General features: G+C 59.9%; 97 protein-coding genes, 2 tRNA genes and 1 pseudogene (1 of these 100 only partly in view). 62 read left to right on the top strand and 38 right to left on the bottom strand.

Going from position 1 to position 115,343, the window contains the following annotated elements; all coding sequences use genetic code 11:
• Positions 1-92 precede the first annotated feature (92 nt).
• Together AACU78_RS20135 and AACU78_RS20130 are read left to right on the top strand one after the other, a co-directional pair.
• The gene (locus AACU78_RS20135; RefSeq protein ID WP_106577468.1) at positions 93-1,349 is read left to right on the top strand and encodes an MASE1 domain-containing protein; all 1,257 of its coding nucleotides are present in this window, start codon (positions 93-95) and stop codon (positions 1,347-1,349) included.
• Positions 1,350-1,394: 45 nt separating this feature from the next.
• Complete coding sequence (locus AACU78_RS20130; protein ID WP_106577467.1) at positions 1,395-2,732, top strand: HdeD family acid-resistance protein; 1,338 nt, start codon at positions 1,395-1,397, stop codon at positions 2,730-2,732.
• A 60-nt stretch (positions 2,733-2,792) separates the two neighbouring features.
• Here AACU78_RS20130 and AACU78_RS20125 read toward each other — a convergent pair whose 3' ends face one another.
• Positions 2,793-4,454 (bottom strand): OFA family MFS transporter, encoded by a 1,662-nt coding sequence (locus AACU78_RS20125; RefSeq protein WP_106577466.1) that lies wholly within the window; start codon positions 4,452-4,454, stop codon positions 2,793-2,795.
• A 326-nt stretch (positions 4,455-4,780) separates the two neighbouring features.
• On the opposite strand from AACU78_RS20125, the gene AACU78_RS20120 reads away from it, so the two are divergent.
• The 4 genes from AACU78_RS20120 (at position 4,781) to AACU78_RS20105 (ending at position 8,509) form a co-directional block, all read left to right on the top strand.
• Complete coding sequence (locus AACU78_RS20120; RefSeq protein WP_106577465.1) at positions 4,781-6,997, top strand: AsmA family protein; 2,217 nt, start codon at positions 4,781-4,783, stop codon at positions 6,995-6,997.
• Complete coding sequence (mutY, locus tag AACU78_RS20115) at positions 6,994-8,061, top strand: A/G-specific adenine glycosylase (RefSeq protein WP_106577464.1); 1,068 nt, start codon at positions 6,994-6,996, stop codon at positions 8,059-8,061. The genes AACU78_RS20120 and mutY overlap by 4 nt, the downstream gene beginning before the upstream one ends.
• Complete coding sequence (locus AACU78_RS20110; RefSeq protein ID WP_106577463.1) at positions 8,058-8,330, top strand: oxidative damage protection protein; 273 nt, start codon at positions 8,058-8,060, stop codon at positions 8,328-8,330. Before mutY ends, AACU78_RS20110 begins: the two co-directional genes overlap by 4 nt.
• 103 nt (positions 8,331-8,433) lie before the next feature.
• Positions 8,434-8,509, top strand: a tRNA-Phe gene (locus AACU78_RS20105).
• Between the two features lie 145 nt (positions 8,510-8,654).
• On the opposite strand, the gene AACU78_RS20100 is transcribed toward AACU78_RS20105, so the two are convergent.
• Together AACU78_RS20100 and AACU78_RS20095 are read right to left on the bottom strand one after the other, a co-directional pair.
• Complete coding sequence (locus AACU78_RS20100) at positions 8,655-10,262, bottom strand: ArnT family glycosyltransferase (protein WP_106577462.1); 1,608 nt, start codon at positions 10,260-10,262, stop codon at positions 8,655-8,657.
• Between the two features lie 87 nt (positions 10,263-10,349).
• Entirely contained in the window at positions 10,350-11,315 is a 966-nt protein-coding gene (locus AACU78_RS20095) for an arsenic resistance protein (protein ID WP_106577461.1), read from the bottom strand.
• Positions 11,316-11,485: 170 nt separating this feature from the next.
• On the opposite strand from AACU78_RS20095, the gene AACU78_RS20090 reads away from it, so the two are divergent.
• Together AACU78_RS20090 and AACU78_RS20085 are read left to right on the top strand one after the other, a co-directional pair.
• Positions 11,486-12,394 carry an alpha/beta hydrolase family protein gene (locus AACU78_RS20090; protein WP_106577460.1) on the top strand — a complete coding sequence of 303 codons (909 nt, stop codon included), beginning with the start codon at positions 11,486-11,488 and terminating at the stop codon, positions 12,392-12,394.
• A 72-nt stretch (positions 12,395-12,466) separates the two neighbouring features.
• Positions 12,467-12,880: a hypothetical protein gene (locus AACU78_RS20085; protein WP_106577459.1), complete on the top strand. Its 414-nt coding sequence runs from the start codon at positions 12,467-12,469 to the stop codon at positions 12,878-12,880.
• Positions 12,881-13,021: 141 nt separating this feature from the next.
• Here AACU78_RS20085 and gabP read toward each other — a convergent pair whose 3' ends face one another.
• The gene (gene gabP, locus AACU78_RS20080) at positions 13,022-14,413 is read right to left on the bottom strand and encodes a GABA permease (RefSeq protein ID WP_106577458.1); all 1,392 of its coding nucleotides are present in this window, start codon (positions 14,411-14,413) and stop codon (positions 13,022-13,024) included.
• Between the two features lie 554 nt (positions 14,414-14,967).
• On the opposite strand from gabP, the gene AACU78_RS20075 reads away from it, so the two are divergent.
• The 5 genes from AACU78_RS20075 to AACU78_RS20055 all read left to right on the top strand — a co-directional run bounded on the left by AACU78_RS20075 (position 14,968) and on the right by AACU78_RS20055 (position 19,130).
• Entirely contained in the window at positions 14,968-15,741 is a 774-nt protein-coding gene (locus AACU78_RS20075) for an ABC transporter ATP-binding protein (RefSeq protein ID WP_106577457.1), read from the top strand.
• Between the two features lie 13 nt (positions 15,742-15,754).
• On the top strand, positions 15,755-16,507 hold the full coding sequence (locus AACU78_RS20070; protein WP_003187758.1) for an ABC transporter substrate-binding protein: 753 nt from the start codon (positions 15,755-15,757) through the stop codon (positions 16,505-16,507).
• Positions 16,508-16,580: 73 nt separating this feature from the next.
• Positions 16,581-17,273, top strand: coding sequence for an ABC transporter permease (locus AACU78_RS20065; protein WP_106577456.1), 693 nt, complete (start codon positions 16,581-16,583; stop codon positions 17,271-17,273).
• Positions 17,273-17,962, top strand: a complete 690-nt coding sequence (locus AACU78_RS20060) for an ABC transporter permease (protein WP_106577455.1) — start codon at positions 17,273-17,275, stop codon at positions 17,960-17,962. The genes AACU78_RS20065 and AACU78_RS20060 overlap by 1 nt, the downstream gene beginning before the upstream one ends.
• Positions 17,943-19,130 carry a methyltransferase gene (locus AACU78_RS20055; protein WP_106577454.1) on the top strand — a complete coding sequence of 396 codons (1,188 nt, stop codon included), beginning with the start codon at positions 17,943-17,945 and terminating at the stop codon, positions 19,128-19,130. The genes AACU78_RS20060 and AACU78_RS20055 overlap by 20 nt, the downstream gene beginning before the upstream one ends.
• Positions 19,131-19,370: 240 nt before the next feature.
• On the opposite strand, the gene bcsQ (AACU78_RS20050) is transcribed toward AACU78_RS20055, so the two are convergent.
• Positions 19,371-20,276, bottom strand: a complete 906-nt coding sequence (gene bcsQ, locus AACU78_RS20050; protein WP_106577453.1) for a cellulose biosynthesis protein BcsQ — start codon at positions 20,274-20,276, stop codon at positions 19,371-19,373.
• 185 nt (positions 20,277-20,461) lie between these two features.
• A complete protein-coding gene (gene bcsQ / locus AACU78_RS20045) occupies positions 20,462-21,343 on the bottom strand; it encodes a cellulose biosynthesis protein BcsQ (protein ID WP_339382669.1) in 882 nt (293 codons plus the stop codon).
• A 420-nt stretch (positions 21,344-21,763) separates the two neighbouring features.
• Between bcsQ (AACU78_RS20045) and AACU78_RS20040 the strand changes: the two genes are divergently transcribed.
• From AACU78_RS20040 to AACU78_RS20010, 7 genes are all read left to right on the top strand, one after another.
• The gene (locus AACU78_RS20040) at positions 21,764-21,997 is read left to right on the top strand and encodes a DUF2790 domain-containing protein (protein WP_106577451.1); all 234 of its coding nucleotides are present in this window, start codon (positions 21,764-21,766) and stop codon (positions 21,995-21,997) included.
• Positions 21,998-22,124: 127 nt separating this feature from the next.
• Positions 22,125-22,200 (top strand) — tRNA-Thr (locus AACU78_RS20035).
• A 164-nt stretch (positions 22,201-22,364) separates the two neighbouring features.
• Positions 22,365-23,690: a tyrosine-type recombinase/integrase gene (locus AACU78_RS20030; RefSeq protein WP_106577450.1), complete on the top strand. Its 1,326-nt coding sequence runs from the start codon at positions 22,365-22,367 to the stop codon at positions 23,688-23,690.
• A 902-nt stretch (positions 23,691-24,592) separates the two neighbouring features.
• Positions 24,593-25,573 carry an integrase domain-containing protein gene (locus AACU78_RS20025; RefSeq protein ID WP_106577448.1) on the top strand — a complete coding sequence of 327 codons (981 nt, stop codon included), beginning with the start codon at positions 24,593-24,595 and terminating at the stop codon, positions 25,571-25,573.
• Positions 25,570-25,845 carry a hypothetical protein gene (locus tag AACU78_RS20020; RefSeq protein ID WP_106577447.1) on the top strand — a complete coding sequence of 92 codons (276 nt, stop codon included), beginning with the start codon at positions 25,570-25,572 and terminating at the stop codon, positions 25,843-25,845. Before AACU78_RS20025 ends, AACU78_RS20020 begins: the two co-directional genes overlap by 4 nt.
• A gap of 568 nt (positions 25,846-26,413) precedes the next feature.
• Positions 26,414-26,662, top strand: a complete 249-nt coding sequence (locus tag AACU78_RS20015) for a hypothetical protein (RefSeq protein ID WP_106577446.1) — start codon at positions 26,414-26,416, stop codon at positions 26,660-26,662.
• Positions 26,637-27,467, top strand: a complete 831-nt coding sequence (locus AACU78_RS20010; RefSeq protein WP_106577445.1) for an SDH family Clp fold serine proteinase — start codon at positions 26,637-26,639, stop codon at positions 27,465-27,467. Before AACU78_RS20015 ends, AACU78_RS20010 begins: the two co-directional genes overlap by 26 nt.
• 487 nt (positions 27,468-27,954) lie before the next feature.
• Here the strand turns inward: AACU78_RS20010 and AACU78_RS20005 are convergent, their stop codons facing one another.
• Positions 27,955-28,770 carry a hypothetical protein gene (locus tag AACU78_RS20005; RefSeq protein ID WP_106577444.1) on the bottom strand — a complete coding sequence of 272 codons (816 nt, stop codon included), beginning with the start codon at positions 28,768-28,770 and terminating at the stop codon, positions 27,955-27,957.
• A gap of 542 nt (positions 28,771-29,312) precedes the next feature.
• On the opposite strand from AACU78_RS20005, the gene AACU78_RS20000 reads away from it, so the two are divergent.
• Entirely contained in the window at positions 29,313-30,515 is a 1,203-nt protein-coding gene (locus AACU78_RS20000) for a hypothetical protein (protein ID WP_146151430.1), read from the top strand.
• A gap of 1,012 nt (positions 30,516-31,527) precedes the next feature.
• On the top strand, positions 31,528-32,547 hold the full coding sequence (locus tag AACU78_RS19995; RefSeq protein ID WP_256586956.1) for an acyltransferase family protein: 1,020 nt from the start codon (positions 31,528-31,530) through the stop codon (positions 32,545-32,547).
• Positions 32,548-32,897: 350 nt separating this feature from the next.
• Here the strand turns inward: AACU78_RS19995 and AACU78_RS19990 are convergent, their stop codons facing one another.
• The 3 genes from AACU78_RS19990 to AACU78_RS19980 are packed head-to-tail and all read right to left on the bottom strand — an operon-like array spanning position 32,898 to position 34,502.
• On the bottom strand, positions 32,898-33,608 hold the full coding sequence (locus tag AACU78_RS19990; RefSeq protein WP_106577441.1) for an SDR family NAD(P)-dependent oxidoreductase: 711 nt from the start codon (positions 33,606-33,608) through the stop codon (positions 32,898-32,900).
• A gap of 31 nt (positions 33,609-33,639) precedes the next feature.
• On the bottom strand, positions 33,640-34,290 hold the full coding sequence (locus AACU78_RS19985; protein WP_106577440.1) for a DsbA family oxidoreductase: 651 nt from the start codon (positions 34,288-34,290) through the stop codon (positions 33,640-33,642).
• Positions 34,287-34,502, bottom strand: a complete 216-nt coding sequence (locus tag AACU78_RS19980) for a tautomerase family protein (RefSeq protein ID WP_106577439.1) — start codon at positions 34,500-34,502, stop codon at positions 34,287-34,289. Before AACU78_RS19980 ends, AACU78_RS19985 begins: the two co-directional genes overlap by 4 nt.
• Before the next feature lie 202 nt (positions 34,503-34,704).
• Here AACU78_RS19980 and AACU78_RS19975 point away from each other — a divergent pair, with 202 nt between their 5' ends.
• On the top strand, positions 34,705-36,834 hold the full coding sequence (locus AACU78_RS19975; protein WP_106577438.1) for a M48 family metallopeptidase: 2,130 nt from the start codon (positions 34,705-34,707) through the stop codon (positions 36,832-36,834).
• Positions 36,835-36,907: 73 nt separating this feature from the next.
• Here AACU78_RS19975 and AACU78_RS19970 read toward each other — a convergent pair whose 3' ends face one another.
• Entirely contained in the window at positions 36,908-38,224 is a 1,317-nt protein-coding gene (locus AACU78_RS19970; RefSeq protein ID WP_106577437.1) for an OprD family porin, read from the bottom strand.
• Between the two features lie 411 nt (positions 38,225-38,635).
• Between AACU78_RS19970 and AACU78_RS19965 the strand changes: the two genes are divergently transcribed.
• Positions 38,636-40,723: a TonB-dependent receptor gene (locus tag AACU78_RS19965; protein ID WP_106577436.1), complete on the top strand. Its 2,088-nt coding sequence runs from the start codon at positions 38,636-38,638 to the stop codon at positions 40,721-40,723.
• Positions 40,724-40,806: 83 nt separating this feature from the next.
• Here AACU78_RS19965 and AACU78_RS19960 read toward each other — a convergent pair whose 3' ends face one another.
• The 3 genes from AACU78_RS19960 to AACU78_RS19950 all read right to left on the bottom strand — a co-directional run bounded on the left by AACU78_RS19960 (position 40,807) and on the right by AACU78_RS19950 (position 45,385).
• On the bottom strand, positions 40,807-41,019 hold the full coding sequence (locus tag AACU78_RS19960; RefSeq protein WP_106577435.1) for a hypothetical protein: 213 nt from the start codon (positions 41,017-41,019) through the stop codon (positions 40,807-40,809).
• Between the two features lie 234 nt (positions 41,020-41,253).
• Positions 41,254-42,360, bottom strand: coding sequence for an agmatine deiminase (gene aguA / locus AACU78_RS19955; protein WP_106577434.1), 1,107 nt, complete (start codon positions 42,358-42,360; stop codon positions 41,254-41,256).
• Positions 42,361-42,481: 121 nt separating this feature from the next.
• The gene (locus AACU78_RS19950; protein ID WP_106577433.1) at positions 42,482-45,385 is read right to left on the bottom strand and encodes an aminotransferase; all 2,904 of its coding nucleotides are present in this window, start codon (positions 45,383-45,385) and stop codon (positions 42,482-42,484) included.
• Positions 45,386-45,536: 151 nt separating this feature from the next.
• Here AACU78_RS19950 and rfbB point away from each other — a divergent pair, with 151 nt between their 5' ends.
• From rfbB to AACU78_RS19930, 4 genes are all read left to right on the top strand, one after another.
• Complete coding sequence (gene rfbB / locus AACU78_RS19945) at positions 45,537-46,619, top strand: dTDP-glucose 4,6-dehydratase (protein WP_106577432.1); 1,083 nt, start codon at positions 45,537-45,539, stop codon at positions 46,617-46,619.
• 61 nt (positions 46,620-46,680) lie between these two features.
• The gene (locus AACU78_RS19940) at positions 46,681-48,489 is read left to right on the top strand and encodes a sensor histidine kinase (protein WP_106577431.1); all 1,809 of its coding nucleotides are present in this window, start codon (positions 46,681-46,683) and stop codon (positions 48,487-48,489) included.
• The gene (locus tag AACU78_RS19935) at positions 48,486-49,871 is read left to right on the top strand and encodes a sigma-54-dependent transcriptional regulator (protein WP_106577430.1); all 1,386 of its coding nucleotides are present in this window, start codon (positions 48,486-48,488) and stop codon (positions 49,869-49,871) included. Before AACU78_RS19940 ends, AACU78_RS19935 begins: the two co-directional genes overlap by 4 nt.
• Positions 49,872-49,897: 26 nt before the next feature.
• Entirely contained in the window at positions 49,898-50,353 is a 456-nt protein-coding gene (locus AACU78_RS19930) for a thioesterase domain-containing protein (protein WP_106577429.1), read from the top strand.
• 348 nt (positions 50,354-50,701) lie between these two features.
• Here AACU78_RS19930 and cysQ read toward each other — a convergent pair whose 3' ends face one another.
• Positions 50,702-51,538 (bottom strand): 3'(2'),5'-bisphosphate nucleotidase CysQ, encoded by an 837-nt coding sequence (cysQ, locus tag AACU78_RS19925; RefSeq protein ID WP_106577428.1) that lies wholly within the window; start codon positions 51,536-51,538, stop codon positions 50,702-50,704.
• Positions 51,535-52,101 (bottom strand): ADP compounds hydrolase NudE, encoded by a 567-nt coding sequence (gene nudE, locus AACU78_RS19920; RefSeq protein WP_106577427.1) that lies wholly within the window; start codon positions 52,099-52,101, stop codon positions 51,535-51,537. Before nudE ends, cysQ begins: the two co-directional genes overlap by 4 nt.
• A gap of 87 nt (positions 52,102-52,188) precedes the next feature.
• Here nudE and yrfG point away from each other — a divergent pair, with 87 nt between their 5' ends.
• Positions 52,189-52,851 (top strand): GMP/IMP nucleotidase, encoded by a 663-nt coding sequence (yrfG, locus tag AACU78_RS19915; RefSeq protein WP_106577426.1) that lies wholly within the window; start codon positions 52,189-52,191, stop codon positions 52,849-52,851.
• Between the two features lie 139 nt (positions 52,852-52,990).
• Here the strand turns inward: yrfG and lysM are convergent, their stop codons facing one another.
• On the bottom strand, positions 52,991-53,431 hold the full coding sequence (gene lysM, locus AACU78_RS19910) for a peptidoglycan-binding protein LysM (protein WP_106577425.1): 441 nt from the start codon (positions 53,429-53,431) through the stop codon (positions 52,991-52,993).
• Positions 53,432-53,562: 131 nt separating this feature from the next.
• On the opposite strand from lysM, the gene AACU78_RS19905 reads away from it, so the two are divergent.
• From AACU78_RS19905 to AACU78_RS19890, 4 genes are all read left to right on the top strand, one after another.
• Complete coding sequence (locus tag AACU78_RS19905) at positions 53,563-54,450, top strand: LysR family transcriptional regulator (protein ID WP_106577424.1); 888 nt, start codon at positions 53,563-53,565, stop codon at positions 54,448-54,450.
• A gap of 97 nt (positions 54,451-54,547) precedes the next feature.
• Positions 54,548-55,387: a formate dehydrogenase accessory sulfurtransferase FdhD gene (fdhD, locus tag AACU78_RS19900; protein ID WP_106577423.1), complete on the top strand. Its 840-nt coding sequence runs from the start codon at positions 54,548-54,550 to the stop codon at positions 55,385-55,387.
• Positions 55,384-57,732: an FdhF/YdeP family oxidoreductase gene (locus tag AACU78_RS19895; RefSeq protein WP_106577422.1), complete on the top strand. Its 2,349-nt coding sequence runs from the start codon at positions 55,384-55,386 to the stop codon at positions 57,730-57,732. The genes fdhD and AACU78_RS19895 overlap by 4 nt, the downstream gene beginning before the upstream one ends.
• A gap of 407 nt (positions 57,733-58,139) precedes the next feature.
• A complete protein-coding gene (locus tag AACU78_RS19890; protein WP_106577421.1) occupies positions 58,140-58,622 on the top strand; it encodes a YMGG-like glycine zipper-containing protein in 483 nt (160 codons plus the stop codon).
• A gap of 140 nt (positions 58,623-58,762) precedes the next feature.
• Here the strand turns inward: AACU78_RS19890 and AACU78_RS19885 are convergent, their stop codons facing one another.
• Both AACU78_RS19885 and AACU78_RS19880 read right to left on the bottom strand, forming a co-directional pair.
• Positions 58,763-59,194: an acyl-CoA thioesterase gene (locus AACU78_RS19885; protein WP_106577420.1), complete on the bottom strand. Its 432-nt coding sequence runs from the start codon at positions 59,192-59,194 to the stop codon at positions 58,763-58,765.
• 21 nt (positions 59,195-59,215) lie between these two features.
• Positions 59,216-61,153, bottom strand: coding sequence for a RecQ family ATP-dependent DNA helicase (locus AACU78_RS19880; RefSeq protein ID WP_106577419.1), 1,938 nt, complete (start codon positions 61,151-61,153; stop codon positions 59,216-59,218).
• Positions 61,154-61,446: 293 nt separating this feature from the next.
• Between AACU78_RS19880 and AACU78_RS19875 the strand changes: the two genes are divergently transcribed.
• From AACU78_RS19875 to AACU78_RS19860, 4 genes are all read left to right on the top strand, one after another.
• On the top strand, positions 61,447-61,635 hold the full coding sequence (locus tag AACU78_RS19875) for a YhfG family protein (RefSeq protein ID WP_106577418.1): 189 nt from the start codon (positions 61,447-61,449) through the stop codon (positions 61,633-61,635).
• Between the two features lie 192 nt (positions 61,636-61,827).
• A complete protein-coding gene (locus tag AACU78_RS19870) occupies positions 61,828-62,151 on the top strand; it encodes a hypothetical protein (RefSeq protein WP_106577417.1) in 324 nt (107 codons plus the stop codon).
• Between the two features lie 1,021 nt (positions 62,152-63,172).
• Entirely contained in the window at positions 63,173-63,529 is a 357-nt protein-coding gene (locus AACU78_RS19865; protein ID WP_106577415.1) for a DUF1493 family protein, read from the top strand.
• Between the two features lie 160 nt (positions 63,530-63,689).
• The gene (locus AACU78_RS19860; protein WP_256586954.1) at positions 63,690-64,553 is read left to right on the top strand and encodes a DMT family transporter; all 864 of its coding nucleotides are present in this window, start codon (positions 63,690-63,692) and stop codon (positions 64,551-64,553) included.
• Positions 64,554-64,610: 57 nt separating this feature from the next.
• Here AACU78_RS19860 and AACU78_RS19855 read toward each other — a convergent pair whose 3' ends face one another.
• Both AACU78_RS19855 and hslO read right to left on the bottom strand, forming a co-directional pair.
• Complete coding sequence (locus AACU78_RS19855) at positions 64,611-66,152, bottom strand: phosphoenolpyruvate carboxykinase (protein WP_106577413.1); 1,542 nt, start codon at positions 66,150-66,152, stop codon at positions 64,611-64,613.
• 179 nt (positions 66,153-66,331) lie between these two features.
• Complete coding sequence (hslO, locus tag AACU78_RS19850) at positions 66,332-67,234, bottom strand: Hsp33 family molecular chaperone HslO (RefSeq protein ID WP_106577412.1); 903 nt, start codon at positions 67,232-67,234, stop codon at positions 66,332-66,334.
• Positions 67,235-67,359: 125 nt separating this feature from the next.
• Here hslO and AACU78_RS19845 point away from each other — a divergent pair, with 125 nt between their 5' ends.
• The gene (locus tag AACU78_RS19845) at positions 67,360-68,163 is read left to right on the top strand and encodes a phosphatase PAP2 family protein (protein WP_106577411.1); all 804 of its coding nucleotides are present in this window, start codon (positions 67,360-67,362) and stop codon (positions 68,161-68,163) included.
• A 136-nt stretch (positions 68,164-68,299) separates the two neighbouring features.
• Here the strand turns inward: AACU78_RS19845 and AACU78_RS19840 are convergent, their stop codons facing one another.
• Complete coding sequence (locus AACU78_RS19840) at positions 68,300-68,707, bottom strand: RNA-binding S4 domain-containing protein (RefSeq protein WP_106577410.1); 408 nt, start codon at positions 68,705-68,707, stop codon at positions 68,300-68,302.
• 116 nt (positions 68,708-68,823) lie between these two features.
• Here AACU78_RS19840 and rimA point away from each other — a divergent pair, with 116 nt between their 5' ends.
• From rimA to rimK, 3 genes are read left to right on the top strand one after another with little or no spacing between them, the layout of a single operon-like run.
• On the top strand, positions 68,824-69,603 hold the full coding sequence (gene rimA, locus AACU78_RS19835; RefSeq protein ID WP_106577409.1) for a S6 modification regulatory phosphodiesterase RimA: 780 nt from the start codon (positions 68,824-68,826) through the stop codon (positions 69,601-69,603).
• A 13-nt stretch (positions 69,604-69,616) separates the two neighbouring features.
• On the top strand, positions 69,617-70,099 hold the full coding sequence (gene rimB, locus AACU78_RS19830) for a retropepsin-like aspartic endopeptidase RimB (RefSeq protein ID WP_094950878.1): 483 nt from the start codon (positions 69,617-69,619) through the stop codon (positions 70,097-70,099).
• A complete protein-coding gene (rimK, locus tag AACU78_RS19825; protein WP_025855543.1) occupies positions 70,096-71,001 on the top strand; it encodes a 30S ribosomal protein S6--L-glutamate ligase in 906 nt (301 codons plus the stop codon). The genes rimB and rimK overlap by 4 nt, the downstream gene beginning before the upstream one ends.
• A gap of 138 nt (positions 71,002-71,139) precedes the next feature.
• Here the strand turns inward: rimK and AACU78_RS19820 are convergent, their stop codons facing one another.
• On the bottom strand, positions 71,140-72,453 hold the full coding sequence (locus tag AACU78_RS19820; protein WP_106577408.1) for an ATP-binding protein: 1,314 nt from the start codon (positions 72,451-72,453) through the stop codon (positions 71,140-71,142).
• Positions 72,454-72,569: 116 nt separating this feature from the next.
• Positions 72,570-73,310 carry an osmolarity response regulator transcription factor OmpR gene (gene ompR, locus AACU78_RS19815; protein WP_053255745.1) on the bottom strand — a complete coding sequence of 247 codons (741 nt, stop codon included), beginning with the start codon at positions 73,308-73,310 and terminating at the stop codon, positions 72,570-72,572.
• Between the two features lie 356 nt (positions 73,311-73,666).
• Between ompR and AACU78_RS19810 the strand changes: the two genes are divergently transcribed.
• From AACU78_RS19810 to AACU78_RS19775, 8 genes and pseudogenes are all read left to right on the top strand, one after another.
• A complete protein-coding gene (locus tag AACU78_RS19810; protein ID WP_106577407.1) occupies positions 73,667-75,991 on the top strand; it encodes a Tex family protein in 2,325 nt (774 codons plus the stop codon).
• Positions 75,991-76,374 (top strand): PaaI family thioesterase, encoded by a 384-nt coding sequence (locus AACU78_RS19805; RefSeq protein ID WP_106577406.1) that lies wholly within the window; start codon positions 75,991-75,993, stop codon positions 76,372-76,374. The genes AACU78_RS19810 and AACU78_RS19805 overlap by 1 nt, the downstream gene beginning before the upstream one ends.
• 214 nt (positions 76,375-76,588) lie before the next feature.
• The gene (gene gshA / locus AACU78_RS19800; RefSeq protein ID WP_106577405.1) at positions 76,589-78,172 is read left to right on the top strand and encodes a glutamate--cysteine ligase; all 1,584 of its coding nucleotides are present in this window, start codon (positions 76,589-76,591) and stop codon (positions 78,170-78,172) included.
• 252 nt (positions 78,173-78,424) lie between these two features.
• Entirely contained in the window at positions 78,425-79,402 is a 978-nt protein-coding gene (gene tauA, locus AACU78_RS19795) for a taurine ABC transporter substrate-binding protein (RefSeq protein WP_106577404.1), read from the top strand.
• An 18-nt stretch (positions 79,403-79,420) separates the two neighbouring features.
• Entirely contained in the window at positions 79,421-80,200 is a 780-nt protein-coding gene (gene tauB, locus AACU78_RS19790) for a taurine ABC transporter ATP-binding subunit (protein ID WP_064450187.1), read from the top strand.
• Positions 80,197-81,033, top strand: a complete 837-nt coding sequence (tauC, locus tag AACU78_RS19785; RefSeq protein WP_106577403.1) for a taurine ABC transporter permease TauC — start codon at positions 80,197-80,199, stop codon at positions 81,031-81,033. The genes tauB and tauC overlap by 4 nt, the downstream gene beginning before the upstream one ends.
• 11 nt (positions 81,034-81,044) lie before the next feature.
• Positions 81,045-81,881 (top strand): taurine dioxygenase, encoded by an 837-nt coding sequence (gene tauD, locus AACU78_RS19780; RefSeq protein ID WP_106577402.1) that lies wholly within the window; start codon positions 81,045-81,047, stop codon positions 81,879-81,881.
• Positions 81,882-82,097: 216 nt separating this feature from the next.
• A pseudogene (locus tag AACU78_RS19775) lies at positions 82,098-82,187 on the top strand (hypothetical protein); the annotation flags it as partial.
• A gap of 520 nt (positions 82,188-82,707) precedes the next feature.
• On the opposite strand, the gene mgrA reads toward AACU78_RS19775, so the two are convergent.
• The 4 genes from mgrA to epsC all read right to left on the bottom strand — a co-directional run bounded on the left by mgrA (position 82,708) and on the right by epsC (position 88,746).
• A complete protein-coding gene (gene mgrA / locus AACU78_RS19765; RefSeq protein ID WP_106577401.1) occupies positions 82,708-83,745 on the bottom strand; it encodes an L-glyceraldehyde 3-phosphate reductase in 1,038 nt (345 codons plus the stop codon).
• Positions 83,746-83,854: 109 nt separating this feature from the next.
• Positions 83,855-85,204: an OprD family outer membrane porin gene (locus tag AACU78_RS19760; RefSeq protein ID WP_106577400.1), complete on the bottom strand. Its 1,350-nt coding sequence runs from the start codon at positions 85,202-85,204 to the stop codon at positions 83,855-83,857.
• A 237-nt stretch (positions 85,205-85,441) separates the two neighbouring features.
• Positions 85,442-87,403, bottom strand: coding sequence for a choline transporter BetT (gene betT / locus AACU78_RS19755; RefSeq protein ID WP_164487965.1), 1,962 nt, complete (start codon positions 87,401-87,403; stop codon positions 85,442-85,444).
• Between the two features lie 416 nt (positions 87,404-87,819).
• Positions 87,820-88,746, bottom strand: a complete 927-nt coding sequence (gene epsC, locus AACU78_RS19750; protein ID WP_106577398.1) for a serine O-acetyltransferase EpsC — start codon at positions 88,744-88,746, stop codon at positions 87,820-87,822.
• Between the two features lie 166 nt (positions 88,747-88,912).
• On the opposite strand from epsC, the gene AACU78_RS19745 reads away from it, so the two are divergent.
• From AACU78_RS19745 to AACU78_RS19690, 12 genes are all read left to right on the top strand, one after another.
• Complete coding sequence (locus AACU78_RS19745) at positions 88,913-89,908, top strand: D-cysteine desulfhydrase (protein WP_106577397.1); 996 nt, start codon at positions 88,913-88,915, stop codon at positions 89,906-89,908.
• Between the two features lie 281 nt (positions 89,909-90,189).
• The gene (tcyJ, locus tag AACU78_RS19740) at positions 90,190-90,984 is read left to right on the top strand and encodes a cystine ABC transporter substrate-binding protein (RefSeq protein WP_106577396.1); all 795 of its coding nucleotides are present in this window, start codon (positions 90,190-90,192) and stop codon (positions 90,982-90,984) included.
• Positions 90,984-91,649 (top strand): cystine ABC transporter permease, encoded by a 666-nt coding sequence (gene tcyL / locus AACU78_RS19735; RefSeq protein ID WP_106577395.1) that lies wholly within the window; start codon positions 90,984-90,986, stop codon positions 91,647-91,649. The genes tcyJ and tcyL overlap by 1 nt, the downstream gene beginning before the upstream one ends.
• A 3-nt stretch (positions 91,650-91,652) precedes the next feature.
• Entirely contained in the window at positions 91,653-92,399 is a 747-nt protein-coding gene (gene tcyN / locus AACU78_RS19730) for an L-cystine ABC transporter ATP-binding protein TcyN (protein WP_106577394.1), read from the top strand.
• A gap of 381 nt (positions 92,400-92,780) precedes the next feature.
• Entirely contained in the window at positions 92,781-93,566 is a 786-nt protein-coding gene (locus tag AACU78_RS19725) for a hypothetical protein (protein ID WP_106577393.1), read from the top strand.
• A gap of 187 nt (positions 93,567-93,753) precedes the next feature.
• Positions 93,754-94,995: an SfnB family sulfur acquisition oxidoreductase gene (locus AACU78_RS19720; protein WP_106577392.1), complete on the top strand. Its 1,242-nt coding sequence runs from the start codon at positions 93,754-93,756 to the stop codon at positions 94,993-94,995.
• Positions 94,996-95,019: 24 nt separating this feature from the next.
• Entirely contained in the window at positions 95,020-96,213 is a 1,194-nt protein-coding gene (locus AACU78_RS19715; RefSeq protein WP_106577391.1) for an SfnB family sulfur acquisition oxidoreductase, read from the top strand.
• Positions 96,213-97,565, top strand: a complete 1,353-nt coding sequence (locus AACU78_RS19710; RefSeq protein ID WP_106577390.1) for an LLM class flavin-dependent oxidoreductase — start codon at positions 96,213-96,215, stop codon at positions 97,563-97,565. Before AACU78_RS19715 ends, AACU78_RS19710 begins: the two co-directional genes overlap by 1 nt.
• Before the next feature lie 142 nt (positions 97,566-97,707).
• Complete coding sequence (locus AACU78_RS19705) at positions 97,708-98,523, top strand: MetQ/NlpA family ABC transporter substrate-binding protein (RefSeq protein WP_106577389.1); 816 nt, start codon at positions 97,708-97,710, stop codon at positions 98,521-98,523.
• The gene (locus AACU78_RS19700; protein WP_106577388.1) at positions 98,520-99,635 is read left to right on the top strand and encodes a methionine ABC transporter ATP-binding protein; all 1,116 of its coding nucleotides are present in this window, start codon (positions 98,520-98,522) and stop codon (positions 99,633-99,635) included. The genes AACU78_RS19705 and AACU78_RS19700 overlap by 4 nt, the downstream gene beginning before the upstream one ends.
• On the top strand, positions 99,625-100,269 hold the full coding sequence (locus AACU78_RS19695) for a methionine ABC transporter permease (protein WP_056858169.1): 645 nt from the start codon (positions 99,625-99,627) through the stop codon (positions 100,267-100,269). The genes AACU78_RS19700 and AACU78_RS19695 overlap by 11 nt, the downstream gene beginning before the upstream one ends.
• A gap of 39 nt (positions 100,270-100,308) precedes the next feature.
• Complete coding sequence (locus AACU78_RS19690; protein ID WP_106577387.1) at positions 100,309-100,935, top strand: class I SAM-dependent methyltransferase; 627 nt, start codon at positions 100,309-100,311, stop codon at positions 100,933-100,935.
• Between the two features lie 105 nt (positions 100,936-101,040).
• Here the strand turns inward: AACU78_RS19690 and AACU78_RS19685 are convergent, their stop codons facing one another.
• From AACU78_RS19685 to AACU78_RS19670, 4 genes are all read right to left on the bottom strand, one after another.
• Complete coding sequence (locus tag AACU78_RS19685; RefSeq protein WP_106577386.1) at positions 101,041-103,236, bottom strand: glycoside hydrolase; 2,196 nt, start codon at positions 103,234-103,236, stop codon at positions 101,041-101,043.
• 116 nt (positions 103,237-103,352) lie between these two features.
• Entirely contained in the window at positions 103,353-106,406 is a 3,054-nt protein-coding gene (locus AACU78_RS19680; RefSeq protein ID WP_106577385.1) for an efflux RND transporter permease subunit, read from the bottom strand.
• Entirely contained in the window at positions 106,403-107,473 is a 1,071-nt protein-coding gene (locus AACU78_RS19675) for an efflux RND transporter periplasmic adaptor subunit (protein ID WP_106577384.1), read from the bottom strand. Before AACU78_RS19675 ends, AACU78_RS19680 begins: the two co-directional genes overlap by 4 nt.
• Positions 107,470-108,552, bottom strand: a complete 1,083-nt coding sequence (locus AACU78_RS19670; RefSeq protein WP_106577383.1) for an efflux RND transporter periplasmic adaptor subunit — start codon at positions 108,550-108,552, stop codon at positions 107,470-107,472. The genes AACU78_RS19675 and AACU78_RS19670 overlap by 4 nt, the downstream gene beginning before the upstream one ends.
• Before the next feature lie 121 nt (positions 108,553-108,673).
• Between AACU78_RS19670 and AACU78_RS19665 the strand changes: the two genes are divergently transcribed.
• Positions 108,674-109,834, top strand: a complete 1,161-nt coding sequence (locus tag AACU78_RS19665) for an AAA family ATPase (RefSeq protein WP_106577382.1) — start codon at positions 108,674-108,676, stop codon at positions 109,832-109,834.
• 260 nt (positions 109,835-110,094) lie between these two features.
• Here AACU78_RS19665 and AACU78_RS19660 read toward each other — a convergent pair whose 3' ends face one another.
• From AACU78_RS19660 to AACU78_RS19635, 6 genes are all read right to left on the bottom strand, one after another.
• The gene (locus AACU78_RS19660) at positions 110,095-110,949 is read right to left on the bottom strand and encodes a transporter substrate-binding domain-containing protein (protein WP_106577381.1); all 855 of its coding nucleotides are present in this window, start codon (positions 110,947-110,949) and stop codon (positions 110,095-110,097) included.
• On the bottom strand, positions 110,946-111,722 hold the full coding sequence (locus tag AACU78_RS19655; RefSeq protein ID WP_106577380.1) for an amino acid ABC transporter ATP-binding protein: 777 nt from the start codon (positions 111,720-111,722) through the stop codon (positions 110,946-110,948). The genes AACU78_RS19660 and AACU78_RS19655 overlap by 4 nt, the downstream gene beginning before the upstream one ends.
• On the bottom strand, positions 111,719-112,378 hold the full coding sequence (locus AACU78_RS19650) for an amino acid ABC transporter permease (protein WP_032884905.1): 660 nt from the start codon (positions 112,376-112,378) through the stop codon (positions 111,719-111,721). Before AACU78_RS19650 ends, AACU78_RS19655 begins: the two co-directional genes overlap by 4 nt.
• The gene (locus AACU78_RS19645; RefSeq protein ID WP_106577379.1) at positions 112,359-113,024 is read right to left on the bottom strand and encodes an amino acid ABC transporter permease; all 666 of its coding nucleotides are present in this window, start codon (positions 113,022-113,024) and stop codon (positions 112,359-112,361) included. The genes AACU78_RS19650 and AACU78_RS19645 overlap by 20 nt, the downstream gene beginning before the upstream one ends.
• Positions 113,025-113,515: 491 nt before the next feature.
• A complete protein-coding gene (locus AACU78_RS19640; RefSeq protein ID WP_106577378.1) occupies positions 113,516-114,298 on the bottom strand; it encodes a MetQ/NlpA family ABC transporter substrate-binding protein in 783 nt (260 codons plus the stop codon).
• Positions 114,299-114,422: 124 nt separating this feature from the next.
• Positions 114,423-115,343 carry the 3' portion of a sigma 54-interacting transcriptional regulator gene (locus AACU78_RS19635; RefSeq protein WP_106577377.1) on the bottom strand. The gene runs 21 nt beyond the window's last position, so only the last 921 of its 942 coding nucleotides appear in the window; the start codon falls outside the window, past its right edge — the gene reads right to left on this strand; it ends in the stop codon at positions 114,423-114,425.

Below are 115,343 nucleotides of genomic sequence, written 5' to 3'. Positions count from 1 at the left end.
CCAGGATGGTGCGCGCGGCATATTAGCCAAATGCCAGCGCCGGCTTCGCTGTAACATGAGCGCTACGTTTGAAACCTGATGAATACTGAACAGTGACGATACCCAGAGTCTTACGGCGCAGCGGCATTCTCCTCCTGTGGGCGCTGACCTACTACGTCACCGGCATGGCCTCGCTGGCCTTTGATGACCCCGTCTCGAAGATGGCGATTATCTGGTTTCCGGCGGGCGTCTCGGTGTCGGCCTTCCTGAGCTCGCGCCGTGCTCACTGGCCGATGCTGTTCCTTGTGTTGTTGATCGCGCGGGTGCTGCTCGGTGCGCACGGCTGGGAGGAGTCACCGGCCGCCATCGCGCTGTCGGCTGAGGCGCTGGCAGGTTCGATTGCCATTGCCTGGCTGGTACGGCGCTTCGCGCGTCGCGGCGACGACCTGCACGCCATCGTGCTGTGGTTGCTGGCGACCGTGGCCATTTGTGGCGTACAGGCGCTGATCAGGAAGGGCTGGCTGATGCTGGCCGGGGAAACATCACCCCATACGCTGATGACCAACTGGATGTCTGGCGTTAACGGCGTGTTCTTTGCGACCGTCGTGGTCATGAACGTGCTGAACAGCAACCTGCGCGAATTTCCCACCAGCGCGCGGGAGAAACTCGCCGGCGCAGGGTGGCTGCTGCTGCTCGCATTGAATACCTGGTACGTCTTCGGGGCCGCGCCGCACTGGCTCACCAGCATGCTGGACACCGATGCCGGCGCCGCGGTGTATTTCATCCTGGCCTGCCTGCCGATCGCCCTCGCCCTTGCTGTTTGCGTGACCTGGCGCAGCCCTGGCGGCTCAATCGCGCTGCTGGTGCTGGGCAGCATCGTGGTCAATTACACCGATCAGAAGACCGGGCCGTTTTATGTGCCGGGCCTGCTCGAAGGCGAGCCTCTGCTGCTTGCGCAAAGCTACTTGTCCATTACCGCCCTGCTGGTGGTGGTGATACGCCTGATGACGCAATCGGCCAAGCCCTACGACCCGCAAACCGGGCGGCTGGGGGGCGACGGCGTGATGTACCAGTTGCATCCCGAAACCGGCGACATCCTCTGGGACGACAACCTTGATTCGCTACTGGATATCGGCACCCGGCCCCTGGGCACCATTGAGCAGGTGCTGGCGCGCGTGCACCCCGAAGACCGCGAAAAACTCAAACAGCACTGGTCGCCGGACACCCGTACCCACGCCTCATCGCTGGCCTTTCGCATCGACAAAGGTAACGGTGACTGGCTGACCCTTTACGACCAAAGCCCCGGCGCCATGCGCGATGCCAGGGGCCAAGTATTTGTCGGCAACTGGCAAAGCAGTCGCTATTGCTGAACCTTTGCCCTTTGCCGACCAGCGTCTACCTGTACGAGTACCTTCATGATTCAGATTGCTTTACTGCTGTTCGGCGTTGAATTCGTCCGATCCAAATTCTGGTTTCTCGGCCTGATCGGTATCGTATGGGGCGTGATGGGCGTTGGCGTGATGATCGACGGCCTGGATGGCGAGTTGTACTTTCCGCTGCGCGCGTTCGGCTTGCTGTTGCTGCTGGAAAGCATTGTCACCCTGAGCGTGGCCGCCAGCGGCGTAGGTACTCAGCGCGCCGTGCTGTATTTCAAGGGCGGGATTTGCTTTTTTGTCGCGGTATTGATCCTCGCCGACAAGGTCTACAGCAACCTGTTGCTGGCGATCATTTTTGGCTTTACCTATTTTGTGATCGGCCTGCTGACCATCACCTCGGCCTGGGTCGTCAGGTTCCCGCGCTGGCGATCATCGTTGATCAGCGGCAGCGCCCAAGTGGTATTCGCCGGGTTGCTGGTCAGCCCCTACCCCATCGCCAACAGTGCCACCGTGTCTTTTTTTCTTGGCGCGCTGATGATCGTCAGTGGCCTGAACACGGTACGCATTGCGCGTCGCGTCAGGCGATTGCGCCATGGCACCTCGACGTTCGAGCTGCTTGCGCCCAGGGATCTGCTATCGGATTTCAAAAAGCTGCCGCCGCAGGAACCGCCGCCGCAGCTTGAGCCGGAGCCTGCCTGCACCGATCCACTGGTGGTGCATATCTGGACGCCGGAAGGCACCGCCAGCGCGACCACCATTCCTCGTCCGATCATCAATCGCTACATCGCGGCCGTGGACGCACAAGGCGTGATTTCAACCGGGCACGCTGCTCTTGAACTGTCGCCGTCGGTGTACTTGAGCCTGTATCCGGTGGCAGACATCGATCGCTCACCGTCAGAATTTTTCCGTATCCTCAAGGCCACCCGCAACAATGACGTGCCGGGCACCTTCCAGCCGGACTACGCCACCGAAGTGGCCAACTGGTGCGATTCGGACCGCAAGATCATTTTTCACCGGTACAGCCGCAAGGCGTTGATTGAGTTTTCCAATAACTATCGCCAACAGGCCACTTACAACCTGACCTACCGCAACTGCTCGAGCAGCGTGGCATTTGCTTTGGAAGCCTCGATGGATGGGGTATTGGCGGAACGCTCGCGACGCTGGCGGTCGGTGTTGCAGACCCTGCTCATGCCGGAACTGTGGATTGCCGCGCAAGTACGCAAGCGCGCCATGACCATGGCCTGGACACCCGGCCTGGTGATGGATTACGCACGAGCCTTGCGGGTGATCGTGCATCCGGTGCCGCGGCCATGGTTTCAACGCATCCCATGGCGCGGTCAATCAACCAAAGCCTTGCCTGACAAGAAGCAGGATTAGCCCGCGCTGGCTGTCCGAGGCCCGCTCACCTTGCGTGAGCGGGCACTGGGGAACGGTCTGTCAGTGGAACAATACCGCGGTCTTCTGCAGGGTCACCCACACACCCCACGCCAACGGAATACCCACCGCCAGCCACGCCACGATGGCCAATGGCACGCTGGCGGAAGAGGCCTTCCACTCCAGCGAGGTAGAGGCAGTGGCGCCTTTGTCATGGCCCAGCGCCTGTTCGGCAGCCAGTTCCGCGTCGGTCATGAAGTACTTGTCGGCCACCGGGCGCACCAGCAGGTTGCAGATGAAACCCAGCACCAGCAGGCCGGCGAGGATGTACAAGGTGATGTCATACGCTGCGGCACGTTCAACGCCGATGCTCAGCTGATACTCACGCAGGTAGTTGACCAGCACCGGGCCCAACACGCCCGCCGCCGCCCAAGCGGTCAACAGGCGACCGTGGATCGCGCCGACCATCTGGGTGCCGAACAGGTCGGCCAGGTAGGCCGGAACGGTCGCAAAACCACCGCCGTACATCGACAGGACGATGCAGAACGCCGCCACGAACAGCGCCACGTTGCCCAGGTGCCCCAGATTCGGGATCAGCGCGTAGAGGGCAAAGCCCAGGGCGAAGAACACGAAGTAGGTATTTTTACGGCCCAGGTAGTCGGAGAACGACGCCCAGAAGAACCGCCCACCGATGTTGAACAGGCTCAACAAGCCGGTGAAGCCTGCGGCGATGGCCGCGATGGACGCCAATTGCCCGGCATCCAGTTGGCCGAACGGCACATCCACACCCAGCAACTTGCCACCGAACACTTCCTGCAGCAGCGGCGACGCCATGCCGAGAATGCCGATACCGGCAGATACGTTCAGGCACAGCACCAGCCACACCAGGCGGAATTGCGGGGTTTTCCACGCCACGTTCACGTGAACGTGACGGTGGGTGATCATCGCATTGGCGGCTTTTTTCACCGGCGCGGTCCAGCCCTCAGGCTTCCAGCCGGTCGGCGGAACGCGGTAGGACAAGGCACCGCCGATCATGAACACGAAGTAGATCACGGCCATGACCACGAAGCTCTGCCACACGCCAACGCTGGTCGGCGAAGCGAAGTGGCCCATCAGGGCGGCTGCCAACGGAGCACCAACCATCGCGCCGCCGCCGAAACCCATGATCGCCATGCCGGTAGCCATGCCGCGTTTGTCCGGGAACCACTTGATCAGGGTCGACACGGGCGAAATGTAGCCCAGGCCCAGGCCGATACCGCCGATCACGCCGGAGCCGATCCACATCAGCCAGATCTGGTGGGTATAGATGCCCAACGCCGAGATCAACAGACCGCCACACCAGCACAAGGCCGATACAACGCCGGCTTTACGTGGCCCGGCATGTTCCAGCCAGCCGCCCCAGATCGCTGCGGAGCAACCCAGGAAGATGAAGAACAGCGTGTAGATCCAGCCCAGCATGGAGATGGGCCAGTCGCATTGGGACGAGAACACTTGTGTGATGAAGCTCATGTCCGGCGCGCAGGCGACCGGTGCAGTGATACCCAGTGCCTTGGACAGCGGCAGCCAAAACACCGAGAACCCGTAGGCCATGCCGATGCAGAGGTGGATGGCCAGAGCGGCCGGTGGCACCAGCCAGCGGTTGAACCCTGGCTTGGCGATAATGCGTTCCTTGGACAGGAACGCAGGCTGTGCGGCATTACTACCCGCCGCAGTGCTTGTGCTCATTGGTGTTTCCCCCAGTTATTAGTATGTGTCCGTCAGGCGCTCTCTCCCTCGGCCTTGCACGCAGAGCGTTGGCCGTTGTTGTTGAGTAAAGCTCCTTTTGAGCGCGACGCTGTGTCGCAGACGACAGACGAACCCGCGCAGATTAGCACCAGTGGATGACAGAAAAACCAAACTGATATCACCTTTTTCACGCAACCTGCTCTGTTGGTCGGCAAAGTCCGATTTTGCTGCGTCTAGATACAATGTAACGATGCATGAACTGACGCAGGCCGTCGGGCGTTATACTCTGCGGCTAAATTTTAAAATCGACATACAAGGACTCGCCCATGAAAGCGTTCGGCAAAATCCTGGGTCTGGTACTTCTCGGGCTGTTGCTGATCATTGTGGCCCTGGGCTTTGCCCTGACCCACCTCTTCGATCCCAACGATTACAAAGACGAGATCCGCCAGATTGCCCGCGACAAGGCCCACATCGAGCTGACGCTCAATGGCGATATCGGTTGGAGCCTGTTCCCCTGGCTGGGCCTGGAATTGCACGAAGCCAGCGTCGCGACCATGACCAACCCGACTCAGCCGTTTGCCGACCTGCAGATGCTCGGCTTGTCGGTGCGCGTGCTGCCGCTGCTGCGCCGTGAAGTGCAGATGAGCGATGTGCGTGTCGAAGGCCTGAACCTGCGCCTCAACCGTGACAAGCAAGGCCACGGCAACTGGGAGGACATCGGCAAGAACGTAACCGAGAAACCGGCCAATGCGCCGGTGCCTGCCCCCGAGCAAACGCCGGCCGAACCTGAACCGGAAAAGCCGCCAAAACCGATCCGTCTGGACATCGACAGCCTGACCATCAACAACGCCCGCGTTGAATACAACGATGAGCAGACCGGCAAGCAGTACAGCGCCGAAAGCATCCAGTTGAGCGCCGGTGCCGTGCACGAAGGCGCGAGCATTCCGCTCAAACTCACGGCATTTCTGGGCAGCAACCAGCCTTTGATGCGCGTCAAGACCGAGTTGAACGGCAACCTGCGCATCCAGCGTGCGCTCCAGCGCTACCAGTTCGAAGACATGAAGCTGAGCGGCGAAGCCACCGGCGAGCCACTGCTGGGCAAGACCGTAACGTTCTCCACCCAGGGCCAACTGCTGGTGGACTTGGCGGCCAACATTGCCGAATGGACCAACCTGAAACTCTCCGCCAACCAGCTGCGCGCCTTGGGTGAACTGAAGGTCAATGACCTGAACAAAACCCCACAGCTCAGCGGTGCCCTGTCCATTGCCCAGTTTGACCTGGCCAAGTTCCTCGACAGCGTCGGCCACCCGTTGCCGCCGATGGCGGCGGGCAGCCTCAGCAAGGTCGAACTGGTCAGCCGTCTCAAGGGCACGCCTACCAGCGCGGCACTGGAAGACTTGAACCTGAAACTCGACAGCAGCACCTTCACCGGCCGCATCGCTGTCGAGGATTTCGCCAAGCAATCCCTGCGCCTGCAACTCAAAGGCGATACCTTCAACGCCGACAACTACCTGCCGGCCAAGTCCGAAACCGCCAAAGGTGCAGCGGCCGCACGCCAGGCCGAAGTGCAGAACAGCGAGGCCGGCGCCATGGCCGCCGGTGGCACCACACCGCTGCCGGACGCACCGACCAAAGGCGCGTGGAGCACCGACAAGCTGTTGCCACTCACGCGTCTGCGCACGCTGGACGTGGACGCCGACCTGGCCTTCGGTCAACTGACCCTGAGCAAGTTGCCGATCCAGAACGCGGCACTCAAAGCCTCCGGCGTCGATGGCCAACTCAAGCTTGATACCCTCAGCGGCGGCCTCTACAACGGCACCTTCCAGGCCAACGGCACACTCGATGTGCGCCAGGACATCCCGGTGCTGGCGCTGCAAACCCACATCAAGCAAGTGCCGGTTGAGCGCATCCTGCAAGCTCAGGGGCAAAACCCGCCGGTAAAAGGCCAGATCACCCTCGACAGCAACCTCAACGGCCGTGGCAACAGCCAGAAGGCGCTGATCGACAGCCTTAACGGCACCGCCAGCTTTGTGATCAATAACGGCGCGCTGCTCAACGCCAACATTGAACAGCAGCTGTGCACCGGCATCGCACTGCTCAACCGCAAGACCTTGAGCACCACGCCACAAGGCAAGGACACGCCGTTCCAGGAACTGCGCGGCAACCTGACCTTGCGCAACGGCGTGGCCAGCAACCCGGACCTGAAAGTGCGTATCCCGGGCCTGACAGTCAACGGCAACGGTGACATCGACCTGCGCGTGCTGGGCATGGATTACCGCGTCGGCATCATCGTCGAAGGCGATACACGCGACGTGCCGGACCCGGCCTGCCAGGTCGGCTCCAACTTCCAGGGCATCGAAGTTCCGCTGCGCTGCCGTGGCCCGCTGGAACTGGGCGCCAAAGCCTGCCGCCTGGACAAGGACGGCTTGACTCAGGTTGCGGTCAAAGCCGCCGGCAACAAACTCAGCGAGAAGCTCGAAGAGAAACTCGACAAGGTCAACCCGCAGTTGAAAGACGCCCTTAAAGGCTTGTTCAAACGATGAGAAACGAGCAGTTTTCACAGGCGGTGCTGGACTGGTACGACCGCCACGGTCGCCATGACCTGCCCTGGCAACAGGGCATTACGCCTTACCGGGTGTGGGTCTCGGAGATCATGCTGCAACAGACCCAGGTCAGCACCGTCCTCAACTACTTCGACCGGTTCATGGCTTCCCTGCCGACGGTCGAAGCCCTGGCCGCCGCGCCGGAAGACGAAGTGCTGCACCTGTGGACCGGCCTGGGTTACTACACCCGCGCACGCAACCTGCAGAAGACCGCCAAAATCGTCGTCGCCCAATACGGTGGCGAGTTTCCCAAGGACGTCGAAAAGCTCACTGAACTGCCCGGCATTGGCTTATCCACTGCCGGTGCGATCGCGAGCCTGAGCATGGGCCTGCGGGCGCCCATCCTCGACGGCAACGTCAAGCGCGTATTGGCGCGCTTTACCGCGCAAGAGGGCTACCCCGGCGAGCCCAAGGTCGCCAAGCAGCTCTGGGCCACCGCAGAGCGCTTTACGCCGCACGATCGCGTCAATGCCTACACCCAGGCGATGATGGACATGGGCGCCACGCTCTGCACCCGCAGCAAACCCAGCTGCCTGCTGTGCCCGCTGGAAAAGGGCTGCGAGGCGCACATGCTCGGTCTGGAGACACGCTACCCAATTCCCAAGCCGCGCAAGACCATCCCGCAAAAGCGCACGCTGATGCCGATGCTGGCTAACGCAGAGGGCGCGATTCTGCTTTACCGCCGCCCTTCCACGGGCCTGTGGGGCGGTTTGTGGAGTTTGCCGGAGCTGGACGACCTCCAAGACCTGGAACACCTGGCCAACCAGCACGCGCTCGCGCTGGGCACGCCGCATGAACTGCCGGGGCTGATCCACACCTTCAGCCATTTTCAGCTGGCCATCGAACCCTGGCTGGTCCAGGTGGAGGAATCCGCCCATCACGTGGCCGAGGCCGACTGGCTCTGGTATAACCTCGCCACCCCGCCGCGCCTGGGCCTTGCCGCCCCGGTAAAAAAACTGCTGAAGCGCGCGGCCGACGTATTGAACGCAGGAGTTCCGTCATGACCCGCACCATCATGTGCCGCAAGTACCACGAAGAATTGCCTGCCCTGGAGCGTGCACCGTTCCCCGGCGCCAAAGGCCAGGACATCTTCGACAATGTCTCCGCCAAAGCCTGGGCCGACTGGCAAAAACACCAGACCCTGCTGATCAACGAAAAACGCCTGAACATGATGAACGCCGAAGACCGCAAATACCTGCAGGGCGAGATGGACAAGTTCTTTTCCGGCGAGGATTACGCCAAGGCCGACGGTTACGTGCCGCCTGCTCAATAATTGATCAAAAATCGGGGTCGGCACGTAAGCGACGGTAATAATTAAATATTTTTTGAAAACTTGCTTGACGACCCCCTGAAAAACCCGTTTAATGCGCCCCGTTGCCCAGATAGCTCAGTCGGTAGAGCAGGGGATTGAAAATCCCCGTGTCGGCGGTTCGATTCCGTCTCTGGGCACCACTAATTAGTTTCAGGTGGTGCAAACGTCATCTGAAACACACAAAAACCCGCCAAGTGCGGGTTTTTTGTTGCCTGGATTTTATGTACACAACCCAGGGCGATCCACTATCGCCCCGAGCCCATGCAACGCCAGTAAGCCGCCCGCCTACTTCAGCAAAAACACCATCAGCGGATTATCGTTCAGCCGCCCTTCAAAGCTTGGCGCTTGCTGCTCCATCGACGTCCCTTTCAATAGCGCTGCCTCCTTGCGCGGCACAATCACCCAGGATGGCCGTGGCAACGTGGTTAATTGTTCAAGCTGATTGCCAGCGACGAACAGCGGCTGTTCATCGTGATCCAGGTTCATCATGTAGCGCACCGCCCAGGTATCGCGCCCCAGATTGACGAACACCAAGGGGCCTGGCTCGGCCACACGCAGCGCTTCAACTTGGGTGACAAACTTGCGCGTATCAAATTGCAGATCCTTGGCGGGGTCTATCACCACCACCAATAGCAGCCATTGCGCCGCCAGTGCGACCACGCTAAGCCACACCAACCGCAATGGACGTCGCCAGGCCATCAGCGCGGCCACTTGCAACACCAGCATCGCGCCAATCATCAGCGGTAACGAAACGTCCGGCCAGTAGCCGTGCTTTTGCCAGGCATGCCGACACACAAACAGCACGACCACGCACAACGCCGGTAGCACCGCGACAAGCCCTTCGTAGCAGCGGCGCACGCCAATCAGCCAATATTGCGCCTGAAGCAGCCCATAGGCGGCGACAGCGGCAAACATCGGCACCATCGGCAAGATGTAATAAGCGCGCTTGAAGTGCGGCACCGAAAGCCCGAGCAAAATCATCAAGCCACAGGCCCCAAGCCGCACCACCAGCTGAATATCGTCATTGACCCAGCGCTCAGACCAGCGATGACGCAGCGCAATCATCGTGGCCAGCGCGAGCGGCACCACCGGGAAGTAGCGGTACAAACTGAGCTTGAAGTAGAAGTAAAACGGCTCGCCACTCTCATCGAGGCGCCCGCTGACCTGCATCCTGAACACCTCATCGGCAAAGGCGTCGCCCCCGCTGAACCGCGCCAGCTTCATCAACACCCACCAGCACGCCACCAGCAACACCAACCCCACAACACCGTGAATCAGCACCTGCTTGACGCGCTCCCCCGGCCGGCCGAGCGCCCAGTACACGCACACCACGCCACACACCTCGATCAATCCAAGCGGCCCGCGAATCGCGAACGCCAGAATAAATAACGGGAACACGGCAAGCTGCCTTACCCGCGAACCCATGCGCTCGCCGCTGTGCAGCAGGTAGAAACTGCCCACACATAGCAATGCGATCATCAGGTCCAGGCACACCGAGCGCGACTTATCGAGCAATTGGGTGGTGAGCAGCGTCAGCAATACCGTCAGCCACGCCCAAGGTCGGCTAAATGGCACCAGCAAGCGATAGATCAGCGCAATCATGCCCGCCGAGGCAAGCGCCGTCGGCAGCACATTCGCGAGGTGGTTGGGCGCCCCGAACACGCGGGCAAACACGAAGCTGAAAAAGGTCGCGGTGCCCGGGTAGTCAGGGTAAGGCTGACCGTAGGTAGTAGGAAAAAGACTCGCGCCATTGCGAAACATTTCCTGCAGGAACAGTGCCCAACGCCCGTCAAACCCTTGGGGCTGCTCATCCCAGATGCCCAAGGTGAACAGCAATAAAGCGATCAGAAACAGGCCCAGGGACTCCAGGCGAAAACGGCTGCGGTGATCCATCGAATATCCTTTCAGTAGGCTGCTCCGACGCCATGGTGCCGACTCAGCCCCTGAATAGCGCCTGAACAAACCCGAACATTTATGGATTTATCGACCAGCGCGCCACACCAGTGCCGGAATCAGCCGGATGTAGACTAGCTCGCCCATCAACTCAACGAGGGTTTGCAGAATCACCGCCGTTGCAGCCAGCCCGCGCACGTCTTCCGGCAAAGCCAGCGCAAGGGGCAAGACCACCAGAGAATTGCGGGTCGAGGCACTGAACGTGACCGCCCGCGCGGTCACGGCAGGCAACGCAAACAACCGCGCAGCCAACGCGCCCATCAACGGCGCCAGCAACAAGAAGCCCACGTACACCGGCATCAGCGGCAATAGCACACCGATATCGCGCACCACCGAGGTGATCTGCGAGCTGATGACCACAAACAGCACCAGCGCCATCGCGGGCACCGGCAGCCAGGCCCAGGCGTCGTTCCAGGCATTGATCACACTGGAGCGCCGCGCCAGGAATGTCGTCAGTACCGCCAGCATCATCGGCAGCACAATCAACAGCACAAACGCCTCCACGAACGGCTCTACTGCCACGACGACAGCGGATTGCGCGCCCAGCATGAAACCCAGGTACACCGGCAGCAGTACCAGTTGCAGCAGTAACAGCACTGGTGTTGCCGCCAACATCAGCCGCGAATCGCCCTTACCGATGTGGGTAAACACCACCACGTAGTCGATGCACGGCGTCAGCAACACCAGCAACGCCCCCACCAACAGCGCCGGGCGCTCCACCAGGCCACGGGTCAAGGCCCACACCAGCAAGGGCACCAGGATGAAATTGGCCAACAGCAGCGCCGAAATAAAGCGCTTGTTGCCCAAGCCCTGGCGCAGGTCCAGAAACGGGATTTGCAGGAACATCGCGTACATCAGCACCGCGATGGCAGGCGTCACCAGTACGCCAAGACCGTGGGCTGCAAGCGGCGCAAGCACGCCGAATGCGGCCGCCAGCAGGACGGCGACGAAGTAGATGAGGATCTGATTGTGTTCGAGGGTGTCGCGGGTCATGGACTGACTTTGGCTGATGAACAGATCGCAAGCCTAAGCACTCAGGGGGCCGAGGTCGAGCATCACGATATTTGTTACGCCCCTGCCGCGCTAAATTTGTTAATTTCGGTTTCTTATAAAAGCGCGTGGCCCTACAGCCCACACCAAAAGCGCAAGGATCAAGCCGCCCTATGAACCTGCCCACTCGACCAGCCCCAGAAGCATTCCGTGAGCCCGCCACCGACGGCTATCCCATCGGCGGCTTCACCTGGCGCCATATCAGAACCGACCCGACACGCCCGGTTGTCATCATCAACGCCGCCACCTCTGTACGCTGCCGTCACTACTCACGCTTCGCCGACTACCTGTTTGCCAACGGCTTGGACGTCATCACGTACGACTACCGAGGCATAGGCGAATCCCGCAGTGGCTCGCTGCGCGGCTTCAAGGCGACGTGGTCGGATTGGGGCGTGCTGGATTTCGAGGCGATGCTGCAGCGCGCGCAACGGGAGTTTCCAGGGCAGCCGATTGACGTGGTCGGTCATAGCTTTGGAGGCTGTGCGGCGGGGCTTGGCGCTTCCGGCGCGGTGATTCGACGCATCGTCACAGTCGGCGCGCAGTTTGCGTACTGGCGCGACTATGAGGCCAGCGGGCGCTGGCGCATGTTTGCCAAGTGGCATGTGGTGATGCCGCTGGTGACCGCGCTGTATGGCTACTTCCCCGGTAAACGCCTGGGCTGGCTGGAGGACACACCGGCCGGCGTGGTGCACGACTGGGGCACGCCAACCCCCAGGTATGAGACGCGCCCCAGCGGGCGGGCGCTGAATGAGCTGCCGTTTGCCCGCGTGAAGGCGCAATTGCTGGCGATCAGCATCACCGATGACCCGTTTGGCACAGTGGCGGCCATTGAGCGTCTGCTGGGCTATTTTGAACACAGCGAGCGCACGCATCTGCGCATAGCACCTGAAGATATTGGCGAAAAAGCCGTCGGGCATTTCGCCTTTTTCCGCAGTGAATATCAGGACCGGCTGTGGCCGATTGCACTGGCGTGGCTGCAACACGGTGAGTTGATGCAAGGCGCACCCGGTCTGCGCGTTTAGAATCCCTTGGGATTTACCCCCAACCTGCGCTTCAATACCCACCCAGACCCAGTACCCAAGGACGTTGAGCCCATGGCCTCGCCGAACAAGCAGCAAAAACGTGCCCACCGGGCAAAGGCCAAGGCCAAGCAAAACCGTACCCAACGCAGTGTGGCGACCAAGCCGGATGCGTTCGCCGGCGATGACAGCCGCATCGACCTTGAGTCGGTAGATTTGACCGAGTTGTTTATGGAGATGCGCACCGCGGGCGAAACCAGCCAGCAGGCACTGTGTGCAGTATTCCTGGCGCATCCGTTGTTGGCGCTGGTGCTGGAGCAGGAAGGCGAAGAAGAGGCCACCGACTTCATTCTCGCGGCACTGATCGAGTACCGGCAATGGGCGACGGACAGTGACGATGAGGCGGCAGCGCTGGCGTGGATCGAGTCGCCGGAGTTTCAGGCCGATTACGTGGCGGCGTCCCAAGCGCTCACCAACTCGCCAGACTGACACAAAACCAAATGTGGGAGCGGGCTTGCCCGCGAAAAGCGGTGGATCAGTCGCCAGATGTGCTGGCTGATCTACCGTAATCGCGGGCAAGCCCGCTCCCACATTTGCATTGCGGTGCATTGAGCACCGCATTTCATTCCATCAATTGAGTACGGCAGCGCCTACCCTCTGCGCCTTGCGACGGCTCGCCACAAACAACCCCGCCAGCACCACCAGCAGGCTCAAAATCCCGGTCGCAATAATCTCGACCCGGTGCGCTTCCTGGAACAGCATGATGGTCAGCGTACCGACGATGAACACCATTACCGCGTAGGTCAGGCCAGGGAACAGCCACATCTTGAATACAATCTTCTCGCCCGCAGCCGTGCGCTTCTGGCGCATGCGCAGTTGCGACACCGCGATCACCAGGTACACCAGCAACGCGATGGCGCCGGAGCTTGCCAACAGGAACTCGAACACCGCCGCCGGGGCGACGTAGTTGGCGAACACGGCCAGGAACGCCGCGCCAGTGGACAACAGCACCGCACAGTAAGGCGTGCCGCTTTTGTTGGTGCGCTTGGACATCGCCAGTGCATCACCGCGACGACCCAGGGAGAACAGCATGCGCGAGGCGGTGTACAACGCCGAATTCAGGCAGCTGGTCACGGCAACCAATACCACCAGGTCGACGATCAGCTTGGCGTTCGGAATGCCCATGCGTTCCAGCACAGTCTGGTAGGAACCTACGGCAGCCAGCGTCGGATCGTTCCATGGCACCAGCGACACAACAATGAAGATCGACAGCAGGTAGAACAAACCAATCCGCCAGATCACCGAGTTGGTGGCCTTGGTGATTTGCTGGCCAGGGTTCTTCGATTCGGCCGCAGCGATGGTGACAATCTCGGTGCCCATGAACGAGAACATGGTGGTCAGGATGGCCGCCAACACCGCGCCCATGCCATTAGGCATAAAGCCTTGGGTGTCGAACAGGTGGGACACACCGCTGACCTGACTGGTCGGCAGGAAGCCGAAAATTGCCGCCAGGCCGAGGATCACAAAGCCCACAATCGCCACGACTTTGATCAGCGCAAACCAGAACTCGAACTCACCGTAGTTTTTCACGCTGAACAAGTTGGTTGCCGTGAGCAGCAACGTGATGATCAAGGTAAAGGCCCAGATCGCCACATCGGGGAACCATGCATTAAGGATGGTCGCAGCGGCGTTGGCTTCCAACGGAATCACCAGCACCCAGAACCACCAGTACAACCAGCCAATGGTGAAACCGGCCCAATGGCCAATCGCGCGGTCGGCATAGGTGGAGAACGAACCGGTATCCGGCGAGGCCACGGCCATTTCGGCGAGCATGCGCATCACCAATACCACCAGCGTACCCGCAGCGGCGTAAGCCAGCAGTACGGCCGGGCCGGCGGCAGCAATCGCGTGGCCGGAGCCAACAAACAAACCGGCACCAATGACGCCGGCAATCGACAGCATGGTGACGTGACGCGGTTTGAGCCCCTGTTCGAGGTCATTGGAGCTTTGCGTACTACTCATTGACACACCTTTACGAGGAATTGCGAAAACGGTCCGCCCGGCCTGCGATCTTTCTCGTGAAAAGAAACCAACGGGGCGTTCTTTATTTTTTACGCAAGATTTGCGCCAAAATGTTACAGAGCCGCGATTGACGCGGGCTGTAGGACAATTCAACGTGAGCTGCAAGTCATTGAGAACAATGGCATTCCGCTATAGCGTTACCGTGCGACCCACATTCGAGACGCTCAGGCGCACCAAAAACACACACAAAAAGTGCGTGACGCCCCACAAAGGGGCTGATATGGACCGTTTGCCCGGTTAACCCTTCCAACACCCGCGCAAAGCTGGCACCATCGCGCCCTTTTTTACGCAAAGCCTGTGGATTTCTCGGGTTCAAACGTCTGTAGGTTGTTGATGGCGCGACACGCTGCTGCGCCGATGCGACACCCTGCCGCAGGCCACCCGTTAACCGTCCGCAGCGCTGTTGGCTGCCATCCGAACGCTATGCTAGCTTGGCGCCTCGCCAGGAAGGCGGCCCAACAGCAGGAATGCAATGAACACAATGAGGACCGCACATGGCCGAGGCCGCGCCCGCGCTTGAAATCCGCAACTTGCATAAACGCTATGGTGAGCTTGAGGTACTTAAAGGTATCTCGCTGACCGCCCGCGACGGCGACGTGATCTCGATCCTGGGTTCCTCCGGTTCCGGCAAGTCCACCTTCCTGCGCTGCATCAATCTGCTGGAAAACCCGCACCAGGGGCAGATCCTGGTCGCCGGCGAAGAGCTCAAGCTCAAGGCCGCGAAAAACGGCGAGCTGATGGCCGCCGACGGCAAACAGATCAACCGCCTGCGCAGCGAAATCGGTTTTGTGTTTCAAAACTTTAATCTGTGGCCGCACATGAGCATCCTCGACAACATCATCGAGGCGCCCCGCCGTGTGCTCGGCCAAAGCAAAGCCGAAGCCACAGAAGTGGCCGAAGCCTTGCTGGCCAAGGTCGGCATCGCTGACAAGCGCCACGCCTACCCTGCGCAACTGTCCGGTGGCCAGCAGCAACGGGCGGCCATTGCGCGCACCCTGGCGATGCAGCCCAAGGTCATCCTGTTCGACGAGCCGACATCGGCGCTTGACCCGGAAATGGTCCAGGAAGTACTTAATGTGATCCGCGCGCTGGCCGAAGAAGGCCGCACCATGCTGTTGGTCACCCATGAAATGGGCTTTGCCCGTCAGGTGTCCAGTGAAGTGGTGTTCCTGCACCAGGGCCTGGTCGAAGAGCAAGGATCGCCACAGCAGGTGTTTGAAAACCCGCTTTCGGCGCGCTGCAAACAATTCATGTCCAGCAACCGCTAACGGAGCAACATGCATGCAGAACTATAAAAAATTCCTTCTGGCCGCGGCCGTTTCGATGGCGTTCAGCGCCACGGCCATGGCAGAAACCTTGAAGATGGGGATCGAAGCGGCCTACCCGCCCTTCAACAATAAAGACGCCAGCGGCAACGTCGTCGGCTTCGACAAAGACATCGGCGACGCCCTGTGCGCGAAGATGAAAGTCGAAAAGTGCGAAGTGTATGTGTCCGACTGGGACGGCATCATCCCGGCCCTGAACGCCAAGAAGTTCGACTTCCTGGTGTCCTCGCTGTCGATCACCGATGAGCGCAAGCAGGCCGTCGACTTCACCGACCCGTACTACTCCAACAAGCTGCAATTCATCGCGCCTAAAGCGACTGCGGACTTCAAGACCGACGCCGCCTACCTGAAGGGCAAGGTCATCGGTGCACAGCGCGCGACGTTGGCCGGTACCTACCTGGAAGACAAGCTGCCGGACACCGAGGCCAAGCTTTACGACACCCAGGAAAACGCCTACCTCGACCTGACGTCCGGCCGCCTTGACGGCATCCTTGCCGACAAATACGTGCAGTACGAATGGCTCAAGAGCAAAGACGGTTCGGCCTATGAATTCAAGGGCGACCCCGTTGTAGAAAGCGACAAGATCGGGATCGCCGTGCGCAAGGGCGACCCGCTGCGCGAGCGCCTGAACAAAGCTTTGGCAGAGATCAAGGCAGACGGCACCTACAAAAAGATCAACGACAAGTACTTCCCGTTCAGCATCGAATGATCTGAACGGCCTGCCCGACGCGCTGCTTGAGCGCGTCGGCTTTTAGCAATGCCTGCCGCGATATGAAAACACCATGAATTTCGATCTCTACGGATTCGGCCCGGCGCTCGCCGCCGGCGCGCTGATGACCGTCAAACTGGCACTCACGGCTTTATGCCTGGGGCTGGTGCTGGGCCTTGCCGGCGCCTTGGCCAAGACGTCCCCGTACAAGCCGTTGCAATGGCTTGGCGGCGTTTACTCGACCATCGTTCGCGGCGTGCCGGAACTGTTGTGGGTGTTGCTGATTTATTTCGGCACGATCAATGCGATGCGCAGCCTGGGTGAAATGCTCGGCATCCCCGACCTGTCGCTCAGCGCTTTCGCGGCCGGCGTGATCGCCTTGGGCCTGTGTTTCGGGGCCTACGCCACCGAGGTGTTACGTGGCGCGATCATCGCTATTCCCAAGGGCCATCGCGAAGCCGGTGTGGCATTGGGCCTGTCGAAGTTTCGCATCTTCACCCGTCTGATCATGCCGCAGATGTGGCGCATAGCCCTGCCGGGCCTGGGCAACTTGTTCCTGATCCTGATGAAAGACACCGCGCTGGTCACCGTCATTGGCCTGGAAGAAATCATGCGCCACGCCCAGATCGCGGTCACCGTCACCAAACAGCCGTTCACCTTCTATCTGGTTGCCGCGTTCATTTACCTGGGGCTGACGTCGCTGTCGATGGTCGCTATGCACGTGCTGGAAAAACGCGCCGCCCGCGGCTTCGTGAGGACGACGTAATGGAATGGGAAGTCATCTATAAGTGGCTGCCGAAGTTTATCCAGGGCGCCATTCTGACCCTGGAACTGGTTGGCATTGCCGTGATTCTCGGGCTGATCCTGGCGATCCCGCTGGGTATCGCTCGCTCGTCCAAGCGCTGGTATGTGCGTTCGCTGCCCTATGCGTATATCTTCTTTTTTCGCGGCACCCCGTTGCTGGTGCAGTTGTTCCTGGTCTATTACGGCCTGGCCCAATTCGACGCCGTGCGCGCAAGCTTCATGTGGACGTATCTGCGCGACCCTTTCTGGTGTGCCACGGCCACCATGACCCTGCACACGGCGGCTTATATCGCCGAGATATTGCGCGGCGCCATCCAGGCTATCCCGCCGGGCGAAATCGAAGCAGCGCGCGCGCTGGGCATGTCCAAGCCGAAAACGCTGTTCTATATCATCCTGCCGCGTGCGGCCCGCATCGGCCTGCCGGCCTACAGCAACGAAGTCATTTTGATGCTCAAGGCCAGCTCGCTCGCGAGCACGGTGACCTTGCTGGAGCTGACCGGCATGGCCAGGACCATCATTGCGCGCAACTACCTGACAGTTGAGATGTTCTTCACCGCCGGCGTGTTCTACCTGCTGATTTCCTACATCCTGGTACGCGGCTTCAAACTGCTCGAACGCTGGTTGCGCGTCGATGCTTGCCAGGGACGTTGAGGCGCGCTTCGCGGCGCTGGATGCGTTCCTGATCGAGCACCAAGGGCTGTGGCGACCACGGCCCTTTACGCATCTGCAATTACCCTGGGAACGCGAGTATCCCGAGCTTGCCCAGTGGTTACGCCAGCGCACGTTGGCCGATGCCGAAAGCTGTCACAACTGGCCTCACGACCTGCCGGCGCCCGCGCCTTTTCCACAGCTGGCCGAACAGGCGCTTCAGCTCAGTGCCGTGGACAGGTTACCGACACGGGCGCTGGAGCCGGCGCGTCATCGACTGAATGTCGACGTGCCGGGTCGCAAATGGCAACAGATAGAAGCTTTCGGCGCCGCACTCAACTTTACCCACACGCCCGGCCATTGGTTGGACTGGTGCGCCGGCAAAGGTCACCTTGGCCGCCGCCTGCTGCAACCCGGCCAACAGCTGACATGCCTGGAACACGACCCGGCGCTGATCGCCTCCGGCCAGGCATTAAGCGACCACCACCGCTTGCCCGTCACCCATCGCCTGCAAGACGTGATGGCCCAGGTGGCACTCAGCCCCGAACACACACCCGTCGCCCTGCATGCCTGCGGCGACCTGCACGTGCGCCTGCTGCAACTGGCCAGCGCGGCCGGTTGCAAGCAACTGGCACTGGCGCCCTGCTGTTACAACCGCATCAACGCCGACAGCTATCAAGCCGTATCCAGTGCCGCACGCGCATCGCCATTACGGCTATCGATTGATGACCTGGGCCTGCCGTTGAGCGAAACCGTCACTGCCGGCAACCGCGTACGCCAACAGCGGGATATCTCCATGGCCCGACGCCTGGGCTTCGATCAGTTACAGCGGCAATTGCGCGACTGCGATGACTATTTGCCCACGCCTTCCTTGCCCGCCCGCTGGCTGGATCAACCTTTCGCAGACTATTGCCAAGCACTGGCGAGCCTTAAAGGCTTATCCACAGGTGAACAGGATTGGCAGGCGCTGGAAGCGCAGGGCTGGCGCCGGCTGGCCGAGGTCAGAAACCTGGAGTTGGTGCGTGGGTTGTTTCGGCGCCCATTGGAGATGTGGCTGGTGCTGGACCGGGCACTTTTTCTGCTCGAACAGGGCTACAACGTTGAGATAGGCAGCTTCTGCGAAGCCACGCTGACCCCGCGCAATTTGATCGTGGTGGCTGAGCGCGATTAAAGGGCAAATTTTCCTACACGCGCCCTGTGGATAAGTCTGTTGATGAATTCTTTACGAGCGCTGTAACTATCAGCGCTACAGGCCAAAAGCCAAGCTGGTCATTTTTTGTTCACATTATAAAATGCACGCAAAACAGGCAGTTGCAGCGTGTTGAGAACGGCTCCACAAAATGGCTGTTTCGTGACACCCACGACCAACCGATTGTGCATAAGCATCGGGCGTAAAGCATATAAACCACGCTTAAGCCGTTCTTTTGGGCGCCTTCAACAACCGGCAAATTTCGTTGATATCGTCGCTGGCCAGGTGTTTCGCAACGTTATCCAACGGGTCGGCGGCAAACGCCAGCGCCTCGTTGATCGCCACGTCACGGTGAACCTCCAGCGGAGCCTTGCCGAGGTGCTGTTTGAAGGCCTCAACCATGTCCAGGCTGAATGCATTGCTCTCATCCACCTGATTGACCACCACATGCACGGCAGGCGGGCGCTCACCGGCAAGGTGCGGCGCAAGCAATACATCCAAGTGATCGAGCGTGCCAAGGCACGCGGCATCCGCCTGCACAATCACCAACACCACGTCGGCAACGTTCAGCGCTTGATGAAAGTAGACGTTGTTGCCAGCCGGCGTATCGATGATCACCGTTTGCCGCTCGCTCAGGCCCAGCGACAAGAGGCGTTGAGCCAGCCAGGTCGGCTCGTGCTTGAGCCAGCGCTCGAGATTTTCCTGCTGCTGGACATCGATATCGCCAAAGGTGAGCACTTGGCAACCGGCGAAACCGAGCTGTTGCAACGGGCTCCACTGCCCATGCTCCAGGCTGGTACGGCCGATACCGGGAAGCGCCGCGCTGACGCCGAAGTGATGGTGCAAGGCGTTCTGCGGGTCCAGGTCCAGCGCTACCACCGATTCGCCGTGGCGCTGCAGGCCGCTGCTCAAGGCTGTGGCCAATGTGCTTCGGCCGACACCCCCATTCATCGACACCAGCGCGACGATTTTCGGGCGCAGTGCTGCCAGATCAATGGCTTGAGCGTGTGCGTGGGGGGATGGGTCAGAAGGCACGCTGCCGAAAAAGTGCATGCGCGCATTGATGCCTTGGGCATCGTGGGTGACGTTTTTGCCGAACAACGTCAAAAGCTCTTCACTCAGGCTCATGGCCTACTCCTCACGACGCAGCGTCAAGACGTGAAGGTCGGCAAGCAGGCACTTACCGCAGGTCTTATTATTGGCGTCTTGTGACGCATTCTGTGACAGGTGCGGCGAAGTGTCATTATTTTGATGTTTTGACTGGTTGTTTTTTAGACAAACGGTAAATAGTCAAATTAATGGCCGTGAGCCTTTTAACGCATTCTCGCGCTCAACGCACGACACAGCGCATTTACGTCCTGGCATCCGACGCTATCAAGCACCGGGTCGAGCGGGTCTCGACCGTAAGCCTGCGCTTCGCTGAACGAGGGATCGCGTTGAACCGTGCCCAACACGGCATCACCCAGGCGCAATTTGAAAACGCCCGCCATGTCCTGGCTGAACGCGTGAGCGCCGTCCACCTGATTGATCACGTAAAACCGTTGAGGCGGCGATTCACTTGCAAGGTAGGGCGCGAGCACTTCGTCCATCTTGGCCAATCGGCGAAACGAAGCCGCGTCGGGCTGAACCACCACCAGCACCGCATCCGCCACCGACATTGCCTGGCCGAGATACACCGTGTTGCCCGCAGGGACGTCGATGACCACCGTGTCCTGGCCATTGAGCCCGAGGCCGGCCAAACGCTTGCCGAGAAAATCGAGGTCCTGCCCCAGCCAACGATTCAGGCTTTGTTGCTGCACGGCGTCGGTTTCACCAAAGCTGACCAGCCGGCACCCGGCAAACCCTCGTTTGGGCAAGGCGTGCCAGGTTTGATTGAGCAAGCTGGTCGCCCCCAGGCCAGGTAGATCAAACCCCGGGCACAAGTGATGACGCAGCGCGTTTTGCGGGTCCAGGTCCAGCGCCAGCGCTGGATGCCCCTGACGCTGCAAACCGCTGGCAAGCGCGGCGGCCAACGTGCTGCGCCCAACGCCGCCGGTAGCAGAAACCACCACCACGACCTTGGGCGCCGAGGCGTGCGAATACACCTCGCCACGCGGGCTTTCTACTACTTGGGGTGGGTGAGCAGAAGCGGCCGTGCCTTGGTTCAATTGATCCAGCAAACGCTGCAAAGGCTCGGCCACCGAGGGCTCGCGCAAACAGGGTTCAGCCAGCGCGGTGTAAAGTTTTGAAATGTGATCTGCACGCCCCACTGACTGCTCCTCCCGTTCTCATCGCTGATCAATTAAGGCGCGCATTGTGTGATATCACACTGATGGTGTCAGTATTTTGGTGTTTGTAACGAATTCCTTTCAGATGAGCGGCATGGCGCCATTTTTATGGCTACAAGCCAACACCTAAATATTATGTTTTAAATCAACGCACTCAGTATTATTTGTGTGTTTTTTGACCAGCTCGTGATCCATGACAACCGCTCTCAAACCTCTTTCGTATCAGCAAGTACATAAATCTCAGGCCAACACATAACGAGACAAAACCGAGTTTGCGAGACACAGCCCAGATACCTGCAAGGCATTCAATGACCTCACGCCACCATTGACGCCCCAGAGGACAGCACCATGAACCCGAACAACTGGAAACACTGCATTGCCTTAGGCCTGCTTGCCTTGACCTTCGGCGCCCATGCCGAGGCAAGCCAAAAGCCGGACATCCAACGCGTACTGTCAACCACCGAAGACGCCCGCTCGGGCTGCGGCGTGGTGAATGCGCGAATGACCTACCTGGATTCGAAGGGCCAGACACAGGTGTTGGACTACATGAAATTTACCGACACTTGCGGGGACGGAAATTGAGGCCGATTTGAGGCCCCGGAGACGACGAAAAAGCAGTGATCGCAAAAAAACCTTCGCCTCTGCAAAAATAGTCAGAATTCAGGGGTTTACAGATGCTTGCCAATCGCTATAATCGTCGCCCTAACACGCCGGTATAGCTCAGTTGGTAGAGCAACTGACTTGTAATCAGTAGGTCCCGGGTTCGACTCCTGGTGCCGGCACCACATTAGGCTCCATTACATTCTACTGAATGCTCTGGAAGCCCCGAAAACCCGCCCTTTGGCGGGTTTTTTCGTTCCAGGACCCTCTGTCGGGATCCAACAAAATCCCCCTTCCCCGAGGGTATGTTAGGGGTACTGCGATTTTCCGGTCAGGAGCGCGTACCCCTATGCCACGTCTAGCGATCCCCCTCAGCGACCTGCAATGCCGCACGGCCAAAACCCGCGAACGCGCCTACAAACTGTTCGACGGCGGCGGCATGTACCTTTTCGTTAAACCCAATGGCGTGAAGACCTGGCGCTTGAAGTACACCAAGCCCAGCGGCAAGGAAGGTACGCTCATCATCGGCAATTACCCCATCGTTACCCTTTCCGTCGCACGGCGTAAGCGAGACGAAGCCAAGGCGTTGCTGCTAGACAACCTCGACCCAATGGAAGAAAAAAAGAAGGCCAAGATCGTAGCCCAGCGTGCGGCATTGCTTTTCGAAACCGTTGCCCTGGAGTGGCACGCCGACATGTCCCGTCGCTGGACCGAAGGACACGCAAAAACCGTGATGAGCCGACTGCGTACCCACGTCTTCCCGCTGATCGGCCAACGACCCATCGCTGAACTCGATACCCATGACCTGCTAGAGATCACCCAGCGCATCAAGGAACGCGGCACCATGGATGTGGCGTTAAGGGTACAGAACTACTTATCCACCATCATGCGCGGGGCCAAAAGGGCTCGGCAGATCACCATGAATCCTGCACTGGATCTGGCAGGCTCGATTCACGCGCCGCGCACAGTCCATCGCCCGGCCCTCTCTCTCAACCGCCTACCCGAACTGCTACACCGTATCGACAACTACAACGGCCGCGAGCTGACGCGTCTCGCCGTCCTGTTGACGCTGCACGTATTCGTCCGCTCCAGCGAACTGCGCTTCGCTCGATGGAGTGAGTTCGACTTCCAACGCGCCATGTGGGAAATCCCCGATACGCGCGCACCGATTGAAGGGGTACGCAACTCCACACGCGGGACCAAGATGAACGGCGACATTCAAATGGTTCCTCTATCGCCGCAGGTCATCGAAATACTGGAGCGCCTGCGCAGCCTCAGTCGCTTTTCAGAGTTGGTGCTACCGGGCGATCACAAGTACTGGAAGCCCATGTCCGAGAATACGGTGAACACCATGCTCCGCAACGTCGGCTATGACACCAGCAAGGACGTGTGCGGCCACGGCTTCAGGACCATGCCCTGTAGCGCTCTGCTGGAGTCCGGGTTATGGACCGACGCAGCCATCGAAAGACAAATGAGCCACAAGGAACGCAACCGTGTGCGTGCCGCGTATATCCACAAGGCCGAATTCCTCGAACAGCGCAGGCTGATCATGGCGTGGTGGAGCAACTACATCGACGCCAACCGCCATGGGCATGTGACACCACACGAATTCGCTCACCCGGTCGGCGACAACATCACCGCCCTACAAAAGCGTGGCGCATCCAAACGTGGGTAAGCCAATGAGATCACCGCAGTCCGCCCTTCCACGCGGGTCCATCCAAGCGGGGCTGCAAAGCCGCCCTGCTTGGATGGACCTCACTTAAAAAATCTAAAACCCACGCAACTGTCTGTGGAAAACCACGGATTTCCACCGGTGGATAATTTCATCCACAGCCGCAGAATTCCCGAAAATCCGAGCCTTGACCCAAATTATCCACAGGCGTAGAAAAGATCGGGCAAGCGCTGTCGTTGACAGCAACCCAGGTAGCCAGAACCTTTAAGGCTACGCCACACCGTGGTGGTTCTCCCAAAGTGCGATTAGCGTCCGGCGGCTCGCACGGTCACATCGATGTGATGGATGCCTACTTTTACCAGTGTGCCCACTGCGGCAACTCATCCCCTTTCATAGCTGTCCTGCAGCAACCTATCCGCTTGGCCATTTCCTTGCGCCAACCTGCGCCCGTCTCTTTCTCCCGGAAAGAGACGGGCGCTCCTACCGCTGCTGCAGCCCAACTCGTACACGGCATTGCGGCATTCCCCCTTGTGACAATCGGCGTGACAAACACCGAAGTCACCAGCAACAGCGTTGCAGATGATGGTGCCGCAGCCCAAGGAATGGACTGCACCTGACTGACAGTCAGGCATGCCCCTGTCATCGCCTCACTGCCTTCTCCTGACTCAGGATCTCGCGGCACCGGTCTCGTCAGCTAGTGCAGCCTCCACCCGCCCACCGGAATCGGTGTTCAGGAGGCCAGATCATGAGATGCCCAAGCTCCCGGTCGTAAAGAGCCGCCAGTCCCGCGTTAGTGGACAACCCTCACAGGTCGCAGGGGCCTTGATCCCTGATAACACTCAACATCCTTGGCGGGATGACGTGGGGAAAGTTTTAAAAGTTTTGGCTTCGAGAGGAGTTTGATCATGGCATTGGTAGGCAGACGGGATGGGCGAAATTTTGGCTATGGCCGGCAACTGAGCTATGCCGGACCGCAAGCGCTGCGCGACCTGTTTGGCGGCGGGCATTACGGCACGATCAAGGCGCACGGTGATCGTTGGCAGGCGTTTGTACGCTGGTGTCGGTCGGAGGATGGACCAGGGTTTAACGATGCACGACAAATTGATCGGCAGACCTTGCTGGACTACGCCGGACATCTGCGCCAGCAAGTTGAACAAGGTGACCTCGCCATCACCACCGCGCAAAACCGGCTGTCCAGCGTAAACCGGACAATGGCTGCGCTTCGCGGTGATCAGTATGTGAAAGTGCCGAGCCCGAGTAAGGCGCTGGGAATGCGCCGCACCGGTGTTCGTCGTTCAGTGCCACAAGGCCAAGACCGCGAACAGATGAAGTGGATCGTCGACGCGCTTTGCGAAAACCAGCAGCCACGCGCGGCGGCCATCGCTCAGTTAGCGCGAGCCACCGGTATGCGCTTGCGCGAGGCGATTTTGGCCGACCTTCCCCGTCTAAAACGTGAAGCCAAGCAATTCGGCAAGATCAACATCCAGGACGGCACCAAAGGTGGCCGTTCAGGCGCGTCAGCACCTCGTTGCATTACGGTAGATGATCATATTCGTGACGCCCTGAGGTTTGCCGAAAAGGTCTCGCCCGACGGTAGCCGCAACCTACTTGCACCGAACGAACGCTACCTCGATTTCTTGCAGGGAATCGTCCGCCCCGCACGGGACATCCTCCATAAGCACCACCTCAAAGGCTTCCACGAATTACGGGCAGTCTATGCGTGCGAACGCTATGAGCAAATCACCCACCATCCCGCCCCTATCAACGGTGGCCATTGCTATCAACTCGACCGACGCCTAGATCAGGATGCCCGAGTACAAATCAGCTATGAGCTGGGGCACGACCGTATCGTCGTGGTGGCCGCTTACATTGGTGGTCGAGCATGAGCACCGCATTCGATATGGATCTGTTCCTGGCGGGCGTCCTGACCGGGTCGCATACCACGCGCCAACGCCACCTGCGCCAGGCGAAGGCTATCCAAACAGCGATCACTGAGCGCTGGCAACGCGACAATCCATGGACTTGGCAGAGAAAGCACCTTGCGTGGTTTTTGAATCACCACCTAAACCTGCACACCGAATCGACGCGCTATTACTATTTGCTGACCATGCAATTACTCACTCATCGCTTAGGAAAACACTGGCAGTTCAACCGCTAAACGAAGGTCAGAAAACGGCTGTGGATTCAACTGGTCGTTGCAGCCGTTGGATATATTTTTGAGCTAAGGCGTGAATAGGGACTTGCTCCCCTTCTGACGATACGCACGCCGGTAGAGGCCAATAAAATCAAGCGCACTGGTAAAATGAACAAGCCTGTAACGGTCTCAGGCGGCCTATTTTTTGCCCTAAATCTGCCCTAATCCCCAGCACCGACGCTAGCCTCTACCCGGGTTCGCTGTTCGGCTGATCCGACGCTTATCAAATCCAACTCGACAAGCTCGTAAAAACCAGACTACTGTATATATGAACAGCAAAACCATGATCGCGGATCGGTACGAAATCGAAGTCTCTGATTGGCGTTGCCGAATGCCCCATACGACCATCCGTCGAATGAACCTTCAGGCTTTCTTAGCGTTTCCGTCCTAACGCGATTTTCTACGAATTAATAATTTGACAGCGGGCTTGACGTGGCGATAATCGCGAGCCACTTTGTGTAAGCAATGTGCGTATCCTGTGGATAACTTGCATTGGTTACGTGCACCGCTGATCTTCTGAAAGGAGCAGCTTATGACCAGCGTATTTTTTAGTGAATCAAGCGCGATGGTTCAGGCGCGAAATTTGTTCGGAACCCGAACAGACCAGGCCCTTGTAAAAGACGAGGTTACCTCGCCAGCCAGCCGTGACCCCTACGAGGCTATTCGTCGAGCTAGTGAGCGGATGAACGCCGGACAGACCATTTTCACCCTCGGTGAAAATCACACTACTCAAGATGAACAGGAAGTTCGACGCCATGCCGGACTGCTTTCCGCGATCTAAAACGCTTCCTCCGCAGTCGCCGCTATTTTGGGTCACGCATAAAGATCGGTATCTCCGTCAACAGCTTATCGCTGACATTCAGGAAGATACCGGTCGCGATCTCATTGTCTATTTCACCGAATGCGAGCAATCAGGCGCGCAAATCGACATGGGCGACGATGTGCTTTTCGCGGAGTTGCTGCGAGGCTCCCTCGGAAAGCCAATTGACTTACTGCTTGAGACCAACGGCGGCTATACCGATCCGACTGAGAAAATCTGCTCCCTGCTTCAGCAGGCGGCTCCAAACCTGCGGGTTATCGTTCCCAGAAGAGCGAAAAGCAATGGCACGGTAATCGCCATGTGCGGCTCGACGATCATGATGGGTGTTGAATCGGAATTGGGCCCAATTGATCCGTTCTACAACGGGGTTCCTGTAGATTTCATTCTCAATGCGCCTCCGGGCTCGTTCAACCCAATTGAGTACCAGCTCGCCTCCACTACTCGCGGCCAAACAGAAAAACTTGCGCGCGAGCTTCTGTCGCGAGGAATGATGTCGCATCTGGGGCCGGAAGATATAAATGAAACGATATCGAAAATGGCGACCAGGGGGCACTACCACTCCCACGGATCCGTCATAGATATGCGTGAAGCAGCCCTGCTCAAATTGAACGTTACAGAGCACGCAATGGACGACGCTCTTTGGCAGAAACTTTGGCTGCTCAGAACTATGTACCAATACGACTGCCTACAATCGGGCTACGCAAAGATCTTCGAAGCTCAAAAACTGAGCAGCGCCGTTAAGGTTGCCCCTCGTCCTGCACCCTAAGGCCCCAGTGAGCTCGTCATGAGCTCACTGGATCCCCCTAATATGCCCGACATCATGTGCCGTAGCGCCCCCCATATCGCCGGCATGAGCTCTGATGGGCGGCGATCGGCCAGAAGCGGACGTCCGCCGGTGGCTGCTTTCGACCCGGTAGCAGTAGGCAAAGATCGGCCAAAAGCATCTAGCCAGCCACCGACTAGATTGCAGACCCTCTTTTACGCGGCGAAAAGCGCTGGTTTCGGATCAGTTGGGGAGCGCCAATAGCGTTGTGGATACGCAGAATTTGAGGAACTCAATGCTCGGGAAGATACAATGGATGCGAAACACTTAAAAATCCTGGAGAGCAGCGCGTCGCCGTATGAGCGAACGCGCAGTTCCCTTGAAATCACAACGACCTTCAACGGCGCGAATAGGTTCTATTAGTCTGATTTTAGGTCGGTGTCGATGAAAACCTCAGGCAGATAGTTCTGTATCAACCCAAGGTGGACACCTATTCTTGAGCTATGAGTGCTCCGGGTTTCCCTCCACGCTCGCGGCGTTGAGCAATGGTGATTCCGCTAAGTAATTGCCGCGCAGTCTCCTCGTGGAAACAAAGACCACGCCGCGGTACCATCGGTATACCTTTAGCCTTGATCATGGCTCCTCCACTAATGCCCTTTGGGCGTGGAGAGGTTTGCCATCTGCCGCCAATTACCGTCTGGTTTTCATACGCGAGAGCTATGTGAATGTTCCGATCCAGGCCCAGCTTCAAATAATCTTCTTGGTCAAGCTCGCGCGAAGGAAAACATTCTCTTTTAGCATTAGCTTGATTTCCGGACGTATTAGATTTCTTCGAGCGGAAGCCTGCGGCCATATAAACACAGCCAACATCATCAGACTGCTCCAAATCTACATCCTCCAGCGTCAATGCTATCCGCTTGAACTCATCTGGTACTTCTGACTGTATGTGAAATACAGACGCATCTATAGGATCATCAGCATGAGTTCCTGACTTACCTCTAGCACTGCTAAATCTATCGCCCCCGAAAGTACATAGTAGCTCTCCCTTGGTGACAGCCATGCATAACTGATTAATACCAATATCATCGAACACATGTGATGCACTCAGAACGAAGTACTCGCTACCAATCTGAAAGGCAACACCAGAGCCGGTCTGCTCAAATTTATTTTTTTTCAGAGTGTGGTAGATCGGCAGTACCGCTGACTCGATCCTCTGAGGTAGATCCAGAGCTATTCCCACCTGCCGCCCCATTAACGCAAGGGCAAATTGAACTCTTGGATCTGTCAAGTCGATATCGACCTTCATTATTAATCCCTTGAATAAACTAGTGCTGATCCCTGCAGCAGGATCAACGAAAGACATCCTTTATGGAGGTGCTGTATCACATAGTCAAGTCGACGCGGCCCTAAGGACCGCTCTCTGTTTCTCATACTCAGCGACTTCAGAATACATGGACTTCGGGGTAGCTCGTTTTGAGGGTGAACACGTCGCTATTTAGCTCCATCTCGCGGACCACGGCTTCGTAGTTGATGTAATCCGCCAACGAGGCTGGGATCTGCGTGCCTCTTCGATGAGCTGCTGTGCGTAGTCGGCGCGTTAGCAACATACCCTCCCAGGCTGGTCAAGAAGGTCTTGAAACTGGTTAGGTCGAATAGAGCCCCATGCTCGCCTTGGTCCAGTGCCTCACTTGGCAACCTGATACTGAAAACCCAGATAGAAATCGTGCCTGTGGATCGTCCATGAATAGCTGTTTGGGCAAGAGGACGTCTTGATTCGTCTGAGCTAAGTAGCCATCATCGCTACGTTTCATACGTTAAATGCTCATATAGCTTAAGAGAGAACGCATCGTGTCAGAGCTTGCAAAACGGGAAGAAAATGGAGGAAGTGGCGAAAGTTTAACGCAGTCTATCTTGCTATCGCGATTCTGGGTTCTGAAGCGGTCGGCTGACGTCGACGGCGCAGACTTCCTCGTACAACGACAATCTGACGAACTGGATGAGGTCCGTCGCCGCGCGCATGACATAGAAATCCTGGGAATCGTCCAGTCGAAGTACTTCGAAAAATCAAACCAAGTGAAAGTGCAAAAACTTTACGTTTTGGACAAAGATCAACCACGCAAGGAGTTTTTCTGTAGCTTACATACCCACGACGAAGAAGGCGAACATGTGCATTACTTCTTCTCTGCTCAAGATATCGTTAATGAATTCGAGACTTCACCTTGCGGGGAGTATTACTGGTTCGCGCTGACCAAGGAACGCCAGTACACAGAATATAAGAACCCAAAAAATCGATTCATCCTCGATAAGATTGAAAGCGGAATGAATCAAGCGGAGGGAAGCGCGAACAAGGGCTTCATTCAGAATAAACTTAAGGTATTCGCAAGACCGACGATGCACTTTCAGAATGTACCGGATTTTCAGTACACACTTATGATCGTCGACGAAGTTCGTGTGGTTACGGCAAAAAACATGATGACTTCTAATAGCCGCCTATTGGAAGCAAGGCGCGACCTTTACGAAAATCAGGGCGACTTCTACTGGGGTGACGACTACACCGGATGCCAGTTCCTCGCTGTATCAATTCTGGCGCACCATTTCGACGGGGACCTTCCGGAAGATGCACCGGTCGCAGCACTGCGTGGTCTGTTAATGGATCTGGACGCAGATTCTACGTACGTGATCAAGAGTGGGATACTTCGCGAACTCATCGAAAATCCTGAACAGCAACAAAACAGCTTACAGGAACTAGAAGCCAAATTCGGCGTTGACTCAGAAGCTGGCGATATTGCGTATTTTGAAGTAATAAGCATGCTCGGCACAATACTAAGTATTCGGTGTAAGAACGGCGTTGAGTCTGTTGTGGATACTGCCGGGAGCAACAAAGATATCGTTGGGACTCTCAACTTAGCTAGAATTTTCCTTCCAGGAATCGAGCGTAACGCTGAGCCTACCAGTAAAAAGTTGGCAATAAGGTTGTCTGTCGAGCGTGATGCGCACACCGGAAAAGTTGTTCGAGTTCTTGATACTTTCGATATGCATAAAATCCACTAGGTTTAGGCGTGCAACGGAGGGCGTAATAGTATGCATTCATGGCGGGTAATTGCGCAGGATTGCCCGGCCATGTGCATTCGACCAGACCAACCATTTTGCATCGAATTTGACTTGAACGCTTCGTCGATATGAAGGCAGAGAGGGGCAAAAGCGTCTAGTTTACGAAGGTTATGGCTCAGGGTATTGATACCAACCTTCACGGGCGCTAGCCTGAACAACCTCTGATCGCCACCATCGAAGGGTTGGCGGTCAACACTGCGATCTGCGCCCCCCCACACATAGGATATTGTTATGGCAACTACCATGTACTTTGAAGAAACGATCAAGGTAATAGAAACTCAATGGATGTAGAAATCGGTCGATCATCTTTCTACCCAGAAGATAGCATCTACATTAATGTCGATGGAAAATTGGTAATAATGGATCGAGCAACTGCCAAAAGATTTGTTGAAGCGGTCGTATCAGTCGGTTTATATCATGGGTTTACTGAATAACCAGAAGCTAGATCCCAGTTCTAGCTATTAGCTACCTCTGCTGGGTGAGTCATAGTGACAACGTGCTGACATCTCAAAAATCCCGAGTTCGATTCCACCGAGAGCCATAACTAGCTGATTTATTTATAGTTACTAGTTGGGGTACGCCGAATTTTCCAGCGAACTCCAGACGCCCGAAAAACCTAGTCTCGCCGAAACATACCGTTCGTCTGGTGCCGGCACCATATAAGACGAAGCCCTCACAGCAATGTGAGGGCTTTGTCGTTTCTGGGGTAAGCATCAGCTCCCTCGCTACACACACAGCCGGCCACATCGACCGTGATGTCGTTCGTCTCTGCGCTCATTTGCGCCCCCTCCCTTGGCTGAAGCCTTATCCCCTATCAATAGCTTTTGGTCCGGCTGAAAAACGACTTTGCCCTACCGAATGATTGATGGAGAATGCGCCACGGCAAGGAACGCTGCACTTGAGCGGCCCGTCATGCACACATTTCATCATTCAATTACCAAGGGAGCGGTGCGTGATTAATCGCGACAATTCATTCGACCTGATCAGGCACCTAGCGGCGCTGGCAGTTCTTGTAAGCCACCACTACGTACTTTCCGGCCAGCAAGAACCCATGTTGCAGGGCTACAACTCGTTAGGGGCGATTGCCGTATTGGCATTCTTCGCCATATCCGGCTTCCTCATCACTCAAAGCTTTCTAAATACTCGCAGCTTCTACCACTACATGGAGAAGCGAATCGCGCGAATTTTTCCTGCATTGATCGGCTGTGCATTTGTGATGGTGTACCTCTGCGGGCCTGCATTCAGCACAAACGGTTTGGGCTATGCATTCAGCCTGGAGTCGTTGACAGACTTTTTGAAAGTGTCGGCGTTTGGCCGCGCGGACATAGGCGACATTACCAGCACCTTCATATTTAAAGATTCGTTCAACGGAAGCTTGTGGTCGCTGAAAATTGAATTTGGCTGCTACGTGCTGCTCGCGTTGGCGCTGCTGGTATTGCGCAGGGCAGCCGTGCCGCTGATCATCGCACTTGCCTTTTGCATAACCACCTACCTATGCAGCACGTCAGCACACCCGATGGCACCGAAGCTACTGGTGTACTCAACCGTCGGGATTGTATTCTTCGTAGGGTCTTCGCTGTATTTCTATCGAGCTGCATTCAGCAGCGTGAAAGCGAAACTATTGATCGGCGTTCTGTCGGCAGCACTTGTTCTGGTCTCCCTGAACACACCGTTGGTTATGGTGTTTGCAAGCATCGGAGTGAGTCTTCTGGTGCTGTCACTTGGGACGTTGTGCAAAGATCGAATCATTAAATCTCGATTCGATATTTCGTATGGGATGTATCTCTACGCCTTCCCCGTGCAGCAACTCATGATCAATACGACGGCGCTGAGTTTCTACGCTTCCATGCTGGCAACCGTGGCAGTTGTCATCGTGCTGGCCAGCCTGTCGTGGCTGTTTATCGAGAAGCCTGCGCTGAACTATGTGCATCGAAGATCCCGACACCAGGAAAGCGCTGCCACAATGGCATAGAGCAGTTTCACGCTGTGATGGTTTGAACTTCGCGGCCTGTTGCCTGGGGATTTCTGGCTTTCGACACGACTGACGCTCGGCTGCGAACTCAGCGACCACGCTTGAGAATCCGATTTTGAGGCAGGCGCCAAAAGCGCCACGCCGTCGTTAAATCAACGAACGTGATAGCTCTCACTCGATAGGGGCGTCTCACCAATAACTGCACTTCAGGCGTCACCCCTTGGTGATGGTAAAGGCGGTGAAGGTGGGAGTCGCCCTGCAATGCTGGGCAATAGGATGTGAATGTGGGGGCCGGGGTGGCGCGATCGCGGGCAAGCCCGGCTCCCACGGGGATCGACGTGGGGCTTTTTTCAGTGCCCCGCGCTTTGGCCGCCGTCCACGTGCAGGATCTCGCCGGTGACGAACCCGGCGTTCTCCAGGTAGATAATTGCCTGGGCGATATCACTCGCTTCGCCCATGTGCCCGACCGGATGCAGGTTGCCCAATGCCGCGTGGGTTTCTTCGCCGTGCATCGGCGTCTTGATGATCCCGGGGCTCACCGCGTTCACGCGAATGCCGCGTTTGGCGTATTCGATTGCCAGGGATTTGGTCGCTGCGCTCAAGCCGCCTTTGGTCAGCGAGGCCAGCACCGACGGCACACCGTCAATGGCGTGGTCCACCAGGCTGGTGGTGATGTTGACGATGTGCCCGGCGCCCTGTTTGAGCATTTCGCTGATCGCCAGCTGGGTGATGTAGAAGAACCCGTTGAGGTTCACGCCCAGCACGTTCTTGTAGTCTTCGTGGGTGTAGCGGGTGAAGGGTTTGGCGACGAAGATACCGGCGTTGTTGACCAGGCTGTCGATGCGGCCAAAGTGCGCCACGCCTTCGCGGATTACGCGCTCGGCGGTGGCCGGGTCGGCGATATCGCCGGCCACGGTAAGAATCTCCGGATCCGTCGACGGCGTGATCGACCGCGAAGTGGCAACCACCCGGTAACCCAGCTGGCGGTAAGCCTCGACCGCAGCAGCGCCAAGGCCCTGGGATGCGCCGGTAATCACAACGACTTTTTTCGAATTGCTCATGATGAAACCTCTGTATGGAAAGTGAGATGGTTCAAGCAGCCACGGCGGACATTTCCCGCAGCATCTGTTCGTAATAACTGACTGATTGCGACCCGCAGACCAGCTGACGACCATTGAGGACCATGGCCGGCACGGCGTTGATGCCGCGCTCGCGGTAGAACGCTTCAAGCTCGCGCACTTCATTGGCGCAGTCGGCAGAGGCCAGCACCCTTCGTGCGTCATCAATGTCCAGCCCGGCCTCGGCGGCTAAACGTGCGAGGATTTCGTGATCGCTGAGGTTCTGACCGTCGGTGAAAAAACCGCGCAACAGCACCTTTTTCAACACGATCTGCCGCCCTAGCGGCAACGCCCACAGCAGCAGCCGATGCGCATCGAAGGTGTTATAGAAGTGGCTGCGTTTTTCCAGGTCAAAGGTGAAACCGATGGCTTCGCCGCGCTCGATCAACATCCTTTTGCCGCTGGCGACGTCTTCAGCGCTGCGCCCGTATTTGCGCATCATGTGGGCGACGGCGTTTTCGCCCTCGGCCGGCATGTCAGGGTTGAGTTCGAAGGGTTTAAAGGTCAGTTCAACCTTGACGTCGCCCGCCAGGTTGGCGATGGCTTGCTCCAACGCAGTAGCGCCCAGGGCGCACCACGGGCAGACCACATCGGAGATGAAGTCGATGGTGACGGGCGTGCTCATGACGGATTTTCCGCGAGCTGTTTACGGTATTGAGTGGTGGTGACGCCGGCGTAGCCCCAGTTATCGGTATCGACTTCTTCGATGACGATGTGGGTCAAGTCGGGGCGTTTATTGAGCACGCGTTCGAGGGTTTCGGTGAATTCGGCAATGACCTGGGCTTTTTGCTCCGGGGTAACGCCGTCACGGGTAATGCGCAGGCTGACAAAGGGCATGGCAGTGGCTCCAGTGGCCGGCCATCGGAGTGATGGGCGGGCAAGTGGGCCTAATTTAGGCGTGCGCCTGATGGGGATAAAGATGGGCTGGAGTACTTCATTAGTGACGCGGTGTAACAGATGTATTAGGTAATACCTCCAAGTATCGCGCCTGGTGCTTTTTTCGGTATAACCGACAGCTCTGCGTTGGGACCGGACTTCCATGAACGCCCTGAAACTGATCTGTCTGCTCGTCATTTTCCCGCTATTGCTCGCTGCCCTCGGTGTCTGGGAGCGCGAACGTGCTGCCGAGGCATCCACCAGCATCATCGTCTACAGCGCCAAGGTGAACGCCGCTAAACAGCAGTTGCAGGCGCTGGCGGCGCAAGATCCAGCGGCGCTGGTCGACCTGGGCAAAGAGAAAATCAGCGTGCAACTGGCGCTCTCGCGCCTGGTTAACGTTGAAGCCGAGCTGCCGACTGCTCATCGCCTAAACCGCGCCCTGCGCGAGCTGGCACCGTGGGTGATCGGCCTGGGGTTGCTCGCGGCGTGCATCGGCCTGGCCGCGCTGGCCGGCACTCAGTGGGCAGGGCAACGCGCGCAGCAGTCGCGGGAGAAATTGCTGCAGGTGTTCTCCCTGGGCAGTCGGCTGTTGCCTTTTGGGCTGGTAAGCCACGTGGTGGCAATGGCCGCGACGTTGGCGTTGGTGCTGATTTACGAAGGCCTGGCGATGTGGCATGTGGGACGCCTGGGCAGCGGCGAAGTCAAGTTGATGGCGACACTGGGCGTGTTGGCCGCTTTCAGTGTGTATTCAATCTGGTCACTGCTTAAACAACTGCGCTACATGCTGGGGATGTTCAAGCCCGAACCGCTGCAGATGTTCGGGCAGGCCGTTACACCCCAGCAGGCACCCGCGTTATGGCGCCATGTGCGCGAACTGGCCGGCCAACTGGGTGCATTGGCGCCGGATCATATTGTGGTGAGCCTGGCCCAGGGCTTTTACGTGACCTCCAGCGAAGCCAGTGTAATGCCCGCCGAAACGCGATTGCGCGGGCGCACCTTGCATGTGCCGCTGCTGCACCTGGGCCTGCTGAGCCGTGAAGAAGTCGGCGCGGTGATCGGCCACGAACTGGCGCACTTTGTGGGTGAAGACACCGAGTACAGCCTGCATTTTCTGCCGATCTACGACGGCGTCGACCGCAGCCTGCGGGCGCTGCTGGAAACCATGCACGCCAGCGACCTGATCCAGGGTTGGCTCATGCGCCCTTCGTTCATGTTCGGCCTGTTTTTCATGCAGCGATTCGATCACGCGGTAAATCACTGGAGCCGAGAACGCGAGTTGCTGGCAGATGCTGCCGGCGCCCGGTTAGTGGGGAACGCGGCGGCGGCCTCGGCGTTGTTGCGAATCTCGGTGCTGCATGCCCACATCGAGCAGGCGTTGCTGACGCTGTGTGACACGGCCACAGAGGATGACTTGCCGGGCGCGGTGCTGACCGCATTGCGCGACACACCCTTGCAGCTGCCGCCCGAAGCGCTGGACATTCACCAACCGCACCCGACCGACTCTCACCCATCAAATGGCGAACGCTTGCAAGCCTTACAAGTGCACGTGGAAGACGCCGTGCACAGCGCCACGCGCGCGGTGGATGTAGCTGCTGCGAATGCGCAAATCGATGCGTGTTTCAGTGCGCCGCTTAGCGTGCGGGTACAACTTTCGCGCGACCTGAATGCGCTGGCAGAGACCGAAAACACTGCGCAAACCGAGCTGTTGGAAACCATGGTGACGTCCACTACAGGCGAATGCTCGCTGCATGAAGGCGGCCGGTGGCGGGGCACGCTGATGGCGGTGTTGGCAGTGCCGTTCGTGTTGCTGGGGTTGGCCATCATGAGTCGGCCCTGGCTTTCCCCGGAAAAATTCAAAGGCACCCCGCTATCGGCCGTGGGCGCCGGCGCGGCGATCGGCAGCATCGCGCTGATCTTTTTATGGATGGGCATCCGCCGCTTCAAGCGCGCACCGCAAACCGCGCTGCGCCTGACGCCGGAGCATTTTGTGTTCGCCAACCTGAAGCACCCCTTGCCCATCGAACACATTGCCGATGTCAGCCTGCAATTTGCCCAAGGCGTCTGGGTCACGGTAGAACTGACGCCCGAAGCGCCGTTACCCGAGCGATGTAAAACCGCATTCGGCGTACCCGGAGCGCGGGTCAACAAGAAGAAACGCCAAGTGCTGCTGCAGATGGCCCAACTGTGCATCGATAACCAGAAAATCGAGCCTTACGAAGGGTTGACGATGATGCTCAACTACCTGAATGCCTCGCTCGCCCGCAAAATTTTGCAAAACCGCCAAGACTGAAGTGCAGGCATAAAAAAACCCCGAACCAGTCGGGGTTTTTGATCGCCTGAAATCAGGCGCGACGCCAAATCAATTAGAAAACGTTGATCGGGTAATCGGCGAACAGACGGATTTCGTTACCGCCTACGTTGTAGTTGCTGGCGTTGCTGGAGACGCGCAACCAGGACGCACGAGCGCGCAGGCTCAGGTCTTTGGCTGGGCCGCTCTGAACGACGTATTTGAACTGGTTGAAGATTTCACGCTCGGTGCCACTGCCGCGGTTGGAGCCGTCGTCAATGTTGGTGCCGCGCACGTAAGCAATGTTGTAGGTCAGGCCAGGCACGCCGAAGGCGCTGAAGTCCAGGCCGTAGCCTGCTTGCCAGGAGCGCTCGTCCTTACCGTTGAAGTCGGACCAGTAGGAGTTGGCCAGCAAGATGGTGTTGCCGCCATCGCCGATGCCGCCAGCGTTGCGGTAGCCGCCGTACAGATAACCGGTGTCGCCGGTGCTGCGCTGGTGAGCAACGGTGAAGCTGTGCGGGCCAACAGCCCAAGTAGCGCCCAGGCTCCAGATTTTGTTGTCGCGAGCGTCGGCGTCACCTTGGTTTTCAAGGGCGAAGCTCTTGTCCAGCTTGGTTTTGTAGCCGTTGAAGTCAAAGGTCAACGATTGCTTCTCTGGCAGGGCCAGTACGTAGTTGACGTTGACGTATTGCTTCTTCAGCACATCTTGCATGTCGGAGGCGTACAGCGCGGCCGACAGGCTTTCGGTGAATTTGTAGCTACCACCGATGTAATCAATGCTTTTCAGGCGACCGCTGTCGGTGCCTTCGGCGCTCTTGCGCGCTTCCTTGGTGAAGTGACCAGCGTCCAGTTGCAGGCCGGCGATCTCTTTGGAAACGATCGAGGTACCTGTGTAGGTTTCCGACAACAGGCGGGAGTTGTCGTACTGCAGAACAGGGACTGCCGGGAACTGATCACCGTACTTCAGCACAGTGTTGGAAACCCGGAATTTGACGGCTGCGCCGCCCTTGGCCAGATCGTCGGCAGGTGCGCCGTTACGTGTCGTGCCATCCGCGCGCGTGGTGGCTGCGCCTTCTTTAAAGAAGTCGATACCGCCCGCGCCTGCGCGGCCTCGGCCACCATCCAGGCGAATGGCGTATTGGCCGATCACGTCAACACCCACACCGACGGTGCCTTGGGTGAAGCCGGATTCAAATTTACCGATGAAGCCCTGGCCCCACTCGGCTTTGTCTTGCTTGCCGTTTTTGTAGTCACGGCTGATGTAGGCGTTACGTGCTGCGATGTTCAGGTGGCTGTCGTCAACAAAACCCTTGGATTGCTCCTGGTCGTTTGCCATTGCCTGAGTAGCGCTCAAAATCCCCAGAGCGATCAGACCCATCCGTTGCTTCAACATTTCTTATATTCCTTATTACTGGTTGAGTACGCGCTGTGACACCAGGCTCCGTGTCGCTTTTCTGGTGTCGACTTTTTCCGGAAAAAACAAAGCCCGCGGACGACTGAACTGCCGCGGGCCTTTTTTTATTGGATAAGTCATGGCGGTTAGCCACAGGCGTTGGGCGCAATCCTATGCGCGCGTTGAACTATGTGTCAATTTCGTGAATCGTCTGTATTTAGGCGAAATAATTCTAAGCAACGGCCTACAGCGCTTGTGTGAAAGCCAGAAAATCGCTTTTAGGCGCTAAAAAAACACATCGAGTAACACTTTCCAAAGCCTACATTTTTGGGAATACATAACGCGCGCAAATGCAAAGCATTACCATTAACGCGCACATTCCTTCCCGAACTTTTTTGGATAGATTCCTCCATGCCAGTCTCTCGCCTGACGCCCATTACCCTTGGGCTTTCTGCTCTGCTGTCTGCTGGTTTTGCCTGCGCCACCACGATTTTGCCGCAAACCTCGATCAGCACCGAAGTTGACGAAGACGACCCACGCGTCAAAGAGACCCACACCGCCACCCGCACTGCCACGTCGGTGCGTTATGTGCCGCAGGCCATCGATTCGGTAAAAACCGAAACCCTACGCGCCTACGGCACCAACGATCTGGGCCAGGCGTTAAGCGGCATTCCCAACGTAAGCAGCGGCGCCGACACGCGCTTCGACAGCCTGCGCATTCGTGGTTTCGACGCAAGCAACGACTTCTACCTGGACGGCATTCGCGACGACAGCCAATACGTGCGCGACCTGCATAACATCGAACGCATTGAGGTGCTCAAAGGCCCGGCAGCCGTGCTGTACGGGCGCGGCGGTCAGGGCGGGATCGTCAACCGCGTGAGCAAATTGCCCACCGCGGGTCACCCCTCCAGCATCGAAGCCCAGGGCGGCAGCCATGATTTGCGCAGCCTGTATGCCGACCTCAGCACCGACCCCACAGACGACATCAGCCTGCGCCTGAACATGGGCAACCAGGACAACAACAGTTTTCGCGATGGCGTCAGTGGCAATCGCCAGCTGTTTGCGCCATCGATGAGCTGGCAACTGACGCCCGACCTCAATTGGTTGGTGCAATACGAATACAGCCGTTACAACCGCACGCCGGACCGCGGTATTCCCGGAGTCAACGGGCGCCCGGCAGACGTGAGCCGCAGCGCCACCTATTTTGATAGCCGCGATTACATCGACGACAAGTCTCAGTCGCTGCGCTCCAGGCTCGCTTATGAACTCAACGCCAACTGGCAACTGCGCCACACCTTGGGCGTGTTCAAGCTCGACAGCGATTTCGACAACACCTACCAGACCGGCTACGACCCGAAAACCAACAAGGTCACGCGCCAGCGCTGGCAGCAGGAGTTGACCACCCGCAATGTATTCAACAACCTCGAGCTGGAAGGCGCTTTCGACACCTTCGGCCTGGAGCACCGCCTGCTCACCGGCCTGGAGCTGGGCAACCAGCGCCGCGACCCGAAACTGTATACCGCCACCGCCGTCAATCGTGGCGGCCAAGCCGTGCCGAGCCTGGATCTCAACCAGCCCAACCGCCACCTGAGCCACAACGGGCCGATGAGTCTTTCAAGTTACAACCACACCGAAGTCGAAAGTCGCGCCGTGTACGTGCAGGACCAACTGCGCCTCAACGATCAATGGCAACTGCTGGCTGGCCTGCGCTATGACCATTTCGAAGTGGACACCACCAGCAAGGTGCTCAACACCCGGCAAGCTGTCGAAAGCCGCAGCACCAGCCCGCGCGTCGGCCTGGTATGGACGCCGCTGGAACATCACTCGTTTTATGCCTCGTGGAGCAAAACCTTCTCCCCCGCGGGCGGTGGCCTGATCGGTATCACGCCCAATGCCGCTGGCAGCGTCAACGACCTGAGCCCTGAACTGACCAAACAGAAGGAAATCGGCGTGAAGAGTGACTGGCTCGATGACCGCCTGAGCACCACCCTCGCCGTGTACGAGCTTGAGCTTTATAACCGCCGCACCAGCGACCCGCTCGACCGTACCATCACCCTGCTCACAGGCATGCAACGCTCGCGCGGCGTGGAACTGACGGCCACCGGCAAGCTCGTCGGCAATTGGTATGTGCGTGGTGGTATCGGCCTGCAGGATGCCAAGGTCGAGAAGGACAACAATGGCTTTGAAGGCAAGCGCATCAGCGATGTGGCCAAGCGTAATGGCAGCTTGTTTATCACCTGGAAACCCGAGATGGGCTGGTACGCCGAAACCGGTCTGACCCTGGTGGGTGACCGTTACGCCGATAACCTCAACACCGTGGCGCTGCCAGGTTATGGGCGGTGGGACGCGTTGGCCGGGTTCCGCCAGAAGGAATGGGACGTACGCGCGGCGCTGAATAATATTGCCGATAAAAACTATTACGCCTCGGCCACCAGTGCGGCGCAGATCCAGCCGGGCGAGCCACGTAGCCTGGTTGTAACGGGCACCTACAGTTTCTAAAACCTCACACCCTGATGTGCGAGCGGGCTTGGCTGCGATGCCATCGCAGGCAAGCCCGCTGCCATCACTGATCTCAGTGCTCGTTAGTTTTTCAACAATTCACACAACGCGCGCACTTCATCCTCACTGAACAGCCCCGCCGGGTAACGTTCACTCATCACGCGGCGCAGGTCAGCTTGCCTGACCCGTCGCGAGCCGTTTGCCTTCAACCAGAGCGCCAACGCACGGATCGCATCACCGTTGACCCGCGTGGGGTGGAACGGGCGCGTGTAGATCAGGTTGATATCGGCATTCATTTCAGCGCTCTCTCCTACTGCGTGAGCGGCTAACTTACTCAAGGTTTGTGACAGAACTGCGCAGTCATCGCCTCGAGTCACTGTGACGACATCGATACAAGAGCTATGCCAATGTCCCGTATTTACAGGCATTCGGACACAAAAAAGCCCGCGGCCGTGCAGGGCCGCGGGCTTGCTATTCGCGCTACGAACGGGTAGCGCCGGGCTGTGGCCCAGACGCTGTTACAACTGCACTCAGTTTTTGTGCGGCGCCGGTTGTTGTTGGGTCAGGCAATGGATATTGCCGCCACCCAGTAACAGTTCGCGCCCCGGCACCATCACCACTTCGTGCTGCGGGAACAGGCTCTGCAGAATCTGCTTGGCCTGACTGTCCAACGGGTCGTCGAAGCTTGGCGCGATGATGCCGCCGTTGACGATCAGGAAGTTCACGTAGGAACCGGCCAACCGCACGCTTGGGTTACGTTCCTGGCTACCGTCCACCGGGTCGACGCCGGCGCACTCTTCTTCGGTGGCATACAACGGCCCCGGGATCGGCATTTTGTGCACTATGAATGCGCGCCCCTGGGCGTCGGTGCTGCTTTGCAGCACGTCCATGGCAGCGTGGCAACGCGCGTAGTTCGGGTCTTGCGGGTCGTCGGTCCACGCCAGCAGCACTTCGCCCGGGCGCACATAGCAGCAGAAGTTATCCACATGACCATCGGTTTCGTCATTGAACAGCCCGTCCGGCAACCAGATGATCTTATCCACAGCCAGATTGGCGCTGAGCACCGCTTCGATGGCCGCGCGATCCAGGTGCGGATTGCGGTTGCGATTCAACAGGCATTCTTCGGTGGTGATCAATGTGCCTTCGCCGTCCACATGGATCGAGCCACCTTCCAGCACGAAGCCTTCGGTGCGGTAGCGCGGCGCACGTTCGATCTCGAGAATCTTGCCGCCTACCTGCGAATCGCGGTTCCACGGCGCGTACAGGCCGCCATCGAAACCGCCCCAAGCATTGAAATCCCAGTTCACGCCGCGCACTTCGCCGCTGTTGTTGATCACGAAGGTTGGGCCGGTGTCGCGCACCCAAGCGTCATCGCTGGACATTTCCACCACCCGGATGTTCGGCACGTCCAACCGCGCGCGCGTGTTTTCGTATTGCCCGGCCGAGACGCCCACCGTCACCGGCTCAAAGCGTGCGATGGCCTTGGCCACCGCCACGTGCGCAGCCTGCGCGGGCTTACCCCCCAGGCGCCAGTTGTCCGGCCGCTCAGGCCAGATCATCCAGGTTTGAGTCTGTGGTGCCCATTCGGCGGGCATGTAGAAGCCATCGGCGCGAGGTGTGCTGTGCAGGGTGGTCATGGCGTTCAGGGCTCCGAATGGGGTGAAAGACCGACTTTATAACGGATAGAAATCGGCTTTAAAAGGTAAAAAAGATGGAAATCACAAAACATCACGGCTAATAACCGATAACAATCGACTATTACAACTGCTCATCCAGCACCTTCGACAACATGTCGACGAAGAAGTCCACGCTGCGTTTGGACGTAACCATCGGCGGCTTGATCTTGAGGATATTGAGGTAGTCACCCGTGGGCTGCATGAAAATACCCAGTTCCCGTAACCGGTCACACAGCAACGCCGTTTCTTCGGTGGCCGGTTCAAGCGTATGGCGATCACGCACCAACTCCAGCCCCAGATAGAAGCCGGAGCCATGAACAGCGCCGACCAGTGGGTGACGATCGATCAACTGCTCCAAGCGCGCCTTGAAATGCCCGCCCACCACCTGGGCGTTTTCCCACAGCTTTTCTTCCTGCATCACGTCCAGCACGGCCATCCCGATCTGACAGCTGACCGGACTGCCCCCCGACGACGAGAAGAAATACCCTTCGGCCTCCAACGCCTCGGCGATTTCGCGCCGGGTGATCACCGCGCCCAACGGCTGGCCGTTCCCCATGCCCTTGGCCATGGTGATGATGTCCGGCACCACGCCCTGCTCTTCAAAACCCCAGAAAAAGTGGCCCATGCGCCCATACCCCACCTGCACCTCATCGGCGATGCACACGCCGCCCTGGGCGCGCACCCGCGCGTACACCTGCTGCAAATAACCCGGCGGCAGTGAAATACCCCCCGCATTGCCGTAGACCGGTTCGCATATGAACCCTGCCAACTGGCGTTTACTCGCGGCGATTTTCGCCAGGTTGTGGTCCACGCTTCGCACGTAATCCGGCGCACTGTCCGGCCCACGGAACTCGCCGCGGTAGGTGTTCGGCGCGGTCACCGGGTGCACCCAGTCCGGGCGGCTGCTCAATGCCTGCGGGTTGTCGGCAATCGAGGTCGACACCGCATCCGCCGCCACCGACCAGCCGTGGTACGCCTCCAGCACGCTGAGCATGTCGCGCCCGCCGCTGTAGGCCCAGGCCAGGCGGATCGCCAGGTCATTGGCCTCGGTGCCGCTGTTGACCAGAAACACCCGGTCCATGCCCTCTGGCGCCAATGCCAGCAAACGCTCGGAAAACTCGGCAATCGCCGCATAGTGAAAGCGCGAGTTGGTGTTGAGCAGCGACCATTGCCGCGCCGCCACCGCCGCCATGCGCGGGTGGCCATGGCCCAGCACGGCGACATTGTTGAGCATGTCCAGGTAGGAACGGCCCTGCATGTCGATCAGGTGGTTGCGCCAGCCACGCTCGATGCGCGGTGGGTCGACGTAATAGTGCTTCTGCGAGCGAGCGAAACTGGCATCCCGACGCGCCAGCAGAGCTTCGGCGTCCAGCTCCGTCTCGGCATCACAGGCCAGCCCCAGCAACGCAGCCGGCGACGGGCAGAGGGCTTGCCACGCCGGCGCCCTGGACGGGGTGCAGAACAACGGCGGCTCGAGCTCGGCACGGCATAACTGTACGGTGAGCGGGGCGTGCACCTCACCGAGCAGTTGCCCCTTCACCACCACCGAACCCGGTTTCAAAGCGGTTCTCGCGCCGCCTATACGCAGGCTCAGTTGAGCGTCATGCAAGCACAGCAGACCATCGTCGCCTTGGCGCAACGTACCGCCAAAGGGCGCTTCCAATACGGTGCCATGAGGCAGATGCAACTCCACGTGAAGCGGGAAAGTCTGCGGCTCGACGGCACTGTCGGCACGCGTTCGCGACAACCGATATTGCCCATACCGACTGGCCGCCAGCCCATGCACGGTCGCCGCTTCATCCAATAACCGGCGGTCCATGCCGGGCAACTCCCAATTGCCGGCCTCGAAATGCGGGCTGAGTACACCCAGGTCGATCAGCGCGAACTCACGCCCTACCAGGCCCGGCAGCAATGGTGCAAAGTCTTGGCCGGCCATCGGCGGCAACGCTTGTGCGACACAACTCAGGATCGCCGCCTCCATCAGCGCAAACGGCACCGAGGTCGCCACATGAAAAATTTCCCACTCGTGCTCGGCATTTTTCAGCAGGTAAGTGTTGTCAGGATCAAGGCGTTGCTGCTGTTCGCTGCTGAGCACCAGCACCGCCGCGCGCGCCACAATCAGTGGCCACAACGCCTGTAATTCTTCGCGCAGCAATGGCGTCACCGCATGGCAGGCCTGGACCGCCGGCAGGATGGCAAACGGGTCTCCATCGGCATGGTGCAACAGCGCCGCGCAGGTCACCGACAGGTCGGCAATGCGCCAGGTGTGCACCAGGTCGCCGAAATCAATCACGCCCTGGACCTGCCAACGCCGCTGGGCGTCGCGCTGCCAAACGACGTTGTCATCGGTGATGTCCAGGTGCACGGCTTGCCACGGCAGGTGATCGGCCAAAGGCTGAAGGCGCGTGTGTGCGTGGTTGGCCGCGCGCTCGATGGCGTCGCGGTGCGGCAGGTTATCCAGGCTGGCCAGCAGGTGCATGATCAGTGCATGGGCGTGGCGCGGGTCCCATTGCAACGTGCGGTCCAGGCCCGGGTGCTCGAAATGCTCAAGTGCGCGGCTGACTTGTCCACACAGCTCACCAAAGCCTGCGATCACGTCACGGCCCAGGTGCGGCAGATGCGTCAGGGGCTGGCCGTCGATATAGTCCAGCAGCCGCAGGTGCACGGTTTGCCCGCCCACGGTGACGCTCAGCACGTCTTCCCCGGTCAGAGCGCGGTTCACCCTGGGCACGCGCACGTGCGCTTGCAGGTCATTGAGGGCGGCGTGCTGGGCCTGCAGTTCAATGGTGGCGTAGTCGCCCCGGCAGATCTTCAGAACGAAGCGGCCACGCTCGCTGTCAACTCGGTAATTGAGGTCTTGTTGGCTGCCCAGCGACTGCAACGCGCCCGTCAAACCGTAATGTTGCTCGAGCAATTGCGCGGCTTGATCGGCGCTTATTTGTGGGCAAGGCAAACTGGCACGATTGATCAACGTGGCGAGCAACATGGTGGCGACCTCTGCTTTTTCAGGCGCTTATATCGCCATTGTTCGGGGCTGTTAATCAACCCCTCATGCATACCGGGCTTGCGCCGTCCCGATTCACAACTCAAGCTATGCCAACCTCGCCAAGTCTTCGTCTAAGGAAAAGGCCCTCGACATGCGTATTCTCATCACCGGCGGTGCCGGTTTTATCGGTTCCGCCCTGGTTCGTCACCTGATTCAAAACACCGAGCACGACGTGCTCAATCTGGACAAACTCACCTACGCCGGCAACCTGGAATCGCTGACCAGCATTGCGTCCAATAGCCGCTATGAGTTCGTGCAGGCCGATATCATCGACCAGGCTGCGGTCAGCGCCGTGATTGCGCGCTTTAAGCCTGAGGCAATCATGCACCTGGCAGCCGAGTCGCATGTCGACCGCTCCATTGATGGCCCGTCGGATTTCATCCAGACCAACATCGTCGGCACTTACAGCCTGCTGGAAGCCACTCGCGCTTACTGGCAAACGCTGGAAGAGCCGGCCAAGAGCGCGTTTCGCTTTCACCACATCTCCACCGATGAGGTTTATGGCGACCTGCACGGCGTGGACGACCTGTTCACTGAAACCACGCCTTACGCGCCCAGCTCGCCGTACTCGGCCAGCAAGGCGGCGTCCGACCACCTGGTCCGCGCGTGGCAGCGTACTTACGGCCTGCCGGTGCTGCTGACCAACTGCTCGAACAACTACGGGCCGTTCCACTTCCCCGAAAAACTGATCCCGCTGGTCATCCTCAACGCCCTCGCCGGCAAGCAACTGCCGGTCTACGGTGATGGCTTGCAAGTGCGCGATTGGCTGTTCGTCGAAGATCACGCTCGCGCGCTGTTGAAAGTGGTTACCGAAGGTGTGGTCGGCGAGACCTACAATATCGGCGGCCACAACGAACAGAAGAATATCGACGTGGTACGCGGCATTTGTGGCCTGCTCGAAGAACTGGCACCCAATCGCCCGGCGGGCGTGGAAAAATTCACCGACCTGATCACTTTCGTCAAGGATCGCCCGGGCCACGATCAGCGCTACGCGATCGATGCCAGCAAGATCGAGCACGACCTGGGTTGGGTGCCCGAAGAAACCTTCGAAACCGGCCTGCGCAAAACGGTGCAGTGGTACCTCGATAACCTCGACTGGTGCCGCCGCGTCCAGGACGGCAGCTATCAGGGTGAGCGCCTGGGTAACACCGAGCCAAAAGACCTGATCGCATAACAACAGCATCACGCACCACAGCTAGGCATAATGCGCCTGTCCCCACAGGCGCATGATTCCCATGACTCCACCCCTTCCGCGAAGACCCCGCTGGCGCAGCCTCGCCCTGTTGGCGTTGTGCCTGGCACCGCTGCTGTGGCCGCTGGAACACCTGGCCGAGCGCTATTACCGCAGCGAACTGGCCGGTCAAAACCGCCAGACCCTCGACCTCTACGTCGCCAACCTGCTCGGCACCCTGCACCGCTATGAAGTGCTGCCCCAGATTCTGGGTGACTTGCCGGCCCTGCGCACCGCGCTGGATGCGCCCGATGTCAGCACCAACCTGGTCAACGCCAACCTGTTGCTCAAGAACGTCGCCGCCCAGGCCGGGGTGGAAGTGATGTACCTGATGGACACCACCGGCAAAACGCTCGCCGCCTCCAATTGGGACAAGCAGGACAGCTTTGTCGGGCGCAACTTCTCGTTTCGCCCCTATTTCAGCGAAGCCATGGCCGGGCGCCTGGGCCGTTTTTTCGGACTGGGCACCACGTCGGCCAAACGCGGCTACTTCTTCGCCGCCGCCGTGCGCGATGGCGACACGATCATCGGTGTGCTGGTGGTCAAGGTTGACCTGGACCATACCGAAAGCCTGTGGGGCAAAACCCCGGAACAACTGCTGGTGACGGACCACAACGGCGTGGTGATCCTTACATCGCGCCCGCAATGGCGATTCCGTGCGACACGGCCGCTGACCGCCGAAGAGCGCCAAGCCATCATCGCGATCCAGCCCTACCCGACGCGCGACCCCCAGCCGCTGGCCTTGAGTACGACGGCATGGCTGCGCCAATCCTCAGCCATTGCCGAAACCGGCTGGACGGTGGAAATTCTGGCGCCGCGCTCGCTGATCAATCGCCCGGTGCGCACGGTGGTAGCGGTCGGCGGCGCCACATTGCTGGTACTGATGCTGCTGCTGGGCTTGATGATGCAGCGCCGTCGCCATTATCTGGAACGCATCGCGTTTGAAGCCAAGGCGCGCCGCGAACTGGAAGCCCGCGTGATCGAGCGCACCAGCGACCTTGAAGGCCTCAACCGTCGCCTGAAACAGGAAGTGCTTGAGCGCGAACACGCCCAGCAGGAGCTGGTTCGCGCCCAGGACGACCTAGTGCAAGCCGGCAAGCTGTCAGCGTTGGGGACCATGTCGGCGAGCATCAGCCACGAACTCAATCAACCGCTCGCGGCGATTCGCAGCTACGCAGAAAACGCCGAGATCCTGCTCGACCACGAGCGCACCAATGACGCTCGCGGCAACCTCAAACTGATCAGCGAACTGACCGGGCGCATGGCCTCGATCATCGCGCATCTGCGCGCGTTCGCCCGTCGCGACCGCCACGCACCGGAAAGCGTGGCCCTGCAACCGGCGCTGGACGATGCACTGGCGTTGCTGGCCAAGCGGCGACGGTCGATGGAAGTGGAGCTGATCCGCGATTTGCCAGAAGCAACCCTGTGGGTACAAGCCGGCGAAACGCGTCTGCGCCAGGTACTCGGCAACTTGCTGGCCAACGCCCTCGACGCTCTCACCGAAAAAGGCCCGCCGCGCAAACTCTGGTTGAGTGCCCAAACCACCGAACAGGGCGTCAACCTGTACATTCGCGACAACGGTCCAGGCTTTTGCATGGAAGCCCTGGGCCGCGCCAGCGAGCCGTTCTACACCACCAAGACGCGCACCCAGGGCCTTGGGCTGGGGCTGGCAATTTGTGACACGTTGATGCGTGCCTTTGGTGGCGAATTGCTGTTTGCCAACCACAAGGAAGGCGGCGCGCTGTTAACCTTGAAATTGCGTGCCGGCTCGCCGGGCGTCAGTCTGCAACCGTCCGAGGACCGCAGTGTATGAGTATCGATAACCAGATTCAGGTGGTGTTGATCGACGACGATCCACACCTGCGTCAGGCCCTGTGCCAGACCCTGGACCTGGCCGGGCTGAACGTCCTGACCCTGGGCGAAGCCACCGGCCTCACTGCGCGCCTGTCGCGGGACTGGCCGGGCGTGGTGGTCAGCGACATCCGCATGCCCGGCATGGACGGCCTTGAGTTGCTCGCCGAACTGCACGGCCAGGACCCGGAACTGCCGGTGCTGTTGATCACCGGCCACGGCGACGTGCCGCTGGCGGTGCAAGCCATGCGGGCCGGCGCTTATGATTTCCTTGAAAAACCCTTCGCCAGCGATGCCCTGCTCGACAGCGTGCGTCGCGCCCTGGCCCTGCGCCGTCTGGTGCTGGACAACCGCAGCCTGCGCCTGGCCCTCAGTGACCGTCAGCAATTGAGCACGCGCCTGGTCGGGCATTCGCCGCAAATGCTGCGCCTGCGCGAGCAGATCGGCGCCCTGGCCGCGACCCGCGCCGACGTGCTGATCCTCGGCGAAACCGGCGCCGGCAAAGAGGTGGTGGCGCGCGCGCTGCACGACCTGTCCAGCCGACGCAGCGGGCCGTTTGTGGCGATCAACGCCGGCGCACTGGCCGAATCAGTGGTCGAGAGCGAGCTGTTCGGCCATGAGCCGGGAGCGTTTACCGGCGCGCAGAAACGCCGTATCGGCAAATTCGAATTCGCCAATGGCGGCACGCTGTTTCTCGATGAAATCGAAAGCATGAGCCTGGACGTGCAGGTCAAGCTGTTGCGCCTGTTGCAGGAGCGCGTGGTGGAACGCCTGGGGGGCAATCAACTGATCCCGCTGGATATCCGCATCATCGCTGCCACCAAGGAAGACCTGCGCCAAGCTGCCGATCAGGGACGCTTTCGCGCTGACTTGTATTACCGCCTCAATGTTGCACCGCTGCGCATTCCACCGTTGCGCGAGCGCGGCGAGGATGCCTTGATGCTGTTTCAACACTTCGCCGACGAGGCCAGCAGCCGTCACGGCCTGCCGCTTAACGAACTGCAACCGGGCCAGCGCGCGCTGCTGCTGCGTCATAGTTGGCCCGGCAATGTGCGCGAACTTCAGAATGCGGCAGAACGCTTTGCCCTGGGGCTCGAGCTGGCACTGGACGCCACGGCGGACAACCCTGCCGCTGGCGTCCTGACTTCCACGCCCGGCGGCCTGAGCGAACAGGTCGAGCAGTTCGAAAAAAGCCTGATCGCCGCCGAGCTGACCCGCCCTCACAGCTCGGTGCGCAGCCTCGCGGAAGCCTTGGGCATACCGCGCAAAACCCTGCACGACAAACTGCGCAAGCACGGCCTGAACTTCGCCGACAGCGCCAACCACAGCGCCGACGACGAATGACCCTGCCCACTCGCCAAGAGGCCGCCATGAGCCGCGACAGCCGTTACCTGGAATCCATCCTTCACCACGACATCCCGCTTACCCGGGAAATGGGTCTCAAGGTGCTCGACTGGCAACACGGCCAGTTGCAGCTGCACCTGCCCTTGCAAGCCAATATCAACCACAAGAGCACCATGTTTGGCGGCAGCCTGTATTGCGGCGCCGTGCTGGCGGGCTGGGGTTGGCTGCACCTGCAATTGCGCGAAGAAGGCATAGAAGACGGGCATATCGTGATTCAGGAAGGGCAGATCAGCTATCCGCTGCCAGTCACACGGGATGCGACGGTGGTGTGTCGAGCGCCGGAGGAGAAGGTGTGGAAGCGTTTTGTGGCGACGTATAACCGTTATGGCCGGGCGCGGCTGACGCTGGAGACGTGGATCGTGAATGAGGGGAGTGAGGAGCGCGCGGTGGCGTTTACTGGCCAGTACGTCTTGCACCGTTAACCGTCAAACCCCAAAAAAATATGAGCGCTGGATTGCCACGGTGTCTACACAACTTCCGAATGGCGCCCCCATCCTCCGTGGCGAGCGGGCTTGCCCCGCGTTGCGCTGCGAAGCAGCCCTAAAACCTGAAACGGCGGTCGGCCGGCAGAGCGCGGTGTTCTTAGTGGGGCCGCATCGCAGCCCAACGCGGGGCAAGCCCGCTCGCCACGAAAGCTCGTCTGTTACCTATTTAGTGTTTATCGGAAGCTATGTTGAGGCGCCGCGATAGCGATCTGACAGTCACAGCGTGAGTGGCTGCTCTACCGAAATCGCAGGCAAGCCAGCTCCCACATTGAATCTAGGCCAGGCTCAGGATCTCGCCAGGGTCAGCAAGCGCTCGCGCCATGCGGCCTTGGCCGGCAGCGCCAAAAAGAACGGGTTCAGCAGCGATTCCCGCGCCGGATAGCTGAACGGCTTACCACTCAACTCCAACACCTCGCCGCCCGCGCCTTCCAACACGCCTTGGGCCGCTGCGGTGTCCCACTGCGACGTCGGCGCCAAACGTGGATAGCAATCGGCACTGCCTTCGGCCAACAGGCAGAATTTCAGCGAGCTGCCGATATTCGCCAGCTTCAACGCTCCCAGGCCTTCGCTCAAGCCGTGCAGCAGGCGCTCCTGCTCAGGGCTGCTGTGGCGACGGCTGGCAACCACGGTGAAGGCTTCACCTGCTGCCGGCGTCTGGCGTACCTGAATCTGCTTGGGTGCCTCGTTCACATCAGAACGCCACGCCCCCAGCCCCGCGCCTCCGAAGTAGCAACGGCCACTGGTCGGCATCGATACCACACCAAACACCACGCGGCCTTGTTCGATCAAGGCGATATTGACGGTGAATTCTTCGCTGCCAGAGATAAATTCCTTGGTGCCATCCAGCGGGTCAACCAGCCACCAGCGCTGCCAGCCCGCACGCACACTCTGGTCGATATCCGCGTCTTCTTCGGACAACACCGGAATGCTCGGGTCGAGTGCGGTAAGGCCGGCGAGAATCAGATGGTGAGCGGCCAGGTCCGCTGCCGTCACCGGCGAGTCATCCGACTTGGAGCTGACCTCCACGTCGGCGCGCCAATACGGCAGGATCACTTCACCCGCCTGACGGGCCAGCTCAATCACAGGCGCAATAAACGGGTGACCTAAAAACAGTTCGCTCATGCGATAAACGCTCCACGCTGGGTTAACAGGTCTCGTACCAGATACAGTGCCGCCAGGGCGCGCCCCTCGCTGAACTGCTCGTTTTGCGCAAGCTGCGACAGCTCGCGCAGGTTAACCCGATCAACCCGCATCGGCTCAGGCTCATCGCCCTCCAGGCGCTCTTCGTACAGATCGGTGGCCAACACCACCTGGATTTTCTGGCTCATGTAGCCGGGCGACAACGACAGCTCGGTAATGTGCTCCAACTGACGCGCGCCATAACCGGCCTCTTCCTTGAGTTCACGGTTGGCCGCCGCCAGCACGTCTTCGCCGGGTTCGATCAGCCCCTTGGGCAACGACACCTCATATTCATCGGTGCCGCCGCAGTACTCCTCCACCAGCAACGCATGATCGTCGTCAATCATCGCCACGATCATCACCGCGCCGTAGCCGGCACCGCGGCCTACCAGGCGCTCGTAGGTCCGTTCAACGCCATTGGAAAAGCGCAATTGCACTTCCTCCACGCGGAACAAACGGCTACTGGCGACTATTTCGCGGGCGAGGACGGTGGGTTTCTGGCGCATAAGCGGCTCCTTGGCGTGATCGGGTTACTATACCGTGGCTTTTCCGATTGTCTGTGTCGGATATCTTTACTTACATGAGAACGCCCCATGCCCTCTTTGCCCTGGCACGCCATCGATACCGTCCTGCTGGACATGGACGGCACCTTGCTCGACCTGCATTTCGACAACCATTTCTGGATGGAGCACCTGCCCCAGCGCTACGCCGAGCTGCACGGCGTAAGCCGGGCCATGGCCGATAGGGAACTGCAGCCACTGTTCGAGCGTAACGCGGGACAGTTGCAATGGTATTGCCTGGACTTCTGGAGCACGGAACTGAATATTCCGGTGCGCGAACTCAAGCTGGAAACGGCCCACCTGATTGCCCTGCGCCCGGACGCGGATACCTTTCTGGCGGCGATCAAGCAGGCCGGCAAGCGCGTGATTCTGATCACCAACGCTCATCGTGACTCGCTGTCCTTGAAGTTGGAACGCATTGAACTGGCGCCGTATTTCGAGCGGTTGATCAGCTCCCATGACTATGGTTTTGCCAAGGAGAACCCGCAATTCTGGGATGCCCTGCAAGCGGACATCCAATTCGACCCGGCGCGCAGCCTGTTTATTGATGACACCTTGCCGATCCTGCGCAGTGCCCGGGATTTTGGCGTGGGGCATCTGCTGGCAGTGAAAGAACCGGACAGCAAGAAGGGGCCAAAGGACACAGCAGAGTTTGCGGCGGTGGGGGATTACCGGGATCTGATCGCCGGGCTCTAATCAAAAGTGGGAACGGGCTTGTGTGAGCGCCGGGCTTGCCCGCGATATAGGCACCTCGGTGTATCAATGACACCGAGGTGATGCTATCGCAGGCAAGCCAGCTCCCACACAATCCCGCTCCCACCGTTGGGCCAGCGTATTACTCAGGAATGCGCAGTGTCTGTCCTGGGTAAATTTTGTTCACATCTTTGAGCAACGGCTTGTTGGCCTCAAAGATCTTGTTGTACTGGTTGGCGTTGCCGTACACCGCCAGGGAAATCGCGCTCAGCGTGTCGCCCTTTTTCACGACGACGAAACGGGCCGCTGTCACAGCCGGGCCGGTCACGGTGATCTGGTCTTCTACACTGCCAACACCTGCGATGTTGCCTGCAGCCAGGATGATTTTTTCTTTTTCTTCCTGAGAGGCAACTTCACCCTTCACGGTGACCTTGTCGCCATCAACGGTTGCGGTGATATTCGGGTTTCCGAGCCCGACATCGCTGATGTGCTTTTTCAACTCATCACTTGCGTTGGCGTTACCCGGCGTCAACAGGTCAATAAGCTTCTCGCCTGCTTCCTTAACAAAGCTAAAAATACTCATGGTGCGCTCTCCTTGGGTTTTTAAGTTCCAGATGCCCAAGACTAGACCAGTCCTGCTGTCTTGGGTTCCAGGCCGACCAAAGACCCAAACGCGCTAGAATCCCCCGCCATTGGAATAAGCCCGGAGCGAAGATGGACATCAAACAGCTGAAATTCCTCATCGCCCTCGACGAGACGCGCCACTTCGGTCAGGCGGCCGCGCGCTGCCATATCACCCAGCCGACCCTGTCGATGCGCTTGCGTAACCTGGAAGAAGAGCTGGACTTGCCGCTGGTCAATCGCGGTCAGCGCTTTGAAGGCTTTACCGCGCCGGGCGAGCGCGTGCTGGCGTGGGCGCGCACGGTGCTGGCGGCCTATGACGGCTTGCAGGCCGAAGCAGCGGCCTGTCGCGGCAATTTGGTCGGCACCCTGCGCCTGGGTGTGGTGCCGTTGTCGAGCTTCGATCCCTTGGCCTTGATGCAGCAACTGCATAAAGAGCATCCGAGCCTGCGCTTTGAACTGTCGGCATTGAGCTCCGAACAAATCCTCGAACAGCTGGCGAGCAACCGCCTGGACCTCGGCGTGTCCTACCTGGAGCGCCTGGATAACGAGCGCTTCGACTCGCTGGCCTTGGGCGAAACCCGCATGGGCCTGCTCTACGACCAGCGTTTTTTCAGCTTCGGCGACAGGCCGTTGAGCTGGGAAGCGCTGATCGAACTGCCGCTGGGCATGCTCACCAGCGGCATGCATTTCCGTCAGTCCATCGACCATAATTTCCACAGCCGCGGGCTCAACCCGCAACCGCTGTTGCAAACCGACGCGGTGCATCAATTGTTACAAGCCGTGCACGGCGGCCTGTGCTGCGCGGTGATGCCATTGGACGGCGGCCTGGATGCACTGACTGAGCACCTGCGCCTGCAACCCATTGAAGACGCCCACACGTTGGCTCGCCTGGGGCTGATCATGCGTCGCAGCGCACCGCGTTCGGCATTGGCGGAAGCCTGTTTCGCACTGTTTCAAAAATCGCAGCAAGAGCCTTGATCGACGCCATCTATCGATAGATCAGTACTGGCGATTAGACGCGACCCTTTGTCGCGCCTAGTCTAAACACTGATCAATCCGCCGGTGGTACTGCCACATGAACGCCAAGCGCCCAGTCTGCGCGGCGCCCGCCCTAGAAACGCCCGCGCCCGCCTCCAGCCAGAGCTACCAGTTTTGCAACCTCAAACACACAGAAGTCGCCAGCACAGCGTTGGCGGAAGAAGTGGCATTGGCGATTGCCTATAACGACATCAGCCAGGCGGTCATGTTGGTGACGCCAACGGACCTGGAAGATTTCATCGTCGGCTTCAGCATCGGCAGCGGCATTATCGCCGACGTTAGCGACATATATGACCTGAAACTCAGCGGTTCGGGCTCGACCCAATACGCTCAGGTGCAAATTTCCAGCCGTGCCTTCTGGAACCTCAAGCAGCAGCGCCGCCAATTGGCGGGCACCAGTGGCTGCGGTTTGTGCGGTGTCGAGGCGGTGGAGCAAGCCCTGCCAGACCTTCAAGTGCTGCCCGGCGCGCCCTTGCCACCTGCCGAATGGCTCGACGGCCTGCGCCAGCGCATCAGCGCGTTCCAGCCGTTGGGCCAGTACAGCGGCGCAGTGCATGCGGCGGTGTTTATGAATAATCAGGGCGAATTGCTGATGGGTCGCGAAGACATCGGCCGGCATAACGCCCTGGATAAGTTGATCGGCGCCTTGATCCGCCAAAAGATTCCGACCGACGGCGGCCTGGCGATTGTCACCAGTCGCTGCAGCCTCGAATTAATCCAGAAAGTTCTGCGCGCGGGCATCCAGACCCTGGTCAGCCTGTCGTCGCCTACCGGCCTGGCCTTGCAATGGGCCCGCCGACACAACCTCAATCTCATCCACCTGCCGCAGAAAAGTGCGCCGCGGGTCTACAGCCCTGCGATGGAGAACCAGTCATGAGCCAGCACCACCAAGCCGACCAAACCCCGACTCCGCGCTACAAGCCCTACAAAGGCCCGGCTGGCGGCTGGGGCGCACTGATCAGCGTGGCGCAGGCCTGGTTGACCAGCGACAACGCGCTGAAAAACCTGCGCATGATGCTCAAGACCAACCAGAACGGCGGCTTCGACTGCCCGGGCTGCGCCTGGGGCGATTCGCCGGAAAGCGGCATGGTCAAGTTCTGCGAAAACGGCGCCAAGGCGGTCAACTGGGAAGCCACCAAACGCCGCGTGGATGCCGCTTTTTTTGCCAAGCACAGCGTCACCGCACTGCTGGAGCAAAGCGACTATTGGCTCGAATACCAGGGCCGCCTGACCGAGCCGATGCGCTATGACGCCGCAACTGACCGCTACACGCCGATCAGCTGGGAAGCGGCGTTCGACCTGGTCGGCAAGCACCTCAACGCACTGCCAAGCCCGGACATGGCCGAGTTCTACACCTCGGGCCGCGCCAGCAACGAGGCGGCTTACTTGTATCAGCTGTTTGTGCGCGCCTACGGCACCAACAACTTCCCGGACTGCTCAAACATGTGCCACGAAGCCAGCGGCGTGGCCCTGGCGCAAAGCGTGGGGGTGGGCAAAGGCACCGTGACCTTTGACGATTTCGAACACGCCGATGCGATTTTCGTGTGGGGCCAGAACCCCGGCACCAACCATCCGCGCATGCTCGAACCGCTGCGTGAGGCAGTTAAACGCGGCGCCCAGGTGGTGTGCATCAACCCGCTGAAAGAGCGCGGCCTGGAACGTTTCCAGCACCCGCAACACCCGCTGGAAATGCTCACCAACGGCGACAAGCCGACCAACACCGCCTATTTCCGCCCGGCACTGGGCGGCGACATGGCCATCCTGCGCGGCATGGCCAAGTTCCTGCTGCTGTGGGAACGCCAGGCCCAGGCCGAAGGCAAAGAAGCCGTGTTCGATCACGACTTCCTCAACGAACACACCACCAACGTGCTGGAGTACCTCGGCCAGATCGACGACACCTCGTGGGATGAGATCGTCGAGCAGTCCGGCCTGACCCTGGTGGAGATCGAGCAAGCGGCGCGCATGTACGCCAAAGGCAAGAACGTGATCATGTGCTGGGCGATGGGCATCACCCAGCACCGCCACTCGGTGCCGACCATTCAGGAAATCGCCAACCTGATGCTGCTGCGCGGCAACATCGGCCGCCCAGGCGCCGGCTTGTGCCCGGTGCGCGGCCACAGCAACGTGCAGGGCGACCGCACCATGGGCATCAACGAGCGCCCACCGGTGGCATTCCTCGATTCCCTGGAACGGCGCTTCCAGTTCCAGGTGCCGCGCCACAGTGGCCATAACGTTGTGGAAGCCATCCACGCGATGCTCGAAGGCCGCTCCAAAGTGTTTATCGGCCTGGGCGGCAACTTCGCCCAAGCCACGCCCGATAGCCCGCGCACCTTTGAAGCACTGCGCAGCTGCGACCTGACCGTGCAGATCAGCACCAAGCTCAACCGCAGCCATTTGATGCACGGTAAAGACGCGCTGATCCTGCCGTGCCTGGGCCGTACCGACATCGATATCCAGGCCGACGGCCCGCAAGCGGTGACGGTGGAAGACTCGTTCAGCATGGTTCACGGCTCCAACGGCCAACTGCAGCCACTGTCGAAGCTGATGAAATCCGAGCCTGCGATTCTTGCCGGCATTGCTGCCGCAACCCTGGGCAGCAAACCCGTGGACTGGAACTGGCTGGTCGCCGACTACGGGCGCATCCGCGACCTCATCGCCGACACCATCCCAGGCTTCAAGGACTTCAACGAGCGCATCAAACACCCGGGCGGTTTCTACCTGGGCAACTCCGCTGGCGCACGCCGCTGGAACACGCCCTCGGGCCGCGCCAATTTCCGCCCGAACGTGCTGCCCAAAGACCTGATCCACGAACGCACCCACGCCACGGGCCGGGTGCCGGACCTGATCATGCAGTCGATGCGCTCTCACGATCAGTACAACACCACCATTTACGGCCTGGACGACCGCTACCGTGGCGTGAAAGGTCAGCGTGACGTGCTGTTCGTGAATGAAGCCGACATCATCCGCCTGGGCTTCAAGCCCGGGCAGAAAGCCGACATCGTTTCGCTGTGGGAAGACGGCCGTGAACGCCGAGTGAAGGGCTTTACGTTGCTGGCGTTTGATATTCCCGCAGGGCAGGCAGCCGCTTACTACCCGGAAGTGAACCCGCTGGTGCCACTGGAGAGCACTGGCGATGGCAGCCATACGCCGACGTCGAAGTTTGTGGCGATCCGTCTGGAAGCGGCGAGTGCGACCGGCTTGATCATGGCGCGCTCGGCCTGACCGGGATTGTTGTGACGGGCGCGCTTGTTGCGGCACCGGGCCCGTTGTGGCGAGCGGGCTTGCCCCGCGTTGGGCTGCGTAGCAGCCCCTTGTCCAGGCACTGCGTTCTGACTGAAAGAATGCGCTGACAATTATCAGGGGCCGCTTCGCAGCCCAACGCGGGGCAAGCCCGCTCACCGCAACAAGCCGCTCGCCACGACTACTGAAAATCCAAGGCACAAAAAAGGCCGCTTTTGCATAAAAGCGGCCGTTCCGAAGTAGCTAAAGACTCGCAAAATCCACTTAAGTTCCCCATACAAAACAGTAACTTAGAGAATTGTATACAACCTGCACCACTGGTCGGTTTTCGATTGTCAGCATCCCGATACAACCTCAGGATCGCGCCGTCATCCTCTTGAGGTCTCTCTATGAAGTTTTCCTCGATTCTCTTGTTGTCCCTTGGCCTGGTCAGTGGCGCAGCCATGGCCGGTGGCACCACCGAAGCCGGTGTGGGCGGCGCATTGGGCGGGGTTCTAGGTTCGGTTGTCGGCCAGCAGGTCGGCGGTAACACCGGTTCGGCCATCGGCGCAGCGCTGGGCGGCGCGGGCGGCAGTGCAGTCGGCGCTGACAAGCGCAGCCGTGGTGAAGCAGCCATTGGCGGCGCACTCGGCGCGGCGGGCGGCAACGTGGTAGGCCGCAGCATGGGTGGCAACACCGGCAGCCTGATCGGCGCAGCCGCAGGCGGCGGTGCAGGTGGTGCGCTGGGCAACTACATGGGCAACAAGAGCGATGACGACGACCGTCGCTATCGCGGTCGGGATAACCGTCGTTATGACCGTGATGACCATCGTGGCCGTGGCCATGCGTATGGGCATCGCAAGAACAAGCATCACTACCGTAATCATCGGTAAGGTCTAGAGACACTGCTGGACCAATGTGGGAGCGGGCTTGCCCGCGATAGCGTAGTGTCGGAAGCGCATCCAACCCTGACGCACCGTTATCGCAGGCAAGCCAGCTCCCACATTGATTTTCGCTGATGACACAGGTTGTGTTACACCACCAACCGCTGCAACGCCTCGCGCAATCGCCCCGGAATCGTCACCGGCTGGTTCGACGCCCGGTCCACAAAGACATGCACAAAGCGCCCCGCCGCACAGGCATCCTCTTCGCCTGACTTGAACACCGCCAACTCATACTGCACCGAGCTGTTACCCAACTTGCCCACGCGCAGGCCAATCTCTATGCGATCGGGAAACGCGATCGACGCAAAGTAATCGCACGCCGAACTCACCACAAACCCCACCACTTCACCGTCGTGAATATCCAGCCCACCCTCTTCAATCAGGTAAGTATTCACCGCCGTGTCGAAGTAGCTGTAGTAGGTGACATTGTTCACGTGACCATACACATCGTTATCGTGCCAACGCGTGATGATCGGTTGGAAGTGACGGTAGTCAGCGCGTTGCGGCATCGAATCAGACATGTGCAGCTCTCCTCAGTGGATTTACAGGTCGTTCAGATGAGCTTGGGCCCATTCACGCACCTCGGCGTAGGGATACGCCTCCAGCGCAGCAAAGCCCGGAATACCGCGCGCCTTCAACTTGGTAAACAGCGGCACGCTGATACCCCCCAGGAATCGTGTCAACCGCTCCGCGCCCGGCAGTTGCCCGGTGTGCTCATGGTGCCTGTGGATAAAATCACCGCACAGCGCCATGAAGTTTTTATCCACAAGCGCTGGCAAACTCGGGGGCGGCGGTAGATGCGCCACATGGCCATGACATACCGAGCAATGCCCGCAGCGCAGCGGCGCGTTTTCATCGCCAAAGTAGTGGGCCAAACGCTGACCCAGGCAATCCTCGGTGGCAAACAGATCGAGCATGGCATGGATCCGCGCCACCTCCGTCACCTCGTGCTGCTTGAAGCCTGTGTATAACTCCTCGCTCAACACCTGTGGATCGAACTCGGTGTGCAGCAAGCTGTAAACCTCCGTCATCTGCTTGCTTTCCAGCTCGATCAGGCCCTGCTCCTGGAAGTAATCGAGCGCTTTTACCACCCGGCTACGCTCGGCATTGTGCTGTTGGTACAGCGCGTCGAAATCCACGGTCGCCCAGGTTCTGGCGCGACTGCATACCTGAATGATCGCCGCGACAAACTGCTGGCGCTCGCCGGAAAAACGCGCCAGCAAGGCTTCGGGTTCGATCAGGTATTTGAAGCGGTACTCGGCGTAAAAAGCATAACGCGGCGCAATCACGCCCTTGAGCTCCAATTGCACCAGCAGCGTTTTCAATGGCAGCTCGCGGATGTTGCTGTGGTCCGACAGCGACCTCAACAAGAACTCCCACTGCCCCTCGCCGCGCGCCGCCTGCAACTCCTCCAGCACACGGAGAATGCCCGCCTGCTCCGGCGTGTCGCCGTACACGAAGTTTTCCAGCACATTGAGGCTGTCGCGGTTGGCCAACACCAGGCAATCGGATGGCTGCCCGTCCCGCCCTGCACGGCCGATTTCCTGGCTGTAGTTCTCAATGGATTTAGGCAGGTCGAAGTGCACCACGTTGCGGATGTCGCTTTTATCGATGCCCATGCCGAATGCGATGGTGGCGACGATGCAATTGGAGCGCCCACCCATAAAACGCTGCTGGATACCCTCGCGTTTGTCGTGGGGCAAACCGGCGTGATAAGCCTCGGCCTGAATGCCGTTGCGGTTCAGATGTTCGGCGATCTGCTCAGCGGTTTTCTGCAAGGTGACGTAGACGATACTCGGCTGATTGGCTCGCTCGCTCATCCATTCGACCAGGCGCCGACGTTTGTCATGTCCGCTCACCGGCTCCACCAGCAAGTTGAGATTGGGCCGGTAAAAGCCTGTGGTGATGACATCGTCCGGCGCAATGGCGAACTTCGCCTGCATGTCGGCAATCACCTTGGGCGTCGCCGTAGCCGTCAGCAGCAGCGCTTGTGGGATATTGAACTGACGCTGGTAGTCCGGCAGCTTCAAATAGTCCGGACGGAAGTTGTGGCCCCACTCGGAAATACAGTGCGCCTCGTCCACCACCAACAGCGAGATCTGCACGCTTTGCAGAAAGTTACGGAAGCGCTCGTTCTTCAAGCGCTCCACGGAAATCATCAGAATTTTCAGCTCGCCCGAACGCGCACGGGCCATCACATCATTGGCGTCCTCGCGGCTCTGCGCCGAATCAATACTGCCGGCGCAAATGCCGTGGCGCTGCAGAAAACCCAGCTGGTCCTGCATCAACGCCAACAACGGCGACACCACCAGCGTCAGGTGCGGCAGCAGCACCGCCGACAGCTGATAACACAACGACTTGCCCGAGCCGGTGGGGAAAATAGCCGCGGCCGAACGACCGGCCAGGACGGCGCTGACCGCCTCTTCCTGGCCCAAACGAAACTGTGGATAACCAAAGACCTGTTGGAGGGTGTTGTGCATAAGCTGTCACTCCATTGACCGCTGAACGAGCGCAAAACATAGACCAGCGCGCTCAGCGAATCGAGAAAGGTCACAAGGAAAAAAGAGACAGGATGATACAGGGGTAGAGGATGGCCCAGGGCCGACGTGGGATGTTTCGCGCGGATTTGTCGGAGCACTAAGAACCAGATGTGGGAGCTGCATTTTAGATCCGCTCTACCTGCTGACTTAGCAGTTGTGCGTTTGATTTTATCCCGCCTGCGAACCGAAACATTGCGCTACGATCAAGCCTTGCGCCCCAAGAGTACGCTGCAATGAGCGAACCGACGTTTGAGCAAAAACAGGATCACTACCGCAAGATCCGTCGCTCCAATTGGTTGGCCAGTCTGCGCCTGGAAAGATTCGACACCCAGCCGACCGATTTCGACAAACCTCTGCCGACCCGCGAAGCCGTGCTTGCCAAGTACCGCGCCGTCGCCTCTTATCCCACTGAGACTCACTGATCGTTCCTCACGCTCTGCGTGGGAACGATCCAAATGATTGAACCATATGTTTATTGCTCGAAATAACGCTGACTTCTAAGGCTCGCTCCGTCGCTATCAATACGGCGACGAGCGTGGTCACTCGAACAACAGCAGAGATAAACGTGCCAATTTTTTTGGCGTATTTCTTTGATTTTTTCGGAGTGCCCTTTTATGACAACGCTCAATGTCCCTACCAATCGCTATCGCCTCCTACGCACCAACTTCACCGACACCCACCCTCTCGTCATCGATACCGAAGCCACCGCCGAAGACACCCAGTCCGCCGGACACCAGCGCATCCGCGCTGCCACCGACTTACTGGAAACTTTCCCCTGCCTGACCTTCGAACACGCCGACCTCAAAGATATCTCTCACATCATCAATGCCCTATATCTGCTGGTGCAGGATGGCTGTGATCTGATGGAAGCTGCGCAGCACGTTCAACTGCAACCGGCAGTCGAAATACAGCCACAACCCATCCAACCACTGAGCTAAACCTGTGGGAGAGGGCTTGCCCGCGATGGCGGCATGTCAGGCAATATTTCCATACCTGACACGCCACCATCGCGGACAAGCCCGGGTCCCACATTGGGTGGGTGTTACCAAAAAATCACTGTCAAACCGCAAATGCCGGAAAGCTCTGTGGGAAGCAGACAAAGACGATGTAGCCCTCTTCCCAAACTGCTTAAAACAGCTATCTCACCCTCTACATAACCTCCCTTCACATGACCGAAACTAGTGACCTCTCCACTGCCCCGGCAAAAACCCGTGAATATCGAAAGGACTCAATACATCGGCCACTATGGCGTCACCTTCACAATGATTCGCCTCACTGTTGTGCCTGACAGTCGGCATGCCTTGGCTAACCTGTGCCTGCTTGAAGCGAAAACAGCTGCGCGGAAAGTGCGTGATCAGATACGCAGCTTGTACGAGAAAATGTTGGCCCGAGATTTACCCTGCGAGAGAGCAGTCGCGATTTCCCAAACGCTGAGACGGAGCCAGGCCGACCGGTTAAACGATCAAAACGTGTTCATCAAACAAATAATTTCCGGAGCGATTAAAGCCCCGGGGATAGCTATATCTACGGTAACGGCTGGCTTAGTTGGCGATACGATTTCCGGCAAGCTTCGCAGGTATCACGCAGGTGACATCATCATCGGATTGGACGCAAATGTGAAAGGAGGAATCGGGCCTCAGCGGTCAACACTCTCAATGCATGTCTACTCAGACGAGTCTTGATCACATGGACCTGTACCTTCAATCCGCGATTTTTCTCCTTATCTATATGGTGATGCATTACCAGATCACCGACCCCACGCTTAGAAAGCGCTTCGCCATCACCTGTCTCACCACAGGTCTCACTTTGACGTTCCTGCTACCCTACATAGCGGTGATCTTCAGAATGCCATTCCTACCGGTCTTCATATTCTTGTTAGGGTTGCTACTCTTCATCACCCGAAACACATTCCGCCGACAATGCAACCATCCCCCTCACCCACTTCTGCGTGCTCCCACCATGAACCTGGCCCCCAACTTCCCCGAAGACCCCGTCATGCAGCAGCTCCTGCAATTGCTGCACGAAGAAATCGGCCTGCCGAAGCACAAGACCCTTCGCCTTGAAACCTCGCTCAACTTCGACCTTGGCTGCGACCGCGCCGAGGCCAAGCAATTTATGGAAGCGCTGGAGCAGGATTTTGCCGTCGACCTGGGCGACTACGACGCTTATCGTTACTTCCAGCCGCCGGTGTTCGATGTGTTCCTCAAGCGCCGCGCCAAGGGCCGGGGCGATAAGATCCCGCTGACCATCGGCATGCTCTACCTGGCTATCAAAACCCATAGCTGGGACACGCAAACCCTGGAAAACCTCAGCTGATCCCAAGAACACTGAGGTTCAAATGTGGGAGCGGGCTTGCTCGCGAAGGCGGTGTGTCAGGCAGAGTATTTCTCACTGGTCCACCGCATTCGCGAGCAAGCCCGCTCCCACATGGGTTCTGCGTTAATCTGGCCAATTACTGACATACCAAGGACCGTACATGGACGTATTAATGGGCCTGCTGGCCGCCCTGCTCTGGGGTGGCACGGACTTTCTTGTGGGTCTCAATGCCCGGGCTGTCGGCGTTAAACGCGCGGTGTACTTCGGCCAAGCCCTCGGTTTCCTGATCATGACTCTGCTGCTGGCCATCTTCCCGGCGTACCTGTTCAAATCCCTCAATAGCCCGTTGAGCGTCTGGCTCCTGGGCATCGCGGCCGCGCTGCTCACCGTCTCCGGTGCCCTCGCGCTGTCCAAGGCTTTCGCCCTGGGCAAAGCGGCCATCGTCGCGCCGCTGGTGACGTCGTACGGCGTGGTCACGACGCTGCTGTCCTGGGCCAGCGGTGAGCACATCAGCCTGATCCAACTTGGCTGCATCGGCGTGTGCGTCGTCGGCGTGATCCTCTCCAGCATCCACAAGGACAACGGCGTCCCGCACAACCACCCACGCCTGTCCATTGCCTACGCCATGCTCGCCGCCTTGCTGTATGGCACCAGCTTCTGGCTGCAAGGTCGCTACACGCTGCCGGCACTGGGACCGATCACCATGTTGTGGCTCGGTTACCTGGTAGGCCTGTGCGTGCTGGTGGTGATGGTATTGAAGATCAAGGACGGGCTGAAAATCCCACCGCTGAAAAACTGCGCGACATTGACCGGTGCGAGCTTGATGAACCTCGGGGGTTTCTCGGCGTTTTCGTGGGGGGCGATGGCGGGGTCGGTTTCGGTGGTGACGGTGATCAGTACATTGTCGGGTGGGATTGCGGCGGTGCTGGGATTTGTGTTTTTCAAGGAACGGTTGTCGGTGGTGCAAGTGTTGGGCGTTGCATTAGTGCTGGCCGGCGCAGTGGTTTTGCACATCGCCGACTGACCTTTCGCGCATAAAAAAGCCGCCCACTGGGGGCGGTTTTTTAACAGCTTTTGAACCTTACAACTTCGGCCCGGCCGCCTTGATCGCGTCGCTCACTTCAAACTTCTTGAAGTTCTCGATGAACAGACCCGCCAGCGCTTTCGCCGCTTCGTCGTAGGCAGCCTTGTCAGACCAGGTGTTACGTGGGTTCAACAGGCCAGTCTCAACGCCCGGTACGGCCAATGGCACGTCGAGGTTGATGGTGTCCAGGTGTTCGGTCTCGGCACCGATCAACGCGCCGCTCTGGATCGCTGCGATCACGCCGCGAGTGGTCGGGATGTTGAAGCGTTTGCCGACGCCGTAGCCGCCGCCGGTCCAGCCGGTGTTGACCAGGTAGACCTTGGAGCCGAAGCCGCGCACGCGCTTGATCAGCAGCTCTGCGTATTCGCCGGCCGGGCGTGGGAAGAACGGCGCGCCGAAGCAGGTGGAGAAGGTCGACTTGATGCCGCTGCCCGAACCCATTTCGGTCGAGCCCACCAGCGCGGTGTAGCCGGACAGGAAGTGGTAGGCCGCTTGTTCTTCGCTGAGGATCGACACAGGCGGCAGCACGCCGGTCAGGTCGCAGGTCAGGAAGATTACCGCGTTTGGCTCACCGCCCAGGTTCTTCTCGGAACGCTTGGCAACGTGCTCCAGCGGGTAGGCGGCACGGCTGTTCTGGGTCAGGCTGACGTTGGTGTAGTCGGCGTGCTTGGCATCGTCGATCACCACGTTTTCGAGCACGGTGCCGTGCTTGATGGCTTTCCAGATAACCGGCTCGTTCTTCTCGGAGAGGTCGATGCACTTGGCATAGCAACCGCCTTCGATGTTGAACACCACGCCTTCGCCCCAGCCGTGTTCGTCGTCACCGATCAGGTAACGGCTTTCGTCGGCGGACAGGGTGGTTTTACCAGTGCCCGACAGACCGAAGAACAGGGTCACGTCGCCTTCTTCGCCGATGTTGGCGGCGCAGTGCATTGGCAACACATCAGCAGCCGGCAGCAGGAAGTTCTGCACCGAGAACATGGCTTTTTTCATTTCACCGGCGTAACGCATGCCGGCGATCAGGACTTTTTTCTGTGCGAAGTTGAGGATCACGCAACCGTCGGAGTTAGTGCCGTCACGCTCTGGCACACATTCGAAATTGGCCACGTTAAGCACTTGCCACTCATCACGGCCGGCCGGGTTGTACTGAGCCGGGTTGATGAACAGGCAACGACCGAACAGGTTCTGCCAGGCAGTCTGGGTGGTCATTTTCACGGCCAGGTAGTGGTCTTCTGCAGCCCCTACGTGAACGTGGGAAACGAAATGCTCTTGCGCGTTGTTGAATGCTTCTACGCGGCTCCACAGCGCATCGAACTTGTCGGCTGGGAACTTGCGGTTGATCGGGCCCCAGGCGATGGCGTCCTGGGTGGAAGGCTCTTCAACGATGAAGCGGTCGACCGGAGAACGGCCGGTACGGTGACCGGTTTCTACGACCAGCGCGCCAGTATCGGCAAGCACGCCTTCACCGCGCTGCAGGGCTTCTTTGACCAGATCGTCAACACTCAGATCGGTGTATACGGCGTTATTGGCTTGCGTCATGAGGTTCCCCGTCGGCCTATGGCCGAGTGCTCCAAACGTTTTGTAGTAGAAAGTTGCGCACTACTACCGCGAAAAAAGTGGGCCGGATTATGCCAGAAAAGCCCAAAAAGAGTAGGGCCCTCCCGTCAGAACTGCGCTAATCCGGCGTTCGTCAGGTGATTTACCTGTGCTTAAACGTTTTAGTGGCGGGTGTCGGAAGGGGTGTCGATGCCTGCGCCCGCGAACAATTGGGCTACATCGGCAGCGTCGAACAGGTAACGCTGGTTGCAGAACTGGCAGTCGATCTCGATATTGCCACCGTGTTCCACCACCAGGTTCTGCGCATCTTCCAGGCCCAGGCTGACCAAGGCATTCGCCGAGCGTTCACGCGAGCAGCTGCAACGGAAGCGCAGGCCCTGTTCGTCGAACAGGCGCACGGCCTCTTCGTGGTACAGGCGATGCAGAATGGTTTCGTTATCCAGGCCCAGCAGCTCTTCTGCGGTCAGGGTGCCCGCCAGGGCGGTCAGCTTGCGCCAGCTGTCAGTGCGCTCGTCGTCGTCCTTGATGCGGTCGGCCGGCAGTTGTTGCAGCAGCAGGCCACGGGCGCGCTTGCCGTCGGCATTGAGCCAGAACTTGGTGCCGACCTGCTGAGACATCACGAAATAGTTGGTGAAGCAGTCCGACAAGGTTTCGCCGTCGAGATCGACGATGCCCTGGTAGCGCTGGCCTTCCGTCGGGTCGACGGTGATCGCCAATACGCCGTTGGCCATCAAGTCGGACAACGTGGCGTCCGGCGCGATCAGGTCGGCGTCGTAACGGGCCAGGCCACGAATTTCGCGCTCACTGGAGCACTCGATCATCAGCATCGGCACCGGGCCTTCGGAACGCGCCTGCAAAATCAGCAAACCGTCGAACTTCATGGTGCCCACCAGCAGCGATGCCGCCGCCATCAGTTCACCGAGCAACTGCGCAACCGGCTCCGGATAGGGATGCTTGGCGAGGACTTCGGCATAGCTGCGCTCCAGCGAGACCAGTTCGCCGCGGGCATCGTTCTCGTCGAAGATGAAGCGTTGGGTGAAGTCGGTATCCGGTAGATCAGTCATAGGTCTGGGTATCTGAATTGATGACAAAATGATTACAAGGTTTATAAAATTAAACGCTTTAGCACCATATTGGTGCGGCTTTCTCCTGGAAACGGAGGGCTAAATAGAGCGAAGAGGAACAGTTTATGAACAATCCGGGTTTGTTCCAAGCCAAGTGGAACCTCCGGCGATGGGCTCTGTGCAATCTACTCGCTATCGGACTGCTGTGTTTTTGGCTGTGGCCCACGGGCCAGATGCTGTGTGTGATTTTCGACGAATGGCTGTTTCACCTGCTCAATGATCCGCTGGCGAGTCATTCGACATGGCTGCATGTGTGGGCTGTGGCCAGTTTGCGGCCATTTGACGCGGTGGTCGGCGTGATCTTGCTGTCGCTGCTGATTCGCGGAGATTGGGTGTTCAAGGCGATTGAAGTGCGCCAGGCATTCTTCGGTTTTTTCGGGATTCTGCTGCTGTTGCTGTTCATCCGCATGCTGTTTTCCAAACTCGCAGCGCAGATGGGCTGGCAGCACAGCAGCCCGTCGATGGTGATCAGCGGGGCGATTCATATGAGTGACTACTTCCCTGGGCTGGAAAAAACCTGGGAGCTGAAGGACCGTTCGAGCCAGAGCTTCCCGGGCGATCATGCATCGGTATTGCTGATCTGGGGCATGTTCATGACGGTGTTTGCCAAGCGCATCGGCCAAGTGCTGGTGATTTGGGGCTTGGCGCTGTTGTTCATGATGCCGCGGCTGGTGGCAGGCGCCCACTGGGGGCAAGACGATTATATCGGCGGGGTATTGCTGGCGCTGTTGGCGCTGGGCTGGGGGTATTACACGCCGTTTGCGGCGAAGGTGTCGAATGGGTTGCTGCGACTGACGGCGCCGATCTTCGGTTTGCTCGGTAGGCTGCCGGTGATCGGGCGGTTGAGCGTCATACGCACCGCGGCGTAACGCCACAGGCTTATTGTGAGAGCGGGCTTGCTCGCGAAAGCGCAGTGTCAGGTTAAGCATTTTTCACTGACCGACCGCCTTCGCGAGCAAGCCCGCTCCCACATTTGGGTCTGCGTATTGCTGGAGATTTGCGCCATCACTCGTCATTACCACTGCCGCGAAACTTGAACAAATCGCGACGCTGCTTCTTGCTCGGCTTGCCATCGGTCGTCATACCGGTAGCCCCGGCCTTGCGCATGGCGACCGCATTTTCGCGTTTGGCGATACTGGCCTCGGTTTCGGTGTACAACGCCTGCGCTTCGGGCGCGCCGCGGCGCACAACGGATAAGGCTTGCACCACGACAGTCTTTTCATCAAATCCTGCCCGAATCTGTAGCTCATCACCGACGCGCGGCTCCTTGCCCGGCTTGCAGCGTTCGCCGCGATGGTGCACTTTGCCGCTTTCGAGCGCGGCCTTCGCCAGGGCGCGGGTTTTAAAGAAGCGCGCTGCCCACAGCCACTTGTCCAAACGGACTTTTTCTTCCTCTTCCTGCTTTTGAGCCACTTGAATTCCTCGCTCTGAAAAATGTCGCAACTTTACCGTTGAAGCCCTTCGACGCATAAACCCCAACGCTCACCTAAGATACGCCAGGCACCACCCTGTTTTCGCGAGGATACGCTGTGACCGACTTCCCCATTTCACTCACCTCGCCAAACCAGCGTTGCGTGGGTTGCCAGCAAAGCGAACCCCTGGGTTTCGATTTCGCATTCGCCTATCAGCCTATCGTAGATCTTCGGGACCATTCGATCTTCGCCCACGAGGCGTTGGTGCGAGGCCCGCAAGGCGAAGGTGCGCTGTCGGTGCTGGGCCAGGTCAACTCAAGCAATCGTTACCGCTTTGACCAGCGGTGTCGTACCCAAGCGATTGCCGGGGCCGCTGCCTTGGGTATGCAAACTCATCTTTCGATCAATTTCATGCCCAATGCGGTTTACCGGCCCGAGCTGTGTATTCGCAGCACGCTGGAGGCGGCCCGCGCGCACAACTTTCCGCTGAACCAGCTGATTTTTGAAACGCTGGAAAGCGAGCACGTAGATAACTATCGCCATTTGACCAATATTCTGCGTGAATACCGCGAATTCGGCTTCAAGACCGCCATCGACGATTTCGGTGCCGGCTATTCGGGGCTGAACCTGCTGGCCGATTTCCAACCTGACCTGATCAAACTCGACATGGCGCTGATTCGCGATGTCGACCAGGATCGTGTCCGTCAGGTAATCGTCCAGGGGATTGTCACAATCTGTGAGCAGTTGGGCGTTACTGTCATTGCCGAAGGCATCGAAAGTGCCGGCGAGCGCGACTTCCTGTCCGACTGCGGAATATTTCTGATGCAGGGTTACTGGTTCGCCAGGCCTGCATTCAAAGCCCTGGCCGAGGTTTCACCACAGGCCTGGGCGAACTGATCGGTTACCCATATTGAAGACATTTGACCATTTGACCGTTGTGGGTCTGCGTGAGTGGGTGGCACTTCCCGACTTGGGAGTGGCTGGCCTGCGCGCAAAGATCGACACCGGTGCCAGTACCTCGAGCCTGCACGCCACCGATATCGAGCCATTTGAGCGCGACGGTGAGAAGTGGGTGCGCTTTACCGCGCACCTGGGCAGCGTGGTGCAACTGCGTCACCGCCGCTGCGAGGCGCCGGTGGTGACGATGAAAACCATCAAGAGCTCCAACGGCCATGCGCAGGTGCGCTATGTGATCAGCACCACCCTCGCGCTGGGTGATCGGGTGTGGCGAGTGGAATTCACTCTCGCCTGTCGCAAGGCCATGCGTTACCGCCTGTTGCTGGGCTCCAAGGCGCTGATTGACGGCCACTTGGTGGTCAGTCCAGGCGTCAAGTACGTTCAAGACAAGCCGGTGTTCCCGGTCTCTACTATTTCTGCCCCAGGTGCTGCATGAAGATTGCTGTGCTGTCGCGAAACCCGCGTCTGTATTCCACCCGCCGCCTGGTCGAGGCCGGCACCGAACGTGGCCACGAAATGGTGGTGATCGACACGTTGCGTGCCTATATGAACATTGCCAGCCACAAGCCGCAGATCCATTACCGGGGCAAACCGCTGGAAGGCTTTGATGCGGTGATCCCGCGTATCGGTGCCTCGGTGACTTTTTATGGCTGCGCGGTGTTGCGCCAGTTTGAAATGATGGGCGTATTCCCCCTCAACGAATCGGTAGCCATTGCCCGCTCACGCGACAAACTGCGCTCATTGCAATTGCTCTCGCGGCGCGGTATCGGCCTGCCGGTGACCGGCTTTGCCCACTCCCCCGATGACATTCCCGACCTGATCGACATGGTCAACGGCGCACCGCTGGTGATCAAAGTGCTGGAAGGCACCCAAGGCATCGGCGTGGTGCTGTGCGAAACCGCGACCGCTGCTGAATCGGTGATCGAGGCATTCATGGGCCTCAAGCAGAACATCATGGTGCAGGAATACATCAAGGAAGCCGGCGGTGCGGACATCCGCTGCTTCGTGGTGGGTGACAAGGTAATTGCGGCAATGAAACGTCAGGCCAAGCCGGGGGAATTCCGCTCCAACCTGCACCGTGGCGGCAGTGCCAGCCTGATCAAGATCACCCCGGAAGAACGCATGACCGCGCTGCGGGCGGCCAAAGTGATGGGGCTGGCGGTAGCGGGTGTGGATATCCTGCGGTCAAACCATGGGCCGTTGGTGATGGAAGTGAACTCATCGCCGGGTCTGGAAGGGATTGAGACCACTACCGGGAAGGATGTAGCGGGGATCATCATTCAGCATTTGGAAAAGAATGGTGGGCCGAATATGACGCGGACCAAGGGTAAGGGCTGAACACGCTCAGTTTCAAACACCACAAAACACTGTGGGAGCGGGCTTGCTCGCGAAGGCGTCGGATCAGTCAATACATCTGTCGACTGACACACTGCCTTCGCGAGCAAGCCCGCTCCCACATTTGATTTCTGTTGTGTCTCAGACCGCGTCTCTAGGCAACATCAGGCCAAGCGGCAACCGCACTCGCGCTTCCAGACCACCCTCCTCCCGGTTACGCAGCTCGACATTGCCGCCATGCATCGAGGCAATCCGCCGCACAATCGCCAACCCCAAGCCCGTGCCCTTGCCGCCCCGGGCACGGTCACCACGGGTGAACGGATTGAAGATGCCTTCCAGCTCTGCCGGGTCTATCCCCGTGCCGCGGTCCATCACACTCAACACCACATAAGGCGCAGTGCTGTCGCCGGACACATACGCCGCCACTTCCACATCGGAACCGGCATGGTGCAAGGCGTTGCCAATGAGGTTGTTGAGCAGGCGTTTCATCGATACCCGACGCAACGCAAACGGCTGAATAGGCTCCAGGCGCATGCGTACCTGTTCGCCGTTCTGGTTGTAGGGCGCCACCACCTCACGCACCAGGTCCGTCAGGTCGACTTCCTCGACCACCTCGTCGCGGCCATCGCGGATAAACGCCAGGAACTGGTCGAGAATCGCGTCCATGTCCTCGATGTCACGCACCATGTCATCCGTGAGGTCGTTGTGGTTGCCCATCAACTCCAGGGACAACCGCAACCGTGTCAACGGTGTGCGCAGGTCGTGGGACACGCCCGCCAGCATCAGCTCGCGTTCGCGGCCGGCCTGTTCAACGTCTTCCGCCATCTGGTTGAAGGCGCCGTACACTTCGGTCATCTCGCTGGGCGTATCGCTGACCGGCAGGCGCACACTGCGCCCCTGCCCCAGTTGGCGCGCGGCAAAGACCAGGCGTTTGAGTGGCTGGTTGAGCTGGCGCACGAAAATCCAGGCGGACGCCGTTGAAAGCAAGCCAATTGCCAGGAACCAGCCCAGCACGTTCCAGATCTTCTGTCCCCGCAACGGGTGCGGGTACAGCGGCACTTTGATCCACGCGTCGCCCAGGCTCGGCGCCCTCACCCACAGCGCAGGCGAAACATGCATGCGCAATCGCACCTCGGTGTCGTCCCCCAGCTCAGCCTGCATCTGGCGCTGATAAATCTCGCTGTAAGGCCAATGCTGCTCGCCTTCGGGTACACCGGCGCCGTCGACTCGAATCAGCGTCGATGCCTTGGCCACCTTTTCACGGTTTTCGGGATCGACGGCCCAATAGGCACGAAGCGTCAGGGCGACGCCGTGGCTGTACTGCCGATCCACCAGCACGTCTTCGTTCATCAACAGATAAACCAGCGTCAGTGCCTTGGAAAACAGAACGACGATCAGCACCAGCCAAAGGGTGCGTGAAAAGAAACTTTGCGGGAACCACAACGGGGTTTTCATAGGAAACGGCTGGACACCTTGCAGAAACGAGCGGCGCTCGCAGAATTGCAGACGCCGGGCATCCCGTTGACTCTCATGGAGTCAAACGCCGGATGCCCGCGCCTGCAAATCATCGGTCACTTGGTTGCGGTGCCATCCGGCACGAACACATAACCCACACCCCACACCGTCTGGATATAGCGCGGCTTGGACGGATCCGGCTCGATCATGCGGCGCAGACGGGAAATCTGCACGTCGATGGAACGCTCCAATGCATCCCACTCCCGGCCACGGGCCAGGTTCATCAGTTTGTCGCGCGTCAGCGGCTGGCGAGCGTTCATCACCAGAGCCTTGAGCACGGCGAACTCACCGGTGGTCAGCATGTGCACTTCTTCGCCACGCTTGAGCTCACGGGTGGCCAGCGACAGTTCATAGTCGCCAAAGGTGACGCTTTCGTCTTCGCTGCCTGGCGCGCCGGGTACCGGGGCTGCCTGACGGCGCAACACGGCTTTGACCCGGGCCATCAGCTCGTCCGGGTTGAACGGCTTGGCCAGGTAATCATCAGCGCCCAGCTCAAGGCCCTTGATGCGGCTCAACTCATCACCCTTGGCGGTAAGCATGATGATGGGGATCTGGTTGTTCGCACCGCGCAGGCGTTTGCAGGCGGTGAGGCCGTCTTCACCGGGCAGCATCAGGTCGAGTACGACCAGATTGAACACTTCGCGCCCCAACAGGCGGTCCATCTGCTCGGTGTTTGGCACCGCGCGGGCACGGTAGCCCTTGGAGTTGAAAAAACGCTCCAGCAGGCTGCTCAGCCCCGGGTCGTCATCAACGATGAGAATTTTTTCGCCTTCAGCAGTTTGTGCAGTGCTGCTCATTAGATGCTCCTCTTATCTCGGCGCGCATTATGGCGTAGCTGCCGTTATACGCACCGTGTGCATTGTTAGCAGATTTTTCCTCTACCGCCAGCGAACCCGCCCCCTGCAACCTTCGGCGCAATCCCCCCCAGCTGCAGAACGCTGGTTATAATGCGCCGCCTTTGCGCTGAGCAATGTCAGACTTTACTGCTTGCTGCCTCGCTATTTTTTACCGCGGCGGGCAGCAATTTTCCGATTTCGAGGGTCAACAGGCTGCCTTTTGACCCAGGTAGCGGCGCCAGTCGGGCCGCTCAACCAGCCTTGCAACGCCTTGTTTTCCGGGCGTGCGAGCTGCTTTCAGAATTTCAGGTGGTTTTATGGACAGCATCAACAGCCGCATCGCCGAGGAACTCGGCGTACGCCCACAACAGGTCGAAGCGGCCGTCGCTCTACTGGATGAAGGCTCCACGGTGCCTTTCATCGCCCGTTACCGTAAAGAAGTGACCGGCAGCCTCGACGACATCCAGCTGCGGCACCTGGAAGAGCGCTTGCGCTACCTGCGAGAACTCGACGAACGGCGCATCAGCATCCTCGCCAGCATCGAGGAACAAGGCAAGCTGACCCCGCAACTGGAACGCGACATCAAGCTCGCCGACACCAAGACCCGCCTCGAAGACCTTTACCTGCCGTACAAACAGAAGCGCCGCACCAAGGGCCAGATCGCCCTGGAAGCCGGCCTGGGCGACTTGGCGGACGGCTTGTTCAACGACCCGTCGCTGACCCCGGAAACCGAAGCCGCGCGCTTCATCAACGCGGAAAAAGGCGTCGCCGACGTCAAGGCGGCCCTCGAAGGCGCCAAGTACATCCTCATGGAGCGTTTCGCCGAAGACGCCAACCTGTTGGAAAAACTGCGTAACTACCTGAAACAGGAAGCCACCCTCAGCGCCCGCGTCATCGCTGGCAAAGAAGAGGAAGGCGCCAAGTTCCGCGACTATTTCGAGCACGACGAACCGCTCAAGAGCATGCCGTCGCACCGCGCACTGGCCATTTTCCGCGGCCGCAACGAAGGCATTCTCAGCTCCGCGCTGAAGGTCGGCGACGAGCTGCCGGGCACCATGCACCCGTGCGAAGGCATGATTGGTCAGCAATTCGGCATCCAGAATCAGAACCGCCCGGCGGACAAGTGGCTCGGTGAAGTCGTGCGCTGGACCTGGAAGGTCAAGCTCTACACCCACCTGGAAACCGACCTGCTCGGTGAGCTGCGCGACGGCGCCGAAACCGAAGCGATCAATGTTTTCGCCCACAACCTGCACGACCTGCTGCTGGCCGCCCCGGCCGGCCCGCGCGCGACTCTGGGCCTCGACCCGGGTCTGCGCACCGGCTGCAAAGTGGCCGTGGTCGACGCCACGGGCAAGCTGCTGGACCACGCCACCGTGTATCCGCATGTGCCGCACAACAAGTGGGACCAGACCCTCGCCATCCTGGCTGCGCTGTGCGCCAAGCACGCCGTGGACCTGATCGCCATCGGCAACGGCACCGCCAGCCGTGAAACCGACAAGCTGGCCGCCGAGCTGATCAAAAAATACCCAGCCATGAAGATGACCAAAGTCATGGTCTCCGAGGCCGGCGCGTCGGTGTACTCGGCGTCGGAACTGGCCTCCAAGGAATTCCCGGACCTCGACGTATCGATCCGTGGCGCCGTCTCCATTGCTCGCCGCCTGCAAGACCCGCTGGCCGAGCTGGTGAAGATCGACCCTAAATCCATCGGTGTCGGCCAGTACCAGCACGATGTGTCGCAGCTGAAACTGGCACGCGGTCTGGATGCGGTGGTGGAAGACTGCGTGAACAAGGTCGGCGTGGATGTGAACACTGCCTCGGTCGCGCTGCTGGCCCGTATTTCCGGCCTCAACTCAACGCTGGCGCAGAACATCGTCACCCACCGCGACGAGAACGGCGCGTTCAAAACCCGCGCGGCGCTGAAAAAGGTCGCACGCCTGGGCGAAAAAACCTTTGAACAGGCCGCCGGCTTCCTACGCGTAATGAACGGCGACAATCCGCTGGACGCTTCGGCGGTTCACCCGGAAGCCTACCCGCTGGTACAGCGCATTGCTGCCGAGACCGACCGCGACATCCGCTCGCTGATCGGCGACGCCGCGTTCCTCAAGCGCCTGGATCCAAAGAAGTACACCGACGAAACCTTCGGCGTGCCGACCATCACCGACATTCTGCAAGAGCTGGAAAAACCTGGCCGTGACCCGCGTCCCGAGTTCAAGACCGCCGAGTTCCAGGACGGCGTCGAAGACCTCAAGGACCTGCAACTGGGCATGATCCTCGAAGGCGTGGTCACCAACGTGACCAACTTCGGCGCCTTCGTGGATATCGGCGTGCATCAGGACGGTTTGGTGCATATCTCCGCGCTTTCGGAGAAGTTCATCAAAGACCCTCGCGAAGCGGTGAAAGCCGGTGACGTGGTCAAGGTCAAGGTCATGGAAGTCGACATTCCACGCAAACGCGTTGGCCTGTCGATGCGCATGAGCGACACCCCCGGCGAGAAAGTCGACGGTGCCCGTGGCGCTCGCCCAGGCTCGGCGCCACGCCAGTCGCAGAACAACGCACCGCGCAAGGAAACTGCCACCGCAGCGCCAAGCAACAACGCCATGGCGTCGCTGTTTGCCAATGCCAAACAGTTGAAGAAACGCTGATGCAAATCCCGGCCGGTTTGACCCAGAGCGCGTTCAGCGAGCTGATCGGCTGTCGCCTGCAACGCCTGGACGAGGGCGTTGCCGAGGTGGCCCTGACCCTGGAGCCGCAGCTGCGCAACCGTGCAGGCAAGCTCCACGGCGGGGCGATTTTCAGCCTGGTGGACATCACCATGGGGCTGGCCTGTTCCAGCGCCCACGGTTTCGACCAGCAGAGCGCGACCATCGAATGCAAAATCAACTATATCCGTGCCGTGTCCGATGGTGACGTGCTGTGCACCAGCCGTGTTATCCACGCGGGTCGGCGCACATTGGTGGTCGAAGCGGAGGTGTATCAGGACGACAAACTGGTCGCAAAAGCACAAGGCACATTCGCTGTCCTATAGCTCCCCGCCCTCGATTTGAGTTAATTTCGGCGCTGCGACAACAGCGTCGGAATTTTCTTGCTGCGCTATAGCCCAATTCATGGAGTGAAGTAGGCTTTTTCAAAGCGGGTCAAATCGACTCAAAACCAGGCGATAACGCCAGTTTTAACTTCACCCTTGTAGACCGTCCTGCCCACCCCCATATTGGGGCGACTGACGCGTGAAGGAATCCAACTTGAGCGAACTTCTCAACCGCCGCCTGGCCTTGCTCGGCAAGCGCGAACACCTCTCCCTGCTAGAGCAGTGCTTGCACGGCATCGAGCGCGAATGCCTACGCGTCACCGGTGAGGGTCGCCTGGCACAAACGCCGCACCCCGAAGCCCTGGGCGCCGCGTTGACCAACGAATTGATCACCACCGACTACTCGGAATCGCTGCTGGAGTTTATTACCCCAGCCCTGCCCAACCCGGCCGATACCCTGAGCAGCCTGGACAAGATCCATCGCTTTGCCTACAGCAAACTCGGCAACGAGTACCTGTGGAGCCCTTCGATGCCGTGCCCGCTGCCGGCTGAGGAAGATATTCCGATTGCCTACTATGGCACCTCCAATATCGGCCAGCTCAAGTACGTTTACCGCAAGGGCCTGGCCCTGCGTTACGGCAAGACCATGCAGTGCATCGCCGGCATTCACTACAACTTTTCCCTGCCGGAGCAGTTGTGGCCCTTGCTCAAGGAGACTGAAGGTTTCGTCGGTACCGACCGCGACTACCAGTCCACGGCCTACATTGCATTGATCCGTAACTTCCGCCGCTACAGCTGGCTGCTGATGTACCTGTTCGGTGCCTCGCCGGCCCTGGACGCAGGTTTCCTGCGCGGTCGCTCGCACCAGTTGGAAGTGCTGGACGCCGACACGCTTTACCTGCCGTACGCCACCAGCTTGCGCATGAGCGACCTGGGTTACCAGAGCAACGCCCAGGCCGGCCTCACGCCGTGCTACAACGACCTGGCCAGCTACACCGACAGCCTGCGCGAAGCGGTGGCAACGCCCTACGCGCCTTATGTCGAAGTTGGCACCCATAAGGATGGTGAGTGGGTTCAGCTCAACACCAACATCCTGCAGATCGAAAACGAGTACTACTCCAACATTCGCCCCAAGCGCGTGACCTACACCGGCGAGCGCCCCATCCAGGCGCTGATGGCCCGTGGCATCCAGTACATCGAAGTGCGTTGCCTGGACATTAACCCGTTCCTGCCCATGGGCATTGACTTGCCGGAGTCGCGCTTCCTCGATGCATTCCTGCTGTATTGCGCACTGAACGACAGCCCGCTGTTCGCCAACAACGAGTGCGGCAATGCCACCTCCAACTTCCTCAGCGTGGTCAAGGAAGGCCGCCGTCCGGGCCTGCAATTGCAGCGTCAGGGCCAGCCTGTGGACATGAAGGAATGGGCCACCGAGCTGCTGGAGCACATTGCGCCGTTGGCAGCGTTGCTGGATCAGAGCCATGGCATGACCGAGCACAGCGAGGCGCTGGACGCTCAACTGGCGAAGGTCAAGGATCCATCCCTGACGCCATCGGCCCAAGTGCTGGCGGCGATGGCCGAACGCAAGGAAAGCTTTGCGCAGTTCTCGCTGCACCAGAGCGAGGTGCACGCCGAGCATTTCCGTAAAGAGCCGCTGCCGGCCGAAGAACAGGCGCGCTTTGAAGAACTGGCGCGCACGTCGCTGGCGCAACAGGCGGAACTGGAGCAGAACGAGGTCGGCGACTTCGATGTGTTCGTCGGGTCGTACCAGGCGAGCATCCTGGCAATCAGTAACTAACTGAGGCCGAACCCGGCTCGAAATGTGGGAGGGGGCTTGCCCCCGATAGCAGAGTGTCAGTCACCCATCAGTGACTGATCCACCGCCATCGGGGGCAAGCCTCCTCCCACATTTTTGCTCTCATCAAGCTCAAGATTTGCTTCAGCCTTTCTTCACATAAGCTAATTCGAAAACGTTATTTATTTTCGGGTTCTTAGATCATTTAGTCTCCTCACACGCCGACCCTCGGCCGCCTGATTGAGGAGCTTCCCCTTGAAACTGCTTACCCCTCTGCGCCTCTTGGCCGCATTGTCCCTGGCCGGTGCCAGCCTGTTTGCCCAGGCGGCAGATGTCACCATCGCTTATCAAACCACCGTGGACCCGGCGAAAGTCGCCCAGGCCGACGGCGCGTACGAAAAAGCCACTAACGCCAAGATCGATTGGCGCAAATTCGACAATGGCGCCGACATCATCGCTGCCATCGCCTCCGGCGACGTGCAGATCGGCTACCTCGGTTCCAGCCCGCTGACCGCTGCCGTGACCCGCAAAGTCCCAGTGGAAACCTTCCTTGTCGCCACCCAGATCGGCGGCGCCGAAGCCTTGGTGGCGCGCAACGGTTCAGGGATCAACAGCCCGCAGGACCTGATCGGCAAAAAGATCGCCGTGCCGTTCGTGTCCACCGGCCACTACAGCCTGTTGGCCGCGCTGAAGCACTGGAACATCGACCCTTCGAAGGTGACCATCCTCAACCTCGCGCCGCCGGCCATCATCGCCGCCTGGAAGCGCGGTGACATCGACGCCACCTACGTGTGGGACCCCGCCCTGGGCGTGGCCAAGGAAAACGGCAAGGTGCTGATCACCTCCGGCGAACTGGCCAAGTTCGGCGCGCCAACCTTCGACGCGTGGATCGTGCGCAAAGACTTCGCCGAGAAGCACCCGGAAATCGTCACCGCCTTCGCCAAAGTCACGCTGGACGCCTACGCCGCGTACCGCAAAGACCCACAAGCGTGGCTCGCCGACACAGGCAACGTCGACAAGCTGGTCAAGCTTTCCGGCGCCAAGGCCAGTGACATCCCGCTGCTGCTGCAAGGCAACGTCTACCCGCTGGCCGCTGATCAGGTGACCCTGCTGGGCGCCCCGACCACCAAGGCTGTGACCGACACCGCCGCGTTTCTCAAGGAGCAAGGCAAGGTCGACGCCGTGCTGCCGGACTACGCCCCTTACGTCAGCGCCAAGTTCATCACTAACTGATTCAAGGAGTTCATTGCGATGGCCTTGCTACAACTGGAGCGCATCAGCGCACAGTACCCAGGCGCCACAGAACCGGTACTGTCTGATATTTCACTCGACCTTGGGCCCCAGCAATTGCTGGTAGCCCTCGGCCCGTCCGGCAGTGGCAAGACCTCGCTGTTGAACCTGATTGCCGGTTTCGTCGAACCCTCTGCCGGGCGCATCACCCTCGATGGCGTGCCGGTCAAAGGCCCCAGCGCCGAGCGCGGCGTAGTGTTCCAGGACGACGCCCTGCTGCCCTGGCAGGACGTGCTGGCCAACGTCGGCTTCGGCCTCGAACTGGCTGGCGTGCCCAAGGCACAACGCGAAGTACGCGCCCGGGAAATGCTCGCGCTGGTCGACCTCGCCGGCTTCGACAGTCGTCGTATCTGGCAACTCTCCGGCGGCCAGAAACAGCGCGTGGGCCTGGCCCGCGCGCTGGCGGCCGACCCGCGTGTGCTGCTGATGGACGAACCCTTTGGCGCCCTCGATGCCTTCACCCGCGAACAGATGCAGGAGTTGCTGCTGCAAGTCTGGCGGCGCACGGCCAAGCCGGTGTTCCTGATCACCCATGACATCGAAGAGGCGGTGTTCCTCGCCACCGATTTGATCCTGTTGGCGCCTAACCCGGGCCAGATCGTCGAGCGCCTGCACCTGGACTTCGGCCAGCGCTACGCCGCCGGTGAATCGGCGCGCGCGATCAAGTCCGACCCGCGCTTTATCGAAACCCGCGAGCACGTGCTGGGCAAAGTGTTCTCGCAACGGCAGGTGTCCGCATGAGCAGTTACGAACTCCCCGCCACCGCCGCCAAGCCGGTGGCTCACGCCGTTATTCCAGTGCGTCGCAGCCTGAGCACACGCTGGATCAGCGTGCTCACTTTGGTTGCCTTGTTGGCACTCTGGTGGGCGGTGACTGCCACCGGTTTGATCGAACCGCTGTTCCTGCCGCCACCGTCCGCCGTGCTGCAAAAAGGCTGGCTACTGGCGACCACTGGCTACATGGATTCCACCCTGTGGCAGCACTTGGGCGCGAGCCTGCAGCGCATCGGCCTGGGCCTGGGTTTTGCGGTGCTGACCGCCGTGCCGGTGGGCATTGCCATCGGTGCCAACCGTATCGCGCGCGGCATTCTCGACCCGCTGATTGAGTTCTACCGGCCGATTCCACCGCTGGCCTATCTGCCACTGATTGTGATCTGGTGCGGCATCGGCGAGCTGTCCAAAGTGCTGCTGATTTATCTCGCGATCTTCGCGCCTATCGCCATCGCCACTGCCACCGGCGTGCGCACCGTCGACCCGGCCAAGCTGCGGGCTGCGCAATCGTTGGGCGCCACCCGTGCCCAATTGATTCGCCACGTGATCCTGCCCAGCGCCCTGCCCGACATCCTCACCGGTGTGCGCATCGGCCTGGGCGTAGGCTGGTCGACCTTGGTTGCGGCCGAGTTGATCGCCGCCACCAGCGGCCTGGGTTTTATGGTGCAGTCGGCGGCGCAGTTCCTGGTCACCGATGTGGTGGTGCTGGGGATTCTGGTGATCGCCCTGATTGCTTTCGCCATGGAAATGGGCCTGCGTGCCCTGCAGCGTAAATGGGTGCCCTGGCATGGCCAGGCACATTGAGTGAGAAGAGCATGAGCAGCCTGACCGTTACGCCTTTAAGCACCGCCCTGGGCGCCCAGATCAGTGGCGTCGATATCACCCAGCCGCTGAACCTGGAACAGCGCGACGCCATTGAGCAGGCGTTGCTCACCCACTCGGTGCTGTTTTTCCGTGGCCAAGCCGTTACCCCGCAGCAACAGGCGCGGTTCGCGGCAAATTTTGGCGACCTGCACATCCACCCAATTTACCCCAACGTGCCGGAGCAGCCCGAAGTGCTGATCCTGGATACCGCCGTGACCGACGTGCGTGACAACGCCGTGTGGCACACCGACGTGACCTTCCTGCCCACTCCGGCCCTCGGCGCGGTGCTCAGCGCCAAGCTGCTGCCGGCGTTTGGTGGCGACACGTTGTGGGCCAGTGGCATTGCGGCGTATGAGGCGCTGTCTGAGCCATTCAAGCGCCTGCTCGATGGCCTGACGGCGACTCATGACTTCACCAAATCCTTCCCGCTGGAGCGCTTTGGCAACACCGCCGAAGACCTGGCGCGCTGGGAAGAAACCCGCAAGAAAAACCCGCCGCTGTCGCACCCGGTAGTGCGCACGCACCCGGTGAGTGGGCGCAAGTCGCTGTTTGTCAGCGATGGGTTTACCACCAAGATCAATGAGCTGGAGCCGGCTGAAAGCGAAGCCATTCTCAAGCTGTTGTTTGCTCATGCGACACGGCCGGAGTTCACCATCCGCTGGCGCTGGCAGGAGAACGACGTGGCCTTCTGGGACAACCGCGTGACCCAGCATTACGCGGTCGATGACTACCGGCCACAACGGCGAGTGATGCACCGCGCGACAATTCTGGGCGACGTGCCCTTTTAAGCCAGACACAACCTTCATCGACTGACCCACCGCCATCGCGGGCAAGCCCGGCTCCCACAGTGATCGAGTCGTAGCGAATACATTTGCCACGCTGAAGAGCAAAAATGTGGGAGGGGGCTTGCCCCCGATAGCTCTGGGTCAGTCAACGGGTCACGTGACTGCCACCGCCATCGGGGGCAAGCCCCCTTCCACATTGACCCGGTGCTATCAGGTTATTCAGCGGTCGATCACTACCGGCCGCAGCGGCGAGTGATGCACCGCGCGACGATTCTAGGGGATGTGCCGTTCTCGCCACACTGCACATAAAATGTGGGAGGGGGCTTGCCCCCGATAGCTTTGGGTCAGTCAACGGGTCACGTGACTGCCACCGCCATCGGGGGCAAGCCCCCTCCCACATTGACCCGGTGCTATCAAGTTATTCAGCGGTCGATGACTACCGGCCACAACGGCGAGTGATGCACCGCGCGATGACTCTTGGGGATGTGCCGTTCTAGTCGCCACACTGCACATAAAATGTGGGAGGGGGCTTGCCACCGATAGCTCTGGGTCAGTCAACGGGTCAAGTGACTGCCACCGCCATCGGGGGCAAGCCCCCTCCCACACTGACCCGGTGCTATCAGGTTATTCAGCGGTCGATCATTACGGCCACAGCGGCGACTGATGCACCGCGCGACGACTCTTGGGGACGTGCCGTTCTAGTCGCCACACTGCACATAAAATGTGGGAGGGGGCTTGCCCCCGATAGCTCTGGGTCAGTCAACGGGTTACGCGACTGACACCGCCATCGGGGGCAAGCCCCCTCCCACATTGACCCGGTGCTATCAGGTTATTCAGCGGTCGATGGTTTTTCCCACAGGTTGATCCCGCCTTCCTGGGCAAACCGATCGATTTCCGCCAGTTCCTCAGCACTGAAACTCAAGTTCTGCAGCGCCCCGACGTTTTCAATAATCTGCTCCGGCCGGCTTGCACCGATCAGCGCACTGGTCACCCGTGGGTCACGCAGGGTCCAGGCCAGCGCCAGTTGCGCCAGGCTCTGGCCACGACGCTTGGCAATTTCGTTCAGCGCACGCACGTGGGCGATGTTGGTTTCGGACAAGTGCTTGGCCTGCAGCGAACCACCCCCTGGGCGATTAACCCGCGCATCCGCCGGCACGCCATTGAGGTACTTGTCGGTGAGCAAACCCTGGGCCAGCGGCGTGAAGGCAATCACGCCGGTACCGAGTTCTTCGGTGGTGTCCAGCAGGTCTTTTTCCACCCAGCGGTTGAGCAGGTTGTAGGCCGGTTGGTGGATCAGCAGCGGCACTTTCCATTCCTGGAGCAGCGCAGCCATCTCGCGGGTTTTCACGCCGGAATAAGACGAGATACCGATGTACAACGCCTTGCCCTGTTGCACGGCGGTGGCGAGGGCGCTGGCGGTTTCTTCCAGTGGGGTGTCGGCATCAAAACGGTGGGAGTAGAAAATATCCACGTAGTCGACGCCCAGGCGTTGCAGGCTCTGGTCCAGGCTCGCCAATACGTATTTGCGCGAACCGCCGCCCTGACCGTAAGGGCCGGGCCACATGTCCCAGCCGGCCTTGCTGGAGATGATCAGTTCGTCGCGATAGTGCTTGAAGTCTTCGCGCAGCAAACGGCCGAAGTTGATCTCGGCGCTGCCATAGGGCGGGCCGTAGTTGTTGGCCAGGTCGAAGTGGTTGATCCCCAGGTCGAACGCGGTGCGCAGCAACGCGCGCTGGGTGTCGATCGGGGTGCTGTCGCCAAAGTTGTGCCACAGCCCCAGGGACAGTGCGGGCAGCACCAATCCACTGCGGCCTACGCGGCGATAAGGGATAGATTCATAGCGGTTTTCGGCAGCAATGTACGTCATCGAATCCTCTCTGGGCTTAGGGGCAAATAAGGCCTGGGAATAAGGTTATTCCCAGGCCTTTTAAGCCGCTGAATCGCTTAACTATGCCCGTCTCTTTTACAGCAATTTCCTACCAAAGTGGAACGACGTAGCTCACATAGAAGCGGTTTTCATCTTGCACGGTGGCGCCGGTAATGTCCGGGCTGGCGTGGGCATTTTTCCAGGTCACGCCCAGGCCCTTGAGAGTGCCGGTGGGTACCTGGTAGGCCACCGCGATGTTGCGTTCCCATTCGCTGGTGTCGCCCTGCGCAGTGCGGATGTCATCGCCGTGGGCATACGCGGCCGAGAATGTCAGGCCGGTGAGGCCCAGCTTGCCGAAGTCATATTTGTATTGCGCCAGCCAGGTACGCTCGCCGGCGTGCTGGAATTTGTTCAGCTGCATGTTGGTCAGCGCCGGCGTGTCCGCACCTGAACCTGGGCCTTGGCGTGCGTCACCACTGTTCAAGCCCGAATCCAGGTACGGGAAGTCGCTGTCACCGCTGTTTTTCTGGATACCGAGGCCCACCGTATGGCCGTCCAGGCTGTAGCTCTCCAGCAAGCTGGCGGTGGTCTGATTGATGCGGCCTTTGCTGGTGCCGTCACCGTAGAGGCCGGCCCCGGCGAAGTTTTTGTCGCCATCGGCGTTGGCGCCCACACCCAGGCTGCGGAACACGCGCACGTCGGTGTCGATGGCGCCCACAGACAACGCATCATGCCGTTTGGCGCCGAGGAAGAACTGCTGGTAATAATCCTCAAGGTTGGAATACCACAGGCTGACGGTGGTGTTCTGAATGCCGGTGTAGTCCGCACCGCCGAACAGGAAGCGGTCACTCTCTTTGGTGCCACCGGCGGTGATCATGCCTTGGTCGCCGGTTTCGTTGCGGATCTTGGTCTTGAAGATATCGCCGCCGGTGAAGGTGAAATCGGTAAGGTCCTTGGACACCAGCTGCACACCGGTGTTGGTCTGCTGGTACAGGCGCCCGTCGGTGTTGGCCAGCACCGGGTTGTTGCCGTACAGCGTGCCCACGCGCAGCTCATCCTTGGCAAAGCGCATCTTGAATGTGGGGCTCAGTACACCAAACTGGTCGGCGGATTTGCCGTTGTCCAACGGGAACATGCTGCCGGGGTAGCGCCCTTGGTGGTCCTTGTCATTGAGGTCACCACCGGAGTCCAGTTTCAAGCCATAGAAGGCCTGCAGATCGAGGCCAAAACCAACTGGCCCATCGGTGTAGCCCGACTTGAAGTTGAACTCGAAACCCTGACCCCAATCACGAATGCTGTGGGCCTTGGCGTTGCTGTTCACCACATCACGCCCTTGCTGGTTGAGGTAGCGGTTGAGCAAGGTCACATCGGCGTGGCTGTCGTCGATAAAATCGGCGTGGGCGGACAGCATAAAGCTCGCCATGGCGACACCCACCACGGGGCTTATTAACGTCTTCATTGTTACCGGTCTCCGTCACTGTTCTGAAATGAAAGCGTCAAACGCTTCACACAATTACGCAGTGGCCAGATGACAGTTACGCGTCAAACCGGGGCTTGAACGAATGAAATTAAATTTAAGAGAGCCCCGTAGGACGGGGCTTTGCGGGCGTTTTCGTGGGAGCGGGCTTGCCCACGATGCAGCCAGCTCGGTGTATCTCAACACCGAGCTGATGTGATCGCGGGCAAGCACAGGGGACTAGCGCACCAAGTGCAGGAACTGCAGGTGACGCTCGTACTGGTCGAGGATGTCGTTGATGATCTGCTCCTTGGTGTAGCCCACCAAATCGTAGTCCTGGCTGCCCTCGCTCAGGTGCACTTCCGCGCGGTAATAGCGACGGTTATTGAGCTGCTTGGAGCCCATGCCGCCGCGCGCAAACGACGGCGTGAAATAGCCACGCATCTGCACTTGATACACGAACGGGTGCTCTTCACCGTGGCCGATTTCCAGGCTGACGCTGTCGTTGGACGGGTCGGGCTGGGTGACGACGCTGAGGCCTTTCTCGACAAACACCGCCGTCACTTCTTCGATCGCCGGGCGCACCGTGGTCTCAAGGAACCGGTACACCTCATCGCGCGATGGGAAATGCACCGCCTGGCTCAAGCGCTGGCGCCAACCGCCGGTGCCCTTGCGTGAGCCCGATACCGGCGCCAGCGAATGCAACTGGGCAATCTGCTTTTGCGATTCGAGGTAGAACGCCTTGTGCAGCCCCCACATCATCAACAGCAGGATCAGCGAGAACGGCAACGAGGTCAGCACCACCGCCGATTTCAGCGAATCGATGCTGCCGGCAAACAGCAAGGCACTGGTGACCAACGCAGTCATTGCGCCCCAGAACACGCGCAGCCATTTAGGCCCGTCTTCATCGGCGTTACCGCCTTTGGACGACAAGGTCGACAGCACCACGGTGCCAGAGTCGGCCGAGGTGACGAAGAACACGAAGCTGATGAACACCGTGACCGCGATGACCGTCTTGCTCCATGGGTAGGTTTCCAGCAGCAAGTAAAGGCTCATCGACGGGTCATCGATGGCCGACTGGCCGAGGGCGGTCAAGCCGTGGTTGAGCACTTGGTCGATGGCGCTGTTGCCGAAGATCGACATCCACGCCAGGGTAAAGCCCAGCGGGATCAGCAGCACGCCGAACACGAACTCGCGGATGGTACGGCCACGGGAAATACGCGCGATGAACAGGCCCACGAACGGCGACCATGCAATCCACCAGGCCCAGTAGAACACCGTCCAACCGCCCAGCCAGTCGCTGGGTTTGTCGTAGGCGTACACATCGAAACTCTTGGTCGGCAAGGCGCCGAGGTAGTCGCCGATGTTCTGGATCAGGGTGTTGAGCAAGTGCTGGGTGGGCCCGGCGAACAACACAAACAGCAGCAGCGCGCAGGCCAGCAGCATGTTGATGTCGGACATCACCCGCACGCCCTTGTCGACACCGGAGACGGCGACGAGGATCGCGGCGCCCATCATCAGCGTGATCAGGCCAACCTGAATCCATTGGGTGTGGGCAATGCCGAACAGGTAATCCAGCCCGGAATTGAGGTGCAACACGCCAAAGCCCATGTCGGCGCCCAGGCCAAACACGGTAGCGATGATGCCAAAGCCATCCACTGCGTAGCCGATGGGGCCGTTGATGCGCTTGCCGATCAGCGGGTACAGCGCCGAGCGCAGCGCCAGCGGCAGGTTATGCCGGTAGGCGAAATACGCCAGGGCCATGCCAACAAACGCGAAGACGCCCCAGCCGTGCAGGCCCCAGTGCAGAAACAGGATCTGCATGGCCTGGCGCGCGGCATCGGCGTTCATCGGCGCGCCTTGGGGCGGCTGCACCAGGTGCGTCAGCGGCTCGGACACGCAGAAGAAGAACAGCGTGATGCTGATCCCGGCGGCGAACAGCATGCCGGCCCAGGACAGGTAGCTGAATTCGGGCTCGTCGTGGTCGGCACCGAGTTTTATCTTGCCGTAGCCCGATAACGCGGTGACCACCACGAAGACCAGATACAGCGTCATCGCGAGCATGTAGTACCAGCCGACCGTGTTGGCCGCCCAGTTTTGCGCAGCCAGCAGCCAGGCACCGGCCTGTTGCGGGATAGCGATGACCGTGATGCCGAATAGCAGGATGAAACTGGCGGCAAAGTAGAAAACGGGCGCATTCATGCGCACCATGCCGCTGGATGGGGTGGACGATGCACTCATGAACGATGCACCCCGAGGGTGTCGGATGTGGCTGTAAATAACGGACTCAGCAAAGGTAAGCCTCCTGTTGTGAGCGGGCAGCGAACCACCGGTTTAACTTGAACGAACATTCAAGTTAAACATGAATAGGCGGTTTGGGACTAATCGCAGGGCTGAGTGGTAGGTCATTCCTACACTAGCTCAGGGATTGGTATGACGGGTGCGCGAGGTAAATCGTTCAGCGATTTCGGGGAGAAACCTTCTCGGATTTGCAATGCGATCCAATGTGGGAGCTGGCTTGCCTGCGATGGAGGTGGGTCAGCAACAAGTCTGTCGCCTGATACACCGCTATCGCAGGCAAGCCAGCTCCCACCTTCGATCAGCGCGTGGCTCAAAAACTATTTCTGCGCTCCATCCTCATGCTGCAAATTCGCCTGCGTGATATTCGCCCCCGCCGGCACACTGCGGGTCAGCCACACGTTGCCGCCAATCGTCGAGCCCTTGCCGATGGTGATCCGCCCCAGAATCGTCGCCCCGGCGTAAATCACCACATCATCCTCAACGATCGGATGGCGTGGATGACCCTTTTGCAGCTGCCCGTCTTCATCTGCCGGGAAGCGCTTGGCGCCCAGCGTCACCGCTTGGTAGATGCGCACCCGCTCGCCGATGATCGCGGTTTCGCCGATCACCACGCCCGTCCCATGATCGATAAAGAAACTCGGGCCGATCTGCGCGCCCGGGTGAATGTCGATACCCGTGGCCGAGTGCGCGATCTCCGCGCTGATCCGCGCCAGCAGCGGCAGCCCGGCGCGGTACAGATGGTGCGCCAGGCGATGGTGAATCACCGCCAGAATCCCTGGATAGCACAACAGCACTTCATCCACACTGCGCGCGGCCGGGTCGCCGTGGTAGGCGGCCAGCACGTCGGTGTCCAGCAGGCTGCGCAGTGAAGGCAGGGCAAGGGCAAAATCCTGGATCAGGCGGATCGCCAGGGCATCGACCTCGCTGTCGTCCTGGCCGCCCTGGCGTGCGGCGTAGCGCAGCTCCAGGCGCGCCTGGCCGAGCAGGGCATTCAAGGCGACGTCGAGGGTGTGGCCGACGTAAAAGTCTTCACTCTCTTCACGCAAGTCCACCGGCCCCAGGCGCATCGGAAACAACGCGCCGCACAGCGACTCAAGAATCTGCGCCACGGCTTCGCGCGACGGCAATTCGCGGCCGCCGTGCTCGCCACTCAAGCGGCCATTGCGCGTTCGCCACTGATCCCGGGCGCTGCGCAGCTGGCTGACGATGGTCTGCAATTGCCAATGGCTGGAACGCTCACTCACGGTATTCACTCCTGACGAATTGCCCATCACTTTACGGTATGCACCCTGACGGCCCTTAAGAACCAATGATGTGATGCTAAGAACTAACCGACATAAGCGATTGGCGGTTGCCCGATGAAAAGTGCCTGCCTATAGTCGCCCAATCACTTAGCCACTGTGCGTCGCCATGATCAAACAACAGCTCGACCGTTTTAACCGCCTGGACCTGCTGGGCGGTGCCACTGCCCTGGAAAAACTTGAGCGGCTGTCGGCCTGGCTGGGCAGGGACATCTACGTCAAGCGCGACGACACCACGCCACTGGCCATGGGCGGCAACAAGCTGCGCAAACTCGAATACCTGGCAGCCGACGCCCTCGCCCAGGGTGCCGACACCCTGGTGACCGCTGGCGCGATCCAGTCCAACCATGTGCGCCAAACTGCTGCGCTGGCCGCCAAGTTGGGCCTGGGTTGCGTGGCACTGCTGGAAAACCCGACCGGCACCGAAGACCCGAACTACCTGGGCAACGGCAATCGCCTGTTGCTGGAGCTGTTTGACGCCAAAGTAGAACGGGTCGAGAACCTCGACAACGTTGACGACCAACTCAATGCCCTCGCCGATCGCCTGCGCAGCAACGGCAAGAAGCCGTACCTGGTGCCTATCGGCGGCTCGAATGCACTCGGGGCGCTGGGTTACGTACGCGCCGGGCTGGAGTTAGCCGGGCAGATCGAAGCCAGCGGCATTGAGTTCGCTGCCGTGGTACTCGCCTCCGGCAGTGCGGGCACCCACAGTGGCCTCGCCCTGGCGTTGAGCGAAGTACTGCCAACATTGCCCGTGGTGGGCATCACCGTGTCGCGCACCGAGCAAGCTCAGTTCCCGAAAGTGCAAGGCCTGGCCGAACGCACCGCCGAGTTGCTAGGCGTGGGCGTTCCCGACGCGTTCAAAGTGATCCTGTGGGACGAATATTTCGGCCCGCGCTACGGCGAACCGAACGCCGGCACCCTGGCAGCGGTCAAGTTACTGGCAAGCCAGGAAGGCCTGCTGCTGGACCCGGTGTATACGGGCAAGGCCATGGCCGGCCTGCTCGATGGTATTGGGCGGCAGCGGTTTGAGGACGGGCCGATTATTTTCCTGCACACCGGCGGAGCGCCAGCGTTGTTTGCGTATGACACCGCGTTTAATTGAATAAACGCAGATCAGAAGGTGTGAGCGGTCTTGCTCGCGAATACGAAGTGTCAGCCCATCCATTCGGCGGCTGATACACCCCATTCGCGAGCAAGCCGGCTCTCACACTAGATTGATTGCATATTCCATTAACGAATAACAAATTTAATTTATATTATTTTCAAGTCTTAGAAACTGGCTTTATAGTCGCGCCGAAGGCGAAGACGCGCTTCGCGCTTTAAGGCAGGATACGACTACTGCGTCACCTGCTTCGCTCAACATAAAAAACACAGGGGCTGTTCATGACTATTTCTGTACTGCGTCGCACGTTGCTGGTTGGCACATTGGGCTTGGCACTTGGGGCTGGTCTGATGGGCCAAGCCATCGCTGGTGAACAGCTGGACACCATCAAGAAGGCCGGCGAGATCAAGATCGGCCTGGAAGGCACCTACCCGCCGTTCAGCTTCGTCGATGAAAGCGGCAAGCTCAGCGGTTTCGAAGTCGAGCTGTCCGAAGCGCTGGCCAAAGAGCTGGGCGTCAAGGTCAAGCTGCAAGCCACACCGTGGGACGGCATCCTCGCGGCCCTGGAATCCAAGCGCCTGGACGCAGTGGTCAACCAGGTGACCATCTCCGAGGAGCGCAAGAAGAAGTACGACTTCTCCAAGCCCTACACCGTTTCCGGTATCCAGGCGCTGGTGCTGAAGAAAAACGTTGACGCCATCAAGACCGCCGACGACCTGGCCGGCAAGAAAGTCGGCGTAGGCCTGGGCACCAACTACGAACAATGGCTCAAGGACAACCAACCCAAAGCCATCATCAAGACCTACAACGATGACCCTACCAAGTTCCAGGACCTGCGCATCGGCCGCATCGACGCCATCCTGATCGACCGTCTGGCCGCCCTGGAATACGCCAAGAAAGCCCCGGACACTGCTGCCGCTGGCGATGCTTTCTCCCGTCAGGAAGCCGGCATTGCCCTGCGCAAAGGCGAGCCTGAACTGCTCGACGCCGTGAACAAGGCCCTCGACAAACTGCGTGCCGACGGCACCTTGAAGAAGCTGTCCGAGAAATACTTCAACGCTGACGTCACTCAATAATGGAAGCAGGTTTCCAACTCGCGCTGGACTCCGCGCCCTTTCTGCTCAAGGGCGCGTACTACACGGTGATTCTTAGCCTTGGCGGGATGTTTTTCGGCTTGCTGCTGGGCTTCGGCCTGGCCTTGATGCGTTTGTCGCGCTTCAAACTGGTCAGTTGGATCGCCCGCGTCTACGTGTCGTTCTTTCGCGGCACGCCCTTGCTGGTGCAGCTGTTCCTGATCTACTACGGCTTACCGCAAGTGGGCATCGAGCTGGACCCGATCCCGGCCGCCATGATTGGCTTTTCGCTGAACATGGCGGCTTACGCCTGTGAAATCCTGCGCGCCGCCATCAGCTCCATCGAGCGCGGCCAATGGGAAGCTGCAGCCAGTATCGGCATGACCCGCGCGCAGACCCTGCGCCGGGCCATCCTGCCGCAGGCCATGCGCACGGCCTTGCCGCCGTTGGGCAACAGCTTTATTTCGCTGGTAAAAGACACGGCGCTGGCCGCTACCATCCAGGTGCCCGAGCTGTTCCGCCAGGCCCAATTGGTGTCCGCGCGCACCTTCGAAATCTTCACCATGTATCTCTCCGCTGCCCTGATCTACTGGATTTTGGCAAGCATCCTGGCGCATTTTCAGAACCGCCTGGAAGACCGGGTCAACCGGCATGACCTGGAGTCTTGAAGCATGATCGTGGTTGAAAAACTGACCAAACAATTCAAGGGTCAGGTGGTACTCAACGGGATCGACCTTGAGGTCAAGGAAGGCGAAGTTGTCGCCATCATTGGCCCCAGTGGTTCCGGCAAGACCACCTTCCTGCGCTGCCTGAATTTCCTCGAAGAACCCACCAGTGGTCGTATCAAGGTGGGTGACATCGAGATCGACAGCAGCAAGCCGCTCAACCAGCAACAAGGCCTGGTGCGGCGCCTGCGCCAGCACGTGGGTTTTGTGTTCCAGAACTTCAACCTGTTCCCGCACCGCACCGCGCTGGAAAACGTCATCGAAGGCCCGATGGTGGTCAAGAAGATGCCGCGCGAAGCAGCCACCGAACTGGGCCGTACGCTGCTGGCCAGGGTCGGCCTGGCGGGCAAGGAAGGGGCTTACCCGCGGCGCTTGTCCGGTGGCCAGCAACAGCGCGTGGCAATTGCCCGTGCATTGGCCATGGAGCCGGAGGTGATTCTGTTTGACGAACCCACCTCGGCACTCGACCCGGAGTTGGTCGGTGAAGTATTGGCAACCATCCGCAGCCTGGCCGAAGAAAACCGCACCATGGTCATCGTCACCCACGAAATGAGCTTCGCCCGGGATGTGGCCAACCGGGTGATCTTCTTCGACAAGGGCGTGATCGTCGAACAGGGCGAAGCCAAGGCGCTGTTTGCCAACCCCAAGGAAGAACGGACCAAGCAGTTCCTGAGCAAGTTTCTGGCCCACTAACACCCCGCAAAACCTAGGTGGGAGCTGGCTTGCCTGCGATGCAGGCACCTCGGTGTGTCAGTCACACCGCAGCAATGCTATCGCAGGCAAGCCAGCTCCCACCTAAGCGCGTTCCTACATAAAATCCTCGCGATAACGAATAAAACGCACCGCCGCACCCACCTTAAAATCCCCCGCCTCGTCAGCTCTTTCTGAATCTGCTCCAACCCGCCGTTTAGCCCTTTGCCGCCATTGACGCCCGCCGGCCAACCCTCTTATCTAGGGCGCAGAGGATTGGATCCTATCCCGGCTATTCACTGAATCGTTCCTTTCGGCACCCTGCGCACACTCGCGCCACGGGCACCGGAACGATTGCTGCTGGCTGCATCAAGGAGATTACTTATGACGCGCACTGCACCCTCGGCCATGCTCACCGCCCCGACGCTGCCCCAGGCTAATCGATACGGTATCAACGCCCTCGCCGCCGCCCAACTGCAGGTGGATATCGCCCCCTACCCCGGCATGGAGGAAGGCGACCTGATCGAGCTGTTCTGGAACAACTGCTTTGCCGACTCCCGGCGCGTGAGCGCGTGCAAAATCGGCACCCCCACCCGCCTGCGCATCCCGCACAGCTTTGTGCAGGATGGCTCGGCGCAGATTCACTACCAGGTCATGCAGATCGGCCACGGCCCGGCCCGTTCGGCAGTCACGCACGTGCGGGTCAAGACCTGCCCACCCGGCGGCCAGCCGTCGCCTCGGTTCAGTGACGAAAACCAGAACCTTGCGCCCGTCAGCCTGCCCGACATGATCCGCCGCTACGGCATCAACGGTGCCCAGGTGCGACGCGGCATTCCGCTGAGCATCGAGCCGTACGCGCATATGACCACTGGCGACGCCATTACCCTGCGTTGGGGCGACGTGCGTCTGGACCTGCCGACGATCCAGCGCAAGGACGTCGGTCTGACAGTGCAGGTGTGGGTGCCCTCTGCGGTGATTGTCGAAGCGGGCGACGACTGCCGGCTGGACGTGACGTACTGCATTCTGGATCGCGTTGGCAATAATTCGCGCTGGGCACCCGCGCGCACGTTGAACATCGCCGCCTGCTCCTCGCAGGCGCCAGCCCGCCCGGCCGGGGCCGCGTCGACCTATCAACCACGTCAGCCCGGTTCTCCCTGCGAACCTGGGTAACAGACCTTCTATGCATATTCCTAGAAGTTAGTTTATTTAAAGATTTAACACGCTTAGGGTATATGCACCGGACCACCGGACATCTCTGATTTTTCTGTTTTTATTTCATTGAATGCGAGGTCGGTATGGTCAGAATTACCCCGGTGCATAACGCCAGGGCATTACGTGCAGCCAAGGAGCGGCGCTGATGTCTAACTTGGCTCTAACACCCCCCCAGAGTGATCTGGACGTAGCCCCACTGCTGTTGCCGGCAGCTGTGCTGCGCGACGACGCACAAGCGTTGAGCGCAGCACACGAACTGGCTCAGGCCGCGCGCATGCAAGCGGCCAAGCGCGACCAGCAGCGCAAGCTGCCCTGGGCGCAGCTTGAGCAGTTCACCCGCAGCGGGCTGGGCAGTATTTCCATTCCCCGTGAATACGGCGGCCCACAGGTATCGTTCGTGACCCTGGCCGAGGTGTTCGCGATCATCAGCGCGGCGGACCCGGCCCTCGGGCAGATCCCGCAAAACCACTTCGGCATCCTGTATCTGCTGCAGGGCACTGCCACCGAACGCCAGAAAAAGCAGCTGTTCCAGAGCGTCCTCGACGGCTGGCGCATCGGTAATGGCGGCCCGGAACGCGGCACCAAAAACACCCTGGAACTCAAAGCGCGGCTCACCGCCGAAGGCGACGGCTACGTGGTCAGCGGCCAGAAGTTCTACTCCACCGGCGCGCTGTTTGCCCATTGGGTGGCGGTGAAGGCGTTGAACGATGACGGCAAACAAGTCATGGCCTTTGTGCGCCGTGGCACGCAAGGGCTGCGCATCGTTGACGATTGGTCGGGCTTCGGCCAGCGCACCACCGCCAGCGGCACCGTGCTGCTTGACCGGGTACCGGTGGACGCCGAACTGGTGATAGAGAACTGGCGCATCGGCGAAAGCCCGAACATCCAGGGCGCCATCTCGCAATTGATCCAGGCGGCCATCGACGCCGGCATCGCCCGCGGCGCCCTCGATGACACCATCGCCTTCGTGCGTGAACGCTCGCGCCCATGGATCGACGCCAAGGTCGAACGCGCCAGCGATGACCTGTATGTGATCGCCGATATCGGCAAGCTGAACATCGAACTGCATGCCGCCCAAGCCCTGTTGCGCAAGGCCGGCAAGGTGCTGGACGAGGTCAGCGCTGCACCGATCACCGCGCAATCCGCCGCGCGCGCGTCAATTGCCGTGGCCGAAGCGAAAGTGCTGACCACCGAAGTGTCGCTGCTGGTCAGCGAAAAGCTCTTCGAACTGGCCGGCAGTCGCGCCACCCTCGCCGAATTCAACCTCGACCGCCATTGGCGCAACGCCCGCGTGCACACCCTGCACGACCCGGTGCGCTGGAAGTATCACGCCATCGGCGCCTATCGCCTGAACGGCACGTTGCCGGCTCGTCATTCCTGGATCTGACCGACCAGACATCTGGAGAACATCATGACTTTCTCTACAAACGTCGCGGTTATCACCAGCGACGAACAAGCCCTTATTGTCGCCAGCGACCTGGCCGAAGACTTGGGTCGCGACAGCGCTCAGCGCGACCGTGAACGCCGCCTGCCCCTGCCCGAGCTGGACGTGTTTTCGCGCTCCGGCCTGTGGGGCATCAGCGTGCCGAAGGAACACGGTGGCGCGGGTGTGTCCAACGTCACCCTGGCCAAAGTCATTGCGCTGATTGCCCAGGCGGACGCCTCGCTGGGCCAGATCCCGCAAAACCATTTCTATGCCCTGGAAGTGCTGCGCGTGAATGGCAGCCCGGCCCAGCAGAAACGCCTGTACGCCGAAGTGCTCGCAGGCCAACGTTTCGGCAACGCCTTGGCGGAGCTGGGTACCAAAACTGCCCATGACCGGGTGACCAAAATCACCCGCGACGGCGACGGTTTTCGTATCACCGGCCGCAAGTTCTACTCCACCGGCGCCATCTACGCCCAACGCATCCCCACCTCGGTGGTGGATGAACACGGCGTGCAGCAACTGGCATTTGTGCCGCGCGACAGCGAAGGCCTGACGGTCATCGACGACTGGAGCGGCTTCGGCCAGCGCACCACCGGCAGCGGCTCCGTGGTGTTTGACAACGTGTGGGTCGCCGCCCAGGACGTGGTCCCGTTCCAGAGCGCTTTCGAGCGCCCGACCACGGTCGGCCCGCTGGCGCAGATCCTTCACGCTGCCATCGACACCGGCATCGCCCGCGCCGCCTTCGAGGATGCGCTGCATTTTGTGCGCACCAAGACCCGGCCGTGGATCGACTCCGGCAACGACAAGGCCACTGAAGACCCGCTCACCTTGAAAAGCTTCGGCCACCTGAGCATCCGCCTGCACGCCGCCGAGGCATTGCTGGAACGCTCCGGTGAGTTCCTCGACCGCGCCCAGGCCGACAGCACTGCCGAAACCGTCGCGGCAGCCTCCATCGCCGTCGCCGAAGTGCGCGCCTTGAGCACTGAAATTTCCCTGGCCGCCGGCAGCACCTTGTTCGAACTGGCCGGCAGCCAGGCGACCCTGGCCGAACATGGCCTTGACCGCCACTGGCGCAACGCCCGCGTACACACCCTGCACGACCCGGTGCGCTGGAAGTACTTTGCTGTGGGCAATTACTACCTCAACGATGAAAACCCGCCACTGCGGGGGACCATTTAATGGCGAAGAAAAAAATCCTGCTCAATGCCTTCAACATGAATTGCATCGGGCACATCAACCATGGCCTGTGGACGCATCCACGGGACACCTCGACGCAGTACAAGACCCTCCAATACTGGACCGACCTGGCGCAGACCCTGGAGCGCGGGCTGTTCGACGGCTTGTTCATCGCCGACATCGTCGGCGTGTACGACGTTTACCAGAACGCCATCGACGTGCCGCTCAAGGAGTCGATCCAGCTGCCGGTCAACGACCCGTTGCTGCTGGTCTCGGCCATGGCAGCCGTCACCCAAAACCTTGGCTTCGGCCTCACCGCCAACCTCACCTACGAGCCGCCGTATCTGTTCGCCCGACGCATGTCCACCCTCGACCACCTGAGCCGTGGCCGAGTCGGCTGGAACATCGTCACCGGCTACCTCGACAGCGCCGCCAAGGCCATGGGCCTGACCGAACAGGTCGAGCATGACCGGCGCTACGACCAGGCCGATGAATACCTGCAAGTGCTGTACAAACTCTGGGAAGGCAGCTGGGAAGACGACGCGGTCATCAACGACCCACAGCAACGGGTCTATGCGCAGCCCGGCAAGGTGCACAAGGTTGAGCACCACGGCGAGTTCTATCAGGTCGAGGGTTACCACCTTTGCGAGCCGTCGCCGCAACGCACGCCGGTGCTGTTCCAGGCCGGCAGCTCGGAGCGTGGCTTGCTGTTCGCCGGGCGCCATGCCGAATGCGTATTCATCAGCGGGCAGAACAAGGCCGCCACCAAAGTCCAGGTGGACAAGGTGCGCGCCAGTGCGGCGCAGGCGGGGCGCAACCCGGATGACATCAAGGTGTTCATGGGCCTCAACGTGATCGTGGGCGCCACCGAAGAGCTGGCCTGGGCCAAGCACGCCGAGTACGTGAGCTATGCCAGCCCGGAAGCCGGAGTGGCGCACTTCTCGGCCTCCACGGCGATCGACTTTGCTCAATACGAAATCGATGAGCCGATCCAGTACGTGAAGAGCAACGCGATTCAGTCGGCCACCAAGAACCTGCAAAACAACGATTGGACGCGGCGCAAATTGCTTGAGCAGCACGCCCTCGGCGGGCGCTACATCACCTTGGTCGGCTCGCCCGAACAAGTGGCTGACGAGCTGGAATCGTGGATCAGCGAAACCGGGCTGGATGGCTTCAACCTGACGCGCATTGTCACGCCGGAAAGCTATGTCGATTTCATCGACCTGGTGGTGCCGGAACTGCAGAAGCGTGGGTCGTACAAGACCGCTTATGAAACCGGCACCTTGCGCGAAAAAGTCTTCCAGGGCGGCGCTCGCCTACCCGAACAACACACCGGCTCCACTTACCGACACTGAACCAAAACTGTGGGAGCTGGCTTGCCTGCGATGGCGGTGAGCCAGCAAACCATATGTGGCTGACAGACCGCTATCGCAGGCAAGCCAGCTCCCACAGGTGACCACATTGTTCTTATAAACACCTTATGACTGGAAATCGATTATGAAAAAAACACGGCTCTCCCACCCAGTCAAAGCACTGGCCCTGGCCTTCGGCTTATTCAGCGCCAGCGTTTTCGCCGCTGACGCACCGCTGAAAGTCGGCACCACCGCCGCCTTCGCGATTCCCTTGGAAGCTGCCGTCGCCGAAGCCGACAAGCAAGGCTTGAAGGTCGAACTGGTGGAGTTCACCGACTGGATCGCGCCCAACGTCAGCCTCGCCGCCGGCGACATCGACGTGAACTACTTCCAGCACATCCCGTTCCTGGAAAACGCCAAGGCTGCCGCCGGGTTCGACCTGGTGCCGTATGCGCCGGGCATCATCAATAACGTTGGCCTGTATTCCAAGAAGTACAAAAGCTTCAACGACCTGCCTCAGGGCGCCAGCGTGGCGATCGCCAACGACCCGATCAACAGCGGTCGCGGCCTGCAACTGCTGGCCAAGGCCGGTTTGATCACGCTCAAGCCGGGTGTGGGTTACAAGGCCACCGAAGAAGACATCATCGCCAACCCGAAGAAGATCAAGATCCTGCAAGTGGAAGCCGTGCAGCTGGTGCGCGCCTATGACGACGCCGATCTGGTGCAGGGCTACCCGGCCTACATCCGCCTGTCCAAGACCTTCGATGCCGAGTCGGCGTTGCTGTTCGACGGCCTCGATCACCCGGAATACGTGATCCAGTTTGTGATCCAGCCCAAAAGCAAAACCGACCCGCGCGTGATCAAGTTCGTCGACATCTACCAGCATTCGCCGGTGGTACGCGCCGCGCTGGATAAATCCCTCGGCAAGCTCTACCAAGTCGGTTGGGAAGATAAAAAATGACCGCCGCCAACGCCCAACTGCGCGACGTGGGCACCGCGCCCAGGGACGCCAAGCAGACAGCGCTGCACCCGGACCTGAACCGTGCCCATGTGCGGTTCATCAACCTGGGCAAAACCTATGACGCCAGCGTGCATGCCTTGCAAGGCATTGACCTTGCGATCCAGCGCGGTGAGGTGTTCGGCATCATCGGCCGCAGCGGCGCCGGCAAATCCTCGCTGATCCGCACCATCAACCGCCTGGAGCAACCCAGCAGCGGGCGCGTGCTGATCGATCAGGTGGACATCGGCGAGTACGACGAAGACCGTCTGGTCGCGTTGCGTCGGCGCATCGGCATGATCTTCCAGCACTTCAACCTGATGTCGGCCAAAACGGTGTGGCAGAACGTCGAGCTGCCGCTGAAGGTCGCCGGCGTGCCCAAGCTGCAGCGCGAGCAAAAGGTGCGTGAGCTGCTTGAACTGGTGGGTTTGCAGGACAAGCACAAGGCTTATCCCGCGCAGCTGTCCGGCGGGCAGAAACAGCGCGTCGGCATTGCCTGTTCGCTGGTGCACGACCCACAGATTCTGCTGTGCGACGAAGCCACCTCGGCACTCGACCCGGAAACCACCCAGTCGATTCTCGGCCTGCTGCGCGACATCAACAAACGCCTGGGCCTGACCATCGTGTTGATCACCCACGAGATGGCGGTGATCCGCGAAATCTGCGACCGCGTGGTGGTGCTTGAGCACGGTCGAATCGTGGAGCAAGGCCCGGTGTGGCAAGTATTCGGCAACCCGCAGCATGAGGTCAGCAAAACCCTGCTGGCGCCGCTGCAACACGGGCTGCCGGAAGAACTGCAAAACCGCCTGCAACCCACCCAGACATCGGCCGACGCCGCGTTGGTGCTGCGTTTGCAGTTCACCGGCAGCGCCACCGACGAACCCGACCTGGCCGCGCTGTTCGGCGCCCTTGGCGGACGCGTGCGCTTGCTGCAAGGCGGCGTGGAACGGATCCAGGGCCACGCCTTGGGGCAATTACTGCTGGCGGTCAATGGCTCGCCACACAACGCACAAGCACTGCGCACCCTGGCCGGGCGTTGGGCGCAACAGGTGGAGGTGCTGGGCTATGTGGTTTGATCGTTTATTGCAGGGCGCCATCGACACCCTGTTGATGGTTGGCGTGTCGTCGTTGATCGCGCTGTTGGTGGGTATTCCGCTGGCGGTGTTTCTGGTCACCAGCGACAAGGGCGGCATCTACCAGGCACCGGCGCTGAACCGCGTGCTCGGCGCGTTCGTCAATCTGTTCCGCTCCATTCCGTTTCTGATCCTGATGGTGGCGCTGATCCCGTTCACCCGGCTGATCGTCGGCACCACCTACGGCGTGTGGGCGGCCGTTGTGCCGCTGACCATCGCCGCCACGCCGTTTTTCGCGCGGATCGCCGAGGTGAGCCTGCGCGAAGTGGACCACGGTTTGATCGAAGCCGCGCAGGCCATGGGCTGCCGCCGCTGGCACATCATCTGGCACGTGCTGTTGCCGGAAGCGCTGCCGGGGATTGTGGGCGGGTTCACGATCACGCTGGTGACCATGATCAACTCGTCAGCCATGGCGGGCGCCATCGGCGCAGGCGGCTTGGGTGACATTGCCTACCGCTACGGCTATCAGCGTTTCGATACGCAGATCATGCTCACCGTGATTGTGTTGCTGGTGGTTCTCGTCGCGGTGATTCAGTTGGGCGGCGATCGCCTGGCTCGGGTGCTGAACAAGCGGTGAGGTATAGTCGGGCGATCTCAGCGCCCGGTATTTCCCCCCATGACCCTCAAGCCCGACGACCTCAACCAGATCACTTCCATCACCCTCGGCCACTACAACAAGGTGGCCGAGGACTTCCGTGAAGGCACCCGCGATCACGATGTCAGCCAGAACATCGACGCGCTGCTGCGCCATATCCAGGGTACAGCACCGTTTACCGTGCTGGATTTCGGCTGCGGGCCGGGGCGTGATCTGCAGACGTTTACACGCATGGGCCATATTGCCGTCGGGCTCGATGGCTCCGAACGGTTTGCGCAAATGGCCCGCGAGGACAGTGGCTGTGAAGTGCTGCTGCAGGACTTTCTCAAGTTGGACCTGCCGACCGAACGCTTCGACGGGGTGTTTGCCAACGCGGTGTTGTTCCATATTCCCAAGCAGGAGCTGCCACGGGTGCTCAAGCAGTTGCAGGGTGCGCTGAAGCCTGGCGGCGTGCTGTTCAGTTCCAACCCGCGCGGTGAAAACCTGGAAGGCTGGAACGGGCCCAGGTATGGGTCTTATCACGACCTCGCGGCTTGGCAGGCACTGCTGACGGCGGCCGGGTTTGTGGAGCTGGAGCATTACTACCGGCCGGCCGGGTTGCCTCGGGAACAACAGCCTTGGTTGGCGAGTGTGTGGCGCAAACTGTAGATGTTCGTCGTCTGGCCCGGCTCTATCGCCGGCAAGCCCGCTCCCCCATTTGGAATGCATTTCCATGTGGGAGCGGGCTTGCTCGCGAAGGCGTCAGCGGCCCCGCTAATCCACCTGATACACCCTAGGTTTCTCACCCTCGACCAACGCCGTCACACTCTTTCCCGCATACCCTTCTTTGTCCCCTGCAGCAAAATTCGCCACCAACCGCGTGCCATCGGCAAACGTGGTCTGCTGCACCTGCCGATCGGCCGTCAGCCAACGAAAATCGGTCATTGCCTGTGTCGCCAAGCGCTCATGCAACGGCCGAAAAAACCGGTCCTGGCGCTGTATCAGCGGTATGCGCTGCTTCAGGGTCGCGGCACTCAGGTGATACAGCGGCGGCACGTTGTACAGCAGTTGGGCCAGCTCGTTCTCAGCCCGCACATTGCTCAGCTTCAGGCTGTCGAACAGCCAATGGTGAGTGGTGATGACCGAGCCGTGGAACACCGCCTGATACAACGGCAAGCGCATGGACGGGTCGAAATACACGGTGCGAAATGGCTCATTCAACGGCACCGTTTTGAAGAACACCGCCGGTTGCTCCGGCGGATACCAGTTGCCGACGTAGTAGGGCGATTGTTTATCCTTGGTCATCGCGCGATCACCCCAGCCGAGCACTGGCGTCTGCATGCCGTGGGCAAACAGAATGCCTTGGGCAGTGACCGCATTGCCGTCTTCGGAACCGGCGGGCAGCTTGAGCACCGTGTTGAGCCAGCGTGACGCGTCGATATTGCCTTCAGCGTTTTGCGCCTGGGTCATTTCGGCGCCATTGCGGTAGCTGTCAAAGACCATGCTGGTCGCATAGGCATCCAGGAACCAGGCGTTGAAACCAGCCTTGGCTTGCACCGCTTTCACCCGCGCTTCCAGTAACGGCCGCACGCAGCGCGGGTCGGTGTAGTGGCCGGATTGTTGAAAGCCGGTCTTGAGTTTGCCGTCTTTCAAGATGATGGCGCAGTCGCGATAAGCCGTGCTGCCCAGGTGGGCGGTGGTCCAGTCGGGGTTTTCGGTGGTGGACAAGGCCGTTTCATAGGAATCGTACGGCGCCATCAGGTAACCCGCCTTGACGCCCGCCTGAATCGCTTCGGGGTGCCAGAGGCCGCCTTCCCAGCCTTCGCCCAGGGTCAGCAGCAGGCGCTTCAACCCAGCATCTTGCAGCGCCTTGACGGTCTGGGCCGACAGCGTGCTGCCCCAGGTCTCGGGGCTGTGGCTCAAGGCGCCGGCAAACGCTGTGGCCAGTTCACGGCGCAGTACGCCATAACCGTCAGCCAGCTTGAGCATGTCCGGCTCGTCGGTGGCCTGCCAGGTTTGCCGGGCCTTTTTGTTGATCGCCGCGTTGAGCCCACGCAGCAAAACCGTCTTTTGGTAGCGATCCAACGTGCCGGCCTGCGTCAGCACCTGCGTGGCCTCTTTGTCCAGCAAACCCTTGAGTTCGTGGCCGCGCAGCACCTTCACCAGCAGCGGCCAGTCGCGCACATCCTCCGGCCCTAACAGGTCATTGCCCCACAGATAGACGTGGCTGGCACCCAGCAGCTTTTCAGCCTCGGGGGTCTGGCGCAGCTTGTCCGCCAGCGGTTCATAACGCCCCTGCGCCACCAGCCACTGGCGGTAGCGCTTGGCCCCGGCCAACGGGTCGGCATCGCCCAGGTGCAGGCGCAGGGTCATCGGCGCGGCGGCCTCAAGACGGGTGAATTCATGCGCCATTGAAAGCGCCAGCCCGCCACCGTCTGCCTGCCATTGCAGGTGGTTGTTATAGGGGTTGGTGAGCAACCAGTTAAGCGTGAAACGGCCATGATCCACGCCCCATAACGGCAGGCTGAGATCCTGCGTGGTATTAACCTCGCCTTGATCCAGCAAAAACGAGTTCCACACGGCGTTGCCGGCGGGCACGTAATGCCCTTCGGCCAAGGGCCAGATCAAGCCTTTGCCCATCGCCTCGGCGGGTTGGCGCAGCAGCGCCAATTGGCCCGGCTCGCGCGCGTTGATGGTCAGGACAAGGTCGCGCTGCTCAAGGCGCGCGCTCAGCTGGTAGGCGCCGCTGTCCCACTGCCAGGTGGCTTGCCCGGCATCGGCCTGCACACCGGTGACTGCGTGCGCCGCCACACCGCTGGAAGCCTGCACTGCGGCCTCGCCCGCCGGGGTAACGCGCAGCGCCAGCGTGGCGGGGTCGAGTTCGACCCGCCAGAGGGCGTTTTCCAGCACGGTGCCAGCGAAGAGTCGGGGAGACAGCAACAGGCAAAAAATCAGCACTAAACGGCGCATGACACGGGCCTTCCAAAACGGAAACAGGCCCGGAGGGTAAAGCACTTAATGCCAGACAACTGTAGGGAAAGTGTTTCCAGGAGCCTTCCCACATCCTTGCAGGAAGGCGCCGAGGGTCAGGCCTGTTCTTTTTTCGGCTCGCGAATCTTGTACCAGGCCACATAAAGCGCTGGCAGGAACAACAGCGTCAGCAAGGTGGCGATGATGATCCCGCCAATCATCGCGTAGGCCATCGGTCCCCAGAACACTTCCCGCGCAATCGGGATCATGCCCAGGCTGGCTGCCGCAGCGGTCAGCAGGATAGGACGGCGCCGGTGCTCGGTGGCTTCCACCACGGCATCCCAAGGCGTGTAGCCGTCGCGCTCGTAGGCATCGATCTGCGTCACCAGAATCACCGAGTTGCGGATGATGATGCCGATCAGCGCCAGAATGCCGAGGATCGCCACGAAGCCCATGGGCGTGCCCGTGGGGATCAGCGCCAGCACCACGCCGATCAGCCCGAGCGGCGCGACACTGGCGACCAGGAACATCTTCTGCACACTGTGCAGCTGGATCATCAGGAACGTGGCCATCAGGAACAGCATCAACGGCACCACTTTGGCGATGGGGCCTTGGGCCTTGCCGCTTTCTTCGACGGTGCCGCCGGTGGCGACTTTGTAGCCTACCGGCAGGCCGGCGCTGAACGTGTCGATTTCGGGCTTGAGTTGCTTGACCAGGTCGGTCGGTTGCATCTCATCACGCACCGAAGCCTTGACGGTGATGGTTGGCTTGCGGTCGCGCCGCCACACCAGCGGCTGCTCCAACTCATACCGCACGGTGGCGAAGGCCAGCAGCGGAATCGAGGTGCCATTGGGCGTGACAATCTGCAGGTTCTGCAAGGTTTCCGGGGTGCCGCGCTCGGCGTCTTCGGCGCGGCCGACCACGTTGATCAGGTAGATATCGTCGTGCACTTGGGTCACCGATGCACCGCTGACCACGCTGTTCATCAACTGCGCCACGTCTTCCGACGACAGCCCCAATTGCCGCGCCTTGTCTTGGGCGATGTCCACGCGCAGCACTTTGCCCGGCTCGTTCCAGTCGTAAATGATCTCGCCCAGGTGGGTGTTTTTATCCAGCAAGGTCGCCAGTTCAATGGCGTGCTTGCGCACCTGATCGGTGTCCTTGCCAGACACGCGATACTGGATCGGCCGCCCGACCGGCGGGCCCATTTCCAGGGGCTGCACATAACTGCCGATGCCGACAAAGTCATCGCGCAGGCGTTTTTGCAGGCGCGCAATCAACGCGCCGCGCTCTTCCAGACCTTTGCTGACGATCACCAACTGCGCGTAGTAGGGGTTTTCCAATTGCTGGTCGAGGGGCAGGTAGAAACGAATCGCACCCTGGCCGATATAGGTGCTCCAGCGCGCAATATCCGGATCGTCCTTGATGATCGCCTCAAGGCGGTCGACCGCCTTGCGCGTTTCGTTGATCGAGGCGTTTTGCGGCAGGTTGAGGTCGACGAGAATTTCCGGGCGATCCGATGACGGGAAAAACTGGTTCTGCACAAACTGCATGGAGAACACCGACGCCGCAAACAGCCCCACGGTGATGCCGATGGCCCACCAGCGGTTGCGCATGGCCCAGAGCATGCCGCCATTGAATGCGCGACCGATGCGCCCAGGCTCTTTGTTTTCGGGCTTAACGTTGGCGCTGAGGATATGCACGCCAATCACCGGCGCAAACAGCACCGCCACCACCCACGACACCAGCATCGCCACGGCAATCACCGCAAACAGCGTGAAGGTGTACTCGCCCGCCGAGCTGGCGTTGAGGCCGATAGGCACAAAGCCGGCGACGGTCACCAGCGTGCCGGTGAGCATCGGGAACGCGGTCGAGGTATAGGCGTAGGTCGCCGCCTGTTCTTTGGTTTCGCCTTTTTCCAGGCGCGTGATCATCATCTCCACGGTGATCATCGCGTCATCCACCAACAGGCCGAGGGCGATGATCAACGCGCCCAGCGACACGCGCTGCATGGTGATGCCGCTGTATTCCATGAACACGAACACCAGCGCCAGCACCAACGGAATCGAGCACGCCACCACCAACCCGGCACGCATGCCGAGGCTGATAAAGCTCACCACCAGCACGATGATGACGGCTTCAAACAGCGCGCTGGTAAAGCCGCCGACGGCCTCCTCCACCACCTCTGCCTGGTCGGAGACTTTGTGCACGCCAACGCCCACCGGCAGGTCAGCCGTCAACTCATCCATGCGTGTGTGCAGGGCCTTGCCGAAGGACTGGATATTGCCGCCCTTCTGCATGGCAATCGCCAAGCCAATGGCCGGCTTGCCATTGAAACGGAACATCGGCCGCGCCGGATCGACGTAGCCACGGCTGATGTCGGCAATGTCGGCCAAACGGTAAAAACGGTCATTGAGGCGCAGGTTGACGTTGGCCAGGTCCTTTTCGGAGGCAAACTGCCCCGAGGTGCGCACCGAAATCCGCTCCGGCCCGGCCTCGATTACCCCGGCCGGGGTCACCGCGTTCTGCGACTGCAGGCTCTGTACGACCTGGCGCTGGTCAATCCCCAATGCTGCCAGTTTGCGCGTGGAGAAGTTCAGGTAGATCACTTCGTCCTGCTGGCCGATCATCTCGACCTTGCCCAGGCCCGGCACCGAGCGGATTTCGGCGCGCACTTGCTCGACGTAATCACGCAGTTGGCGCATCGACAGGCCGTCACCGGTAAACGCGTAGACCGAACCGAACACGTCACCGAATTCATCGTTGAACGACGGCCCCTGCAAGCCCTGGGGGAAAGTGCCGCGAATGTCATCGATCTTCTTGCGCACCTGGTACCAGATATCCGGAATCGCCTTGGCGCTGGTGGTGTCTTTGAGGAACACGAACACCGTGGACTCGCCCGGTCGCGTGTAGCTTTTCACGTAGTCGAGGGAGTCGAGTTCTTCGAGTTTTTTCTCGATGCGGTCAGTGACCTGCTTGAGGGTTTCTTCCTGGGTCGCACCCGGCCAGCGGGTCTGGATCACCATGGTTTTGATGGTGAACGAGGGGTCTTCCTCGCGGCCAAGGTTCATGTAGGAGAACACGCCCATCAGCAGCGCGACGAACATCAGGTACCAGACGAAGGACTGATGCTTGAGGGCCCAGTCGGATAAGTTGAAGCTCCCTTTCATCGCGGGCTGTCCTCGTCGATTTTGACTTTTTGCCCAGGCTTCAGGCTGTTCACGCCAGCGGTGACAATGCGCTCGCCGGGGTTGACGCCGCCATTGAGCACGGCGCTGTCGGCGTCGCGGCTGACCACCGTGACGTCACGCGGCTGCACGGTCTGGCTGTGGGTGTCGAGCAGCCAGATGCGGGTCTTGCCATCAACTTCCTGCAAGGCGCTCACCGGCAGTTGGATGCGGGGTGCGATGGCGGTGCTCAAGGTCACGCTGATAGCGGTGCCCAGGCGGAAGGCTGGCGGTGTTTCGGTCAGGGTCAATCGCGCACGCCGGGTGCGCGTTGCGCTTTGGGCCTGGGGTTCGATCTCACGCACGATGGCGGTGGTGTTGACGCTCGGGTCGAGTTGGCCAGCAACCACAAACACCACATCGGTGGGCAGGCGCTCAGCCAGACCGGCCGGCAGGTCGATTACCGCTTCCTTGATGTCCGGGCGCGCGAGGGTCACCACTTGCTGGCCGGCGCTGACGACCTGGCCAGCCTCGGCGTTCCAGGCGGTGACGATACCGGCGTGGTCGGTGCGCAGTTCGGCGTAGTTGAGCTGGTCCTTGGCCTGGTTGACCGAAGCCTTGGCCTGGTCGAGGGTGGCCTGGGTGGTTTTCAGGTCGGTCTGGGCCACGTCCAGTTGAGCCTGGGCGCCGACACCACGGTTGAACAATTCCTGCTGGCGGCGGGCGTTGGCCTGGGCGTTGATGAACTGCGCCTGCACGCGGGCGAGGTCGCCTTGGGCGGCGCGCAATTGGTTTTGCTGATCGGTGGGATCGAGCACGGCAAGCAAGGCGCCCTTCTCCACTTCAGCACCCACGTCCACCGCGCGGCGCGCGATACGGCCGGGTACGCGAAAGCCCAGGTTACTTTCATAGCGGGCCTGGATGGTGCCGGCGAAGCGGCCGAGGTTTTCCTGGTCTTCGGCTTTGACTTCCATCGACAACACCGGGCGCACGGGCTCGGGCGGCGGTTCTTTCTTGGAGCAGGCGGCCAACAACAGGCTGGCGGCGAGCAGAGCCGTCAGGCGCTTCATGGCTGGGCTCCTTGCTGGGCGATCTCGACCAGCATGCCGGGGTGCAACAATTGCCCGCCGGCCACCACGACTTTTTCGCCGCCTTTAAGCCCCTCGCCAATAATGACTTTGCCGGTGAGGTAACGCGCCACGCTGACCTTGTGCAATTGCGCCTTGCCGTCACCGTCGATCAGCCACACGGCGGGTTCGTTGAGGTCTTTGGTCAAGGCCGACCACGGCAGCTCGATGCTGGCCTTGGCCGGGCCGTTGGCGGTGGCGCTGACCACCGAGCCCAACTGCATGCCCTTGGGCAGCGATTGCAGGGCGATTTTGACTTGCACGGTGCCGGTATTGGCCGCCACCGCCGGCGTGACCTCGCGAACCTTGCCCACGGCCTTGATGTTCGGGTTGTCCAGCAGGCTGACCGTGATCGGTGCATCCGGCGGCGGCTCTACCAGCAGCGATTCATAGACATTGAACACCGCATCACGATCGCCATCGGTGGCCAGGCTGAAAATCGGCACGGTGGCCTGCACAACCTGGCCGACTTCCGCCTGGCGCGCGGTAATCACACCGGGCGCATCGGCGATCAGCGAGGTATAGCCGAGTTGTTCACGGGCGTTGGCGAGCTGGGCTTGCGCGGCGGCCAGGGCGCTTTGGCTGCTGCGCAGCGCGGCCTGGGCGGCGTCGTATTCGCTGCGGCTGGTGTAGCCCTTGGGCAGCAGTTTTTCCTGGCGAACGAAGGCGGCGGCGGTTTGCTTGACGCGTGCCTGCTCAGCCACGACCTGGGCCTGCGCGGAATCGACGTTGGTCTGCAGGTCCTTGGGATCGAGCTTGGCCAGCACTTGCTTGGCGGTCACACGGTCACCCACGTCGACCATGCGCTGGATGATTTTGCCACCCACGCGAAAGGACAAATCGGTTTGCACACGGGCCTGGATATCGCCGGTCAGGGTGACTGCCGCGGCAAAATCCGCCGGCTGCACAGTCTGCACAAAAACCCGCGAATGCGCCTTGGGCTCGGCCTTTTCCTGACCACAGCCGCTCAGCAGCGCCAAGAGGCCAAGGCTGAGTAAAACTATCGAAGTGCGACCGCCCATGCAGGCTCCTTTTGCGTGATGCCGACTTGCCAGTGTGTATGCGACTGTGAGCTTAGATCAGGGTTCCTTATCTGCATGGAGGATCCCATACTCCAATGGTTCCCACGTCGACTGAATACCTATGTTGAAAACCCTGGCGGTGGCCAATTACCGCTCGATCAATAAATTGGTGGTGCCCCTGGACCGGCTGAACCTGGTCACCGGCCCCAATGGCAGCGGCAAGTCCAACCTGTATCGCGCCTTGCGCCTGCTGGCGGAAACCGCCCAAGGCGGCGTCATTAATGCGCTGGCCCGTGAAGGCGGGCTGGATTCAACCTTCTGGGCCGGGCCGGAAACCATCAGCCGGCGCATGCGTGAGGGCGAGGTGCCGGTGGAGCCTACCGTACGCCAACGCGTGAAACGCTTGCGCCTTGGGTTCGCCGGGGAGGATTTCAGTTATGCAATTTCCCTTGGGCTGCCGGAAACGACCTCGTCGTACTTTTCACTCGACCCAGAAGTGAAAAAGGAATGCATCTGGGCCGGCCACATTTACCGCCCCGCCAGCCTTTTGGTGCAACGCTGCGGACCGATGGTTCGGGCCCGAGACGGGCGCACCTGGGATGTCGTGGCCCAGCACACGCCCAATTACCACAGCCTGTTCGATCAGGTGGGCAGCCTGCGCGGCTCGCCGGAGGTGTTGCTGCTGCGCGAAAGCATTCGTGGCTGGCGCTTTTATGATCACTTTCGCAGCGACGTGGACGCGCCCGTTCGCCAACCACAATTAGGCACGCGCACGCCGGTGTTGCACCACGACGGGCGCGATTTGGCCGCGGCGTTGCAGACCATCCGCGAAATCGGCGACCCCGAGGCATTGCAGCGTGCGGTCAGCGATGCATTCCCCGGCGCACGCCTGAATATCCAGCCGTTGCAGGGCGGGCGCTTTGCGATTGAGTTTTATCAGGAAGGCTTGCTGCGGCCATTGTCGGCGGCCGAGCTGTCGGACGGCACCTTGCGTTATCTGCTGTTGATCGCGGCGCTGCTCACGCCAAGGCCGCCGACCATGATGGTACTGAACGAGCCGGAAACCAGCCTGCACCCGGATTTGCTGCCGGCGCTGGCGCGTTTGATTATCCAGGCATCCCAGCATTGCCAGGTGTGGGTGGTGTCGCATGCCAGCCGGTTGATTGCGGCGTTGCAGCAGGATGAAGGGTGTAATTCGATTGTGTTGGAGAAGGTGATGGGCGAGACACGGATTGTGGGGCAAGGGATGTTGGATGCGCCGGCGTGGCATTGGCCGGAATAAGTGGTGATTGCACCGGCCTCTTCGCGGGCAAGCCCGCTCCCACATTAGCCAGTATTCCAAGGTTGGAACTCGGTCAAAGGTGGCAGCGGGCTTGCCTGCGATAGGGGTAGAAGGTGGCATTGGCCGGAGTAGGTGCAGTGACTGCACTGGCCTCTTCGCGGTCAAGGCCGCTCCCACATTAGCCTGCATTCCAAGGTGGGAACTCGGTCAAAGGTGGGAGCTGGCTTGCCTGCGATAGCGGTGTGACAGTCAGCGCGGGATCAACCCTGCCACTTACCGCCCTCAACAATCACACTCTCAGGCTTGGTGTCATCGCTCAGCTCTTTACGCACATATTGGTCGTACAGCTTGAGCAGGAACTTCTCCTCACCCAACTTCGCCAACTCGGTATTCACCCAGTCGCGCAGTTCGATGTTGCCCTTCTTCACGGCTGGCGCAATCGGTGCTTCATCACCGAGTTTCTCTTCCAGCACGCGGTAGCCCGGGTTCTGCTTGGCCCAGCTGAACAGCACCAGGTTGTCTTGCGCGTACGCATCGCCACGCCCGGCCGACAGCGCCTGCAGCGACTCGGAGTTTTTCTCGAACTTGAGCAGCTTCCAGTCCGGGTGGTTTTTGGTCAGCCAGATATCGGCGGTGGTGCCGGTGGTGACGATGGTGGTGCGGGTGGCCAGGTCGTCCAGGCTTTTCACCGAGCTGTCCTGCGGCACCAAAGCCTGTACCGCCACTTTCAGGTTGGGATTGGTGAAGTCCACCGCTTCCTTGCGCTCCGGCGTTACGGTCATGTTGGCAAGGATCAGGTCGACCTTGTCGCTCTGCAGGAACGGAATACGGCTGGCCGGTTCGACGGCGACGAATTCCACCTTGTTTTCATCGCCCAACAGGTCCTTGGCGAATTGGCGGCCGATGTCGGTATCAAAGCCGACGTAACGACCGGCTTCGTTCACAAAACCGAATGGCGGTTTGTCGGTGAATACGCCGACGATCAGCTTGTCCCGCGCCTTGATCTTGTCGATGTAGCTGGCGGCCGCAGCCGCAGGTTTGGCAGGCTCTTCGGCCTTTTTATCGCAGCCGGCCAGTAAGGCGACGGCAAACAGTGGCAGCAGTAGTTTTTTCATATCAGCTCCAATTCCTTGGTTTTCTTGGGCAGTGTTGAAACAAAGGAGAACTTCTCCAGGAACTGCTGCGCGCGTGCGGTTTGCGGGTTCGTAAAGAATTCTTCGGGGGTGTTGTGCTCAAGGATGCGACCGGCCTCCATGAACACCACGCGGTCGGCGACGGCGCGGGCGAAGGCCATTTCATGGGTGACGATCAACAAGGTCATGCCGTCGCGGGCCAGACCTTGAATCACTTCCAGCACTTCCTTGACCATTTCCGGGTCGAGGGCGGCGGTGACTTCGTCAAACAGCATCACTTGCGGGTTCATGCACAGCGAACGGACGATGGCGATGCGTTGCTGCTGACCACCGGACAGCTGGCGTGGGAAGGCGTCGCGCTTGTCGGCCAGGCCAACGCGTTCGAGTAATTTTTCCGCTTGGGCACGGGCTTCGCGAGGCGCGCGTTTTTGCACTTTCAGTGGGCCGAGCAGGATGTTGTCGAGCACGCTCATGTGCGGGAACAGGTGGTAACTCTGGAACACCATGCCCACGTCCTGGCGCACCTGGCGCCAATCGGTATTTTTGTCCAGCAGCTCTTTGCCGGCAAAACGCAGGCTGCCGCTGTGCGCCACTTCCAGGCCGTTGAGGCAGCGCAGCAAGGTGCTTTTGCCGCAGCCGCTGGGGCCGAGGATCACCACCACCTCGCCGCTTTGCACGCTCAGGTCGATGCCCTTGAGCACCTGCTGCTCGCCGAAGAATTTGTTGAAAGCCTGGAACTCGATCAATGCGCTCATGCTTGGGCCCAGCGCCGTTCCAGCACCTTGGAGGCGGCTGACAACGGGTAGCAGATAAAGAAGAAAAACAGGAACAGCACGCCGTAGATCAGTACTGACTCATAGGTGCGTTCGATGATTTGCTGGCCAACCTTGATCACGTCCACCACGCCGATCAGCACCGCCAACGAGCTGGTCTTGATGATGCGCGTGTAGACGTTGATGGTTGGCGGCGTCATGCGCTTGAGGGCCTGGGGCAGCAGCACGTAGCCGTACAGCTGCGGGTCGGACAGGCCAATCGACAACCCGGCCTCGCGCTGGCCACGCGGCAACGAATGCAGCGCGCCACGGACCACTTCGCCGACCTCGCTGGCGCCCCACAATGACAGCACCAGCACCGCGCACCAGAAGCTCGGAATGCTCAAGCCAAAGAAAATCGGCAGGCCGAAAAACAGCAGGTACAACCACACCAGCACCGGGATCGCGCGAAACAGCTCCAGGTACACCCGCAGCACCGCGTTGATCAGCGTGTTATTGAGCGTGCGCAGCACGCCGTACAGCACGCCGCCGACGGTGCTGAAGGCAATGCTCAAAAATGAAATCGACAGCGTTTGTGCAGCGCCCTTGCCCAGTTGCGGCAACGACACCCACAACAACTCAAGACCCGAACTGGCCATGCTGGAGCCTCCTTTCCAGGCGGCTGAGCAGCAGCGACAGCGGCAAAAACAACAGCACGCAGATCAGCGTCAGCACGGCGAGCATTTCGTAGGTTTTGTAGTAGAGCGCGATGTAGCTCTTGGTGGTGTAGAGAATCTCCGGCACCGCCACGGCCGACACCACCGTGGTCTCCTTGAGCAGAAAGATGAAATTGGCGAACAGCGCCGGCAGGCTGAGGATGCCGGCTTGAGGCAGGATCACATGGCGCAGCAGCTGCCAGTCGGACAGGCCGATGGACTTGCCCGACTCGATCTGCGCCAGCGGCACCGCCTCCACACCGGCGCGCAGCACTTCGGTGAGGTAGGCGCCGCCGAGGAAGGTCATGGTGATGATCGCCGCCCAGAACCCGGAGATATTGAACCCCAGCGCCGGTAAGGCGAAGTACACAAAAAACAGTTGGATCAGCAGCGGCGTGTTGCGCGCCAGCTCCACATACAGCGCCACCAGGCGCGACAGGTACGGCGTGCGAAACACCAGCAGCGCGGCGTTGATCAGTGCCACCAGCAACGAGGTGGCAATGGCGATCAGGCCCACTTGCAGCGTCACCCCAACGGCGCTGAGAAACGCCGGCAGGGTGCTGAGGATAAAAGCGAAATCGAAGGTCATCTTGAGTCCATGACGCCGCAAGGGTAATGCAGCGGGCGCAGTCCGGTCCGGCGTGGGTAACGCCGGGTAGCGCGAACTTTAAAGGTATAAAAAGCAAAATTTAAATACCCAAATAGCATATTGATATCACCCAAAAAGATAACCGCCGGATTCGCGGGTTGTCCGGGTGACGGCTAGGGTTGGGGGGTCTGAGATTCGAGGGATTGAACCATGAACGAAGTGAAACCGATTGATCCGCAGGAGCTGGTGAAGTGGTTGATGGCGTTGCGCCGGGCGATCAATACACAGAACAGGTAAGCCTGCGCCAATCAAATGTGGGAGGGGGCTTGCCCCCGATAGCGGTATGTCAGCCACAGATGCATTGACTGAACCCCTGCTATCGGGGGCAAGCCCCCTCCCACATTTTTATTGCATTCCAAACTCCAGGCATAAAAAACGCCGACGCTATGTGAGCCGTCGGCGTTCAAACCTTGAAGGGGGTTTTGTTTACATCAGAACGCAGGCACTACCGCGCCTTTGTACTTGGAATCGATGAACGCTTTGACTTCAGGGCTGGTCAGGGCCTTGGCCAGCTTCTGGATAGCGTCGCTGTCCTTGTTGTCCGGGCGTGCCACCAGGAAGTTCACGTACGGCGACTTGGCGTCTTCGATGATCAGTGCGTCTTTGGCTGGGTTCAGGCCAGCTTCCAGCGCGTAGTTGGTGTTGATCAAGTCCAGGTCAACCTGGTCCAGCACGCGTGGCAGCAGCGCCGATTCCAGCTCTTTGAATTTCAGGTGTTTCGGGTTGCTGGCGATGTCTTTCGGCGTGGCCAGGGCGTTGCTTGGGTCTTTGAGGGTGATCACACCGGCTTTCTGCAGCAGCAACAGGGCGCGGCCGCTGTTGGAGCCTTCGTTCGGGATGGCCACGGTGGCGCCGTCCTTCAACTCAGAAATGTTCTTGATCTTTTTCGAGTAACCGCCAAAAGGCTCAACGTGCACACCGATCACAGTGACCAGGTTGGTGCCCTTGCCCTTGTTGAAGTTTTCCAGGTACGGCAGGGTCTGAAAGTAGTTGGCGTCCAGACGCTTCTCGGCCACTTGCACGTTAGGTTGCACGTAGTCGGTGAATACTTTGATCTCCAGGTCCACGCCTTCTTTGGCCAGGGTCGGTTTGACCAGTTCAAGGATCTCGGCGTGCGGGATCGGCGTCGCGGCAACCACCAATTTCTCGTTGGCCCGGGCGAAGCTTGCAGTCAGGGCAGCCGCCAGTGCGGTAAACAACAGAACCTTTTTCATGCAGTGTCCTTATCGAAATTCCGGGGCGTCTCTGACGACCGTTTTTATGGTGTGCCAGCGAAGTGCTATCGCGGCGTGGAGTGGACAATACCTAGATTTTTTATTCCCGAACAATATCTTTTATTCACTTTGATATTCCATTTTGCTCATGTAGCTGCTGTTCATTTAGAAAGCCGAGCAAGGTTTGCCGCTCGGCGGCGCTGGCACTCGCGAAGATCCGCTGCACCTGTTCCAGTGGCGAGCCCGCCACCGGCAGGTTGAGATGTTCGGGCAAAATCTCATCACCACTGCTCACGAGCAACGCAAAGTGAATAACGTTTTCCAGTTCGCGGGTATTGCCCGGCCAGCTGTGGAGTTCCAACACACGCTGGGCGGCATCACTGATCAGCGGCACCGGCAGGTCCAGGCGCTGGCTGTAGATGCCGAGAAAATACTCGGCCAGGGACAGGATGTCGCCGACCCGCTCACGCAAAGCCGGCAGGTCGAGCCGGCCTTCACTCAAGTAATGGAACAGGCGCTCATGAAACTTGCCCGCCGCCACCGCCTGGGCCAGGTCGATGCTGGTCGCCGCCACCAGGCGCACATCCACCGGGCTGGGCTGGTGGGCGCCGACACGGGTGACTTCGTGATTTTCCAGGGCGGCGAGCAATTTCACCTGGATCGGCAACGGCAAGTCGCCGATCTCATCCAGGTACAAGGTGCCGCCGTTGGCCGACCCGAACCACCCGGCCCGGCTGCTCGCCGCGCCGCTGTGGCTGCCGGCCGCGTAGCCAAACAGTTCGGCGTCGGCGTAAGTGGGGCTGATCGCGCCGCAGTTGACCGAGACAAACAACCCGGTGCGGTCGCTGCCACGGTGGATATGCCGCGCCAGCAGTTCCTTGCCGCTGCCGGTCTCACCGCGAATCAACACCGGCAAGGCGCGCGGCGCCAGGCTTTCCAGGTCTTCACGCAATTGGCGCGAGCGCGGGTCGACAAACACCAGGGCCTTGGCACGGATGCTCAGCGGGCTTTTTTCGGCGTCGGGGAAGGTCAGCAAGGGCTGGCC

The organism is Pseudomonas sp. R9.37, from assembly GCF_963878885.1.
Taxonomy (GTDB): domain Bacteria; phylum Pseudomonadota; class Gammaproteobacteria; order Pseudomonadales; family Pseudomonadaceae; genus Aquipseudomonas.
Note: the sequence above shows the minus strand (reverse complement) of the source record. Positions and strands in the feature narration are given on the sequence as shown.

Bases quoted from the DNA above. Each gene is read 5' to 3' on its own strand.
- AACU78_RS20130 (WP_106577467.1), top strand. From the start codon at position 1,395: ATGATTCAGATTGCTTTACTGCTGTTCGGCGTTGAATTCGTCCGATCC.
- AACU78_RS20125 (WP_106577466.1), bottom strand. From the start codon at position 4,454: ATGAGCACAAGCACTGCGGCGGGTAGTAATGCCGCACAGCCTGCGTTC.
- AACU78_RS20120 (WP_106577465.1), top strand. From the start codon at position 4,781: ATGAAAGCGTTCGGCAAAATCCTGGGTCTGGTACTTCTCGGGCTGTTG.
- mutY (WP_106577464.1), top strand. From the start codon at position 6,994: ATGAGAAACGAGCAGTTTTCACAGGCGGTGCTGGACTGGTACGACCGC.
- AACU78_RS20110 (WP_106577463.1), top strand. From the start codon at position 8,058: ATGACCCGCACCATCATGTGCCGCAAGTACCACGAAGAATTGCCTGCC.
- AACU78_RS20100 (WP_106577462.1), bottom strand. From the start codon at position 10,262: ATGGATCACCGCAGCCGTTTTCGCCTGGAGTCCCTGGGCCTGTTTCTG.
- AACU78_RS20095 (WP_106577461.1), bottom strand. From the start codon at position 11,315: ATGACCCGCGACACCCTCGAACACAATCAGATCCTCATCTACTTCGTC.
- AACU78_RS20090 (WP_106577460.1), top strand. From the start codon at position 11,486: ATGAACCTGCCCACTCGACCAGCCCCAGAAGCATTCCGTGAGCCCGCC.
- AACU78_RS20085 (WP_106577459.1), top strand. From the start codon at position 12,467: ATGGCCTCGCCGAACAAGCAGCAAAAACGTGCCCACCGGGCAAAGGCC.
- gabP (WP_106577458.1), bottom strand. From the start codon at position 14,413: ATGAGTAGTACGCAAAGCTCCAATGACCTCGAACAGGGGCTCAAACCG.
- AACU78_RS20075 (WP_106577457.1), top strand. From the start codon at position 14,968: ATGGCCGAGGCCGCGCCCGCGCTTGAAATCCGCAACTTGCATAAACGC.
- AACU78_RS20070 (WP_003187758.1), top strand. From the start codon at position 15,755: ATGCAGAACTATAAAAAATTCCTTCTGGCCGCGGCCGTTTCGATGGCG.
- AACU78_RS20065 (WP_106577456.1), top strand. From the start codon at position 16,581: ATGAATTTCGATCTCTACGGATTCGGCCCGGCGCTCGCCGCCGGCGCG.
- AACU78_RS20060 (WP_106577455.1), top strand. From the start codon at position 17,273: ATGGAATGGGAAGTCATCTATAAGTGGCTGCCGAAGTTTATCCAGGGC.
- AACU78_RS20055 (WP_106577454.1), top strand. From the start codon at position 17,943: ATGCTTGCCAGGGACGTTGAGGCGCGCTTCGCGGCGCTGGATGCGTTC.
- bcsQ (WP_106577453.1), bottom strand. From the start codon at position 20,276: ATGAGCCTGAGTGAAGAGCTTTTGACGTTGTTCGGCAAAAACGTCACC.
- AACU78_RS20040 (WP_106577451.1), top strand. From the start codon at position 21,764: ATGAACCCGAACAACTGGAAACACTGCATTGCCTTAGGCCTGCTTGCC.
- AACU78_RS20030 (WP_106577450.1), top strand. From the start codon at position 22,365: ATGCCACGTCTAGCGATCCCCCTCAGCGACCTGCAATGCCGCACGGCC.
- AACU78_RS20025 (WP_106577448.1), top strand. From the start codon at position 24,593: ATGGCATTGGTAGGCAGACGGGATGGGCGAAATTTTGGCTATGGCCGG.
- AACU78_RS20020 (WP_106577447.1), top strand. From the start codon at position 25,570: ATGAGCACCGCATTCGATATGGATCTGTTCCTGGCGGGCGTCCTGACC.
- AACU78_RS20015 (WP_106577446.1), top strand. From the start codon at position 26,414: ATGACCAGCGTATTTTTTAGTGAATCAAGCGCGATGGTTCAGGCGCGA.
- AACU78_RS20010 (WP_106577445.1), top strand. From the start codon at position 26,637: ATGCCGGACTGCTTTCCGCGATCTAAAACGCTTCCTCCGCAGTCGCCG.
- AACU78_RS20005 (WP_106577444.1), bottom strand. From the start codon at position 28,770: ATGAAGGTCGATATCGACTTGACAGATCCAAGAGTTCAATTTGCCCTT.
- AACU78_RS19990 (WP_106577441.1), bottom strand. From the start codon at position 33,608: ATGAGCAATTCGAAAAAAGTCGTTGTGATTACCGGCGCATCCCAGGGC.
- AACU78_RS19985 (WP_106577440.1), bottom strand. From the start codon at position 34,290: ATGAGCACGCCCGTCACCATCGACTTCATCTCCGATGTGGTCTGCCCG.
- AACU78_RS19980 (WP_106577439.1), bottom strand. From the start codon at position 34,502: ATGCCCTTTGTCAGCCTGCGCATTACCCGTGACGGCGTTACCCCGGAG.
- AACU78_RS19975 (WP_106577438.1), top strand. From the start codon at position 34,705: ATGAACGCCCTGAAACTGATCTGTCTGCTCGTCATTTTCCCGCTATTG.
- AACU78_RS19970 (WP_106577437.1), bottom strand. From the start codon at position 38,224: ATGTTGAAGCAACGGATGGGTCTGATCGCTCTGGGGATTTTGAGCGCT.
- AACU78_RS19965 (WP_106577436.1), top strand. From the start codon at position 38,636: ATGCCAGTCTCTCGCCTGACGCCCATTACCCTTGGGCTTTCTGCTCTG.
- AACU78_RS19960 (WP_106577435.1), bottom strand. From the start codon at position 41,019: ATGAATGCCGATATCAACCTGATCTACACGCGCCCGTTCCACCCCACG.
- aguA (WP_106577434.1), bottom strand. From the start codon at position 42,360: ATGACCACCCTGCACAGCACACCTCGCGCCGATGGCTTCTACATGCCC.
- AACU78_RS19950 (WP_106577433.1), bottom strand. From the start codon at position 45,385: ATGTTGCTCGCCACGTTGATCAATCGTGCCAGTTTGCCTTGCCCACAA.
- rfbB (WP_106577432.1), top strand. From the start codon at position 45,537: ATGCGTATTCTCATCACCGGCGGTGCCGGTTTTATCGGTTCCGCCCTG.
- AACU78_RS19940 (WP_106577431.1), top strand. From the start codon at position 46,681: ATGACTCCACCCCTTCCGCGAAGACCCCGCTGGCGCAGCCTCGCCCTG.
- AACU78_RS19935 (WP_106577430.1), top strand. From the start codon at position 48,486: ATGAGTATCGATAACCAGATTCAGGTGGTGTTGATCGACGACGATCCA.
- AACU78_RS19930 (WP_106577429.1), top strand. From the start codon at position 49,898: ATGAGCCGCGACAGCCGTTACCTGGAATCCATCCTTCACCACGACATC.
- cysQ (WP_106577428.1), bottom strand. From the start codon at position 51,538: ATGAGCGAACTGTTTTTAGGTCACCCGTTTATTGCGCCTGTGATTGAG.
- nudE (WP_106577427.1), bottom strand. From the start codon at position 52,101: ATGCGCCAGAAACCCACCGTCCTCGCCCGCGAAATAGTCGCCAGTAGC.
- yrfG (WP_106577426.1), top strand. From the start codon at position 52,189: ATGCCCTCTTTGCCCTGGCACGCCATCGATACCGTCCTGCTGGACATG.
- lysM (WP_106577425.1), bottom strand. From the start codon at position 53,431: ATGAGTATTTTTAGCTTTGTTAAGGAAGCAGGCGAGAAGCTTATTGAC.
- AACU78_RS19905 (WP_106577424.1), top strand. From the start codon at position 53,563: ATGGACATCAAACAGCTGAAATTCCTCATCGCCCTCGACGAGACGCGC.
- fdhD (WP_106577423.1), top strand. From the start codon at position 54,548: ATGAACGCCAAGCGCCCAGTCTGCGCGGCGCCCGCCCTAGAAACGCCC.
- AACU78_RS19895 (WP_106577422.1), top strand. From the start codon at position 55,384: ATGAGCCAGCACCACCAAGCCGACCAAACCCCGACTCCGCGCTACAAG.
- AACU78_RS19890 (WP_106577421.1), top strand. From the start codon at position 58,140: ATGAAGTTTTCCTCGATTCTCTTGTTGTCCCTTGGCCTGGTCAGTGGC.
- AACU78_RS19885 (WP_106577420.1), bottom strand. From the start codon at position 59,194: ATGTCTGATTCGATGCCGCAACGCGCTGACTACCGTCACTTCCAACCG.
- AACU78_RS19880 (WP_106577419.1), bottom strand. From the start codon at position 61,153: ATGCACAACACCCTCCAACAGGTCTTTGGTTATCCACAGTTTCGTTTG.
- AACU78_RS19875 (WP_106577418.1), top strand. From the start codon at position 61,447: ATGAGCGAACCGACGTTTGAGCAAAAACAGGATCACTACCGCAAGATC.
- AACU78_RS19870 (WP_106577417.1), top strand. From the start codon at position 61,828: ATGACAACGCTCAATGTCCCTACCAATCGCTATCGCCTCCTACGCACC.
- AACU78_RS19865 (WP_106577415.1), top strand. From the start codon at position 63,173: ATGAACCTGGCCCCCAACTTCCCCGAAGACCCCGTCATGCAGCAGCTC.
- AACU78_RS19860 (WP_256586954.1), top strand. From the start codon at position 63,690: ATGGACGTATTAATGGGCCTGCTGGCCGCCCTGCTCTGGGGTGGCACG.
- AACU78_RS19855 (WP_106577413.1), bottom strand. From the start codon at position 66,152: ATGACGCAAGCCAATAACGCCGTATACACCGATCTGAGTGTTGACGAT.
- hslO (WP_106577412.1), bottom strand. From the start codon at position 67,234: ATGACTGATCTACCGGATACCGACTTCACCCAACGCTTCATCTTCGAC.
- AACU78_RS19845 (WP_106577411.1), top strand. From the start codon at position 67,360: ATGAACAATCCGGGTTTGTTCCAAGCCAAGTGGAACCTCCGGCGATGG.
- rimK (WP_025855543.1), top strand. From the start codon at position 70,096: ATGAAGATTGCTGTGCTGTCGCGAAACCCGCGTCTGTATTCCACCCGC.
- AACU78_RS19820 (WP_106577408.1), bottom strand. From the start codon at position 72,453: ATGAAAACCCCGTTGTGGTTCCCGCAAAGTTTCTTTTCACGCACCCTT.
- ompR (WP_053255745.1), bottom strand. From the start codon at position 73,310: ATGAGCAGCACTGCACAAACTGCTGAAGGCGAAAAAATTCTCATCGTT.
- AACU78_RS19810 (WP_106577407.1), top strand. From the start codon at position 73,667: ATGGACAGCATCAACAGCCGCATCGCCGAGGAACTCGGCGTACGCCCA.
- AACU78_RS19805 (WP_106577406.1), top strand. From the start codon at position 75,991: ATGCAAATCCCGGCCGGTTTGACCCAGAGCGCGTTCAGCGAGCTGATC.
- tauB (WP_064450187.1), top strand. From the start codon at position 79,421: ATGGCCTTGCTACAACTGGAGCGCATCAGCGCACAGTACCCAGGCGCC.
- tauC (WP_106577403.1), top strand. From the start codon at position 80,197: ATGAGCAGTTACGAACTCCCCGCCACCGCCGCCAAGCCGGTGGCTCAC.
- tauD (WP_106577402.1), top strand. From the start codon at position 81,045: ATGAGCAGCCTGACCGTTACGCCTTTAAGCACCGCCCTGGGCGCCCAG.
- mgrA (WP_106577401.1), bottom strand. From the start codon at position 83,745: ATGACGTACATTGCTGCCGAAAACCGCTATGAATCTATCCCTTATCGC.
- AACU78_RS19760 (WP_106577400.1), bottom strand. From the start codon at position 85,204: ATGAAGACGTTAATAAGCCCCGTGGTGGGTGTCGCCATGGCGAGCTTT.
- betT (WP_164487965.1), bottom strand. From the start codon at position 87,403: ATGAATGCGCCCGTTTTCTACTTTGCCGCCAGTTTCATCCTGCTATTC.
- AACU78_RS19745 (WP_106577397.1), top strand. From the start codon at position 88,913: ATGATCAAACAACAGCTCGACCGTTTTAACCGCCTGGACCTGCTGGGC.
- tcyJ (WP_106577396.1), top strand. From the start codon at position 90,190: ATGACTATTTCTGTACTGCGTCGCACGTTGCTGGTTGGCACATTGGGC.
- tcyL (WP_106577395.1), top strand. From the start codon at position 90,984: ATGGAAGCAGGTTTCCAACTCGCGCTGGACTCCGCGCCCTTTCTGCTC.
- tcyN (WP_106577394.1), top strand. From the start codon at position 91,653: ATGATCGTGGTTGAAAAACTGACCAAACAATTCAAGGGTCAGGTGGTA.
- AACU78_RS19725 (WP_106577393.1), top strand. From the start codon at position 92,781: ATGACGCGCACTGCACCCTCGGCCATGCTCACCGCCCCGACGCTGCCC.
- AACU78_RS19720 (WP_106577392.1), top strand. From the start codon at position 93,754: ATGTCTAACTTGGCTCTAACACCCCCCCAGAGTGATCTGGACGTAGCC.
- AACU78_RS19715 (WP_106577391.1), top strand. From the start codon at position 95,020: ATGACTTTCTCTACAAACGTCGCGGTTATCACCAGCGACGAACAAGCC.
- AACU78_RS19710 (WP_106577390.1), top strand. From the start codon at position 96,213: ATGGCGAAGAAAAAAATCCTGCTCAATGCCTTCAACATGAATTGCATC.
- AACU78_RS19705 (WP_106577389.1), top strand. From the start codon at position 97,708: ATGAAAAAAACACGGCTCTCCCACCCAGTCAAAGCACTGGCCCTGGCC.
- AACU78_RS19700 (WP_106577388.1), top strand. From the start codon at position 98,520: ATGACCGCCGCCAACGCCCAACTGCGCGACGTGGGCACCGCGCCCAGG.
- AACU78_RS19695 (WP_056858169.1), top strand. From the start codon at position 99,625: ATGTGGTTTGATCGTTTATTGCAGGGCGCCATCGACACCCTGTTGATG.
- AACU78_RS19690 (WP_106577387.1), top strand. From the start codon at position 100,309: ATGACCCTCAAGCCCGACGACCTCAACCAGATCACTTCCATCACCCTC.
- AACU78_RS19685 (WP_106577386.1), bottom strand. From the start codon at position 103,236: ATGCGCCGTTTAGTGCTGATTTTTTGCCTGTTGCTGTCTCCCCGACTC.
- AACU78_RS19680 (WP_106577385.1), bottom strand. From the start codon at position 106,406: ATGAAAGGGAGCTTCAACTTATCCGACTGGGCCCTCAAGCATCAGTCC.
- AACU78_RS19675 (WP_106577384.1), bottom strand. From the start codon at position 107,473: ATGAAGCGCCTGACGGCTCTGCTCGCCGCCAGCCTGTTGTTGGCCGCC.
- AACU78_RS19670 (WP_106577383.1), bottom strand. From the start codon at position 108,552: ATGGGCGGTCGCACTTCGATAGTTTTACTCAGCCTTGGCCTCTTGGCG.
- AACU78_RS19665 (WP_106577382.1), top strand. From the start codon at position 108,674: ATGTTGAAAACCCTGGCGGTGGCCAATTACCGCTCGATCAATAAATTG.
- AACU78_RS19660 (WP_106577381.1), bottom strand. From the start codon at position 110,949: ATGAAAAAACTACTGCTGCCACTGTTTGCCGTCGCCTTACTGGCCGGC.
- AACU78_RS19655 (WP_106577380.1), bottom strand. From the start codon at position 111,722: ATGAGCGCATTGATCGAGTTCCAGGCTTTCAACAAATTCTTCGGCGAG.
- AACU78_RS19650 (WP_032884905.1), bottom strand. From the start codon at position 112,378: ATGGCCAGTTCGGGTCTTGAGTTGTTGTGGGTGTCGTTGCCGCAACTG.
- AACU78_RS19645 (WP_106577379.1), bottom strand. From the start codon at position 113,024: ATGACCTTCGATTTCGCTTTTATCCTCAGCACCCTGCCGGCGTTTCTC.
- AACU78_RS19640 (WP_106577378.1), bottom strand. From the start codon at position 114,298: ATGAAAAAGGTTCTGTTGTTTACCGCACTGGCGGCTGCCCTGACTGCA.